The 83,393-nt window shown below is 47.8% G+C and carries 73 protein-coding genes and 2 tRNA genes (1 of these 75 only partly in view); 38 read left to right on the forward strand and 37 right to left on the reverse strand.

What is annotated here, in order from left to right; genetic code table 11:
- The 6 genes from AC1RJL_RS12835 to AC1RJL_RS12860 all read right to left on the reverse strand — a co-directional run.
- On the reverse strand, positions 1 to 727 hold the 5' portion of the coding sequence (locus AC1RJL_RS12835; protein WP_492914580.1) for a hypothetical protein. It extends 584 nt beyond the left edge of the window; only the first 727 of its 1,311 coding nucleotides appear in the window; it begins with the start codon at positions 725 to 727; its stop codon lies off the left edge, out of view.
- On the reverse strand, positions 717 to 1,283 hold the full coding sequence (locus AC1RJL_RS12840) for an outer membrane beta-barrel protein (protein WP_492914582.1): 567 nt from the start codon (positions 1,281 to 1,283) through the stop codon (positions 717 to 719). The genes AC1RJL_RS12835 and AC1RJL_RS12840 overlap by 11 nt, the downstream gene beginning before the upstream one ends.
- 398 nt (positions 1,284 to 1,681) lie before the next feature.
- Positions 1,682 to 2,371, reverse strand: a complete 690-nt coding sequence (locus AC1RJL_RS12845; protein ID WP_492914584.1) for a replication protein P — start codon at positions 2,369 to 2,371, stop codon at positions 1,682 to 1,684.
- Entirely contained in the window at positions 2,283 to 3,470 is a 1,188-nt protein-coding gene (locus AC1RJL_RS12850; protein ID WP_492914586.1) for a DnaT-like ssDNA-binding domain-containing protein, read from the reverse strand. Before AC1RJL_RS12850 ends, AC1RJL_RS12845 begins: the two co-directional genes overlap by 89 nt.
- A gap of 233 nt (positions 3,471 to 3,703) precedes the next feature.
- Complete coding sequence (locus AC1RJL_RS12855) at positions 3,704 to 5,068, reverse strand: sensor histidine kinase (protein ID WP_492914587.1); 1,365 nt, start codon at positions 5,066 to 5,068, stop codon at positions 3,704 to 3,706.
- 59 nt (positions 5,069 to 5,127) lie between these two features.
- A complete protein-coding gene (locus AC1RJL_RS12860) occupies positions 5,128 to 6,660 on the reverse strand; it encodes a DUF3369 domain-containing protein (protein ID WP_492914589.1) in 1,533 nt (510 codons plus the stop codon).
- Between the two features lie 243 nt (positions 6,661 to 6,903).
- Here AC1RJL_RS12860 and AC1RJL_RS12865 point away from each other — a divergent pair, with 243 nt between their 5' ends.
- From AC1RJL_RS12865 to AC1RJL_RS12890, 6 genes are all read left to right on the forward strand, one after another.
- Positions 6,904 to 8,958: a TonB-dependent receptor plug domain-containing protein gene (locus AC1RJL_RS12865; RefSeq protein WP_492914592.1), complete on the forward strand. Its 2,055-nt coding sequence runs from the start codon at positions 6,904 to 6,906 to the stop codon at positions 8,956 to 8,958.
- Between the two features lie 32 nt (positions 8,959 to 8,990).
- Positions 8,991 to 9,827: a MipA/OmpV family protein gene (locus AC1RJL_RS12870; RefSeq protein WP_492914594.1), complete on the forward strand. Its 837-nt coding sequence runs from the start codon at positions 8,991 to 8,993 to the stop codon at positions 9,825 to 9,827.
- A 65-nt stretch (positions 9,828 to 9,892) separates the two neighbouring features.
- Positions 9,893 to 10,282 carry a DUF3019 domain-containing protein gene (locus tag AC1RJL_RS12875; RefSeq protein WP_492914596.1) on the forward strand — a complete coding sequence of 130 codons (390 nt, stop codon included), beginning with the start codon at positions 9,893 to 9,895 and terminating at the stop codon, positions 10,280 to 10,282.
- A 10-nt stretch (positions 10,283 to 10,292) separates the two neighbouring features.
- Positions 10,293 to 11,018, forward strand: a complete 726-nt coding sequence (locus AC1RJL_RS12880; protein WP_492914598.1) for a response regulator — start codon at positions 10,293 to 10,295, stop codon at positions 11,016 to 11,018.
- Positions 11,018 to 12,298 carry an ATP-binding protein gene (locus AC1RJL_RS12885; RefSeq protein WP_492914600.1) on the forward strand — a complete coding sequence of 427 codons (1,281 nt, stop codon included), beginning with the start codon at positions 11,018 to 11,020 and terminating at the stop codon, positions 12,296 to 12,298. The genes AC1RJL_RS12880 and AC1RJL_RS12885 overlap by 1 nt, the downstream gene beginning before the upstream one ends.
- Positions 12,299 to 12,525: 227 nt before the next feature.
- Positions 12,526 to 13,389: a PEP-CTERM sorting domain-containing protein gene (locus AC1RJL_RS12890; RefSeq protein WP_492914602.1), complete on the forward strand. Its 864-nt coding sequence runs from the start codon at positions 12,526 to 12,528 to the stop codon at positions 13,387 to 13,389.
- 85 nt (positions 13,390 to 13,474) lie between these two features.
- Here the strand turns inward: AC1RJL_RS12890 and traF are convergent, their stop codons facing one another.
- From traF to rsgA, 3 genes are all read right to left on the reverse strand, one after another.
- Positions 13,475 to 14,626, reverse strand: a complete 1,152-nt coding sequence (gene traF, locus AC1RJL_RS12895; protein ID WP_492914604.1) for a conjugal transfer protein TraF — start codon at positions 14,624 to 14,626, stop codon at positions 13,475 to 13,477.
- 293 nt (positions 14,627 to 14,919) lie between these two features.
- Positions 14,920 to 15,726, reverse strand: a complete 807-nt coding sequence (locus AC1RJL_RS12900) for a sulfurtransferase (protein ID WP_492914606.1) — start codon at positions 15,724 to 15,726, stop codon at positions 14,920 to 14,922.
- 56 nt (positions 15,727 to 15,782) lie between these two features.
- Positions 15,783 to 16,802: a small ribosomal subunit biogenesis GTPase RsgA gene (gene rsgA / locus AC1RJL_RS12905; protein WP_492914608.1), complete on the reverse strand. Its 1,020-nt coding sequence runs from the start codon at positions 16,800 to 16,802 to the stop codon at positions 15,783 to 15,785.
- A gap of 101 nt (positions 16,803 to 16,903) precedes the next feature.
- Here rsgA and orn point away from each other — a divergent pair, with 101 nt between their 5' ends.
- Positions 16,904 to 17,449: an oligoribonuclease gene (orn, locus tag AC1RJL_RS12910; RefSeq protein ID WP_492914610.1), complete on the forward strand. Its 546-nt coding sequence runs from the start codon at positions 16,904 to 16,906 to the stop codon at positions 17,447 to 17,449.
- A 105-nt stretch (positions 17,450 to 17,554) separates the two neighbouring features.
- Here orn and AC1RJL_RS12915 read toward each other — a convergent pair whose 3' ends face one another.
- The 3 genes from AC1RJL_RS12915 to AC1RJL_RS12925 form a co-directional block, all read right to left on the reverse strand.
- Entirely contained in the window at positions 17,555 to 17,863 is a 309-nt protein-coding gene (locus tag AC1RJL_RS12915) for a peptidoglycan-binding domain-containing protein (protein WP_492914611.1), read from the reverse strand.
- A gap of 307 nt (positions 17,864 to 18,170) precedes the next feature.
- A complete protein-coding gene (locus AC1RJL_RS12920; RefSeq protein WP_492914614.1) occupies positions 18,171 to 18,578 on the reverse strand; it encodes a GFA family protein in 408 nt (135 codons plus the stop codon).
- Between the two features lie 55 nt (positions 18,579 to 18,633).
- Positions 18,634 to 19,032 (reverse strand): VOC family protein, encoded by a 399-nt coding sequence (locus AC1RJL_RS12925; RefSeq protein ID WP_492914616.1) that lies wholly within the window; start codon positions 19,030 to 19,032, stop codon positions 18,634 to 18,636.
- 611 nt (positions 19,033 to 19,643) lie between these two features.
- On the opposite strand from AC1RJL_RS12925, the gene AC1RJL_RS12930 reads away from it, so the two are divergent.
- Positions 19,644 to 20,015, forward strand: a complete 372-nt coding sequence (locus tag AC1RJL_RS12930; RefSeq protein ID WP_492914618.1) for a hypothetical protein — start codon at positions 19,644 to 19,646, stop codon at positions 20,013 to 20,015.
- Between the two features lie 23 nt (positions 20,016 to 20,038).
- Here the strand turns inward: AC1RJL_RS12930 and AC1RJL_RS12935 are convergent, their stop codons facing one another.
- Positions 20,039 to 20,599, reverse strand: a complete 561-nt coding sequence (locus AC1RJL_RS12935; protein ID WP_492914620.1) for a hypothetical protein — start codon at positions 20,597 to 20,599, stop codon at positions 20,039 to 20,041.
- 246 nt (positions 20,600 to 20,845) lie between these two features.
- On the opposite strand from AC1RJL_RS12935, the gene nhaD reads away from it, so the two are divergent.
- Positions 20,846 to 22,129 (forward strand): sodium:proton antiporter NhaD, encoded by a 1,284-nt coding sequence (gene nhaD, locus AC1RJL_RS12940; protein ID WP_492914622.1) that lies wholly within the window; start codon positions 20,846 to 20,848, stop codon positions 22,127 to 22,129.
- Positions 22,130 to 22,238: 109 nt separating this feature from the next.
- Positions 22,239 to 22,832 (forward strand): PIN domain-containing protein, encoded by a 594-nt coding sequence (locus AC1RJL_RS12945; RefSeq protein ID WP_492914624.1) that lies wholly within the window; start codon positions 22,239 to 22,241, stop codon positions 22,830 to 22,832.
- Between the two features lie 37 nt (positions 22,833 to 22,869).
- Here the strand turns inward: AC1RJL_RS12945 and AC1RJL_RS12950 are convergent, their stop codons facing one another.
- Positions 22,870 to 23,523 carry an FMN-dependent NADH-azoreductase gene (locus AC1RJL_RS12950; protein WP_492914627.1) on the reverse strand — a complete coding sequence of 218 codons (654 nt, stop codon included), beginning with the start codon at positions 23,521 to 23,523 and terminating at the stop codon, positions 22,870 to 22,872.
- 132 nt (positions 23,524 to 23,655) lie between these two features.
- Here AC1RJL_RS12950 and AC1RJL_RS12955 point away from each other — a divergent pair, with 132 nt between their 5' ends.
- Positions 23,656 to 24,018: a winged helix-turn-helix transcriptional regulator gene (locus tag AC1RJL_RS12955; RefSeq protein WP_492914630.1), complete on the forward strand. Its 363-nt coding sequence runs from the start codon at positions 23,656 to 23,658 to the stop codon at positions 24,016 to 24,018.
- Between the two features lie 38 nt (positions 24,019 to 24,056).
- Here the strand turns inward: AC1RJL_RS12955 and AC1RJL_RS12960 are convergent, their stop codons facing one another.
- From AC1RJL_RS12960 to AC1RJL_RS12970, 3 genes are all read right to left on the reverse strand, one after another.
- Entirely contained in the window at positions 24,057 to 24,257 is a 201-nt protein-coding gene (locus AC1RJL_RS12960; RefSeq protein WP_492914632.1) for a hypothetical protein, read from the reverse strand.
- Positions 24,258 to 25,369: 1,112 nt separating this feature from the next.
- On the reverse strand, positions 25,370 to 25,777 hold the full coding sequence (locus AC1RJL_RS12965; protein ID WP_492914634.1) for a BLUF domain-containing protein: 408 nt from the start codon (positions 25,775 to 25,777) through the stop codon (positions 25,370 to 25,372).
- Positions 25,778 to 25,923: 146 nt separating this feature from the next.
- Positions 25,924 to 30,897 carry a beta-propeller fold lactonase family protein gene (locus AC1RJL_RS12970; protein WP_492914636.1) on the reverse strand — a complete coding sequence of 1,658 codons (4,974 nt, stop codon included), beginning with the start codon at positions 30,895 to 30,897 and terminating at the stop codon, positions 25,924 to 25,926.
- Between the two features lie 1,147 nt (positions 30,898 to 32,044).
- Between AC1RJL_RS12970 and AC1RJL_RS12975 the strand changes: the two genes are divergently transcribed.
- The 4 genes from AC1RJL_RS12975 (at position 32,045) to AC1RJL_RS12990 (ending at position 35,416) form a co-directional block, all read left to right on the forward strand.
- A complete protein-coding gene (locus AC1RJL_RS12975) occupies positions 32,045 to 32,167 on the forward strand; it encodes a hypothetical protein (RefSeq protein WP_492914638.1) in 123 nt (40 codons plus the stop codon).
- Positions 32,168 to 32,169: 2 nt separating this feature from the next.
- Positions 32,170 to 32,433, forward strand: coding sequence for a tyrosine-type recombinase/integrase (locus AC1RJL_RS12980; protein WP_492914640.1), 264 nt, complete (start codon positions 32,170 to 32,172; stop codon positions 32,431 to 32,433).
- Between the two features lie 793 nt (positions 32,434 to 33,226).
- Positions 33,227 to 33,787, forward strand: a complete 561-nt coding sequence (locus AC1RJL_RS12985; protein ID WP_492914642.1) for a hypothetical protein — start codon at positions 33,227 to 33,229, stop codon at positions 33,785 to 33,787.
- Positions 33,788 to 34,186: 399 nt separating this feature from the next.
- Entirely contained in the window at positions 34,187 to 35,416 is a 1,230-nt protein-coding gene (locus AC1RJL_RS12990; protein ID WP_492914644.1) for a GTP-binding protein, read from the forward strand.
- A 59-nt stretch (positions 35,417 to 35,475) separates the two neighbouring features.
- Here the strand turns inward: AC1RJL_RS12990 and AC1RJL_RS12995 are convergent, their stop codons facing one another.
- Positions 35,476 to 36,054 carry a hypothetical protein gene (locus tag AC1RJL_RS12995; protein WP_492914647.1) on the reverse strand — a complete coding sequence of 193 codons (579 nt, stop codon included), beginning with the start codon at positions 36,052 to 36,054 and terminating at the stop codon, positions 35,476 to 35,478.
- A 205-nt stretch (positions 36,055 to 36,259) separates the two neighbouring features.
- Between AC1RJL_RS12995 and AC1RJL_RS13000 the strand changes: the two genes are divergently transcribed.
- Positions 36,260 to 37,093 carry a hypothetical protein gene (locus AC1RJL_RS13000; protein ID WP_492914648.1) on the forward strand — a complete coding sequence of 278 codons (834 nt, stop codon included), beginning with the start codon at positions 36,260 to 36,262 and terminating at the stop codon, positions 37,091 to 37,093.
- 552 nt (positions 37,094 to 37,645) lie between these two features.
- Here the strand turns inward: AC1RJL_RS13000 and AC1RJL_RS13005 are convergent.
- The 4 genes from AC1RJL_RS13005 to AC1RJL_RS13020 form a co-directional block, all read right to left on the reverse strand.
- On the reverse strand, positions 37,646 to 38,473 hold the full coding sequence (locus AC1RJL_RS13005; RefSeq protein WP_492914650.1) for a ParB family protein: 828 nt from the start codon (positions 38,471 to 38,473) through the stop codon (positions 37,646 to 37,648).
- Positions 38,463 to 38,693, reverse strand: a complete 231-nt coding sequence (locus tag AC1RJL_RS13010; RefSeq protein WP_492914651.1) for a hypothetical protein — start codon at positions 38,691 to 38,693, stop codon at positions 38,463 to 38,465. Before AC1RJL_RS13010 ends, AC1RJL_RS13005 begins: the two co-directional genes overlap by 11 nt.
- Before the next feature lie 11 nt (positions 38,694 to 38,704).
- A complete protein-coding gene (locus AC1RJL_RS13015; RefSeq protein ID WP_492914653.1) occupies positions 38,705 to 39,547 on the reverse strand; it encodes a ParA family protein in 843 nt (280 codons plus the stop codon).
- A 97-nt stretch (positions 39,548 to 39,644) separates the two neighbouring features.
- A tRNA-Met gene (locus AC1RJL_RS13020) sits at positions 39,645 to 39,721 on the reverse strand.
- Between the two features lie 162 nt (positions 39,722 to 39,883).
- Between AC1RJL_RS13020 and aroA the strand changes: the two genes are divergently transcribed.
- From aroA to AC1RJL_RS13040, 4 genes are all read left to right on the forward strand, one after another.
- Complete coding sequence (gene aroA, locus AC1RJL_RS13025) at positions 39,884 to 41,170, forward strand: 3-phosphoshikimate 1-carboxyvinyltransferase (protein ID WP_492914655.1); 1,287 nt, start codon at positions 39,884 to 39,886, stop codon at positions 41,168 to 41,170.
- Positions 41,171 to 41,337: 167 nt separating this feature from the next.
- Positions 41,338 to 42,828 carry a carboxypeptidase M32 gene (locus AC1RJL_RS13030; protein WP_492914657.1) on the forward strand — a complete coding sequence of 497 codons (1,491 nt, stop codon included), beginning with the start codon at positions 41,338 to 41,340 and terminating at the stop codon, positions 42,826 to 42,828.
- A 29-nt stretch (positions 42,829 to 42,857) separates the two neighbouring features.
- Positions 42,858 to 44,225: a molecular chaperone gene (yegD, locus tag AC1RJL_RS13035; protein ID WP_492914659.1), complete on the forward strand. Its 1,368-nt coding sequence runs from the start codon at positions 42,858 to 42,860 to the stop codon at positions 44,223 to 44,225.
- Between the two features lie 522 nt (positions 44,226 to 44,747).
- On the forward strand, positions 44,748 to 45,167 hold the full coding sequence (locus tag AC1RJL_RS13040; protein WP_492914661.1) for a hypothetical protein: 420 nt from the start codon (positions 44,748 to 44,750) through the stop codon (positions 45,165 to 45,167).
- Positions 45,168 to 45,433: 266 nt separating this feature from the next.
- Here AC1RJL_RS13040 and AC1RJL_RS13045 read toward each other — a convergent pair whose 3' ends face one another.
- The 12 genes from AC1RJL_RS13045 to AC1RJL_RS13100 all read right to left on the reverse strand — a co-directional run bounded on the left by AC1RJL_RS13045 (position 45,434) and on the right by AC1RJL_RS13100 (position 55,095).
- Positions 45,434 to 46,066 carry a DUF799 domain-containing protein gene (locus tag AC1RJL_RS13045; RefSeq protein ID WP_492914663.1) on the reverse strand — a complete coding sequence of 211 codons (633 nt, stop codon included), beginning with the start codon at positions 46,064 to 46,066 and terminating at the stop codon, positions 45,434 to 45,436.
- Positions 46,067 to 46,072: 6 nt separating this feature from the next.
- On the reverse strand, positions 46,073 to 46,420 hold the full coding sequence (locus tag AC1RJL_RS13050; protein ID WP_492914665.1) for a DUF4810 domain-containing protein: 348 nt from the start codon (positions 46,418 to 46,420) through the stop codon (positions 46,073 to 46,075).
- A gap of 14 nt (positions 46,421 to 46,434) precedes the next feature.
- Positions 46,435 to 47,121, reverse strand: coding sequence for a CsgG/HfaB family protein (locus AC1RJL_RS13055; RefSeq protein ID WP_492914667.1), 687 nt, complete (start codon positions 47,119 to 47,121; stop codon positions 46,435 to 46,437).
- Between the two features lie 129 nt (positions 47,122 to 47,250).
- Positions 47,251 to 48,342 carry a redox-regulated ATPase YchF gene (gene ychF, locus AC1RJL_RS13060; protein ID WP_492914668.1) on the reverse strand — a complete coding sequence of 364 codons (1,092 nt, stop codon included), beginning with the start codon at positions 48,340 to 48,342 and terminating at the stop codon, positions 47,251 to 47,253.
- A 127-nt stretch (positions 48,343 to 48,469) separates the two neighbouring features.
- Entirely contained in the window at positions 48,470 to 49,063 is a 594-nt protein-coding gene (gene pth / locus AC1RJL_RS13065) for an aminoacyl-tRNA hydrolase (protein WP_492914670.1), read from the reverse strand.
- Positions 49,064 to 49,205: 142 nt separating this feature from the next.
- The gene (locus AC1RJL_RS13070) at positions 49,206 to 49,820 is read right to left on the reverse strand and encodes a 50S ribosomal protein L25/general stress protein Ctc (protein WP_492914672.1); all 615 of its coding nucleotides are present in this window, start codon (positions 49,818 to 49,820) and stop codon (positions 49,206 to 49,208) included.
- Between the two features lie 129 nt (positions 49,821 to 49,949).
- A complete protein-coding gene (locus AC1RJL_RS13075) occupies positions 49,950 to 50,879 on the reverse strand; it encodes a ribose-phosphate pyrophosphokinase (protein ID WP_492914745.1) in 930 nt (309 codons plus the stop codon).
- A 252-nt stretch (positions 50,880 to 51,131) separates the two neighbouring features.
- A tRNA-Gln gene (locus tag AC1RJL_RS13080) sits at positions 51,132 to 51,206 on the reverse strand.
- A gap of 58 nt (positions 51,207 to 51,264) precedes the next feature.
- The gene (gene ispE, locus AC1RJL_RS13085; protein ID WP_492914675.1) at positions 51,265 to 52,110 is read right to left on the reverse strand and encodes a 4-(cytidine 5'-diphospho)-2-C-methyl-D-erythritol kinase; all 846 of its coding nucleotides are present in this window, start codon (positions 52,108 to 52,110) and stop codon (positions 51,265 to 51,267) included.
- The gene (gene lolB / locus AC1RJL_RS13090; RefSeq protein WP_492914677.1) at positions 52,107 to 52,727 is read right to left on the reverse strand and encodes a lipoprotein insertase outer membrane protein LolB; all 621 of its coding nucleotides are present in this window, start codon (positions 52,725 to 52,727) and stop codon (positions 52,107 to 52,109) included. The genes ispE and lolB overlap by 4 nt, the downstream gene beginning before the upstream one ends.
- Complete coding sequence (locus tag AC1RJL_RS13095) at positions 52,724 to 54,442, reverse strand: tetratricopeptide repeat protein (protein ID WP_492914679.1); 1,719 nt, start codon at positions 54,440 to 54,442, stop codon at positions 52,724 to 52,726. The genes lolB and AC1RJL_RS13095 overlap by 4 nt, the downstream gene beginning before the upstream one ends.
- Positions 54,443 to 54,561: 119 nt before the next feature.
- Entirely contained in the window at positions 54,562 to 55,095 is a 534-nt protein-coding gene (locus AC1RJL_RS13100; RefSeq protein WP_492914681.1) for a 3'-5' exonuclease, read from the reverse strand.
- Between the two features lie 164 nt (positions 55,096 to 55,259).
- Here AC1RJL_RS13100 and hemA point away from each other — a divergent pair, with 164 nt between their 5' ends.
- From hemA to AC1RJL_RS13135, 7 genes are all read left to right on the forward strand, one after another.
- Positions 55,260 to 56,567: a glutamyl-tRNA reductase gene (gene hemA / locus AC1RJL_RS13105; RefSeq protein WP_492914683.1), complete on the forward strand. Its 1,308-nt coding sequence runs from the start codon at positions 55,260 to 55,262 to the stop codon at positions 56,565 to 56,567.
- The gene (gene prfA / locus AC1RJL_RS13110) at positions 56,567 to 57,649 is read left to right on the forward strand and encodes a peptide chain release factor 1 (RefSeq protein ID WP_492914685.1); all 1,083 of its coding nucleotides are present in this window, start codon (positions 56,567 to 56,569) and stop codon (positions 57,647 to 57,649) included. Before hemA ends, prfA begins: the two co-directional genes overlap by 1 nt.
- A gap of 118 nt (positions 57,650 to 57,767) precedes the next feature.
- A complete protein-coding gene (gene prmC, locus AC1RJL_RS13115) occupies positions 57,768 to 58,649 on the forward strand; it encodes a peptide chain release factor N(5)-glutamine methyltransferase (protein WP_492914687.1) in 882 nt (293 codons plus the stop codon).
- Positions 58,646 to 59,395: a HesA/MoeB/ThiF family protein gene (locus AC1RJL_RS13120; protein ID WP_492914689.1), complete on the forward strand. Its 750-nt coding sequence runs from the start codon at positions 58,646 to 58,648 to the stop codon at positions 59,393 to 59,395. Before prmC ends, AC1RJL_RS13120 begins: the two co-directional genes overlap by 4 nt.
- Positions 59,396 to 59,463: 68 nt before the next feature.
- Entirely contained in the window at positions 59,464 to 60,024 is a 561-nt protein-coding gene (locus tag AC1RJL_RS13125) for a TIGR00645 family protein (RefSeq protein WP_492914691.1), read from the forward strand.
- 262 nt (positions 60,025 to 60,286) lie between these two features.
- Entirely contained in the window at positions 60,287 to 62,413 is a 2,127-nt protein-coding gene (locus AC1RJL_RS13130; RefSeq protein WP_492914693.1) for a TonB-dependent siderophore receptor, read from the forward strand.
- 226 nt (positions 62,414 to 62,639) lie between these two features.
- Positions 62,640 to 62,816 carry a PLDc N-terminal domain-containing protein gene (locus tag AC1RJL_RS13135; protein ID WP_492914695.1) on the forward strand — a complete coding sequence of 59 codons (177 nt, stop codon included), beginning with the start codon at positions 62,640 to 62,642 and terminating at the stop codon, positions 62,814 to 62,816.
- 68 nt (positions 62,817 to 62,884) lie between these two features.
- On the opposite strand, the gene AC1RJL_RS13140 is transcribed toward AC1RJL_RS13135, so the two are convergent.
- Positions 62,885 to 63,886 carry an adenosine kinase gene (locus AC1RJL_RS13140; protein ID WP_492914697.1) on the reverse strand — a complete coding sequence of 334 codons (1,002 nt, stop codon included), beginning with the start codon at positions 63,884 to 63,886 and terminating at the stop codon, positions 62,885 to 62,887.
- 257 nt (positions 63,887 to 64,143) lie between these two features.
- Here AC1RJL_RS13140 and mrcB point away from each other — a divergent pair, with 257 nt between their 5' ends.
- The 9 genes from mrcB (at position 64,144) to AC1RJL_RS13185 (ending at position 74,439) form a co-directional block, all read left to right on the forward strand.
- Entirely contained in the window at positions 64,144 to 66,492 is a 2,349-nt protein-coding gene (mrcB, locus tag AC1RJL_RS13145; protein WP_492914699.1) for a penicillin-binding protein 1B, read from the forward strand.
- A 128-nt stretch (positions 66,493 to 66,620) separates the two neighbouring features.
- Positions 66,621 to 67,415 (forward strand): DUF6249 domain-containing protein, encoded by a 795-nt coding sequence (locus tag AC1RJL_RS13150; RefSeq protein ID WP_492914700.1) that lies wholly within the window; start codon positions 66,621 to 66,623, stop codon positions 67,413 to 67,415.
- Positions 67,416 to 67,420: 5 nt separating this feature from the next.
- Positions 67,421 to 67,969, forward strand: a complete 549-nt coding sequence (locus tag AC1RJL_RS13155; RefSeq protein ID WP_492914702.1) for an RNA polymerase sigma factor — start codon at positions 67,421 to 67,423, stop codon at positions 67,967 to 67,969.
- Positions 67,970 to 67,993: 24 nt separating this feature from the next.
- Positions 67,994 to 68,329 carry a hypothetical protein gene (locus AC1RJL_RS13160; RefSeq protein ID WP_492914704.1) on the forward strand — a complete coding sequence of 112 codons (336 nt, stop codon included), beginning with the start codon at positions 67,994 to 67,996 and terminating at the stop codon, positions 68,327 to 68,329.
- A gap of 370 nt (positions 68,330 to 68,699) precedes the next feature.
- Positions 68,700 to 70,226 (forward strand): methyl-accepting chemotaxis protein, encoded by a 1,527-nt coding sequence (locus tag AC1RJL_RS13165; RefSeq protein WP_492914706.1) that lies wholly within the window; start codon positions 68,700 to 68,702, stop codon positions 70,224 to 70,226.
- 101 nt (positions 70,227 to 70,327) lie between these two features.
- Positions 70,328 to 71,527 (forward strand): DNA topoisomerase IV, encoded by a 1,200-nt coding sequence (locus tag AC1RJL_RS13170; RefSeq protein WP_492914708.1) that lies wholly within the window; start codon positions 70,328 to 70,330, stop codon positions 71,525 to 71,527.
- A gap of 14 nt (positions 71,528 to 71,541) precedes the next feature.
- Positions 71,542 to 71,967, forward strand: a complete 426-nt coding sequence (locus tag AC1RJL_RS13175; RefSeq protein ID WP_492914710.1) for a type 2 periplasmic-binding domain-containing protein — start codon at positions 71,542 to 71,544, stop codon at positions 71,965 to 71,967.
- 163 nt (positions 71,968 to 72,130) lie between these two features.
- Positions 72,131 to 73,720, forward strand: coding sequence for an ABC-F family ATPase (locus AC1RJL_RS13180; protein ID WP_492914712.1), 1,590 nt, complete (start codon positions 72,131 to 72,133; stop codon positions 73,718 to 73,720).
- 125 nt (positions 73,721 to 73,845) lie between these two features.
- Positions 73,846 to 74,439 (forward strand): porin family protein, encoded by a 594-nt coding sequence (locus AC1RJL_RS13185; RefSeq protein ID WP_492914714.1) that lies wholly within the window; start codon positions 73,846 to 73,848, stop codon positions 74,437 to 74,439.
- A 103-nt stretch (positions 74,440 to 74,542) separates the two neighbouring features.
- Here AC1RJL_RS13185 and AC1RJL_RS13190 read toward each other — a convergent pair whose 3' ends face one another.
- Both AC1RJL_RS13190 and AC1RJL_RS13195 read right to left on the reverse strand, forming a co-directional pair.
- The gene (locus AC1RJL_RS13190) at positions 74,543 to 76,558 is read right to left on the reverse strand and encodes a glycoside hydrolase family 11 protein (RefSeq protein ID WP_492914715.1); all 2,016 of its coding nucleotides are present in this window, start codon (positions 76,556 to 76,558) and stop codon (positions 74,543 to 74,545) included.
- A gap of 654 nt (positions 76,559 to 77,212) precedes the next feature.
- Entirely contained in the window at positions 77,213 to 78,043 is an 831-nt protein-coding gene (locus AC1RJL_RS13195; protein WP_492914717.1) for a siderophore-interacting protein, read from the reverse strand.
- Between the two features lie 223 nt (positions 78,044 to 78,266).
- On the opposite strand from AC1RJL_RS13195, the gene AC1RJL_RS13200 reads away from it, so the two are divergent.
- Complete coding sequence (locus tag AC1RJL_RS13200) at positions 78,267 to 79,028, forward strand: glutamine amidotransferase (protein WP_492914719.1); 762 nt, start codon at positions 78,267 to 78,269, stop codon at positions 79,026 to 79,028.
- Positions 79,029 to 79,345: 317 nt separating this feature from the next.
- On the forward strand, positions 79,346 to 83,393 hold a 4,048-nt coding region (locus tag AC1RJL_RS13205; protein WP_492914721.1), incomplete at its 3' end, for a hypothetical protein.

The raw sequence follows: 83,393 nt of genomic DNA on the forward strand, positions 1-83,393 counted from the left end.
TTTGTCCTTGGCGCATACTGAGATCTTTATTCGATGCCAGTGTAAGTTTGGTCAATGTTTTGGAAATGGAGAATGGCAATTCGTTTGATGGAACTGTCTTATCATCATTGTCTTTTCCTGTCGCAATAATTTTAATTTCGCCACTTTTCCTGGTGCTCAACTCAGGTTTGGTCGCATCGGCAAAACTTGCCAATCCCGCGCTTGTAGCATCTACAGTCCATGTCAGCGGATACTCATAATCCTTGCCATCGTTGAACGTTGCTTTTGCAATGAACCGGGTGTTTTTGCAGACATCAACAAAACCGGTTGCATGGCTAATGGTAATGCCAGTCAAATTGGCATCCGACAAGGTAATCAATTGTTCTTTTACTATGCCCGCATAGGCGGCGGTCAAGGTTAAGCTGCTGCCGGTTTTTCCTGCCGCAGTGAATAAACCATTTTTGACCGAGCCGAGGGTTTTATCACTGAGCGTCCAGGTGGCTTTGTTGTTCAGGTTGATTTCTTTGCCGTCCTTATCTTTACCAATCAAATTGAATTGATAAGAGCCTTTGATATGGACGTAGCCATCGTTAGCGGCGATAGCAGTTTCGATCACGCCATTTTTGCCCGCATCAACGGTTTGCGAGAGCCCTGCGCTATCGCCGTCACCACCGCCGCAACCAGTAAGGCCGAGTACACCAGCGCTCAACAGTAGTGCGAATGAATAATGAATTCCTTTAGAACGCATAAGTAACTCCCAGGCCGAGGCCATCGACACGTAAATTGTCGTCTTTGTAGTAGCGAATGTAATCGAGAGTCCAATAGAAAGGTTTGCCGGTGACTACCTGGTCTTTCAGTGTGATTCCGTAGCTAAAACCGGAGAATGTATCTTTATTTTGCGCGCTGAGATTGGGCACAACAGTTTCAATTTCGGTCGATGCATAGCCCAGCAAAATACTGACTTTTAAATCTTCCGGTCCGGTTTCGGGATTGCTGAGGGTTATATAGACGCCGGTTTGTTGGGAAACTTCCAATGTCACGTTGGCTGCTTTGTCATCATTGATCGGTCCGGCCACCATACCCTGGATGCCTATTCCATCGAGTAAGCCATCGGTAAATTCAGCACCGGCGGTAAGTTGGAATAATGACGGCGAAAAACTTTCGCCTCCGGTTTTGATTTTGGTATAGACCGCTTGCCCCGATACATTAAAGACCAGCGGAGCTTCTGCTTCTGTCTGTGCTTGCGCACCCAGGCTGGTGATGCCGCCTAACGCGCTGATAAGTAGTGCCAATCGTTTAAACATAAAAATTCCTTGCTACGTTGGTTTTTATCGTGATTGTTAACTGCTTTACCCATTATTCCAGATTGTTAGTGCATATAACGGTGCGTAATTCATGAATATAGATGCTGCCGCGGCCGGAATACTTACCCAATTCAGCCACCATGCCGTAAGTGACTCCTCAACATTGTTAAAGTTCTTAACTTCGTGTTATAGCGCAGCCCGCCTGATAGCACCAATGGCTGCGTCTCCCCGGCAAAGCGCGAGCTACCCCCAACGCGCTAAGGTTGCCAAAGGGAAAGCGGCCAGTAAAATCCCCGGGCAGCCACTGTAATATGTTTTTGTGCATAAAGCGGGTACAAAAAATAAACAGAAAAAATAAATGTGGTAGTGGAGCCGGAGTTTTAATACAAAGATTTAGTTTATAAATCGAGTCGCTTGCGTAAATCTTCCATGCGCTTGGCGTTTTCTTCCTTGCTGAGCGGTGTTTCGATTGTTTCGGGTAATGCCGGAACATTAGGTGCGGGCAGTACCGCGCCGTTCATCACTCGCTCGCACAATTTCAAATAGTGACGCTCGAAAATCGGGAATGCAGTCTTCTCAGGATTGGTGGTGAGAAAATACCAATCGCTCGCACAACCGGCGTGATACACCGCCGGATGGCTCCAGTTGTATGCTGCTTTGGGGCTGGGGGCGCGGCAGGCCTCCACATATGCCTGATGGGCATCGACCAAACCGAGTTTGCCGGGATCGCCCTGACAGGCGCGAATCATACGGTGCAGTGTGGGTAAATATTCTGACTCTTCAATAACAGTGCGCGCGCCACGCAGAATCGTTTCCGGCGCAAATTGCGCGAGCGAATTCAACCACAAGCGTTTGGCTTGATTGAGCAGCTCCGTATCTTTAAAACCCGCGTAATACTGGTTGTGATAATTGATACGGAAGAGCGCAAATACCTGGTTGATTGCATCGATATGGCCATCGCCCGGCGCAGGGTGCTCTTGCTCTGCGCGTTGCTGGTGATCAGCTTGCCCAACTGCGGTCGTTGAGCTGTTCTGCGAGGCTGCTATCTCTTGTGCGACTTGATGAATGAGGGAGTTGCTGTCCTGCATGCTGATTAACCTGCTGCGAATTGACGGTTGTTAATGCGTGTTGTTTGGCCCAGTGATATTTCACATGCTGCAAAAATTTGGTGTTCCAACTGGCGTAAACCTGGTTGCTGTCGCGCCAGAATAAAACGAATTCGGTTACTTGTTGTTGCGCAAATTTCAAATCGATATTTGCCAGTTTCAAAACGTCGTAGACATCTTTACTGGGGTTCCAGTTCTCCGGGATGCGTTTGGGCTCGGTGTCGTGTTCCAATGCCGAGCTGTAACGCATCCACTGGCGTTTTACATGTTGGATAAATTTGCTGTTCCAGGTGCGACCTACCTCGCCGCGCTCTTGCCAATACACTACAAATTCCGGAATTGAATCTTCCACAAACGCGAGGCTGATGCTGGCGTGCTTGACCAATACTTCAAGTGCATCTTTGCTTGGGCGCCACTGGCTGTGCATGGCGGTTTCCAAATCGCGCTTGAGGAATTCCGTATCCCGGTCGCGCACTTGTCGCTCCTGGTCTTCACGTTGTTGTCGCGCGATTTGGGTTTCGTAAGTGCGCCATTTATGCAGCACATCTTTTAAAAACTTTGCGCCCCATGAATGGTTGGTTTCACCGCGCTCGCGCCAGTAAGTCACAAACTCCGGCACTTGTTGGCGAACGAATTCGGCGGGGATGTTGTACTGGGCGATCTGCCGCAACAATTCCTGATCTGGCTGCCAATAGGGTGCAATCAAGGTGGCGCCGGTATTGATCGTCGGCAGCATTGGGGTTAACAGGGATAGCGGGTCGCTATCGGTTTTACCGGCTTCATCAAATGCAAGCGTCAGGCGATGGCTTTCCACATAGGGCGCGGAAGTCAGCAGGATAATGCCTTTGTCGCGGAGGTTGCGGCTAATGCGCTGCACATCATAATCAGTCCAGAACGGCATGGCGCGGGCAATTTGGCTCTCCTCCAAATCCAGCCACTCGCGGCCATTGGCGGGCGTGAGCGGCAAATAGGCCGCCATATCGCCCAAAATCGACAACATACACGCCTCTTCCAGCCCGATAGTGGCGGCGAGGGAAGGCGAAATCAGCAGCGGGCGTTCGGGAATCAGCGATGAACTCATGGCTCTCGGGTCACAATTGGCCATACATAGGCAAAGGTGGGAATTGTAGGCGGATAGGGTAGTAGATGCCAGCGTTGCCGTGTCCGTCAGTCATTCAGGGTATCGCCGAAATCCGGATAATATTCCGCGCGCAGGATTTCAATCTACTCAATCGGAATGATATTGAGACCTACCCAAATCCACCTGGATCCAATTTGCATATGCGGAGGCGCGTATTTCGTTAATAGAGTAGGTTAGGAGCATGTAGAAATGCAGATGTGGAAGCACGCCCCATTGCTCTGATCCATATCAAGCAGGATTTCCCCGCCGAGTTTTTGGGTCGCCAGGTTGTAGACGATTGAAAGTCCCAGGCCGGAGCCGCCGGTGCGGCGAGCAGTGGTGAAGAAGGGTTCGAAAATTTTGGGGCGTATATCGTCGGCGATGCCGCAGCCGTTGTCGCGGTAGTGGATGATAATTTTTTCTGGCGTTGCGATAAGTTGCAGGCGGATTTTTTTGTCAGTGGTTTGTTTAAAGGCGTGGTGAATGGAGTTGGTGATCAAGTTGGTAATGATTTGCGCTATGGCACCGGGATAGCTGTTGATGGTAATGGCAGCGCCGGGTTCGAGTGCGCAATCGATCTGGTTTTTTTTCAGCAGCGGCTGCAAACTTTTTAAGGTCAGGTCAATACAGGCGCGCAATTCAAATTGTTCCTCTTCATTGGCTGTGTGGATAGCACCGGATAATTTAAAATTTTGTACCAGTGTTGCGGCGCGGTTGAGGTTGCTATTTATCAAATCCAAACCGTCATCCAATTCAGTCAGGAATTGCGCAAATTCATTTTCATCGAGGCTGCCATCCTGATAGCGTTTTTTAATCCGACTCAATTCGCTGACGCAATGGCTTGAAGAGGTAACCGAGATGCCGAGCGGCGTGTTGATTTCATGTGCGAGTCCCGATACCAAACGACCGAGTGAGGCGAGTTTTTCGCTCTCGATTAATTTAGCCTGGGTGTGATTTAAATTGCGTAGTGCATCTTGCAGGATGTTGGTACGGTCATTAATTTTTTGTTCGAGTTGCTCGTTAACCTCTTTTAATTGCCGCTCGTAATCATTGCGTTGTGCTGCGCTGATGGCGCGGCCATAGGTATCGGCGAGTGCGCTGACAAAAGCAACCTCTTCGTTAGTCCATCGGCGCATATCCCCCTGGTGTTCACAGCAGATAATCCCCAGCATTTGGCCGCGATGGCGAATTGGTGCATCGAGCATGGAGGTTATGCCATAAGGGATTAAATAGCGGGTGCGGAATTCTGCGGTGCTTTCATCTTCATGGGCATTGTTGGCGACTACCGCCCGCTCGGTATCCAGGCTGGCAAAATAATTCGGGAAATCCGCGCGTGCTAACTGTAAGTCGCTATCGACAATACAATTGTCGCCATCAATCAACATTTTTCCTCGAATAGCCGTTTTATCCTCGGTGAGTAACCAAATACCTGCGCGATTAATATTTAAACCGTGGATGGCAGCGGTCAGGATTAGCAGCCCCGCTGTTTGTAAGTCGCCCTCGTCGATCATGGCGGATTTGGAAACGTCGAGCAAAATATCGTAAAGCGTTCTGGGCATAATAGATGGCTTTATTCATGGATCGTTTATTAAGTGAGAATTAAATACATTATTTAGTGCTACATATGATCGGGCAGGTTGCTGCGTATTTCCCTGAAACTTTCAAACAGTGCAAGTGCAGCATCCACCATCGCGGGATCAAATTGTTTGCCGCTGCGCTCGCGGATGTATTGGATAATATCGTTCTCCTGCCAGGGCTTTTTATAAGCGCGCTCGGAGCCCAATGCATCAATTACATCAATGATGGCGACTATGCGGCCCTCCAGTGGGATATCTTCACCTTTTAAGGCATTGGGGTAGCCATTGCCATCCCAATGTTCATGATGGCTCAGTGCAATGCGTGCGCCCATTTTGGCGATGGTGCGGGTGGAGTCTTTTAATAAATCGTAACCAATTTGTGCATGGGTTTTCATTATCTCCCATTCATCGGCATCCAATTTTCCCGGTTTGTGCAAAATGGTTTCAGGAATGCCAATTTTGCCAATGTCATGCAGTGGCGATGCGTGTCGGAGTATCTCGGCGTATTCGCTACTTTGCCCGAGCTTGAGCGCCATCAATTCACACATCAAGGCAACGCGACGCACGTGGGAGCCGGTCTCTTTGGAACGTTGCTCAATTGCATCGCCCAATACCAGCAGTAATTCAATTTGTGTTTCTTGTATATGTTCGCGGCTGTGCAGGTTTTGAAAAATCAACGTGATGTTTGCCGCAAATAATTTCAGGATTTCATCTTGTAGTGAATTGTGCTCTTCGTGAAAGCGGGTGTAGAGCACGCTCCGGGTATTTTCGCTGGTGTGGTAATAGCCGATAAATACATCATCAGTCACGGTGGATTGTTTATTTTTCAGCGTATCGATAATTGCACTTTTCACTTCAGCCGGCAGTATGTCGGTATCCCACTCGGTATTGAGTTTGACTTCATCGCCGGTAGCCGCAAGCAGGATTAATTCGGTATCGCCAAATAAATCTACATGTTGGCTGACCAGATACATCTCCGCCGTTTTGATATTGAGCAATTGCACCGTATGGTTGAGGATAGCGTTGCCAAATTGATGCAGGGTTTGGCTGCGCAGAACCGAGTCAGATGCAGCGATCACTTTTTGCATCCCACGCTTGCTGGTTTCAATGGTGATGATGTCGCGGTAGGAGCGGATGGAAGAGTAGACGCAGGTTTTTAATTTAGTGTCGGTTAATTCGGTTTTACTTTTGTAGTCATTGATATCGTAAGTGCGGATAATGGTTTCTTCCGGCGCGGTGCCTGGCTGTCCGGTGCGCAATACAATGCGGGTTGCGTGGTTTTCCAATTGGTTGCGGATGTGGTGGATTAAATTCAAACCGGCATCGTCGCTCTCCATAATCACATCAACAAACGCCAGGGCGATATCAGGATGATCCTGAAATAAACGCAGCCCTTCTTCTGCGCTGTAGGCATTGAGAAAGGTGATTGGCTGGTCATCCACCTGAGTGTTTTTCAAAACCAACTGTGTAACCGCATGCACCTGTTCTTCGTCATCGATAATCGCGACTTTCCAGGGCTTGATGCGCGCCGGTTTAATAGATGTTAATGGAGTGGCAGGTTTGAGGAATTTCATCGTGGTCCATACCTATTTTGTAAAGAGTATAGGCGCTTTAGGAAACCCGGCAGCGACTTCTTTAGACCTTTTTGCTAACTCGCTTGCAAGATCGGAATGGTTTGGCAATAAATCGAAAAATCATCCTGTTACAGATTGATACAGACGTATTCGCACTGTTACACCCATGCTGGCAAGCTATTGCTAGGCTGTGCACTTTATTTACCTGTCACTCACAGGCGCCCGGCCTAAAAGGAAACTGCCATGCGTATCCCACTGCTTACTTCCCCCGGTTTATTCGTCCCCGGATTATTCCTCGCACTGCTCTCGTTATCTGCTATCGCCAATGACGCCACGCCAGCCAAACCGGTCGTGGAAGAGGTCATGGTGTTGGGGCGTAAGAGCGACTACTCGGTGATTACCGAAAACGCGCAAAAAATTATTGATGTTCCCGGCTCATTGGGCGATCCGCTAATGGCGGTATTCAGCTTGCCGGGGGTGATTGGCGAAGGCGATAGCGGCGGTGCACCGGCGGTGCGCGGTTCATCGCCCAGCGATAATCGCTATCTTGTTGATGGTGCGCCTGCCGCTTACGTATTCCATGCGTTTTCCACGTCGATCTTTAATGAAAATATTATCCAGGATTTTGAATTATTTTCTGCCGGATTTGGGCCGCGCTACAGTAATGCTATCGGCGGTATTTTTGATATCAAATTGCGCGATCCCAAAGCGCAGGATTTAACAACCAGGGTGGATATTTCCATCCTGCGGGCGGGAGTATTTGTCGAGGGTGCGGTCAGTGAAAACTCCGCCTTTTATTTGTCGGGGCGCGGCAGTTTACTGCAATACTTTTTTGATACCGACGAAGCCGAACAAGAAGACGGTATTAAAGTGCAGGATGCCCCCGAAGATACTGACTACCAATTTAAATACCAGTATCGCATTGGCGACAACCACAAACTTACCCTGAGCGCCAATGGCGCGACTGACCTGGCGGCGGCGGAGTTTACCGAACTCTCAACCGAAGTGATGGAGGAACCTGATTTTGCCGGTGATGCCAAAATTAAAAATGTGTTTAATAGCCAAAGCCTGCGCTGGCAATTTGTGGCGGGCGCCGGCAGCGAGTTGGATCTGCAAATCGGCCATTATCAAAAAAATGATGATACCTTCTGGGGGAGCGATAAATATTTCTTTGATATGACCGCAGAAGATATTTACGCCGTAATGAATTACTCAACCCTATTGGGCGATTCCCATTTCATTTCAATGGGAGGGGAAGGCCATAGAACGCAATACAGTTACGACGCCCGCTTTATTAATTATGTGTGTACCGAGTTTGATCCGGACTGCGAATTGCGTCGCGGTGAATTGGTAGCGGCAAATGATCACGTCACCATTCGCGAGTATTCAACCTATTTAAATGATCACTGGGCAATTACCGATGCACTGGCGCTGGATATAGGAGCACAAGTCCATTACAACGATTTTACCGGCGAAACATTCACCCATCCGCGTATGGCAATTGCGTGGGAATTTATCGATAACTGGTTACTCAATACATCGGCCGGCTCTTACAATCGTTTACCGGACATCGATAAAACCTTTCCGCAAATTGGCAATACTGAATTGAAATCACCGACATCCAATCATTACACCCTGGGCATCAAACAAGAGCTGGCAAATGAATGGAGCTGGTCGGTTACTGCCTATTATAAAACCATGGGCGATTTACCGCTCGCTGGCAGCAGCAATGATGATAGCCAACCGCTGTATACCAACAATGTGGAAGGCGAGGCTTATGGTGTGGATTTATTGATTAACAAAGGTTTAACTGACCGTTGGTACAGCTGGTTGGCGATCAGTGCATCGCGCAGCACGCGCACCAATCAGTTCACTGAGATTAAACAGGATTATTACCTGGATACACCGTTGGTGGTGAATTGGGTAGTGAATTATCAATTGAGCGAGAAGTGGGATGTAGGCACTCGTTTAACCTTGCAATCAGGTCGCGCGATTACGCCTATTATTGGCGTCCAACCCAATCCTTATTTTGAAAACCGTATTTTGCCGGTGTACGGCGAACCCTATTCGGAAAACCTGCCCATGTATGCGCGCCTCGATTTGCGCTTCAAACGGGAAATGACACTTTGGGGTTACCCCGGCACTTACAATATTGATATTCTCAACGCCCTTAATCGACGCAACGTTACCGACCGCAAACTCGATTACAAACGCACCCGATCGCTTCAGGATTTTAAATTGGAAGATGAGGTTGGTTTGGGTGTTATTCCTGCGGTGGGTATGTCGCTTATTTTTTAAATAACAATTTTTACGTTACAGGTTTTTTGGTTATGCCCTATTTTTTGCGTTCATTAGTGGTTGCCTGCCTCTGCTTCCCTTTGGTGTGTGTCGCCGGCGATCTGTCTATTGATGTGCGCAAAGGTGCGTCTGGCCCCGACTCGGGCAATGGCGGTTATCTGGAGATTGGTGGTGGTCTTATGACCTATACCAGTCCGATCTATGGTGAACCGGAAGGCAATGAGAAAGGTGAAATTCACACAGAAGTATTTGTGGATGTCAGTGCGCGTTATCAATATAACGGCTGGTTTTTTGAAGCCTTCTCCCAAAGCCTGCAGGAATTTACGCTGGGATATAATTTCTATAACGGTGATAGCTGGGCTGTGGATGTGGTGGGATTATCCGATCACGATGAAATGGATGAAGATATCAGTAAGGATTATCGTGGCTTGAACCGCCGCCGGTTTGATTTTTTAGTAGGGCCGCGCGGCACTGCTTATCTGGATAATTACATCGTACAAGTGCATGCATTGAAAGATATTTTGAGCACCCACGAAGGCGAATTGTATTCGGTGAAATTGGCGCGCCACTGGCAACATCGCAATTGGAATTACCACGCGATTCTGGGCGCGACTTATCGCACGCAAGACGTAACGGATTATTACTATTCAATTGAAGCGGAGGAGGTATCGGATAAATTTTCAGAGTTTAATGCGCCGGGTGGCATGTCATATGTTTTCGAAATCGGTGCAACTTATCCGATCAGTGAAAGCTGGGTGTTTCGCGGCTTTATTCGGCGCATCCAATTGGAATCCGATGTCGCTCGCAGTCCATTAATATTGGATGATCACAGCGAGATGATCGCCACCGCCATCAGCTATGTGTTTTAGTGATGGAGATGCAAATGGATTATTGTGCAGTTCGCCCACAGCAACGACTAAGGCGATTATGGTTTATGGCCTTGTTGTTGGTAGCAAGTGGTGTAAGTGCGGAGGATGCAAGCTCAGGCGAAGCGAAAGCACCTGCTGCCAATTTATTGCAATCCAAACCTAATCGTTGTGTCGCGCTCCATCAAGGACAGGTGTGTTACCAGAATGTGCAGTTGTTATGGCGTGCAGAAAGATCGGATGATTATTGTATCTACCAACAATTGGCAGATGCTCCGCTGCACTGTTGGCAAGGCGCAGTGGAGGGCGAATATTTTTATGCATTTGCAAGCGAGATTCCCGTGCAATTGCAATTGATCAATAGCCGCACCAAAGTGCGTGTTGCGGAAACGACAATCGAAGTGGCCTGGGTATATAAATCCAGCAGCCGTCGTAAAACCCATTGGCGAATTTTTTAATGGTATGGTGATGAATCCGGAAACACAGCAATACAACAATCGCCCCGTCAGCATTTTATTGGTGGAAGATGACGTGTCCCTGGCTGAGTGGATACTGCAATATTTGCGCGGCCACAATTACCAATTGAACCATATTGATCGCGGTGACCAGGTACTCACAAGTGTTAAACAACAACCACCGGAATTAATAATCCTGGATGTCATGTTGCCCTACAAAAATGGTTTTGATTTGTGTCGCGAATTGCGCACCTTTTATTCCGGCCCTATTTTAATGCTCACTGCCTGTGGTGAAGAAGCGGATGAAATCCTCGGCTTGGAATTAGGTGCAAATGATTATCTAAATAAACCTGTGCGCCCGCGCGTGTTACTTGCACGTATTAAAGCATTGTTGCGGCGCGAACCTGTCGAGCCAAATCCGCAAGAGGGCCAATTGCGCTTTGGTCAATTAAAAATCCTGCGCGATGCCAAAACCGTTTTTTATCGCGATGAAGTCGTGCCCATTACTGCCAATGAATTTGATGTGCTCTGGTTGTTGGCAAGTAACGCCGGGCAAGTGATTCGCCGGGAAGAATTGGTCAACCAATTGCGCGGCATAGAATATGACGGCTTTGATCGTTCGATTGATATCCGCATTTCGCGCTTGCGCAAAAAATTACTCGACAATACCGAGCAGCCGTACCGTATCAAAACTGTGTGGTCCAAAGGCTATTTGTTTTCACCTGAAGCTTGGGAATAATGGTGCAGCGTCTAACCCTTTCGTTATTGCTTGTTGTTATTACTGCTGTAGTCGGGTTCGGCTGGGGAATTGATCGCTGGTATAGCGCGCAATTTGTTGATATGGAAGACCCGGCGGTCAGCGCATACAAAATGCTCGGGCGCGAAGTAGCGGAACTGATTGATATCGGTGCGCCATATCATTACTGGTTGACAGAATCGCAATTGCAACCGCAGCTCACAGCCTATGTCGATTTTCCATTACCTGATGATGTGAAAAATAATTTTGAAACCGGCGCGCCGTTGCTGCTTGAATCAGGTGATCAGCTTACGCTGCATTTTTATCTTGCACGGCAGCAACAGGTTTTGTCACTCACCTTACCGGACGAATTGCGGCAAGACACCGACAGTGCATTACGCTGGCTGTTAACTCTGCTGTTTTACGGCGGTGTGATTGTGATGGTGTTGATCTGGTTGTATCCATTATTGCGTCGCCTCGCACTGTTGCGCAAAACCGCGCAAGCATTTGGCGCGGGCGATTTGCAGGTGCGTATCGCGGCCGATAGACGCTCTTACATCCATACCATCGAACAAGATTTTAATCGCATGGCGCAGCGCATTGAGCAATTGATTGCCGACAATAAATTATTGTCGCGCGGCTTATCACATGATTTGCGTACGCCGTTGGCACGGTTGCGTTTTGGGTTGGATGTGTTGGAAGAGGCAAATTTAACCGCGGAGCAACAACAAAACCTGGCGCATTTGAATCGCGATTTGATTGCGATGGAATCGCTGGTAGAAGCGCTACTGAATTACGCGCGGCTGGAGCAGGCCGTCATTGTGTTCTCGCCACAGTCGATTCAGCTCGCGGCTTTTGTACACCGGCTGCGCGATGATTTTTATCGCGGCCAGGTGGAGTTGTTTGTTGCCACCTCAGGGCAAAATCAAATCGTACAGGCCGACCCGGAATACCTTTCAATGTTGCTGCACAATTTACTGCAGAACGCGTTGCGTTACGGTGGTGGTGCAGTGCAAATCGGTATGCAATTGGTGGATGGGCATTTGCATCTGCAAATAGAAGATGATGGCCCCGGTATTCCACCGGCTGAGCGCGCCCGTGTGTTGCAACCATTTTATCGCGGCGAGGGCGGCAACCAGGCAACCAGTTATTCCCGCGGTCATGGTTTGGGCTTGGCCATCGTTGAGCGTATTGCCCAGTGGCACCATCTTGGTCTGCGGTTGGATGAGTCGGAACGCTTGGGTGGTTTGCGAGTAAGCCTTATATGGCCAGCTGTCGACTGAGAAAATCGGCAATAAGTAAGAGTGTCGACCTCTTTTACATTTTTTTGATTTAGGTGCCACATAGTGTGATGTAAGTCGCTGTTTTCTATCGATCTTCCCAAAATGGTGCAAAAATTGCTGAATTAGACGTCGCCGTAATGGCCACTACTTATTAAAATTAATTCTCTTACACAAAAATACTATAAATACGGCATGAGACCTGACAATCAACTAAAAAAGGTATTCATGTGATTAAACAATTCCTCAAATCAGTGACATTGGCATGCGCTCTTGCATCCAGCGCTGTGTTTGCATTGCCCGTGGACTTGGGTAATGCAAGCAACTACACCTTGCTCGCGACTGGCACGTCGGTCTGGTACGGCCAGCCTATGTACGGCAATCTTGAATTGGGTTCTGCTGCAGAAATTTATGGCAATGTGGGTGTACGCAATAACCTCAACATGGCTCACGATGCAGTTATCCATGGTGATGCGGATTTCGGTTCGCTGACCCAAAATCCTGGTGCTGATATTGATGGCGCTGCCACAGTGCAAGCCTCTGCATTTTGGGATGCACTCTACGCTGATGTAAAAAGCGCATCGCAAGCGGCGAAAGCGTTGGGTGGAGTTAGTGCCGGCTATATCAACAGCACCCAAACCTTTAATCGCCAAGGCGATGTATCGGTGTTTAACATCACCGGTTTAAATTTAAGCGCGGGCAATAGCCTTACCTTGAAAGGTTCACTGGACGATGTATTTATCATCAACGTGGACTACTACGGTTTTGTATTGGGCGGTGGTGCAGCGATTATTCTCGATGGTATTTCTGCGGATAATGTACTGTTTAATATGCATGGTGTTTTGAATGCAGGTCATGTGAATGTTGCGGCCGGTACCATGCAAGGTACTTACATTGCTCCCGATGCTTACATGCAGCTGGGTGATGGTTTGAATCTGAATGGCGTTCGCTTTTTGAGTGCAGGTATTTCCGGTAATTTGCAAACCGTTTATGGAATAACCCCTCCGAAAGTCAATGTACCTGAGCCATCGGCATTATTTTTGATCGGCCTTGGTTTGATTGGTTTAGGATTTGCGCGTTGTCGAGTAAATTAATTTTTAGTCGATAAAAAAAGCTCCGGCTATTCACAGTAGCCGGAGCTTTTTTTATTGAGTATCCAATCTGTACTGATGTGAAATTTTAAAATCTAATGCCGCCACTCAATGCAAAACCCTCGGTGTCATTTGAGCCACTGATGTACGCGAGGTTGAAAGCACCAACGCCTATACCCAGGGAGTAGGTATCTTCCTGAGTATTTTTCTGGTCGCGTGCAAGACCGGCGCGCAGCCGCACCCAATCCCATGCGTTATATTCAATCCCAGCACGCAACATCTGCGTATCGCCCGGTAGACCGATTGCCGGCACCGCATTTAAATCCAGTGCGAACTCCGCTTTCAAGTTACCTTTTGCGTAACCAACAGAACTGGTGAACTGGCGCTCAATTGAAATAGTTTCATCAGGATCAATGGTTTTGTAATGTTTGTTTTGCAAATTATTCGCCACAAAACCGTAACGTAGATCACCTGTGATGTAAGTTAAACCAAGATCGTAATTACTGGCTTTTTCTTTAACGGTGTAATCGTCGGAATCGAAATCATCTTCATCAAAATCGGCAACGTTTTCGGTGTAGACAATACTTTCCACTTCAACTTTTTTGGGTTTGAAACCTACTAAAAGATGACTGCCATTTTCCAGCTTGAAGGCTTTGGAAAATGAAATTCCCATATCGGTTGCCACTGCACCCTTAGCAGTGATGGTTGATTCCAAATCGGCCTCCAAATCAGATGGATTAAGATTTTGCGCCAGATAGCGGTCGATCAGTGCCAGATCAGAATCGGCAACATCCGGATTCACTGCAATATTGCCGCGCGCACTTACAACAAATGCTATCGATACCAATTCGTTCGGGATGGACAGCACCAGGTTCGCGCCCACTGCAGCACGTGCACTATCGCCATCAATATCGTTCAAACGTTTTTTCAGTTCGGTTGCCTGGGCATTGGTTAAAAATTGCGAGTTTTCAATTTCATCAAACAGATCAACCAGATCATCCGCCTGATCAACCAAATCATTTTTATCAGCTATTAGCGCACCCGCGCCGATCAACAGAGCAAAATCATCTTTGTCCGGATTATAGGCTGCCCCAAGACTTGGATTCAGCAATACGCCTTCAGAGTAATTACCGGTTGAGTAAGCCGCGCCGGACACTCCAGACAAGCTACCGTGATATTCGCTTGCAAATGAAGGCAGGGAAGCACTGACCAGTGCAACACTCAATAGCGTTTTTTTCATTTAAAAATTCCTTAAAGAAAGTATAAATTCTAATCAATTCCGCGAATCCCAAGTATTCAAAGCGACATAGTCGCAGGTTCTGCACATCAGCTTGTAACATCAGCGCAGGTTTGCGCGGATATTGCGCCACCGTGACATGCATCACGATATGAAAAAAAGCATAGCAGAGAAGTGACGACCGACAAGTTCAGTCAAGATGATGTGGTTAGGTAGAATTACGCAGTGGTTATTTTGCGCCATAAAAAGCCCGCTGAGCGGGCTTTTTCGAGTGCGGTTTTTGCGCCAGCAGCCGGTTACTGTGAGACTGGCGTAGTAGGATGATTACCCCATTCCGCCCATGAGCCGTGGTAGCCGCGAATATTTAATCCAACTGCTTTACCCACTAAATAAGTAAAGCCGGAGCGGTGATGGCTTTGGCAATGGGTTACGATTCTTTTGTCGGCCGTTAATCCGAGCGATGCCAAATATTCGCGTGCATCAGTGCGGATGCGCAATGCATTATTGCGATCCATTAAATTCGTCCACTCGCAATTAATTGCCCCGGGAATGTGGCCATTTTTTTGTGCGGTCATGCGCTCACCGCTGAATTCCGCCGGGCTGCGCGCATCCCACACCACAAAATCCGCGCGATCCAATTCGCCGAGGATATCGGTAATTTCAATCGCAACAATTGGATCAATTTTTAAATCAACTTTTGTTGGTGTCAGCACCGGTACTTCTTTGGTAACTGATTGGCCGGATGCAAGCCACGCATGCAGACCGCCGTTCAAATAGGAGTAATGTTTGTGGCCGATGGCATCCAGGGTCCAGATCATCCGGCCGGCCCAGCCGCCACCTTCATCGTCATACACCACAACGTGGGTGTCAGGTGTTAAACCTAAAAAAGAAAATACGCGATTCAATTGTTCAATCGGTGCAATCTTGCCCGGAGCGGGCGGTTGTCCGCTGAGGATTTTATGCGGCGGTACATGAATCGCGCCGTCGATGTGGCCTTGCAAATAGGTTTGCTCGGCGCACATATCGATAATTAATAATTTACTGGTCGGTTGCGCTAAAAGTGCTGCAAGTTGCGTTGGCTCAATCACGAAAGGAAGTGCCATGGAGTTGCTCCTTTATAAGTATGAAAAACAAAACGGTTGCCGATTCCGGGTGTAAATCAATTTTCGTTGAGCGTTCGCAAAATATAACGGTAGGAATCCATACGTGTTGCACTGATTGTGCCATCGTCCAGCGCTTTTAAAATCGCGCAGCCCGGTTCGTGGCGATGGGAGCAATCACGGAATTTACAGTGGCCGATAAAAGGTTTGAATTCGATAAAGCCTTCCAGCACTTCATCTTCCTCCATATGCCACAAACCAAATTCGCGGATACCGGGCGAATCGATTAAATGGCCGCCGCCGGGAAAATGCAACAGCGTAGCGCTGGTGGTGGTATGCGTGCCCTGTTGTCGTTCCGACAAATCGCCTACGCGCAAGTTCGATTCCGGTAATAGTGCATTTACCAGCGATGATTTACCCACGCCCGATTGCCCCACAAACACGCTGGTGTAATGCGCAAGATATTCGCGCAATTCATCCAGGCCGGTGTCGGTTTTGGTGGACACCATTAATACCGTATAGCCTAACTTGCGATAAGTCGTTTCCAGATAGGTTACTTTTTCGCGGGTGCTGTCATCAATACGGTCGGTTTTGTTAATCACCAACACCGGCTCGATATCGATGGCATTGGCGGCGACCAGATAGCGGTCAATCAAATTTGCATGTGGTTCGGGGTAAGGCGCGACCACAATCATAATGCGATCGATATTGGCGGCAACGGTTTTCATATCGCCATGGGGATCGGGGCGCTGCAGGGCGGAATCGCGCGGCATTACTGCTACCACTACACCCATCGGGTTACCGGTGCGCCATACCACTCTATCGCCCGTTACCAACGAGCCGAGGTTGCTGCGGAAATGGCAGCGCTGGTGTTGCCCGGTTTGCTCGCCCTCGGTCACTTCCACCACCACTTGCGTACCGTAGTGGGTGATGATCAACCCCAGCTGCTCAGGCCCCAAATCGCTTTCATTAAGCTGTTCATCGGTGACTTTATCGCGTTTCGCCACGCGGGCAGTGCGTTCGTCTTGAATTTTGTCGATGCGCCATTGCTGGCGGCGAGTCAATTTGCGTTTGGTCATGCGCTGGTGATCTTGCCCTGTGAGATAGGTGATGTTTGGCTAGACTGGGTAATTACTTTAAGCTGCGCGGCAATTGTGCCCTATTTACCGAGGAATTACTTATGCTGAATGAAAACAACCTGATCTGGATCGATCTGGAAATGACCGGCCTCAACCCGGATACCGATGTGATTATCGAAATCGCCACCATCGTCACCGACGCCGACCTCAACATCCTCGCCGAAGGCCCCGTTTTCGCTATCCATCAGCCTGACAGCATCATGTTAAATATGGATGAATGGAACACCAACCAGCATGGTAAATCCGGCCTCACCCAGCGCGTGCGCGAGAGTAAAGTCAGCATCAAACAAGCGGAAGCAGAAACCATCCAATTCCTGGAGCAATGGGTACCTAAAGGAAAATCACCGATCAGCGGAAATTCCATCTGCCAGGATCGCCGCTTTTTAGTACGCGGCATGCCCAAGCTGGAAGATTATTTCCATTACCGTAATCTGGATGTGAGCACTGTAAAAGAATTAGCCCGCCGCTGGCGACCGGATGTTGTCGCCGGCGTTAAAAAATCCGGTGCACATTTAGCGTTGGATGATATTAAAGATTCAATTGCAGAGTTGCAGCATTATCGCGCTACGTTTTTTAAGATGGAGTGATTTAAAAATTTATAAAAACAAAGGCGACAATCCAGTCGCCTTCTTTTTGATGCGAAACTTAAGTTCAATTTGATATGCAATCCTTTCAGGTGTGGATTACAAAATTCAACGCGCACCTGCTTCTTTAATGTGTGTTTGATAACGGCGAGCGTTTGGGTATGGCTGGTGTTCCGTTAAATAATGCAGGGTTCTACCATTAGGATCGATCCTGGCGCTGGGAACTGCAATGCCGACATGATTTTTTTGAAAATTAAATATTGCTTGCGTAGTATCCTCACCACAAATGCCATCTACTTTAAGCAAAAAAGTATTACTAGCATGTTTTTTCGCATAGGCATTTAGTGCCGATTGCACAAATAAAACATCCTCTTTACTGTTTACTCCACTTCTTCCTACCGATGTAGTTATTCCCATTTTTATGTTGCCTCCTTCGTTGGTTATTCGATTGCTGGACTAATATCTCGTCAAGTTGAAAATGAATTTGGTGCCGTGTAGCGCAAAACGTTCATTTGTGAAGTCAGGGTACTATTACGGAGTTCGATCTTATTGCCGGTTATCGCACATTAATGCGGAGAATTTAGAAGGGTTATTGACGTTTCAGTAGGAAATCAGAACTATCGCGCCACGTTTTTTAAACTGAATGATTAGTAAAGAGAAAAAATAAAAGCGCCGATTGGCGCCTTCATTTTTAGTGATTGTTTTTATAAAGCGAATATTGAGATCACTTGCGATCTTCAGGATGATTCACTCCATCATAAGTGTGTACATCGGGTATTTTCAGTGGGTTTATTCCTTCAAGGCAGCCAACATTAAACCCGTATTGAGTAGGGTTCGATCTGCGCTGATGATGCGTGTATATGCCACAATTGCTGCAAAAATAATGCTTGGCAGTTTTTGTATTAAATTGATAAAGCTTTAACAGATCCTCTCCTTTTACCATTTTAATGCCGGACAGTGGAATTGACGCGGCAATTGCGCCTCGTCTCCTGCAAAGCGAACAGTCGCAACGGCGTACATCAATTAACCCATCTGGCAGGTCAAGTTCAAATTCTATGGCGCCGCAATGGCAAGAAGCCTTGTGTTTGGGGTTTATAGCTATGCCATCTACTTCCTTCAAATTTATCGTCATACTCACTCCTGGTGAATTCGTGTGCAGTTACAAGATATGGTTTTTAATTGTAGCTTTAAGCTAACCATTCGGATTTCTGCAATACAATTCTGTATCCATCTATATCTTCGAATGTGTTGCCAATCTTATCCCAGTATGGATTGTATGATTTTACGAGCTTAAAACCGACTTGCTTCGCTAGCAAACATGCATCTAGCCATTCGGTTTCATCGGGAATATAGAAAACCAAAAGGTTATCTTTTGTTGGGGCTTTTCCAACTTTGGTGCCTATGTGATGAGTGAATTCGAAATGAAACGGGTGATGCTCATGGCCTACGATTGAACCATTAAATTCATCATGATTTTCAAATTTACTAAGCAGTTTAAAGCCTAATCCATCGATATACATTTTGGTAATATCTTCAAGATTATCTGTTGGTCTCGCGATTCTAAGTTTTGTCTCACGTTGGATCATTTACATTCTCGATATTAGATAATATTGATTCTTGTGGAGGACTGGATTTCAATTTGGGAAAATGAAAGTATCAGCATGATGATAAGTAAAAGAGGTCTACGCATATGAATATCTTCTTCCTGAATATCCGTAATATCGACAAACGGTTCTTATATGTTTTCTGCAGCGCATTCATAAAACGCTGCTTGACGAATATTAAGACGATTGTGGAGTTTTGCGCCAGAGGTAAATGCGTGAATTTGTGCAGATAAGGGGAGTGGCAGTCATAGGAGTGACTGATATGACAAGTGTGAATATTTCACATTTACCCACCCCAAAACATCACATACATTTATTTTGTGGTGCTATACCTTATCCACTGTAGCACGGCGCCAGCAGGGATAAGCGAGCGGGACGATTAGTTCCGTAAGCCAGGGATAAGACTGCGCTCAGTGATACGGGCTTCAGGTTACACGGATGCGCAATAAGCATTATGCCTTCTCTATTGCCTTAAGTCCCGCAGCACTACGGTATGCCATTTATGGCTGGCGCCTGGCTACAAGTTAGCCCTCGTTACCTTTCCAAAAGGGACTGGGATCTGCGTTAAGCATGTGTAAAAAGGAGTTACGCGAATGATCAACCATTCACTCATTTTCCTCGCGCTATTTTCTTTTTCAATAGTAACCTATGCTGCTGCGATTCCTACGGATTCAAATCAATCAGCATTGGGTGCTACCCAGAACGCGGTCTCGCATAAGGAGATGAATCAGGCAGGAGTTGATGACAAGGATGTCGCTGATTCTGCTGCTATCAAGGCAGTAGGTGTTTGCCAGGGTAATATTGTTTGTGTGGGTAATGAGAGGGCTACCGTTGAGCATCAATCGCCCAGCGGATGGTTTGCCGATCAAAATAGTTCAAGTGCGTTGCAGCCATTATTTGCGTTGGTGCTGGTCATTGCCGTGCTGGTGGTTTTCATTTCACGTAAATCCACTTCAACAAAATGATTATTTAATAGCGCTAGAAAAGCTTAATTTTTAGCTGTGATCCATGTCGGTTCTTTTAATCCCTGCATACATTCCTTCACATCCTTATCGACGACATTGTTAGGTTTAATGCATTCTTTAATGCCGCGCTTTATATTGATCTCCGATGTTTGTTTCGGATTTTTAAGTTGCGACTCTTTATTGGTTGCTGTCCTGCAAGCAGTATCTTTGGTCGATTGGTGTTCAAAGGTTGGATTGTTGTTATAAATATCGATCCAGCGGTTGCAACTGGTAATCAATTGTTGAAGCTCACTATCATTAATAGTGCTGCTTATGCGGACTGCGGCCGCATAATTATTGCTGTTACTCGCCTGGCCTTTGGCGACGGATATCGGACCGGAAGTAGTTCCGTTGCATTTGGCCAATTGGTTTTGCAGATATTGCTGTTGTCGCTGCCAATCCTTTTGCTGTTTGGCATTCCCGCCATTTCTGCTCCAGCTGCTTACCTTGTTAATTTGCTTCTGCCAATAAACACAGTCATTTGCGATGGCGAGTTTTGGTATCACCAGTAGGGCAAGCGCCAGCACGATAATTATTGCTTTCAAATCCATTTCTCCATTGATTGACGATTTATTACTTGTCTTCCTGATTGCTTGTCCAGCCTTGCGCATGCAACTCACTGGGCGGCGGTATGAATTCTGTCGCCAGTGGATGATTGAGTCAATTCAATCGTGCAGATAGGTAAGGGTAGGGCGCATCACTAAGTAACTGGATTAGCCAGAAACTGCGTGATAGGCTTAAATGCCGTTGTAACATGGTGTTACGATAAAATAAATTTCAAAGTATTCAATATGTTAACTGCTCTTGTTGTGATCTTTGTGGTGGCCTATGTCGCTATCGCGCTTGAACATCCACTCAATATTAATAAAGCTGCTTCGGCACTGGTAGGTGCCGGTTTACTCTGGACGGTTTATGCCGTGTTTTCTACTGGCGGGCACAATATTCCGCACGAACTTTCGGAGACGATGGTCGGTATTGCCCAGATTGTTTTTTTCTTAATGGGCGCGATGACAATTGTCGAGCTTATTGATGCGCATAATGGTTTTCAGGTTGTCACCAGCAGAATTAAAACGACCAAATTATCATCGTTGATGTTGTTAGTTGGTGTCGTCACATTTTTTCTCAGCGCAATTCTCGACAACCTCACCACCGCTATCGTCATGGTGTCGTTGATGAAAAAATTATTGGCGAAGCGCGAAGACCGGTTGTGGTTCGCGGGCATGATCATCATCGCCGCCAATGCGGGTGGTGCCTGGTCACCCATCGGTGATGTCACCACTACTATGTTATGGATTGGTGGACAAATTACCCCCATCAATATTATTACCGGCGTGTTCCTTCCATCAATCGTGAATTTATTAGTCCCATTGCTTGCAATGGCTTTTGTAATGCGCGGCCGTTCAGTTGAGTCACCTGTCGCTGCGGTGCGCGATGATAATGACCTTACAACACCGCTGGAGCAGAGCGTTGTTTTTTGGTTAGGTTTAGGTGTATTGATCGCTGTTCCGGTATTCAAAGCCATTACCCACTTGCCCCCGTTTATGGGGATCCTATTTGGTTTGGGTATCCTCTGGCTGGTAGCAGATTTAATGCATCGTAATAAAGAAGAAGTACACAAAGATCAGTTAACCATTAGCCATGCGATCAAGCGCATTGATATGTCTTCGGTTATCTTTTTTATCGGGATTTTGCTTGCCGTCGCTACCTTGGAACACACGCATATTCTCTCCGCCATAGCGGCTTGGTTAGATGCGTCAGTTGGTCGCCTGGATATTATAGTGGTGCTTATCGGCTTGGTCAGCGCCATCGTGGATAACGTTCCCCTGGTTGCTGCATCCATGGGCATGTACAGTTTGGAGCAATATCCCACCGACAGTTTTTTGTGGGAGTTCCTCGCCTACTGCGCCGGTACCGGTGGATCAATTTTAATTATCGGTTCCGCCGCCGGTGTTGCCGCAATGGGCTTGGAGAAAATCGATTTTATCTGGTACCTGAAAAAAATCAGTGCGCTGGCATTGCTGGGTTATTTGGTGGGTGCGCTCGTATACGCGGTGCAATTTAATCTCTTCCATTAGTGCAGTGCTCTAACCGTTAAAAATAAATGACCCAATCCCGGTTTTTAGTTGTCACAGTATTCAAGATAGGTGCTATACATAAAATGATGGCGATCGAAGGAGAACTGGCGTGCGCAAGAGCTATATTTTTATCGATTATGAAAATGTACAGCCCGTCTCAATTGCGGGTTTGGAAAAGGGAAACTTCTATATCCTGTTATTTCTCAGCTCAACACAAACGAAAATCAACACGAGCCTGGCGCGAACTCTGCAACCCTTAGGCGCTCGAGTTGAATATGTGATTACCTCCGGCAGCGGCAAAAACGCACTGGATTTTCACATCGGCTACTACCTCGGTGAACGGGCCGCAATCGAACCTGATGCCTACTTCCATATCGTCTCCAAAGACACGGGTTTTGACCCACTTATCCAGCACCTGAAAGATCGGAATATCCTCGCCTCCCGCTCCAGCAGCATCAATGAAGTTTCCATCCTGCAAAAGTCCAGCTTAAAAACCCTCCCTGAAAGAACGAGCGTCGTAAAAGCCCGATTGGCCCAAATGGAAGGCAAACCCAACACCGTAAAAACCCTTTCAAGTACCATTAATTCATTGTTCCAAAAAACATTGAGCGAAGATGAAGTGGAAATGGTAGTAAAAGATTTGTGCGGTAAGGGTGTGATTGCGATTATCAATAAAACCAGAGTCACTTATTTGCAAAAATAAAACTTTGCGATAGGTAACCTCTGGTCATGGAAGAAATCTAATGTGTTTCCTCTGCAATAGTGCTATCTACCAGTTGTTGAATTTTTTGTTGTGCGGTATTAAGTGATTGTTGTAATTGCTCGCCACCAAATTCGTCATTACCTGTATAGATAAACTGTAAATTGTTGATGCCTATAAATGGGAAAACGGTGCGCAAGTAGGGTTCAATCTGGTTAAGAGAAAAATACGGCCCACCGGGTTCATAACCTGCATCTCCAGTGGCGATGATAATAAACGTAGGTTTATCCGCGAGTAACGGTTTGTACGGCTTTTGTTTATCTTCCGGTTCAAATAAAAAGCTGCGCCCAATACGCACCACTTGATCAATCCATGCCTTGAATGGCGCCGGTACACCAAAGTTGTACATAGGAATACCAATCACCGTAATGTCAGCCACTATCAGTTCATTGAGCAACGTATCACTTTCAATAAGCTGATTTTTCATAGGTTCGGTGCGCTCATCAGCTGGTGCAAATGCAGCAGCTATCCAGCCCTCGCTAACGGGCATAGGTGGTTGCTTGGCAAGGTCGCGATGCGTTAATTCTGTATCGGAATATTTAGCACACCATTGTGTAATAAATTGCTGTGTGAGTCGCCGTGTATGGGAGCGAGCACTTCTCGGGCTTGAGTCGATGCATAAAATTTTTTTCATGTGAAATCTCCATGCGTCTTTGAGTGTGTAAAATCATTCTGCATGAATGGCGATATCGATGTAAGAGCGCACTTTTTTCTTCCTTGGTATCCTTTTGGGTACTGTCACTGTTAATACCAAAGGCAAAATCGAATGACCAAGCGCAAAAAAAATCCCGAATACGGCTGCCCTATTGAAGTTACCCTGGATGTTATTAGTGGAAAATGGAAAGGCATGATTTTGTTTTGTTTATTGCGCGGCACAATCCGCTTTAACGAATTGCGCCGGTTAATCCCCAAGGCAACCCAGCGTGTGCTGACAACACAACTACGCGAACTCGAACGCGACGGTGTTATCTCCCGCAAGGTCTACGCAGAAGTCCCACCGCGAGTCGAATATAACCTGACGGCATTCGGCCTCAGCCTGAAACCGATTTTGGAATTAATGGGGCAATGGGGTGAGGAATATCGACAGGTGGTGGAGAATTTGGAGCGTAATAAAGTGATTGAGGATTGAATAGTAGTCGATTATGATTTTAAATCGCTCACGGTTTTTTAATCCACCTTCATCACCAACGTAAACGGCAAATTCTCTTTCTCAAATTTACTTCTCACTGTTTCAAAATATTCATCCGAATCCGTTGTGATTCTGATTATCTCATCAGTTGCTGCGAGTGTAGGTGGTGGGAGAATGCCCATTGGGTCAGGGATTTTTCTTCCATCGGTTTTTTTAACATCAAAAACATATAACGACATAGGTGCTGTCCCGATTGCAGTTTCAGGTGGGTGGATGAATTCTGTCTATTACGATGGATGACGTCAAACTAATTAATTCAACTTAGCAGTTTTGACCCGAGCGACAATAAATGTAATGGAGATGAGGAATTGCGGGCAATAAAATTCGGCGAGGGATTAACCAGGCCGGCTTTTCAAATATGGTAGCTAGAAGCGGACTTTAACCGCCGACCCCGGCATTATGAGAGCTGATAACCAGCCCTCACTGAACCACATAATCAATAAAATCAATATCTTTGAAACTCACTGAGCCTCATTGCGCCATTATGAATGGTCGAATTGTGGATTACAAATTGGTGATCGAAGGTAGCCATACTATCTTTATAGCTAAAATAGATCATCGGGTGCAAATTATTTATATATAAATCAATGTGTTACAGTGGCTTGCTCGTTTGATTGATTACTGCACTGCTAGGCCTTGTTATTAGCGCTGCCATCATTAAAGGATTTTCAACCGCCGATTAATTTTTTTATCACTGCATTCTCATGTTGTTTTGCTGCTGAATCTCTACCGGTTTGCCAAACAAATGGCAATTTTGGTTGTCCGGCTGCTGAAGGCAATCAGGCTACTGCCAATCAATGTGTATCTGGTCAATTTGGGCCTAAAGGTTATTGGGAGTCAAAACAGTGTGATTGGAATCCTTCGTTAATTGCTGGTCGCTGTAATGTAAATTGCTCATGCTCTGAGGGATCTACTTGGTATACTCATTACGATACCTAAGCTAATCCAACCTCTGGTTGTTCTCCCAATGATGATGATCCCGAGACTCCTGCGTGTCCATCAGGTGGTATTGCTGCTCCTGATGGTTCATGTCCTATTTGTCCAGGCAGGCAATGAGGTTTTTATCATGAGTCAACATCCAGAAGACAAAGATAAAGCAGGTAAAGGTAAATCAGGCGGGGGGAAAAGAAGAAGTAATTTTTCTTTCGACTGCAAAAAAAACGCCTAATGGCGGTTTTTTGTTTTTTTACGCATGTTGTATTTTTATTGCCGCCATGTGAATCATAGACCACTAAATGTTATGCAGATAATCATGCATTGGCTAATATGCTATTTCTAAACCCTATCGTTATTACGATTTAATTTTTTTAAACATTTCTAAAAATTGCAACGCACGATAAGGATTATTTTTATAAATGGAAAAATTCAAGTCGTCATCTAAAAACGTGCTTAATATCCCAGGTTCAATTTTAAATCCAGTCAGATCTTTATAGCCCATAGACCAATCGTCAAAATTTTTGTGGGTTATTGTTTCCTTAAGCAAGAGCGTTACGCCCGTGTGACGTTTATCCTGCGCAATTTTTTCGTAAAGGCCTTCGACCTTTGCATCTTCCCCCTCAATAAGCTGCATAAAATTTCCACTGTTATACAGCAGGATGCCGGTAATATCGAGTTGTTGATTATTAATTTGTGCCGCTTTAACAATGCCGGTGATCTCCCTATCGCTAAGGCCAAGGGTTGCAGAACTGATGTATACCATGCAAATCATAATGCGTACCTTTGCATAAACTGGACGTTAGACATGAAGAAAATAATTCCACTAATGCCTACGTCGCTTGATGGAAAGGCAATCAATTCCAGAATTGATTGCCTGTAGATGGACAAAGCGGGTTCTATTGCGGAGATTTAGAAGTTATATATGAATCCCAGATTGATACTGGTGGTACCATAATCTTCCGTATAGTAATGAGACGCTCCTAATTTTGCTGACCATTGGGTTGTCAAAAGCCATCGCACATCAGCACCAATAAATGGGACGTAATCGTTGGCATCCCTGTGACTTTTGCCTGCGGCATCGACATAGCGGTTGCTGGTACTCATCCTCCAGACCCCTGCCTGCAAACCGGGCTTGAATTGTGCAAAGCGATCAGTAACTTCCCAACGCCCGCTCAACTCAAGGCCATCGCCAGATTGCGGTGATATGGCAGCAAGTTGCTTTAGCGTCGCAGCTTCCGGAATATTATGGAAATCTGTGATGATATTGCCGAGGTCCAGCCAACCCAGCTCTATTGAGAAAGCATCATTAAGCGGAAATCCTGCATAAACTCGCCATCCCCTGTGTGAACCATCTTCCACTTGAGCGGTACCTGACAGGCCTGCTTCGTACAGCTTATTTGTTACATCCGAACTGTTTACCGACGTCTTGACCGCCAAGCCTTCCAGTCCGATATAACCATCCAAAGCCAGGGCGGGCAGCGGCAATAAGATAAACAATGCCCATACTTTGCGCAGGCGCACCAGACTCAATAGACACAGGAACAGTAGGCCAATACCATCCACACTGCCTCCTCCTGACTTGACCTCAGCATTTTTAACAATCGTTGCCGGCGGTGGCGTTACCGGCGGAGTCACTACGACCGGTATGGCTGTAGCCAGTACGCCTGGATCGCGAATAGTGCTATTGGCGGCCTGGTCTGCATCGTTAGGGCCGCCGTCTTCAATGGTCAAGCGAACGCAGTCGTTACCAGCAATCAAGCCTTCCATCCATGCATCGGATGACACACCAGGGCACTGCCCCAACGCATTACGTTTGGCACTGTGAAGTTGGTTGTCAGCATTGACTGCAAAATTCTGCCAGTTATTGTTGATATATTTTCGCCACACCGCATTTTGAGGGATCACTACGCCTGCCGGTAAAGGTACTGCGATGGGAACTGCTTCGCCGGCATGCTCAAGACCTGCCACATCAAAATTCAGGACAGTGCCCAAATGGCTATAGGTGGTATCAGCCAGCGTTGTGTCATTTACCGCGATACCAAACTGTCCTGACGCCCAGGATTGGTCGCCAGAGAATGAGCCCAGCGACAGGGAATATTGATTGGGCACTTCCGCATAGAGTGTCGCCGCGCCTGACACCTGACAGCTGGCGACGCGATTACCGGTTCCGCTGACGGCCGGGCATACAGGAATACGATTAGGCGTTGCCGCGTACGGATTCACCGCAGCAGGCACGCCGCTGGTACCAGTATCACTGCAACTTGTTAAGTTGCAGTCTGCAATTACGCGCACTGCCAATGAATATTGTCCGGTGAGACCATCAGCGGCGGTTGCTTGGACGTTCACGGTATAAAGGCCTGCCGGTACTGCCGTTGCGTCAAAGCTGGCGCTGGCGCCATTAGCCGTTAATGTAAGTCCGGTTGCGGTCCACTGATAGGTAGCAGCTACACCATTTAACTCGGTAGCCGTTAGTGAAACACTACCATCTGCCGTAGTGACGACTGAATTTTGCTGGCCGTTTTGCATCGCCACTACATCCAATGCCAGCGGTGGCAGTTGCTGCTGTACCGCTAGGGTATGAAGCGCCGGAGTACCCACCAGTGCAGCAACTGCACCATTGCTATCCAGACTGATATTTGCTGCACTTGCCGTGGCTGTCACAGTGTAGGTGCGACGCAAATTATCTTCTGCCGTGAAGGCAAATTGTTCAGCGGCTACCACAGCGCCCGTAGCGCTAAAGCTAGCTGTTACGGGATAGTCGATAGGCTCATCGCTCAGCCAAATTCGCAATGTAGTAGCGGTGTTTTGCTGCACTGGCTGTTTGCTGGCAGTAAAAGCGATATAGGGCAACACATCAAAGGTTACAGTTACGTTTTCAGCGGAGACGGAATCTACAAACACAAGGCTGTAGCGCCCGGTACGATTGGCACTGAAAAGGTAACTGCCGTCAGTCTGCGCCGTGATCAGCGCCCTGCCAGCGGCCTCCTCCATGACAACTTCTTCGCCGGAGCGCTTGAGCATCACACCGCTCAGGGATTTAGTGCCTTCGCCTCCGATAAAGCTGAAACGGCTACTAGTGTTAACAGCCAGTGACGTCGAGTTATCACGGGTGACATGGGTAGTTGCGTAAACGGAGATGGTAATCGTACAGTTTGCGCCCAGCGCAGCCGTTGTTACCTGGTTACCAGACAAGGATGCTCCGCAATTGCTGCCAAGGGATACAGAATCATCACTGTGAGCGAGACTCAATGTGAAAGTAGCGCTGGAGCCTGACTGAACTTCCTGAGTCGCGGGTGTCACTGTCGCATTCCCGACGACGATTGCCGTTACTGTATGCATGTTATTGGTGTATTGCGCTGTAACTGTGGTATTGGCAGTCACATTATTAAATACAGTACTCCAGCCACTGAAGCTTTTACCCACAGGTGCAGACACTACCGGCGCTACCGCTGCCTGGCCGTAATTGATAGTTTGAACCAGCGCACCGCCGCCGGTGCTGGTGCCGCCATTCAAGTCAAAAGTGACTATGTAAGAATTGATCGTATATTGGGCAGTTACAGTGGTATTGGATGTTACGTTAGTGAAACCGGTACTCCAGCCGCTGAAGGTTTTTCCTGCAGGAGCAGCAACAACCGGTGCGACCGCTGCCTGCCCATAATTCACGGTTTGCACCACTGCACCACCGCCAATACTGGTACCGCCATTTAAATCAAAAGTGACGGTGGACATAATCACAGCATATTGGGCTACAACAGTGGTATTGGCAGTAACGTTGTTGAAACTGGTGCTCCAGCCGGTAAAGGTTGTTCCTACCGGGGCAACAGGTATTGGTGGAGTTGCCGCCTGGCCATAATTTACAGCCTGCACCAATGCACCCCCACCAGCGCTGGCGCCGCCGTTCAAATCAAAAGTAACAGTGTAGCTATTCACGGTGTACTGGGCTGTTATCGTGGTGTTGGCCGTTACATTATTAAATGTGGAGCTCCAGCCGCTAAAGGTTTTACCGGCGGGTGGAGTGAAAGTTGGCTGGTTTGCACCCTGGCCGTAATTAACCGTTTGCACCAGCGCACCGCCGCCGGTAGCAGTGCCGCCATTCAGATCAAACGTTACTGTATAGGTGTTGATGCTGTACTGTGCCGTAACTGTAGTGGTTGCAGTAATGTTATTAAATGTCGTACTCCAACCGGTAAATGTATAACCGGTCCGGGTTGGCTGCGTCGGGGCGACCGCGGCACCCCCACTCGCTACTACCTGCGTACTCAATACCGAACCATTCCAGTCGGCGAAAGTGACGGTAAACCCATTCGGATTTTCCACTGACACATTGATAACAGCAGCGGCGCCAGTGTTGTTATCAGGATCGGTGATCTCGATACTCACCTTCCTGGAGGAAAATTGCCCAGGTGCCAGGCTACCATCGGCACCGGCCTGGTAAGTTAAAGTGCGTAACGTAGCTTGGTAATCCGCCAGGGAAGCGGATCCTGTCAACGTGAGTTCGCCGGTGCTTGCGTTGTAATTGGAGGTAATACCGGATGTGGGGGTGATAGAAAGTGTATCTGTGCTGATAAAGCCTTCGCTGATGGATATTTTCGCTGAAGCAAGGTTAGGGCTATCCGAATCATAAACTGCAAGTTGGTTGTCAAGCGTGACTGCCGCACCTGACACAATGGCTGCCGCCTGGTTAGTGGCTAACTGAACCGCAGGCGTGGGCAATGAAAACACCACCAGGCTCTGGGACGTCTGGCCCGCAACATACAGGTGGCGGTTAAGTGGATCAGTAGACATGCCCGACGGGCCCGCCAAACCAAGCACACCATTGACATTATTTGTGGCAGCGCTATCAAAGGTGAGCATACCGGTCGTCGGATTGCGTGAAAAAGCAGTCACACTATTCGATGTAATTGCGCTGGCTAATACATAGCGGCCGTCAGGGCTAATGGCCAAGCTTCGGGCGCTGGAAAGGGAGGTAATACCGTTAACGCCCTGGGTGACTTTGCCAATGTAATTCAGTACGCCGGTAGTGCTGTTAACACCGAGGATGGCAATGGAAGATTCGCTCTGACCGGTGACATACAGGTGTTGACCATCCGGTGACATTTTGACTGAGGATGCACCTTGCAAACCATCAAAACCGCTTTGGCCATCAATATAAACCGCCTGCAGGGTAAGCGCGCCGGTGGTTTGGTCCTGGCTAAACAGTGAAACCGCATTATCAGCGGTGGAGGTTACATACAGATACTGGCCATCCGCACTGGAAACAATATTTTTGATAGGGCTGATCGTGGGGCCAAAGCCCTGACCCAGGTAATTGCCGTTGACGTTATCGGCGTAATCTGCCACAGCGGTGATCACACCGGTATTTGTGTCGCGGGAAAATACCGCCAAACCGCTGGGTGAGCCTCCTACCCCGTAAACAAATTTGCCATTGGGGCTAACACTCACAGAAACGAAACCGCTGGTGGGCGAGCTATTGACCATGCTTATCTGCGTCAGCGCACCGGTCTGTTCATCCCGTGAGAAGCCGAAAATATAACCAGTGGGCGACGCTGCATAGACACTTTTATTGTCCGGGCTGGTGGCAACGCTGAAGGCGGTGGAAGTCCCGGTTTTTACACTGCTGAAGGTCAATTGTCCAGTTACCAGGTCGCGGGAGAAAACCGAAACGGCGGACGCCGAATAGGATGCTGTGTAAACGAATTTTCCGTCCGCGCTTACGGCCACATCACTGATTCCCGCGAGCCCCTGGACGCCATTGGTATTATTCAGCAAGCGTTGTGTATAAGTAATTGCATCGGCGAGGGCGGGGACTGCTGCACCGATAATAAATAAGGAAAACACAGCCCAGAGGAAGGACCGCAGTCCACGTCGATTACCAATGCCCATAAAAGCTCCCGATATAAAATATGTCAATTTTTCCAACGTCCCAAACTGTAAAAAAGTTAATGGCGCGTGAAACATTAAAGGCCAATAAAAATCTTGAATGAAATTCAACGTAGACCTGGATTGATGGCCATAAAAATAAAAATAAAAATTTAAATAGAGTTATTGCAGCAGGCCATGGTAATTCATTAGGCCTACTGGAGAAGAGTAATCTACATTGGTCGCTTTGCAAGTTTGGTAGCTACATTGATTGATGGGTCGCCAACGCCAAACCGTTTTCTACACTTTGGTAACTCTTTGGTATTGTGATCTCGGCTTTGCCAACACATTTTCAAGTAGCTTGCATTTCCGCCTTGTCGCAGTTTGTAATTGGCTTCATTTAGCTGCCGCTCTATTCGCCAGCACTCGTTTGCGCTAGCGTTTTTTATTATTAGTATGTTCGCGAGTAGTGCTCCTGTCACAATAAAAAATATTTTACTCATATTGTTTCCGTTTTATAAATACTCGACTTTATTATTGAGTGTTCTTTCACTCGCGTTTAGTGCCTTTATTTTTTCTTCCCAGGTGATTGAGTCAATGCTGATCCAGCTGCTGATTTTTGTGCTTTAGTCTACGTGTCGCTACGCAGCACTTTTGATGCTGCAGAACTAGTTGTTGAGGATGTGACTTTGGCTGGGCTTTTGGTTTGGGAAAGTGCTGAGCCAGCAGATGACTTGGCTGATTTGCTGGCAGTGCTGCTTCTTAACACTTGTGATGCAGCTGACGTGCATGTGGTCTCACGGTTCTTGGACATTTGAAGCCTCCGAGGTATTATCATTAATCGATTGCCCGATTTTAGGCAAAGGAATCATTCAACGCTAAATAAGAAATTACTATAAGTATCGCGGAAAAAAATCAGTGCTCCTACAACACCTCCAGCCACATTTATTCTGAATTGAGGCCCGCCTTGCCTTCACCGCTACCCGCACTATCTGGCCTTTATCCCCACCGGTTCCTTTTGCCTGTGCTCCCCACACGTCACTCACGATATCCAAGCAGGGCAGGTGATTTTCTCTGTCTACTTCGCAAACGCCTATATCAATTTCCCAGCGTCCGAACTTAAAAAATTCAAAGAATTTTTACAGCGTACAAAAGCTGCCAAGGCGGCCGCATGATGGCTATCAAGCATTGCATTGTTGGCCGCATCGTCGTTGATACGCCGACTTTCTTTATCGCTAAATTTGTTGCCGATATCACATCACAAAAAATCGGTGCGTGGCTCCGTAGTATTTAAGCGTGTCCGTTTTTCTGGTAGGGATAAGGTTATTTTCGAGCTGTAAAGGGGCATTTAGGAATGCTGTCGAGCGGTCAGGCATTGAGCTGTCTGATGGGCAACTAACTCACGTTCTATGGCACATCTTCGCAAGTCATCTTTTGATCAATGGTGGGGGCATTCTCGCACTCCAAAGCATCCTTGGTCACTCTGACCTTAAAGTCATGATGCGTTATGCGCACCTCGCACCTGATTACATGGCAATGCAGTGTTTCCGGTTCAGGTGAACTATCGCCTTTTGTCCACACGGATGGTTAGCACTTTGTGGCTAGGAGTTTATCGTTCCCCAGTGCCATGCTTCCATAACACCGTAAATCGGACAAGTACCCGTACCAACTGCCTTTACTTTTTTCCCTGAGGCCTGTGCTGCGAGCACAATTGATAAAATCGCTTTACCTCCCGCCTCATTAGTATCGAAAGCCAGTGTATTCATTCAGTCAAAGTTCGGCTGGCAGCAACCGTAAATCAAACGCATATTTTAAAGGAAAATTTAATTCCTGCTGTTCCAATTGAGGTGCGTGGCACGAGTTCCTGACAGAATTGGTTTGACGCTGACGCTAAGGAATTTTCGAAAGCACCGTAGCATGACGATGTTTTGTACTCATTGAATACACACCACGGAAGGAGGTTCGTATAAACATACAAGAACAATTGCTTTATCGAAGGCGTAAATGGACTTATCTTTGAAAATCACTTGTGTAGCAGACAACCTTACTCATGAAATAAGGTACTTCGAGTTCTATCGACCAGACGGAATTCTAATCACCTCATTTTTCCAGGTCATAAGAAAGCCGGATGTAGGGATAGGTTGCTTTGACTTCTGTGACGACGCTGTGGCGTTAATCAATAATCCACCCACATGTGAGGACGCTAAGAAAATCGTTCCTCTCTTCAAGATCACCGTTTCATAATTGTGATTACTCCATCAAACTCCTGTCTACTCGGTCGAATCTGCCCCTCGCTTTACGCTCAGTCCATAAATGCGTCTGCTTAGTATTTCTTCTTGGATCTTTCAAGTGCATGAGTCTGACTCCCGTCTATACGCTTGTAGATGTTAATGACTCAACAGAGCTAATTACCCAAATACAAGTGATTTGGCAAATTGATGATGTTCTGTCAGTAAGACCAGACTTATCCAATGAGCAAGCAAATGAAGTTCTTCAGGAAACGGATCGCTATCGTGATGCCGAAGTCGGCATTAACTGGGATGTGCTACAAATTCGAGCTGAGATGCTTTTCCCCGAACCAGAAGAGTCAGATGAAGCTACGTCTGACGTCATCGACCGCAGATATGCTGAATCGATTATTTCAAATGATCCTCGCCAGTACGATGCGATAGAGATTCACGGTGTAAGAAACATCAACGACGCTGATGATTCAGACGGAACTCACTATGAAGTCGATGATGAGGATTCAGAGCTTTATAGTGTGTACTTGCATTGTGTTGGAGGTGGTACTGAATGCGTTGGGGATTTTTCCACCTGCGACTCAGCATTGAGCTATGCAGGTGAATTATCAGCCCAATATGACTGGAAGGTGAGAGCATTTACTCAAGGCAGATCCATACAGCAACAATATTAATTTTTTGCCCCGATTGCTTTGGGCATTAGGGGCCTTATTTCACAATATTTTAATCAAAGAATATAACGACGGGCTACTTCTGATAAATGCACGCGGCGTTTTTTAAAGACTATAAAGCATCGGGTAAAACCTGGTGGGTCTATTAAAAAATTTTATTGAGTTAACTTTTTAATTGATACGCAATTTTGCGTGCCACATGTAAGGCATATCTCACAAAGAAAATAGTCTTAACCTTCTTGTAGTAAGCATCATTACTAAAATACACTACCGCGCCGCCAATGAAAGCTAGACTAGCCTATTAAATGGATAGCTAATTGAATTTCTCAAGCAATGATCCGTTGATTTTTACGCGGCAAAGCTTATTTTTAATTCGGAATATAATTATATTAAGGAGATTGTATGAAAAGATTACCTGTGACTTTACTTTCGGGTTTTCTAGGTGCGGGGAAAACTACCATTCTAAACAAGATACTGACCAGTAATCATGGTTTGAAAATTGCTGTAATTGTTAATGATATGAGTGAAGTTAACATTGATTCCGATTTCATTCACTCAAATTCGGTGGTTCGATCCAATCCAAATGTTGTTGAAATGCATAATGGATGCATCTGTTGCACTCTTAGAGAAGATCTTCTTTTAGAGGTCAGGAAATTAGCTGATAATTTCGATTTTGATTATTTGGTAATTGAGTCTACCGGCATTTCTGAACCCCTACCAGTAGCAGAGACTTTCACTTTCGATTTGCATGACGGTGGCAAGTTGGATGATGTGGCGTATTTGGATACCCTTGTAACTGTGGTCGATGGTGCAAATTTCCTTGATAGCTATAAGTACGCAGAACTGATGGGTCAGCAGGAGAGTGACAAAGGGTTAACCACTTCCGATTTGCTAATCGCGCAAATTGAATTCGCAAATGTTCTTTTAATAACCAAAATGGATTTGATTTCCTCCGATAGGTTAAATGAAATCAAATCCATTTTACGAGCACTAAACCCCAGAGCTCTAACAATATCGCTACGGGATGGCGAGATTGACCCTAGCCTCATTCTTAACACTAACAGATATTCACTAGCTGATGCCCAGACTGCTCCAGGCTGGTTGGCAGTTATGCGTGGAGAGGAGATTTCAGAATCCGATAGTCATGGCATAGAGAGCTTTGTCTGGCATTCTCGACGCCCGGTCCACCCTAAAAGATTTTCAGACCTCATTGCGCGCGAATGGGAGTATGGGATCATCCTCCGATCAAAGGGTTTTTTTTGGCTGTCTAGCCAGCTTGAGAGTATATGCCTGTGGAATCAAGCAGGAGGGATTATGAGGTATGAATATGCTGGGCAATGGTGGGTTTATACGAGTAGATCAAATTGGCCGACAAATAAAAATATGCAAAATTGGATTCTTAAAAAATGGGATTCAAATGTTGGAGACTGTAGGCAAGAAATAGTTTTTATTGGACAGAATTTAGATAGGGAGAAGCTTGAGAATGATCTAAACGCTTGCTTATTGACAGATGAGGAGTTTAGTCAGGGGCCCAAAGCGTGGCAACATTATGATGATCAATTCCTTTTACCTGTGAAGTCAAATCCCTTTATGCCTGCGCCAGCTCAAATTGCTGCACATGAATATGTATAATTAAATCAAAGAAGTAGTAAGCATCTTCAATCGACGATGATTACTACTTTCCATCTAGACTAAGCGGCCAGTTTTGTGCTGGCTTTGATCATACTAAAACCGTTTTGTCTTCTTAAAGGTTTTACCCCCGCTATCATGAAACCAGTGTTAAAAACATCCAAAGGACCTAGCATCGATATGCCGGCACACTCATCGCAACAATCATTTCCATTATTTTTTCTCGGATCACACTCCATATCCTTAAATGCGTTAGGATATGTATTTTGAAGGCCACGCTGCTGCATGATGGCTTGGCCAATACTTTGTTGTGAATGAAAATCTATCGGGAAAGGACCAGCAGCACCAGGGAATAAACCGTAAGCTTTAATTGCGACGGTGATGGTAACAAATTCTCCATCGGCCGAGACCATACCTCCGTAAGCCTCTTGAGCAGCTTCCGCAATTTCTTTCCATGCATGAGCAGACATGTTAGTTATGTCTGCGGCACTAACGTCGGCTTCAACTACCAAAGACCTAGAGCCACCAAACGCATCGCCATTTGAACAAGGGGGTTTATCGGCTGACGCCGACATCGGCGCAACAATTAGAGTTGAAGAAAGTGCTAGCTTCAATGCATTGAACTTAGAAAGTTTGAACATCTTGTAAATCTCCTTGATAAACTTTATTTAGTTTCAGTTATCAGAAACCGAATGAATAGTAGCACTAAATTTATAATTTTTTCTCAGCTCTGATTCTATAAAAAAAATAATGGCGCTGTAACCATCTAGCGCTTCACCTCTTGTCTAGCTCAGAGTTATGTTAGTAATATATGCTCTACTCTGAGCTAAATTCATATGGATTTATATGCGAACAATTGTAGGTGTTATTCTTATTGTCAGTGTCGGTGCTTTCGTTTTCTATTCTTCAACGAAGCCGATTCCCTCAGAAAAAATGCCTCGCGTCACCGATAATATTGCGTCGAGTTCGTCTGCCGAAAGTAGGATAATCTCCTCGAATGAAGTGAATCTCGAAGCCACTAAAGTTTCCACATCCAGTATCTCTCAAGCCAATGATGGAAGAGTACTTCTACCTCACGAAGCGACAGTTTTTAATACTTGGGCTGCGCAAGCAGGCTATGACTTAGATGGTAGCCTCACGCTTAGCTACGAAAGCATAAGTGACGAAGGATTGAACAAGCTAGCTAATCAGAATGATCCAAAAGCCCATTTAGTTTTAGCGAATCGAATTATAGGTGCTAAAAAATCTTCGGAATTGTCGAATGAAGCTTTAGATAAGGCTCACAACCACTTGTATGAAGCATCTGTTCTAGGGTACACGTCTACGCTGGATGCAATAAGCCGATTAAAATTTCGAACTGCAAATAGAAATCATAAATTACGCAAAGCAGCCATTGAGGAGGCATTTAAATTTTTGTATGTTGGAATAAAGAGAGGAGACCCCAACTCAGAGACGAGCCTGGAATTGTACAAAACCAGCTTTCCTATGTCCGACCACGAACTTCAGGCAATTATGGCTAAAGCTGATTTAACTTATAATGATCTAGCAGAAAGAAGAAGTAGCGCGGGCCTTCCAGCTTTTGATAACAATACCCCTCCGGAGGTGCGAGCGGTTGTTGCCAGGATAAAAGAAATGTCAAATGGATTACAACCAGCTCCTCCACCTGTTACTAGCAAGTAGCATGGACACTTGCTCTGAACAAAGTCGCATATATTGGACCTCCAGTCCTTACTCGATATTTATTAAGTCTCCAAAAAATGCTTCTTCGCATTTAACGGAGGCAGCCCAACGTCTTACTAAGACACAAGAGTGAATTACCGATTGTCTTGCCACAAAGAACTAATGACTGAGAAACACGTCGATAACAAGCTTTCCTCCCACCCTCTAATTTCTAGCCATCTATAATTTTAGGATGGTTGATGCAAGTTCATTTATGGATTTTCGCTGCTCGTAAATAATGACTTTAACCCGTCGAAAGTGGGTGTACCGCTACTGCGAAGCAAGCTTCTTCTCACGCTTAGGCAACCATCGACGAAGAGCGGACATTACCACAGTGTTTTTCCTTGAATGTAGTCAAAATCTGACAATCAAGGCACCCATTGTTGATTGCAGCAGTTCCCTTCGTTGATGCTGATGGCTTGCGATCAGGCTCCGTGGGGGGCGCCATGACTAAATGCGTTGGTCGGGTTAAATCTTCTCTGCGCCTGCCACCAATCGCCTGCACTTGCGCAGTCACTGATAGGACAGGGCCATCCAGTTTCTGCGCCATCTCTCCACACAGTTGGTATTCAGCAGCTTCCACATCGAATCCATCACCATCCAGGATTTCCAGATTCCATCAAATTCGCCATCCTCAGGCGTGGCTATGGCTTCCCAATAGGTGCGGCAACTGTCGAGCAGCTTCCGTAGTTTTTTAACGCGATCAATACCAATCCCTGACCAAAATGCCTTGGGGATTATTGAAAATAAAATTTCCTCGGCAAAAAGCATTTGATTTAGGATCACATGATCAAGTGACCAGCCTATATCTGTAATTCGCTTGGCCAGTTCACGAATCGAAAGTGCTTTACCTGCAGCAGCTTCCAACTGTTCTTTAATCCGTCTTGCCGCAATAGCACGTTCAATAAAAATCATATTGCCGCGCATTTCATTCTCGATCATGTGCCCAACCAGCACATCGAGATCATTTGTCCATGGATGAAACATCAGATCCAGTCGATAAAACTTTTCATCGCCGGTTTCTTCCCAAAGCTCCCGCAATATCTCTAATCGCGTATTCCCGCCGTCCTTAATCATGTAAGGATCAGCTGGATTTTTACGGGTCACATTGGGTGCATGGTCGAGCCCACGGTTACGAATGGATTCCTTGATTTCATCGTACAAAGGGTTCCTGGATTGGCGTGGGTTGTCCTTGTACGCGATGACATCATCGAGTGTGGCAAGGATACGCGTAGGAACTGCTGGATCGGGGGGCAGAGCGCCAGCAGTGTTTCCGCCAAAGTGAGGCTTTTGCATTAAAGCCCCAATTCCTTTAGCGGCGCCTTTATTTTTATCGTTCATCAGTGATGCTCCCTGCTATGAATTCTTCAGCGAGGCGCGATTTTCCGATGCGTGTAATGCCACAGATGAGTATTGAATCCCCCTGTTCTGGTTGATGATTTATGGGGGCTACACTGTCCGGTATTAGGTTAATATGGGTTGGCTCCAGTGAGCCGACCCAATCTATTTGTTCCTCTGTGCGAGTAAGGGGAAGTGGTGTGTTGTTGACATGCTTGTCCATGATCCGTCTCCTTACTCTGTTTTCCATTGGGGTTTTATACCCAGTAGTTTTGGCTCAAGTTCCTCAATCAGCTCCAGCATCGTGTAAAGCGCCGATTTCGTGGGTCCACTCCGTGCTACTTCATGGCGATGGACAGGAACACCTAAGCCATTGGCTTCGGAATAAGGCTTTAACAGTGGGATAATGGTATTAAGAACGGTGACTTGGCCGTCAACCGCTTGATCGAATTGGCTGCGCAGTTCATTAGCAATGCCAGAGGCAGTGCTGGTTCTGTCCCACATGTTGATCAATACTTTTATGGGTGGCAGTGGGCGGCCGGTCACGCTCATAAACCCAGGGCGAGGTTTGAATTTATTCACCAACTCAATGGTGCCATGCAGAAATTCGCGGGTATCGAGCACTTGGGGTTTGATAGGGGAGATCAATATATCAGCAGCAAAAATCACAGATTCCTGGATGATCCCTTTAGCACCCTGTGTATCAATCAGGATGTAGTCGTAATCCAATGCTTGCAGTGCCACATAGAGGTGTTGGAAGTGAGTGACTGACTCGTGTAAAAAAGTGGTGATGTGCTCACCTTGGGGGTCGTTGTTTATGACGATATCCAAATTGGGAATATTGGTTTTTGAAATGCACTGATTTGCATTGGCAGACCGGTAGACTTGGGTCAGGCCAAAGGGCGCTTGATAATCAAGGGGGTAAACACGGGAAAGGGATTGCTGCGGGTCGGCATCAACCAGCAAAACGCGCTGGGTCATGTCCGCTAATATTGCACCGAGATTAGCCGTAATTGTGGTTTTACCCACACCGCCTTTAGTGCATATTATTCCGTAGATCTTGGATTTTGCTGGCATCGTTGATGTCCTCATTAACGGTTAGTTAACGAAACGCATCTTCGGCCACAGGACTTTTAAGAATGCCCCCTCACTTATGTGAGGAGGTTATCAAAAATGGTAGCTAGAGGCGGACTTGAACCGCCGACCCCAGCATTATGAGTGCTGTGCTCTAACCGGCTGAGCTATCTAGCCATAAATGAGGCGCGCATTTTGGCGATAGAGGGGCGGGCTGTCAACCCCATATTCGTAGTTCGAGCGAAGTTCAGGGATGCGGGCAAGGGCTGATGCGGGTATGATGCGCACTTTCTTTTTTTGGCCTTGCTCGGCCTTCCACCCTTTTTAAACAGGTCCACGATGGAATTTCTCGATCTCGCTCCCGTTACCCGCGCCCGGGGCACTGTGCAGTTGCCCGGTTCCAAAAGTATCTCCAACCGCACCCTGTTGCTGGCGGCGCTGGCCAAGGGTGAGACGGTTATCCGCGATCTGCTGAAATCCGATGATACTGATCGCATGCTGGAAGCGCTGGCGGCGCTGGGTGTGAGCGTAACCAAAACCGGCGAGAACGATTATCGTGTGGTTGGCACCGGCGGCAGCTTCCCTAATAAGGAGTCGGATCTGTTCCTCGGCAATGCCGGTACAGCTTTTCGCCCATTGACGGCAGCGCTGGCGCTGAGTGGTGGGACCTACAAACTGCACGGTGTTGCGCGTATGCATGAGCGCCCGATTGGCGATTTGGTGGATGCATTGCGTCAGATCGGCGCGGATATTACTTATCTCGGGCAGGAAGGTTTTCCGCCGCTGTTGATCAAGCCCGCGCAAATCGCGACGAATGACAGTATCAAAATCCGCGGCGATGTCTCCAGTCAATTCCTTACCGCGTTGCTGATGGCATTGCCAATGACCGGCAAAGAAATCCAAATCGAATTGGTGAGTGAGCTGATTTCCAAACCGTATATTGAAATCACCCTCAAGTTGATGGCGCAGTTCAGTGTGGATGTTGTGCGCGATGGCTGGGAGCGTTTCACTGTTCCGGTGACGACGGGTTACATCAGCCCGGCGACGGTTTATGTGGAAGGTGATGCGTCTTCTGCTTCTTATTTCCTCGCGGCCGGTGCGCTCGGCGGCGGCCCGTTGCGAGTGCAGGGTGTGGGGGCCAAGAGTATCCAGGGCGATGTGGCCTTTGCCGATGCGCTGGAAGCAATCGGTGTAACCATTACCAAGGGCGAGAACTGGATTGAAGCATCAGCGCCATTGCTTCCGCTTAAAGCATTTGATCGCGATTTCAACCACATTCCCGATGCGGCCATGACGCTCGCCGTGGTTGCACTTTTTTGCGATGGCCCTTCGCGTTTGACCAATATCGCCAGTTGGCGGGTGAAAGAAACTGACCGTATTTCTGCGATGGCAACCGAGTTGCGCAAACTCGGTGCACTGGTGGAAGAAGGTGAGGATTGGTTGCGCATTACGCCGGTAAATAATTTAATCCCGAATGCGGCAATTGATACCTACGACGATCACCGCATGGCGATGTGTTTTTCGCTCGCGACTTTTGGCGGCGTGCCAGTGCGTATTAATGATCCAAAATGCACTGCTAAAACTTTCCCGACTTATTTTGATGTGTTTGGATCGGTTGTAAGTTAAGGCAGTTCCAGGGCGACGCTTGAAGTTTCAGATGGTTCTCGCCCATTGCTTTTTAACAATTTAAAACCGCAGCGCTTGGGTGCCGATAATTTTTTGTCGCAGAAAATTATTGCTAAAAGTTGCTGCGGTTTTTTATTTTTCCAATCCTTTTTTTGCGAGGAGCGTTTATGTCTTACTCACAATTGCAGCAGCACTTTTTAAAAATTTCGCACTTCAATCATCTGGATGCAATTTGCTCCTGGGATCAAGCGGCGATGATGCCGGATGGTGGCAATGATGCGCGCGGCGCTGCGATGGCAGAGTTGTCGGTATTGATCCATCAACTCACCACGGCGCCGCAATTGGCCGATTGGATTGCAGCAGCAGAAGCGGAAGACCTTTATCCGCAAGAGCAAGTGAGTCTCGCGGCAATCAAGCGTCGCTGGCAGCAGGCGAACCAATTGCCGGAATCGTTGGTGATGGCGCAATCGCTCGCCAATTCCACCTGCGAACACGCATGGCGTGAACAGCGCAAAAATAATGACTGGCAGGGTTTTAAAACAAACCTCTCCCAAGTCGTTGAGCTGGCTCGCGAAGAGGCAAGTATTCGTGCGGCGGGTACTTCGTTAAGCCGCTACGATGCGATGCTCGATATTTATGAACCGGGTATGAATTGCGCAAAATTGGATGTGCTGTTTGGTGATGTTAAGACTTGGCTGCCGGAATTTATCCAGTGTGCGGCTGATATTCAAGCACATAAAACCCTCATCATGCCGCAGGGGCCATTTGCTGTTGCGCAGCAAAAAGAACTGGGTTTGGCGGCAATGCAATTACTCGGTTTTGATTTTAGCTGCGGCCGTTTGGATGTGAGTGCACATCCATTTTGCGGCGGTGTGCCCACGGATGTACGCATTACCACACGCTACGATGAAAACGATTTTATGAAAGCGCTGTTTGGTGTAATCCACGAGACCGGCCATGCGCGCTACGAACAAAATTTACCAGCGCAATGGGCGGGCTTGCCTGTGGGGGAGGCCCGCTCGATGGGTGTACATGAATCGCAAAGTTTATTTTTTGAAATGCAACTGGCACGTTCAGCCGAATTCACCAAGCTGCTTGCACCTATAGCTGCAAAAATTTTACAGCGCGAGAGTGATACAGCATTCAGTGAGGCCAATATCTATGCAGTGAATACGCGGATGAAACGCGATTTTATCCGCGTCGATGCCGATGAGTTGACTTATCCTGCCCACGTTATTTTACGCTATGAAATTGAGCGGGCGTTGATTGATGGCAGCATCGAAGTGGATGATATTCCTGCGCTGTGGAATGACAAGATGCAAGCGTATCTGGGCTTGTCGACCGAGGGTAATTATCGCGATGGTTGCATGCAGGATATTCACTGGGCGGGTGGTTCGTTTGGATATTTCCCCTCGTACACGCTGGGTGCAATGTATGCTGCGCAAGAATTTACGGCGGCAGATCGCGCAATTCCGCAGCTGCGTGAAAAAATTGCCGCTGGCAATTTGACTGAATTATTCCAGTGGCTCAAGGATAATATTTGGTCTAAAGGAAGTCTGTTATCGACTGATGAGTTGATGATCGCCGCTACCGGTGAACCGCTCAATGCGCGCTATTTCAAAACTCATCTTGAGCGTCGCTATTTGGCTAGCGAGTAATGTTAAAAAAGCGGTAGTTGGAAAAAGTTATGTTTGTTGGTTTTGATTACGGTACATCTAATTGCGCTATGTCCTGGCTTGATCAGGGTCATGCGACTTTAATTCCGCTCTACGGTGATGATACGTTTGTGCCATCAACGTTATACGCACTGGAGCGCGCCTTTATCGCCGAGTTGATTGCGCAGCAATTGCCGGACGGTGAAACCAAACTGGATTATGCGCGCAGCCGTTCGGCGCTGCTCGGTCAGGCACGGATGGGAAAAATTGAACACGATATTGATCAAGTGCGCGACGGAATTTTTTTCGGTAGTGAGGCGATTGCACATTACATCAGTGCGCCGGGTGAAGGCTATTTTATTAAATCACCTAAATCCTTTTTAGGCGCGAGCGGCTTACGCCAGCAATCGGTCGATTTTTTTGAGGATGTTGTCGCGGCTATGATGCTCAATGTCAAAAGCCGTGCTGAACAACATGTGCAAAAAAATATCACCCAGGTAGTGATTGGTCGCCCGGTAAATTTTCAGGGTATCAATGCGCAGGAAAGCAACCAGCAAGCGCAAACTATTTTGGCTGCGGCAGGCAAGCGCGTCGGTTTTACCGATATTGAGTTTTTGTTCGAACCGCTCGCCGCCGGTTTTGATTTTGAAACGCGCCTGACCGAAAACAAGCGCGTATTGGTGGTTGATGTGGGCGGCGGTACTACCGACTGTTCCATGGTGTTGATGGGGCCTGCGCACATCAAACAACTTGAGCGTGCGCAGGATTTTCTCGGCCATACCGGCGAGCGCATCGGCGGTAACGATTTTGATATCCAGCTTGCACAAAAAATATTGATGCCGCATTTCGGTATGTTATCGCCACTAAAAACCGGCTTGCCTATGCCGTTGATGCCATTTGTGAATGCAATGGCGATTAATGATATAGGCGCGCAAACCGAATTTTATGATGCAAAAACCGGCTTCCTGCTTGAACGATTAACCCGTGAAACCCTTGAGCCGGAATTGCTGGATCGTTTTATTACCATGCGCGACGACAAGCATAACTTTGCCATAGTGCGCGAGGCGGAGCTGGGAAAAATTGCCTTGTCTGCGCAAGAGCAGCATAAGTTTCAGCTGGATTTTATCGCGCGCGGTTTAGCTCCTGAATGCAGCGCGCAAGACTATGCCTATGTCAGCGAAAAGCTTCTGCAAAAAATCGCCGTGTTGATTAGCGAAGCAACACAGCAAGCCGGTGCGCAACCACACATCGTTTACATCACCGGCGGCAGCGCCAAATCGCCGCTCATCCGCAGAGTAATTCGCGAATTATTCGGCGATGAAATTGCGATTGTTGATGGGGATCACTTCGGAAGCGTGGCGGCAGGTTTGGGAGTGTGGGCGGAGCGGGTGTTTCGCTAGAGAAATCGAAGTTGTCCCGGATGATTCAATTACATGCTTTAAAACTTATCCCGTTCGGCTGCTCTTGAGTCGACCGTTCAGATAAAAAATCTTTCGTAGTGGATTTTGACTCAGAAAAAAATTATCCCAGTTGATATTGACAGCAGATTGGGTGATTGCCATGGTCGCTGCAATCTCCTTCGTCTCAATCACACGCCAGCAGCTTCCGACAATATGTGGCGCCAGTAATCCAGCAAGATACCCGAATCAGCAGCAGTGCCATCTTAAATGGCTTCTGTTCCGGCACTGGCGATGAGCTATTGATGTTTTTGGTAGGCGATGACGGTAATGAACGCCTATACCTATATAGAGAGCAGAAATCTGCAGGAGGGGTATCGCATGCATTTGTTTAGTCGTTAGGAGACAATTGCTATAAATGTTTTATTTGTGAATGGTGGAATACATCTTCATAAACTACTGTTTAAGAACACGGCGATAATAAGTATTAGCTCTGTTCCTGATGTTAATCATTTCGAGGATTATATGAATATTTTTCCAAAAGTTGGTGTTGATAATATTAAGTTGGGCATGAACCAAAAGGATGTGCAAACCATCTTGGGAGTGCCTGCAAATAAGGAAAAAGTTGAGGAAGAGGAAATCTGGGAGTTTGAGAGTGGATTGGAATTGTCTTTTCAGGCGGAGGATAGTTATCGCCTGAGTTCGATAACTGTTATGGCTGATTCGGCTTTATTGGATTCAAAGCTAATAATCGGTATTACCGAGTCTGAGCTTGAAGGTATTTTCCCGGTATTCCGTTTGGATGAAGACTTTAAAAAAGACGGGAAAAGTTACTATGCGGATGAGTTGCAAATAATGGCATGGGTTTTTGATGGTGAGGTATTCAATGTCGTTATTTTTCCTGAATATGATGAAAGTACTGAGCTACCGATTTGGCCGGTGTGATTCTGAATTGATATCGTAGTTTGTTATGGACTTTTTAAAACTAACGCCGTCGCAAGTTAAGATTGATGCTGATGGCTGTGCTAAATATCTTGACGACATTATTGGGGTTTTTATGTGGTGGTTTTCTTGGGTTTTAATAAAGTTCTGAACGCGATTTACCCGTATTGTTATCGATACTTCAAAATCACAGCGTTAATAAATGCAACTCCCTTGCATAAAGAACACCGTCCGACAACATAGCGGTGTTCTGTAAAGGTCACTACGATTTATTTTGTTTTGTAATAAGGTCCAGGTAACATACCGCGCGCTTTGTTATTGACTGCAACCAGATTGGCTTGTGACGATAAACCGTAGGTTTTATCAACCAAGGCGCCAATGATTTGATCTGCAATCGCGCCAATAAGTGCTCCTGCAAGTCCACCACCGCCATCACCAGAACTCTGTTGGGCTTGCACTTTTGCTTCCCAAAGCAGCGTTCCTGTGCGTGTATCAACCAAGCGAACAGTGGAGTCAACAATGGCTACTGATGATAGCACTTGGAACTTTTGTCCCCATTGATTGATGTGAACATACAGAACAGCGTCAGCACCAGTGACACTGTGCACTTTGTCGAGTGGGATGCTGTTCATTTCGGCGGGTGTAGGCAGGCCGTTTTCTTTGAGCAAGGTATCAATCACGGCTACCGGAAATACATAGTAGCCTTTCTCGGCCAATGGCTTATAGATAGTCGATAAAAATGTATAAGTTGAATCGACATCGGTTGAGTCGCTCATTGGTGGAATCACCAAAATGGATCTTGGTTTCGCCGCATGAAATGCGGTGTAATCATAAGGCTGAACCGCGCAACCAGAGCTGAGCACTAGCATCAGTAGACTTAATATTAATCCGGATTTTTTCATTTGATTTTATTTTCCTTGTTCCAGGCGAGTTAACAATCCATCAACAAAAATGGCTGATTCAGGATAGCGAACCAGTTCTTCATTCAGGGATTGTTTTGCTTGTTCACTATCACCCATGCTGGCGTAGAGCATGCCCATGTGTGCAAAAACACCCGGTGGAACCGGTTTGCCTTTACTCGCTGCAATTTCAATATCCTTGCGCAGTTTTACGAGCTGTTGATCAGTAGTTGCCTCTCCAGGGTTTTTATACATGTCGTAAACGACTTGTTCGTAATTGCCCCAGTGATAGGTGGTGTCGTTATTGGCGCAGCCAGCCAGACACAGTGCCAGCGATAATGCTAATAATATTTTCATTGTAATTTCCTTATTTATTTTTCGATATTCCAAACGCCGTTTTGCAAATCACGAACCATGTTATTTACCGCTTCGGTAATTGCAAAGTTCAATACTTTCCCGTTGAGTGTCGCGTCGTAACCTGCGGTGCCGCCAAATCCGACAACTTCGCGATTGCTTAAAACATATTCACCGGCACCTTGGGTGGAATAAATAATTTCCGATGTTCTAACGTCAACGATATTCAGTGCAACCTTGGCATAGGCCGTTTGTTTTTTACCTGAACCTAAAATGCCAAATAATTGCTGATCACCAGTGACTTTGCGGCCAAACTCAGTCACATCCCCACTTACGGCGTAGTTTGCGCCCTTCAATGTTTGGTTAACGCCTGCAATTTTGGCTTCGGTCTCCAGCCCGCTCATATTGTCGCGATCAACAATACTAAAGCGATTGGTTTGTTGCAGGTGAGTTTTTAAAATAGTTTTTGCTTGGTTGCCCAAATTATCGATATTGGTAGAAAACATACCTTGTAGATAAGTGGAGCGATTTTGAAAGTTTCCAACGACCAATGTGTATTTGGTCCCTTGGTAACTAGTACCATGTGTTTCAACTGTTTGTGGAGTTATTTCGCGGTGGGACTCAGTTGCACAGGCTGAGCACAATGCGATCAAGCAGCCAAGCCCAATACTTTTTATTGTTTTCTGGTCAATTAATGTAACCATCAAGAACATCTCCATTCGTTAATTATCGTGAGGGTACGCTGCATTACATAGCGCTTATTTTTTTCACAAAAAAGCCACTGAAAAATATCAGTGGCTTTTTTGATCTACATAAATTCAGTGGCAGGATGACTAGACGTTAAACAAAAAGTGCAACACATCGCCATCTTTTACGACGTACTCTTTACCTTCTTTACGCGATTTCCCCGCCGTTTTAGCACCTTGCTCGCCTTTGTATTGCACAAAATCTTCATAGGAAATAGTTTCGGCGCGGATAAAACCTTTTTCAAAATCCGTGTGGATAACACCAGCCGCTTGCGGTGCCGTGGCGCCTACAGGAATGGTCCAGGCGCGTACTTCTTTTACACCGGCGGTGAAGTAAGTCTGTAAACCGAGCAGTTGGTAACCGGCGCGGATTACGCGGTTTAATCCGGGTTCTTCCATGCCCATTTCAGCGAGGAATTCTTTTTTGTCATCACCTTCCAATTCGGCGATATCGGCTTCGAGTTTGTTGCAAATCGGCACCACAATCGATTTTTCTTCTTCAGCAATTTTGCGCACTACATCCAGATGCGGATTATTTTCAAAACCATCTTCGGCCACATTGGCGATGTACATGGTGGGTTTGAGGGTGAGCAGGTTGATCTCTTTGAGCAGGGCTACTTCTTCTTTATCGAGCGGGAATGAGCGCAGTGGTTTAGCTTCATTCAAGTGCGGTTGCACTTTTTCCAGCAGGGCTTTGATCGCCACAGCGTGTTTGTCGCCGCCTTTGGCGGATTTGGCGTAGCGGTTGATGGCTTTGTCTACGGCTTCCAGGTCGGCAAGGGCGAGTTCGGTATTGATCACTTCGATATCAGCAGCCGGGTTTACACCGTTGGCAACGTGGATGACGTTGTCGTCCTCAAAGCAGCGCACTACGTGAGCGATGGCGTCGGTCTCGCGGATGTTGGCGAGGAATTTATTGCCCAGGCCTTCACCTTTTGAAGCACCGGCAACAATACCGGCGATATCGATAAATTCCATGGTAGTGGGAACAATACGCTCGGGTTTGACAATTTCGGCGAGTTTGTCTTGGCGTGGATCGGGTACAACCACGATTCCGGCGTTGGGCTCAATAGTGCAGAAGGGGAAGTTTTCGGCGCTGATGCCCGCATTGGTCAGGGCGTTGAACAGTGTTGATTTGCCGACGTTGGGCAGGCCGACGATGCCGCAATTGAAACCCATGATGCTATTCCGCTAATGAGAAGTATGAAAAATAAGGGGTGAAAATCGAGAGGGCGCGATTATACATGCTCGGCGCCCATTAGACGAAGTTTGCACAGTTCCTTGGGATGATTGTTTCTTGGAGTAGTTACTTTTTGGGATCAGTATGCAGGTTTTTCATCGCCGTATTCCAGTCGCCTTTTATGGCGTCCGGTGTGCATTTGATTGCGCGGGCGATGGCGCCATCAATCAGCTCTTGCTCGCTTGATGGGGCGCGTTTAAGCACAAAGTTGGCGACCATCGCTGCAACACCAGGATGGCCGATGCCCAAACGCAGGCGCGGGAAATTGGGATTGTTACCGAATGCGGCGATGATATCGCGCAGGCCATTGTGGCCGCCGTGGCCACCGCCTTGCTTAAAGCGGGCGATGCCGGGGGCGAGATCCAATTCGTCGTGGGCTACCAACACTGCGGCGGGCTCGATCTTGAAAAAGGTCGCCATAGCGCCGACGGATTGCCCGCTGCGGTTCATATAAGTAGTGGGGATCAACAGGCGCAAATCGCGCCCTTGGTGGCTAACGCGTGCGGTGAGGCCGAAATATTTGTTATCCGGCACCAGTGTTGCCCCCAGTGAGCGGGCAAATTCCTCGACAAAATCGGCACCGGCATTGTGGCGGGTGCGCTCATATTCACGGCCGGGATTGCCCAGCCCTACGATCAGTTGAATCTCGGTATTTGCCATGAATCTTTCTCTTCTCTGTGCTCATTTTCGCGGTGGCGCGCTTGTACCTGTGAATTGTACCTGTGAATTGCCCCTTGATCACCGCCATAAAAAAAGGGCTGGCTCCGAAGAGTCAGCCCTTTTTTCAAGGAGGAGGAAGAAATTACGCTTCTTCGCCTTCGCTTTCTGCAGCACCTTTCGGCTTCACAACAGTGGCTACTGCCAGGTTGTGGTCTGCGCCTTTTTGCAGGTCAGCAGAAACTACGCCGCTTGGCAGTTTCAGGTCACTGATGTGCAGGATGGTACCTACTTCAGCGCTTGCCAAGTCTACTTCAATGAACTCTGGCAATTGGTGCGGGAAGCAAATTACGTCCAATTGGGTCAGGTTGTGAACTACTTTACCGCCCTGGATTTTTACGCCTTTAGAGGTTGCTTCATTGATGAAGTGCAGAGGTACATGGGTGTGTACCTTGGTTGACTTGTCAATGCGCAAGAAGTCCAGGTGCAGTACAACAGGCTTGGATGGGTGACGTTGTACATCTTTCAGGATCACGTCCTGAGCGGTGCCGTCAACATTCAAGCTGATGATGTGCGAGTAGAAAGCTTCATGTTCCAAGTGTTTCAACAGTTCGTTGTGTGAAACAGAAACACTGGCAGGAGCGACGTTACCGCCGTAAATTACCGCAGGAACCTGGTGAGCCAAACGACGCAGGCGGCGGCTCGCACCTTTCCCCAAGTCATTACGGGCAGTTGCATCTAATTTAAAGTCTTCAGACATTTTATCGTCCTCAATTTTCCATTCAGATCCGCGACCAGAACCTGATGGGTTTCAGTAACCACAGCACGGAGTGTGCTGTGGTGGTTTACCAGAGGCTATGTTTCGCTTAGCGAAACCTTTAAAGGGTTCCTAGCGGAACATGGCACTCAGGGATTCTTCATTGCTCAGGCGGCGCATAGCCTCGGCGAGCATTTTGGATAAGGTCAGGCTGCGAATGCGCGGGCAGTTTTGCGCGGCCTCGCTGAGCGGGATTGAGTCGGCGACGACCAGTTGATCCAGCTCGGAATTGTTAATGTTATCAATCGCCTTGCCCGATAACACCGGGTGGGTACAGTAGGCAACAACACTCTTGGCACCTTGTGCCTTCAGTGCCTTGGCGGCGCTGCACAGGGTACCGGCGGTGTCAATAATGTCATCGACCAGCAGGCAAGTGCGGCCTTCAATCTCACCGATAATATGCATCACTTCCGCGACGTTGGCGCGCGGGCGGCGTTTATCGATAATCGCCAGGTCTATGCCCAATTGTTTGGCTACCGCACGGGCGCGCACTACGCCGCCGATGTCGGGTGATACCACAATCAGGTCTTCAAATTTTTGCTGTTCAATATCTTCCAGTAGCACTGGCGAACCGTAGACGTTGTCTACCGGTACATCAAAGAAGCCCTGGATTTGCTCGGCATGCAGGTCGACAGTAAGTACGCGGTCAACACCTACGCCTACCATCATATCGGCTACAACTTTGGCAGTGATGGGGACGCGTGCGGAACGTACACGGCGATCCTGGCGGGCATAACCGAAGTAGGGCACTACGGCGGTGATGCGGCCGGCGGAGGCGCGACGCAACGCATCGACCATCACAATTAATTCCATCAGGTTGTCATTGGTGGGTGCACAGGTGGGTTGCACCACAAATACATCGCGACCACGCACGTTATCGTGCAGCTCAACGGCGATTTCGCCGTCCGAAAATTGCGAGACAGAAACGTTGCCGAGCGGCATACCCAAGTGGCCCACAATTTTTTTAGCGAGATCCGGGTTTGCGTTGCCGGTAAAGACCATTAAGTCAGTCACGTCAGATACCTTTTGGTGATTGCTGGGGTGATTGCTGGTGGTTAAAAGCCAGAGCCGATACTTTCTGTCTGTATAAAGCCTGTCTGCGCACAGCAGAGTTTTTTACCCTAGGGAATTCCCGCTGGTAGCCTTGGCTCGGAAGTATCGAAAGGAAAGTATATAGAGTAGTCATTGTTGTGTGGTTCGTAGTAATGGTGCGGAATGATTTGTAAACACACCTGGAACAATGACTGAAATAGATGGCAGGGGCGGAAGGACTCGAACCTACGAATGGCGGGATCAAAACCCGCTGCCTTACCACTTGGCGACGCCCCTATTGTTTTTCGACACTAGTGTTTTTTTGAAACAATTGCGTCCAAAACACAGTACTTGATTAGCTGGCGGGAAGCAGTTTGTAGAGTGGTGATTGGTTTACACCTTGTGCTACAAAACCGGGCAGATGGTTGGGCAATTGTGCCTGCACGTTACGTGCTGTTTCTGCCGACACAAAGCTTGCAAATACGCAGGCTCCGGTTCCCGTCATTCGTGCATTGCGATCAAACTTTTGGAGCCAGATGAGGGCGTTATCGACTTGCGGATAGAGCTTTCTCACCAAGGCTTCGCAGTCGTTTTGACCACCCTGCTCAAGGAAGGCCGCCACTTTAATGGCCGACGTATCTCTTGTCAAATCTTTGTGAGAAAAAATTTCAGCAGTGGATACGTGGCAATCAGGTTGTATAACCAGAAACCATTTTGGCTGCATTTCGATAGTTTGTAGCTCTTCACCTACACCTTCCGCCCATGCGGTTTGGGCATTAATAAAGACGGGTACGTCGGCGCCCAGTTTTAATCCAATCACCTGCAACTGGGTTTTATCCAAACCGCAGCCCCATAAATGGTTGAGTGCAACCAATGTGGTAGCGGCATTGCTGCTGCCGCCGCCGATACCGCCACCCATCGGCAAACGCTTTTCAAGGTAGATATCAATGCCCGCAGCGGCAGGTTTGAACGGTTCCAGCGCGCGTGCGGCTTTGATAATCAGGTTTTGCTCGAAGTCCACACCGGGCAATTCCGGAGTGAGAGTGATCTTGCCGTCGGTGCGGGTGGTAAATGACAGGGTGTCACCGTAATCCAGTAATTGGAAGAAGGTTTGCAGATTGTGATAGCCATCAGGGCGGCGGCCGGTGATGTGCAAAAACAGGTTGAGCTTGGCGGGCGATAGCAGGGTCAGGCTGGTCATTGGGTTTTATCCTGCGCGCCCAAATTCCATTCGCGAATTACCAGCACCAAGCGCACATCTTTGTATTCGGCGGTGATTTTTCCTGGCAGCGGCAATACCGCGCCGTTAAAACTCTGGTCGCGATAATTACTGTAGCTGATGCTCCAATCGCCCTGGATCAATTGATCGATCAGGCCATTTTCGTTTTGTTGTAAATGAGTGATACGCAATTTGGGCGCAGGCACGCCGCGTACCCAATAGGCAAGTTGGTCGACCGGAAGCGTCCAGCCCACGGATTTTTTGATCAGCGCCTCGGCGGTCTTGGCTTCCTGCACCGGTTCGCCGGTTTGTTCGAGGCGGACCTTATCGGAGTTACCGGTAATGATCATGCGCTTTTGCCCGAGCGGACCGCTGAGGTTGATCTGGTAATCGGCTAATTGCTGTGCCCATTTAAGATTGGCGCTGCCGCTGTCATCGGCGGTGCGTATGCCCAATTTTCCGGTCAGTTGCCAGTCGCCAACGGCCTGTAATTGGCGCTGGTGCTCTTGTACGTTTTGCGGTGGTGTCAATGAGCTGCGATGAGCACAGCCGGTAGCCAGCAGGAGAGCGAGTAATAACAGCGTGTAACGCAACATCATAAATTGGCCTTGAAGCGGTTAAGGGTTTCCTGGATTGTCGAATCTTTCGGATCGATTTTTAATCCTTCCTGCCATACACGCCGGGCTTCTTCTTTATCGCCCAGCATCCAGAGGATCTCGCCCAGATGGGCGCTGATTTCCGCATTGGGTGCGGCGGCATAGGCGCTGCGTAAATAGCCCAGTGCTTCGGTGTAATTGCCAAGGCGATATTGCAGCCAACCCATGGAATCCATGATTGCCGCATCATTGGGGCTCAGGCGCAGGGCTTTGCCGAGCAGCTCGCGGGCCTCATCAAGGCGCTGGTTGCGGTCGGCGAGTATGTAGCCGAGTGAATTGAGTGCGGCGATATTCTCGGGCTGCAATTTGATAATCTGGCGCAAATCGCGCTCGGTCGGCGCCAGCCGTTTACGCTGGTTGTTGAGCATCGCGCGGGCAAATAACAGGCGAGTACTGTTAGCAAAGTTCGCCAGGCCTTCGCTGAGTACCGAGTCGGCTTCGGTCAGGTAATTGTGTTTGACCAGCGTTTGGCCGTGCAGTGCATACAGGGCTTCGCTCTGGTCGGGGAAGCGCAAGCGCAGGCGATTCATATGTTGCCGCGCGCTGATAAAGTCTTCCTGCCGGACGAAAATATCTATCAGGCTGACCGTGGCCGAAAGGAAATCGTTGCCGCTTTCGACTTGCAGGTAATGGATGATGGCCTCGGGGAAATCGCTACGCGCTTCGGCCATGCGCCCCAGATAGTAGTGCGCGGTGGATACATGCAGATCGCGATCCAGCAGTTCTTCAAAAGTGTCGCGCGCAGTGTCTATATCTTTGCGTTCGAGCGCAATAATTCCCAACGACAGCAACATATCGCCGTTGCCCGGTAACTGGCGGGTGAGGATGGTGAATTGCTCCTGTGCCTGCTCCATATCGTAATGGGTGAGGATGCGCGCGTACTGTTGGCGCAGACTGGTGTTGTCCGGGTAGAGTTCCAGCAAGCTGGCCATTTTAGTGGTGGCTTCCTGGTCGCGCTTCAACTGATGCAGCAGATTAGCTTCCAGGATCGCGGCGGGAATACTGCGCGGCTGGATCTTCAGGGCTTTGTGGGTGAGGTTCATCGCCTCGTCATATTTGCCTTGTTGCTGCAGCAAAATCCCGGTGCCGACTAATAATTGCTCGTCCTCCGGTCGCCGTTGCAACTGGCCGACAAAATCTTGCAGCAGGTTGGCGCGGTCGCTATCACCAAGGCTTGCTGCACTGGCGGCGATATTCTGGAACAGCGGTTCACCACCTTCCTCTTGCAGGCGATGGGAAAACTCAAAGGCTTTCCGCAGATGACCTAATTGCATCTGCGTCATGGACATATTAGCGAGCGCATCTTTATCGTGCGGTGCGGCGGTAACCCAGATTTGCGCCGTTTCCAACGCCGCCTGGTTGTTGCCCATATAGCGGGCGATCATGGTGGCGCGCTCGGCGATCTGCGGGTCGCGGGTTTCGCGTGCTTGCTGGAGGTAATTGCTCAGCGCCACATCATATTGCTGGCGGCTGCCGGCAATTTCGGCAGCAAGCAGGGAATAGAGGGTTTCGGTCGGGAAGGCACGAGTTGGAATCTGGATCAGTGGCTCGGGCTCAATCTCCGGCGCCGCCGCACTATTTGCTGATTGCAGGCTACAACCACTCAGTACCCAGTAAAGGGTTACGCTCGACAGAATAATTGGGCGATTTTTGATCATGCTCGACCGATAACGGATGCAGGAGGTGGACGCAGGCCAAGCTGCGTGGCCAGACATCATAAACGCGAAGGCGGGCGATAAAAAGAGTGTTCTGGCATTGCTGTGAACTGTTCCGTCGCTTAAAGGCCGGTACGCATCGCCAATGCTGGCTGGGTATCAATAAGATGGCGGGTTTCGAGGTAGGTTTGCTGGATGAGATAAGCATCGCCACTGGCGCGATGGCGTTTGATATCGAGCCGCTTCTCCAGCAGTTTTTTGGTCTGGTCCCACAATAGCAACTGCGCTTCGGTGGCGATCATTTCAATCGGGCTTAAATGAAAGCTGGGGTTAATGCGCGCGGCGAAAAACAGGCGGTTGAGCCAGGGACAATCGTGAGTCCACGCATCGCTGTAGGCAGTGATATCGCCCAGGAATTGGTTGAGTTCGAGACAGATATCGCGCGGCTTTTTGCCGCAGGCTTCGATCAGCTTGCGGGTGATACCATGCACGGCCTGGGCGCTATCGCTCCAGTGATCCCACTCGGGTTGCGGTTCGATCAATGCGCAATAGCGCTCGCCGCCGGGTTTCACCACACCGATTTCGATCGGATAGCTGCGCGAGCCAAAACCGGAGGCTTCGATATCGATAATGGTGGGGCAGGGCGGTCTGCGCATAGGGAAATCCTTGGGTCGTGTCTGATTATAGATACAACTTGCGAGCGAAACGGCTTAATACGCCTCCTTTATGACAGGATTGCGTGCTTGCCTCTTGTCACGCCACCTCTGTGACCGGACAATACCGCCCTCAAAACGATACCGGCGTAAAATAGCCCCGACCCATGACCCTGTTAGCCTTTGGCATCAACCATACAACTGCCCCTCTTGCCTTGCGCGAGCGAGTTGCGTTTGCGCCGGAGAATCTGCACAGCGTCATGCAAGAGGCCTGCGCCCATGCCGGGCTGACTGAAGTTGCGATTCTCTCGACCTGCAATCGCACCGAAATTTACGCCGCGAGCGAAGGTGATGCCGGGGCAATCCAGCAGTGGTTGGTTGACCATACCGCGATTGAAGCGGCAGATTTAGCCAACAGCTATTACTGCTATCAGGATCAGGAAGCGGTGCGCCATATGATGAAGGTGGCCGGCGGACTCGATTCACTCGTACTGGGTGAACCGCAAATTCTGGGCCAAATGAAGTCAGCGTTTGCAGTAGCGAAAGAAGCTGGCACCCTGGGAGCGGAATTGCACACCACTTTCCAGCAGGTTTTTAATATCGCCAAGCGCGTGCGCACTGAAACGGCGATCGGGGAGAACCCGGTGTCGGTGGCCTACGCGGCTGTGAGTCTGGCGCAGCAGATTTTCTCCAATCTCAAACAGGACACCGCGCTCCTGATTGGTGCGGGCGAAACTATTGAGCTGGTTGCGCGCCACATGGCGGAGCAGGGCATCAAACACATTATCGTCGCGAACCGCACACTTGATCGCGCCCGGCGGCTCGCGCGTGAATTTAACGGTGAAGCGATTTTGCTTGCCGATATTCCCGAGTACTTGCACCGCGCCGATATTGTAATTTCGTCCACTGCCAGCCAGTTGCCGTTACTGGGTAAAGGCGCGGTGGAATCGGCGCTGAAAAAGCGCAAGCACAAGCCCATGTTTATGCTCGACATCGCCGTACCGCGCGATATCGAAGAGCAAGTGGGCGAACTGGATGATGTGTATCTTTACACCGTGGATGATCTGCACGCGGTGATTGATGAAAACAAAAAATCCCGCGTCGCTGCTGCCGATCAAGCGGAAGAAATTATTAACGAAGGTGTCGAGTTATTTTTGCGCCAGCAGCGCGCACTTGATGCGGTTGCCACGGTAAAAGCCTATCGCGGCAAAGCGGAGCAATTGCGCGATCTGGAATTGCAAAAAGCGTTGCGCAGTTTGCAAACCGGCGCCAATCCCGAACAAGTATTGCAGCAATTTGCGCGCAATCTGACCAACAAATTAATCCACTCGCCGACGACTGTTTTGAAAGAGGCGAGTGCCAGTTCCCGTCACCATGTTATCCAGGTGGCGCAAGAACTGTTTGACCTGTCGTTTGTCCCTGAAGAGTCTGTTAACCCTGCTGCTGATCTCGGCAGTAATGCAAGTGAGTCATAATGAAAGCGTCTATTTTAGAAAAACTGGATCGCCTTAAAGAGCGCTACGAAGAAGTGAGCGCGATGCTGTCGGAAGCCGACATTATCAACAACCAAAACAGGTTTCGCGATCTATCCAAAGAGTACGCCGAATTAGAGCCGGTGGTGCAAGGCTATCAAAACTACTTGAATCTGCTCGCTAATATCGAAGAAGCCAAACACCTGCTGGTGGATGGTGATGATGATATGAAAGAAATGGCCGAGGAAGAACTAAAAGACTGTGAAGCGCAACTCGAACCCATGCAGCTGGAATTGCAAAAACTTTTGCTGCCGAAGGATCCTAACGACGAGAAAAACTGTTATCTCGAAATTCGTGCCGGCACCGGTGGCGATGAAGCGGCGATTTTCTCCGGCGATTTATTCCGCATGTATTCCCGTTATGCCGAGAGCCAGGGTTGGCGCGTTGAAATCTTGAGCCAGAGCGAAGGCGAGCACGGTGGCTTTAAAGAAATTATTACCTTGGTCAGTGGTCAAGGTGTTTATTCCAAGTTGAAATTTGAATCGGGTGCACATCGAGTCCAGCGCGTACCGGAAACTGAATCACAAGGTCGTATCCATACGTCTGCATGCACTGTCGCGGTAATGCCTGAAGCTGATGAAATGGAAGAGATCAATATCAACAAAGCCGACTTGCGTATCGATACCTTCCGCGCGTCCGGCGCCGGTGGTCAGCACGTTAACAAAACCGACTCGGCAATCCGTATTGTGCACTTGCCCACCGGTTTGGTAATTGAATGTCAGGACGAGCGCTCGCAACACAAAAACCGCGCCCGCGCGATGAGTTTGCTCGCCACGAAATTAAAACAGCAACAGGAAGATGCTGCGCACAAATCGCTGTCTGACGAGCGCCGCAATCTGGTTGGTTCCGGTGATCGTTCCGAGCGCATCCGCACTTACAATTATCCGCAAGGCCGCGTGACCGACCATCGCATCAATCTCACCCTTTATTCATTGGATGCGATTATGCAGGGCGATTTGAATCCGGTTGTGCAGCCGCTGGCAAATGAATATCAAGCTGACCAGTTGGCGGCGATTGCGGATTAATGCTTTAAATTTTTCACTTATGTAGCTCGTAGGTTGGTGGTGAGGAACGAACCCCAACTGACAATCTTGCAACAGAGTGTTGGGGTTCGTTCCTCACCCCAACCTACGTGACTCCCTTATGAGCAACATCACCGTTGCACAATGTTTGCAATTCGCACATGAGCTCGAATCGGTGAGTGATTCCGCACGGCTGGACATCGAGCTCATTCTCTGCCATGTGCTGCAAAAAAATCGCACCTGGTTATTCACCTGGTCGGACAAAACGCTTACCGCTGAACAGCAGCAATTGTTTAATGACTTTTTCCAGCGACGTAAAACCGGTGAACCGGTTGCGCACATTATTGGTCGGCGCGAATTCTGGTCACTGCCGCTCGCGGTCAACAACGCCACATTAATTCCCCGCCCGGATACCGAGCTTCTCGTTGAGTTGGTATTGGAATTATTTGCAAATGATTTGCCGCTACAAAAACGCCGCTGCCTGGATTTGGGCACCGGAACCGGAGCAATTGTGTTGGCCATCGCCAGCGAAAAACCGGATTGGCAATTGCTGGGGGTGGATAAATCATTTGAGGTAATTGCGCTCGCCGAAAAAAATCGCGCGGCATTGCAATTCACTCACGTACAAATGCAGCAAAGCGATTGGTTCAGTGCACTCGTTGCATATCACAGTGAAACGGATGCGCAACAATTTGATGTTATTGTCAGCAATCCGCCGTATATAGATCCGCAAGATCCCCATCTCGATCAAGGTGATGTGCGTTTTGAACCGCGCTCGGCGTTGATTGCAGATAATAAAGGACTCGCCGATCTCGAATTCATCATCCTGCACAGTTGGAATTATTTGCACCCACAAGGCTGGTTATTGTTAGAGCATGGTTATGATCAAGGTGTTGTGGTGCGCGATTTACTTAATGCGCGCGGTTTTGCGCAAGTAGAAACGCGGCGCGATCTTGGCGGTAATGAGCGCGTATCCATTGGTCGAAAAGGAGTGGCGTCATGAATGATGATCAACTATTACGTTACTCGCGTCATATTATGTTGCCGGACGTCGATCTCGACGGACAGGAAAAATTACTGGCCGCGCGCGTATTAATTATCGGCCTCGGTGGATTGGGGTCGCCGGTCGCCATGTATCTTGCCGCTGCAGGTGTCGGCCATTTAACCCTGGTTGATTTTGATGCAGTAGACCTGAGTAATCTGCAGCGGCAAATTGCGCATACCAATGCGCGGATCGGCGAAAACAAAGCAGTATCAGCAGCGAAAAATCTGCGCGAATTAAATCCGGATATTGCAATTGACTGCATCGAAAAATTACTGGATGCAAATGCGCTTGCCAAGCAAATAAGACTGGCAACTGTGGTGGTTGATTGCACTGATAATTTCCAAACCCGCTTCGCGATTAACGCGGCTTGCGTCGCAGCAAAAGTGCCCTTGGTGTCCGGCGCTGCCATTCGCCTGGAAGGGCAGATCGCAGTATTCGATTTGCGTGATAGTAATAACCCTTGTTATCGCTGCTTATATGAAGAAGATAGCGATGACCTGACCTGCGCCGCCAATGGCGTGTTGGCGCCGCTGGTAGGGATTGTCGGTTCGATGCAGGCGTTGGAAACAATCAAATTAATTTGCAGTTTTGGGACTACTCTTGCCGGGCGATTATTGCTGCTGGATGCGCGTCATAGCCAATGGCGCGAACTGAAATTACCTAAAGATAAAAACTGTCCGGTATGCGCGAGTAAGCCTGCGTAAAAAACTTGTTTTTTGCCATTCTGTCTTTATATTGGCGCTAACTAAATTCCATTCCAAAAGGTGTAGTAATGAGTGATGTACCCCCCGTCTACAAAACCGGCTTTTTCCCCAAGCTGATTTTCAGCTCGCGCTGGTTGCAATTGCCCCTTTATCTGGGCCTGATTGTTGCGCAGTGCGCTTATGTGTATCTCTTTTTGCACGAACTTTGGCTTTTGATCCAAGGCGTTTCGACTCTAGGCGAACAACAAATTATGCTGATTGTGTTGGGGTTGATCGATGTGGTGATGATCTCCAACCTACTGGTAATGGTTATTGTCGGTGGATACGAAACCTTCGTTTCCCGCTTGCGCTTGAACGGTCACCCTGACCAACCTGAATGGTTAAGCCACGTAAATGCGACTGTATTGAAAGTAAAACTGGCGATGGCAATTATCGGTATATCCTCAGTCCACTTGTTAAAAACATTTATTGAAGCAGGTAATCTTGGTTCGCCTAATGCGAAGTTTACTGAAGCTGGTGTAATGTGGCAGACCATTATCCATATGGCGTTTATCGCCTCTGCGATTGGTATTGCGTACACCGATTTGTTGATGCAGCGAGTGAGTTCTGCGAATAAAAACGGGCATTAATTCCAGCAAGACCTGAATGGGCAGCCTTTATGAGCTGCCTATTTTTTTGCCCAAAATTTGATATTCACTCAAGTGGAATAAACCCTGGCGCTATCTTGCGCCGGACATTGTGGCTAGCAATGTTGTTGGATAACTGGTCAGGTGTCGTACGCTAAGTTTTTTTGGTAGAAAAACGTAAAGTTCTTAAACATGATGAAAGTGATTTTGATAACAATTCTCATTATGATATTCTGGCGCTCAAATTGTCACCGAGAACCACATCATGTTACAAAAATACTTCCAACCCCTCCCGCTTGTAGTCGCTATTCAAATTGTATTGGCTGCGGGTGCAGTGCAAGCGGTTGAAGATCCCAAAGTCGAAACCGTTACCATTCTTGGTCAATATACCGTTAACGAAAAAATCGACACAGCTACTGGCCTAGGGCTTTCGCTGATGGAAACACCACAGTCTGTAAGTGTGGTGACTGAGCAGCGTATTATCGACCAGAACCTGAGTTCGATTGCCGATGTGATCACCCAGACTCCTGGCCTGTCTTCCAAGCAAATGGACAGCACCCGTAATACATTCAGTGCGCGTGGTTTTGACATTGATAAATACCAGATTGACGGTGTTCCTCTGGCATGGAGTTTGGCGGGCGACTCTGGTGAGACCATCACCGATGTGTCTATCTATGAACGTATTGAAGTAGTTCGCGGTGCAACCGGATTGCTAACCGGTGCTGGCGATCCTTCTGCGTCGATCAACCTGGTGCGCAAACATGCTGACTCTGATGTGTTGAAAGGTTACGTGAACGTCGGTGTTGGTAGCTGGAGTAATAAATTTATTGCCACCGATATCGCCGCTCCGCTTACCGAAAGCGGCGCCGTTCGCGCGCGTTTTGTTGCCAAGAAAGAAGTGGGCGATACTTTCATGGATTTGCCGGAAGACGATAAAACCGTTGTGTATGGCGTAATCGATGCTGATATTACTGATCAGGCATCCCTGAGTTTCGGCAGCAGCTATCAGGATAATGATCCTACCGCTTCTACGTGGGGTGGTTTGTCTGCTTGGTATAGCGATGGCACCCGCACCAATTGGGACAGAAAAAAATCGTCTGCTGCCGATTGGACGTTCTGGGCATCCACCAATGAAAACCATTTTGCTAATTTCAATTATGAGTTTTCCAATGGTTGGGCATTAAAAATTAATTACAACCACAACAAGAACACGCAGGATTCACAACTGCTGTATCTGTATGGCACAGCTGATAAAACCACCGGCGTAGGATTAAATCCGTGGCCATTTAAGAGTGATGGCTACAGCAAGCAAGACAGTATTGATCTGCAGTTGAAAGGCGATTACTCATTATTTGGTCGAACCCACGAATTTGTTGTGGGTGCGTTGGATAGTGATCAAAAAGCAAAAACCTACACTTATGCTTACACCTCATCAGGCAGTGTCGGTGATTTTAATCAATGGGATGGCAGTTTTCCTGAGCCACTATGGGGTGCAGGTTCTGTGTCGGTTGCGTTTGATACCGAGCAGACCGGTTATTATGCGGCTACCCGTATTTCATTGGCTGAGCCATTAAAACTGATTGCCGGCGGACGTGTATCAAGTTGGGATCGTGTTGGCGTGAGTTATGGTGCTCCACAAACCTACGGTGATGATGATGTGCTGGTTCCTTATGTTGGTTTGCTGTATGAATTCCTGGATATCCATAATGTATATGTCAGTCACACAGGCATCTTTAAGCCACAAGTCGAGCGTAATGAGCAGGGTAATATGCTTGATGCTATCGAAGGCAATAACTCCGAGTTAGGTTTAAAAAGTGCTTTTCTAGACGGTAAATTGCAAACGTCGATAGCAGTATTTTTGATTAAGCAGGATAACCTGGCACAAGTTGCGGGTAGTCGTATCGTTAATGGGCAGCCAGAAAATTTTTATCGTGAGGCTGATGGCACTGAGAGTAAGGGCTTTGAATTTGAAGTAATCGGCCAACCGCTGGATAATTGGAATGTATCGCTCGGCTATTCCCAGTTCAAGGCAGAAGATCGCGATGGCATAGCTGTTAATACAGATCACCCGCGCAAGAAACTGAATTTGTTTACTACTTATGATTTCAGCGGAACGCTGGACGGCTTTATCTTGGGCGGCGGTATAAGTTGGGAAGATAAGAACTACACAGATACTGACAACGGTGCGACCTGGTTGCCTGAACGCTTGCAGCAAGATGCATACAGCCTTGTGAATTTGATGGCGAGATACCACATTAATGATCAGGTGTCTGTGCAGTTAAACATTGATAACTTGCTCGATGAAACCTATTACAGTCAAATCGGTTTCTTCAGTCAGTATGGCTATGGTGCTCCACGTAATTACACGCTTGGTGTTAACTACGCATTTTAATGGGCCTTGAGCAGTAAAAAAGACAGCATGTTGTTTTTAATAAGCTGATTTACTTGCCGGCATTGGTTTCATCGAGCTGGTGCATTTGTTGCAATGTAATGATTCAGACACAAAAAAGTCTGTTGCTGCTTATTGTTCGGTTTGCTTGCAAGTGCTCGCGCATCAGCTATGGTAATAAGTGTGCATCTGTTTTTTTACAGTAAATTCATACAGATAGGAGCAAGATATGAATGTTGAAGTAGGCGGAATCCTGGGGTTTATTTTACTGATTTGCGTTATTTACGCGATTGTAAAAACAACGCAAAGCAGTGCAAGTACGGGAACGAAAGTTCTCTGGATAGTAATACTTTTGTTGCTGCCATTCCTTGGGTTTATTCTCTGGTTTTTGTTTGGCCCTAAATAAGCCAAGCAGTATCTTTAGCAGGATGGGGCGATTTACATCTCGCCTCATCCTGTCTATTCACATCGCTATTAATTAAAAAACACTTGCTTTAACTCGGCGTGTTGCTCCGCGTTTAAGCGCGGACCGAATTGGCTTACGACTTTGGCGGCAGCGAGATTGGCAAATTCGCCCGCTGTTTTAAAATCTTTGCCTTGGCTCACAGCATACAAAAATGCACCCGCAAACATATCACCCGCACCATTAGTATCGACAGGTGTAATGAGTGTTGCCGATACTTTAGTAAGTGTGTTGCCATCAAATACCAATGCGCCATCACCACCGCAAGTAATCGCAAATTGTTTGCAGTATTTTTTCAATGCTTCACACGCTTCTTCCAGGGAGTGCGTTTGGGTAAATCCAATTGCTTCGTCACGATTACAGAAAATTAAATCGACACTGCTACCAATCATTTCTATTAATCCATCGCGAAAGAATTGCACCATCGCCGGATCGGACAAGCTTAGTGCAGTGCGAGTGTTATTCGCTTCGGCTTGTTTGCGCAACTCAATTGCCGCGGCGCGGCCGGTGGGCGAGGTAACCAGATAACCTTCGATGTAAACATAGTGAGACTGCGCAACGGCATCCAGATCCAATTCATTGGTTGAGAGGGTTTCGCTGATGCCGAGAAAAGTATTCATGGTACGTTCAGCGTCAGGTGTAATCATGACCAGGCATTTTCCGGTAATGCCGGCAGGCGGTGTGATATGTGTCGGTGTTGCAACGCCTGCCGTATGAATGTCATTTAAATAAAATTCACCATTTTCATCGTTCGCGACTTTGCATGAGTAAAAGTTATCACAACCAAAATAGCTGGCGGCGATAATGGTGTTGGCCGCTGAGCCGCCGCTCGCGCGATGTGATGCAACCAGATGATGCTGTAAATAGTCGATAAGTGCGTTTTGGCGCTCTTCATCTACCAATGTCATTACACCTTTGGCAACCGCCATTGTGGTGAGATCGCTATCGTCCAAAGTGATTTCAGTATCGACCAGGGCCGCGCCTATGCCATAAATGTGATATTGCTTGCTCATAAGCCGGTAACCTTTGTTTTATAAATTGATGTGAGTGGTAAATTGATAGGGGCTCGCAATTGTAAGGGCTCGAAATTGGCAAGAGCTTGAGATTGCGCGGCATTATGCAAAATTCATCGCGCGCGATAAAGCAGAAATGGATGTGCTTACCTATCCACCGTTTTTAGTCTCGCATTCACACAGGGCGGCAGTTAAACTGCGCGCATTATTTTCCGGCCTTTTTGGGCCTTGGCATATTCACTATTTAAGATTTATCCATGACCAAACGTCGCTCAACTTCCCGTCGCACTACCAAGTCCGCCATTTCTGCCTCACGTTTTAACTGGCGCGCGATAAGGTTGTGGACTTTTTACGGCCTGTTGCTGGTTGTGGCGCTGGTGGGAATCTGGACGTTCTATCTGGATACCGTGGTGCGCGCGAAATTTGAGGGGAAAAAATGGTCGCTGCCTGCACGGGTCTATGCTCGCCCGCTGGAGTTATACCAGGGCCAATCATTGACACCGGCGCTGTTTGAACAGGAGTTGCGCGCACTGGGTTACCGGTTCGACGGCAATATCAATTCACCCGGACAAGTGATTAAAAAAGTGACTGCCAGCTCACCGGAAGTGGTTTATCACATTCACAGCCGCGGGTTTGATTTCTGGGACAAAAAAGAGCCATCGCACAAATTTATGCTCCGTGTTGCCAATGGTAGTGTGCAGGGCCTGATTGATTTGGGCGGCGCTGACTTGCCACTGGTACGTCTTGAACCGGAAGAGATCGGCGGTTTTTATCCAGCGGATAAAGAAGATCGGCTGTTAGTACGGTTATCCGATTTACCTCCGCTGCTCGGCGAAACACTGTTGGCGGTGGAAGACAAACACTTCCTTGATCACCATGGCGTATCGCCACTGGCGATTGTGCGCGCCGCCTGGGTGAATGCGACTAACGGCGGCGTGGTACAGGGCGGCAGTACGATAACACAACAATTGGTGAAGAATTTTTATCTTACCAATGAGCAAAGTGTTCTCCGTCGCAAAATTCCGGAAGCGATTATGGCGTTGTTGCTGGAGCTGCATTACAGCAAATCCGAAATTCTGGAAACCTACATCAACGAAGTCTTTTTAGGTCAGAGTGGGCAGCGTTCAATTAACGGTTTTGCGCTGGGTGCACAGCATTATTTTCGTCAGCCGTTGCGCGAATTAAATGCACAGCAGGTAGCGCTCCTGGTTGGATTGGTAAAAGGTGCATCGTTTTATAATCCTTGGCGGAACCCGGAGCGCGCTAAAGATCGGCGCAATTTGGTGCTCACTGTAATGCATCAGGAAGGATTGATTACCGATCAGCAATTAAAGACCGCACAAGCGGCGCCACTGGGAATCGTTACTGAAGGCGATGCGCGCACCACGACTTATCCCGCATTTATGGATTTGGTGAAGCGCCAATTAAACGAGGATTACGACGAAGATGATTTGCGCAGCGAAGGTTTGCGCATTTTCACCACGCTCTCGCCGATGGTGCAGCGTCAAGCGGAAAAATCCATGAAGTTGCGCGTAGAGCAGTTGGAGAAACAATTCAAAACCAAAAACGTGCAGGGCAGCATGGTGGTTACCTCCGTTGGCGGCGGTGAAATTCTCGCGCTGCTCGGCGATCGCGATCCGCGTTTTTCCGGTTTTAACCGCGCACTCGACGCGAAACGTCCGGTCGGCTCCTTGCTGAAACCCTTTGTGTATTTAACGGCGTTGGAAAATCCGCAGAAATACAATCTCGGCACCATCATCAGCGATGCGCCGGTCAGTTATAAATCCGGCGGCAAATGGTGGGCACCGCAAAATGCCGACAAAAAAGACCACGGCGATATCCCGCTTTACAAAGGCCTCGCTTATTCCTACAACCAATCGACCGCGCGTTTGGGAATGACGCTCGGTTTGGATGCGGTCGCCAAAACGGTGAAGCGTGCCGGTTATGAAGGCAAGGTGCCGGAGTTGCCGTCGATGCTGCTCGGTGCGGTGGATATGTCGCCGCTGGAAATTGCCGGTATGTATCACACTCTCGCCGCCGAAGGTGTTTATACACCGTTGCATGCCATTCGCGAAGTACTCACGGCTGATGGCAAACCACTCAAGCGCTATCCACTTGAGCTGGAGCAGCGCTTTGCAAATGAATCTACCTTCCTGGTGCAATACGCGATGCAACGGACCTTGCGCGAGGGCACCGGCCGCAGCGCCTACAACCAGATTCCATCGCAGATCGATCTCGCGGGCAAAACCGGTACGACCAATGATCAGCGCGATAGCTGGTTTGCCGGCTACAGCGGTGAGCACCTGGCGATTGTGTGGCTCGGTCGCGATGACAATAGTGCCACACCGCTCAGTGGTGCTGGCGGCGCACTGCAAGTCTGGAGCGATTTTATGAAGCAGTTGCCGACCCGCAGCCTGGAGCAGGAGCCACCCGTCGGGGTGAGTTTCGATTGGCTGGATGACAAAACCGGTAAGCTGAGTGCGGAAACCTGTGAGGGTTCGACATGGTTACCACTGCTGGAAAAATTCCGTCCGCTCGAATCGGTCGAGTGCAATATCGAGAGCAAAAATCCGGTGAAAAACTTTTGGCAGAAGCTGGTGAATTAAACCGGTCTGCATTTCACAAAAATAAACCGCTCAGGTGAATCTGAAGCTTACCAGACTGCGTCTTAGCTTGTGAGTTGGGGGCAATATTGATGTAATCCTGCCCGGATTTTTCCTGAGAGGCTTTTCCCATGACATTATCTATAAGCTTGCCCTGCCGCCTGTTGCGCGCAATCGGCCTGGCGTTGGTCTGTGTAGCGCCAGTGGCCTGTAGCTTGGCTGCCACCGCAGCTGAGCTGGAAGGCACCCAGGTGCCGCTCGATGCTCCCCATTCGGCGCCAGTGCACATTGAGGTTTCCAATCCTGATGCTCATTCCGAGCCCAATCCTGCATTCAGCCAGGAATTAAACCAACATGAACTGGCAGTGCCGGCGGCACCAGATCCGGTTGTGCCACCTCCTGCTGCTGAACCTCCACCGCCGCCTGCATGGGACGATCATAATTGGTCTAACGATAAGCACTGGGAGCGCAAGCTGGAAAAAAGCCTGAGCAATGCATTTGGCGGTGGTCATGACGGTGACAACAATTTTCATCCGGCATTGCTGATCCCGATTCTGGCCATTGTCTTTATTTTTGGCGGTCCTCTCCTCCTGCTGATATTGATCCTCGTGTTTTTCTTCGGGGCCCGTCGCCGTCGCCAGCGCGATATCAATATGAATATCGATAAATTGCTCGCCGCAGGGCGCGATATTCCGGTCGAATTACTGCGTGGTGATGACCCTAAAAGTGATGAGCCTGTGGGTAGCCGTGACAAAGGTATTCGCAATATATTCCTCGGCACCGGCTGGCTTGTTTTCCTTACGGTTATGGTAGGTTTCGACATAGGTTCAGCCGGTTTTATCTGGATTGCGTTGGGCGCATCTCAAGTACTTATTTGGTATCTGAACCGACCCAATGTGACTGGACAGGCTGGGCAGCAGGACTAACCAGCATGTCCCTTTCCGATCAGGAATTGATTGCGCGGGTGGTCAGCCGCAAGGATCAGCACGCCTTCGCGCAGTTGGTTTTGCGCTACCAATCGCCATTGCGTATCTGGGCCAGACGCCTGTGCAATGGCGATACGCACCTCGCTGACGATCTGGCGCAGGAGACCTTTATGAAGGCCTATGCTGCGCTGGGCGCGTTTCGCGCTGAAGCCCGGTTCTCAACCTGGTTGTACCGTATCGCTTTTAATATTGCTGCCAATCGCTGGCGCGCAAAAAAGATCGAATGGTGTGAACTGGATGAGAATGAGGAGATCGAAGCTGAACAGTGCAGCGTAAAACAGTATCATGCGCAGAAAGACGTGGAAGCGGCCATGCAAACCCTGAGCGCAGGCCAACAAATGGCAATTCGGCTATGCTATGAAGACGGGTTTTCCCATGAAGAGGCTGCAACTATTATGGGTATTCCGCTTGGGACGGTGAAAACGCATATAGCGCGTGGTAAACAAAAACTGCAATCTCTCTTGGCGTCCTGGCAGGACGCCCTACCTCAGTGAAAAGCGAGTGAGCGAGGTCGACATATGAACGCCAAACAGTTTGATGATTTCCTGCAACAACAGTTGCAAGGCTCCAGTCCCTATCTTGATGATGGCGATTTTAGCGCGCGTGTAATGGCGAGTTTGCCTGCGCAAAAACGCTTGAGTCCCTGGGTGGAACGGTTGATTGTAAGTGTGCCGGTCACGTTGATTGCACTGCTGGTGCTTAGCCAATTTTCGCTGCGCGATTTTATTCAGCCGGTGTATGCCTGGGTGCTGACATTCGATATGAATAGCCTTATCTCGCTCGCGATTGCTATGGTGTTGGTGATGTTTTTTATTCCTTTATTTCTGGCATTCAAGCGTTCATCACTGTTTTAATTTGTCATATTTCTACGCTAATTTTTGCCCCCGGAAAATCGCTTAATTGCTGTAAGTAATTAAGCGATTTTTTTTAATCGTCATAAATGCTTATGAGTAGTTTTCCTCAGGCGTTGATGGCGCTAAATCCCTTATGGCGTTTGCGCATTCTCTGGGCGACTGCTATACCCAAATGACGTTATACAGACGACTACAAAACTACACCTTTCTTAAAGCGTTTTTTAAATTCGATTCATTTGTAATTTTTGATTTTACAACACACCGCGTCCACCTGAGGCAAGGCTAAATGCTCCGCTTGACCATCGCAAAAAAATTGATGTTGCTTGTCACGATTGCCCTTCTGGGGTTTGTTATCAGCCAGGGGTATTCGATGTGGATTGAACGAGCCAATAGCAGCCGTTTGGCTGAAGTGGAAAAGCGTATTTATCCTGCCCTTGAATTAACAACTGTGAATTTAGGTGCGCTCCTATTAATGGAACAGCAAATTAATAGTTCAGTAACAACGGGTGATGAAGGTGCGCTCGAAGATGCTGATAAACACTATCAGGAAATTCGCCAGAATCTGGCTAAATTATCCAGCCTCAGTAGCGATCTCGCAGGGGCAGCAAAAGATATTGATACACAATTGCAATCCTGGTACACCACCGCCGTGCGCATCGCCAAAAGTTTTATTGGCGGCAATGTCGATTTTAATCAGGTGGGAGCAGAAGCTGCAGCCAATGCCGAAAAATTAAAATTGTTGCGCAAATCCCTGGCGACAATGAAATCCGAAAAAGCAAAACGTTTTAATGAAGCGATTAGTGAAACCGTAAGCTCATCAAAAAGCGCATCGCAAATTGCATTGGTTATCGCAGTCAGTGCAGTGGTTGCATTGTTGGTGGTGAGTTTAATTATCAGCCGTTCAATTACCTCAAGCATCAATGAAGTAACCGAATCATTAAAAGAAATGGCCTCGGGCGCGGGTGATTTAACTAAACGTATCAACTATCCCGGGTACGATGAAATTCGCGATTTGGTGAAATATTTCAATGCCTTTGTAGAAAAACTGCATGGTTCTTTTGCCAATGTCAGCAATGATGTTGGCGGTCTTACCAAGGTGGCCACACGCCTGACAAATTCCAGCAGCCAAAATATGGGGCGTATCAATGAACAGGCGACGGCGATTTCCAGCATGCGCACGTCCATTGAAGATCTGATGAAAATGGTAAGCGAAATAGCAGAGTTTGCCGATAATGCATCGCATCAGGCACAAGATGCGAGCAGCGCTGCCGCGCGCGGCAAAGAAACACTCGCAACCAATGTATCGACTATCAGCACACTCGCAGAAGAGGTGCGCAGCGCGGCGGGCGTGGTTAATCGTTTTGAGGAATTTTCGTCGGATGTAGGACAGTTGCTTAACACCATCCAAAACGTTGCCGAGCAAACCAATTTGCTTGCGCTTAACGCAGCAATTGAAGCAGCACGCGCCGGCGAACATGGGCGCGGTTTCGCTGTAGTTGCAGATGAGGTGCGCGGACTCGCTGTTCGCACCCGTCAGGCGACAGAAGAAATTCACAAAGTGATTAGTGAGTTGCGGCAAGTATCAGCAAACGCAGTAACGGCAATGCAGGGTAGTGTAGAGCGCGCCAACCGCGGCGTGGAAGCAACCGTGGCCTCAGGCGAAGTACTCAATTCTATTTTGAATAATGTAGAAACAATTAGCAGTATTAATGAGCGAATTGCCGCCGCAACCCACGAACAAACGGTGACCTTTTCCCATGTGTCTGAGCATGTGAATGGTATTTATAACAGTACTCAATTGGTTACCAGCTCCACTAACGAACTCAATGAAATCAGCCACGATATTGGCCATATCAGTCAAGAGCTGCGCAAAATTGCTGGCCAATTCCGCGTTTAATATTTCTGTAAGACCCGGTTTTATAGCATCACCTGGTAGCGATGCTGAATTTTCAGGGAGTTCAAGCACAGGCAGTGCGCAACATTAGGAGTGACACACACATGAACAAAATTAGCTCGAGTCGTAAAAAACACAGCCTTGCGTTAGCCATTGCATTTTGTATGGCGGTGCCATTGGCGCAGGCAGGCGATCTCAACTTCTCCGGTTTTTTATCCGTCGGCGGCGGTATGGTCGATGATGAAAATGGCCCTGCTTACGGCGGCTATGATGAGGAAGATTTAACGTTCGACAACAATCTTTTGGGTATCCAGATTTCGGGCAACGTTTCCGACAAATTGACAGCAACAGTGCAATTAACTGCACGCAGTGAAAAAGATTATGAAGTCGAGGCCGAGTGGGCTTATTTAAGTTGGCAAGCAACCGAAAATAGTAAAATTCGCGCAGGCCGTTTGCGTACGCCTTTTTATATGTTTTCTGATTTCCTTGATGTAGGTTATGCCTACGCATGGATTAGTCCTCCACGTGAAGTTTATTACCTGCCATTTAATAATGTTAATGGTGTGGATTTTTATACGACCCATACCCTGGGAGTTTTCGATACTACTTTCCAGGCATACTTCGGTGGCTTTGATGACAAATTGGATCTTAATAATGACGGCATTTTGGAGGCGGCAAAAACCCGCAACCAAATGGGTATTGCCGGGACTTTAGGTAAAGATTGGTGGACCTTGCGCGCGGCTTACCACAAAGCGGATTTGTGGATCGATGTAACGGGTGTTCCCGTTGGCACTACCACCGTCGGTGGTTTTGCCGGACTCCTGACGGCGCTTGGTTTTGCTGATAATGCGAATAAATTGTTGGTTGAAGAGGATAGCGTCACCTTTGCCGAAGTCGGCCTTAACATCGATACCGGAAGATTTGTTGCGGCGCTTGAGTATGTAGAGTTTGAACCGGACGATGCTCTGCTATCCAAGAACAAACGTGGTTACGCAATGGGCGGTGTGCGATTTGGTGATTGGTTAGTGCACCTCACCGCATCCCAATCCAAAGATGATGCTTCCAGTCTGGACGGCGGTATTCCGGCCAATCAGGCGATCCCTGTCGTCGGTAGCACCAATGTCTTGATTGGGACACTGCAAGCGGTAGCTGCTTCGCAAGCGGTTGATCGGGAGGTAATCTCGATTGGAACCCGCTGGGATGTCACCACTGGTACTGCGCTCAAGTTCCAGATAGATGACATTGATGATAAAACTCGAGGCGATCAGAAAGTATTTTCCGTCGCCCTGCAAACTGTGTTTTAGGAGGGGGTGCCATCATGAAAAAATTCATTTGTGCTGTGGCTACAACCTTAACACTTGGTTTGGCTGGCCCTACCTGGGCAGAGGTTGCGGTGATTGTGCATCCGTCAGCCGGGTTCGACTCATTGACTGAAGACGATGTATCGCGCTTATTTCTCGGCAAAAGCAAAAGCTTTCCGGCAGGTGCACAGGCTGTCCCGGTAAACCAAAATGAAGGCTCGGCGGCGCGCGACAAATTCAATGAAGCCGTTTGTAAGAAAAATGCCAGCCAGTACAAGGCCTACTGGTCGCAACTGGTGTTTACCGGCAAAGGTACACCGCCAAAAGATGCCGGTGACGATGCAGCTGTTAAGGCCTTGATTGCCGCCAATCCCAATATGATCGGCTATATCGATGCCGGTGCGGTAGATGCCAGCGTGAAAGTGGTTTACAGGGTTCCCTAAGCGGCCTCGTCAGCCAGCTAATACCGGCGCCCGCCTTGTGCGGGCTTTTTTTATACACAATTAAATTCCTGCCGCGCCGCCAACTAGGCTAAAATGCGCGCCTTTTTTACCCATTTATCTTTATTTACTTCCTTTTAGTCGCACAGTCGCAGAGAAATTACCCGTGATCTCCACCGCCAATATCACCATGCAATTTGGTGCAAAACCGCTTTTTGAAAACGTTTCGGTCAAATTCAACAACAGTAACCGCTATGGTTTGATCGGCGCCAACGGCTGCGGTAAATCCACGTTTATGAAAATTCTGGGGGGCGATCTGGAGCCTTCTGGCGGCCAGGTTATGCTCGAGCCCAATGTGCGTTTGGGTAAATTGAAGCAGGATCAATTCGCTTATGAGGAGTTCTCGGTCGTTGATACAGTGATCATGGGGCACGCCGAGCTGTGGGCGGTTAAAGCCGAGCGTGATCGTATTTATGCCTTGCCGGATATGAGTGAAGACGACGGTATGCGCGTCGCCGAATTGGAGGTTGCATTTGCGGAGATGGATGGGTACACCGCCGAATCGCGCGCGGGGGAATTATTGCTTGGCCTGGATATTCCTATCGAACAACATTTTGGCCCGATGAGCGCCGTTGCACCGGGTTGGAAATTGCGGGTGTTGCTGGCACAGGCATTGTTTGCTGATCCGGATGTGTTGCTGCTCGACGAACCGACTAACAACCTCGACATCAACACCATTCGCTGGTTGGAAGGCATGCTCACCCAGCGCAACAGCACCATCATTATTATTTCGCATGACCGTCACTTTTTGAACGCGGTGTGCACACACATGGCCGATCTGGATTACGGCGAGTTGCGTGTTTATCCCGGCAATTACGACGATTACATGATGGCGTCTGAGCAGGCGCGTGAGAAATTATTAAATGAAAATGCGAAAAAGAAAGCGCAAATTGCCGAGCTGCAAACCTTCGTGAGTCGTTTCTCTGCTAACGCTTCCAAAGCCAAGCAAGCAACATCGCGCGCAAAACAAATTGATAAAATCCAACTGGACGACATCAAACCATCAAGCCGCGTTAGCCCTTATATTCGCTTCACGCAAAACAAAAAATTACATCGTCAGGCAGTGACGCTTGAAAGTGTAAGCAAGGGTTATGATCGCCCGTTGTTTACCGATTTAAGTTTGCAAGTTGAAGCGGGTGAACGCATTGCGATTATCGGTCCCAACGGCGCGGGTAAAACAACTTTGCTGCGTTGTTTATACGGTGACTTGCAACCGGATGCCGGAACAATCAAATGGGCTGAGCAAGCAGAGATAGGATATTTCGCGCAAGATCACGCCGCTGATTTTTCTTATGACACCAATTTGTTTGACTGGATGAAACAGTGGACCAAAGGTGACGAACAATTAGTTCGCGGTGCATTGGGACGCATGCTTTTTTCTAATGACGAAGTTAAGAAAAATGTAAAAGTGTTATCCGGTGGTGAAAAAGGCCGTATGTTATTCGGTAAGTTAAGCCTGATTAATCCCAACGTAATGTTAATGGATGAACCAACAAACCATTTGGATATGGAGTCGATTGAGGCATTAAACCTTGCATTGGAAAATTATCCGGGCACGTTGATTTTTGTCAGCCATGACCGCGAATTTGTGTCGTCATTGGCAACACGGATTATCGATATGCAACCAAGTGGGTTAATTGATTTCCACGGTAACTATGAAGACTATTTGCGCAGCCAAGGCATTTACACAATGTAAAATTTGCAAATCGTTTTGTACAAAGCCCGCTTATGCGGGCTTTTTTTATGCGCGCGTTAACGCACAGAGCATATGGTTTTTTATTTTTATCCTGTACCTGTCTTTTAAATAAGTGGGAGTTGATTATGAAAAAATTATTAGCTGTTCTGTGTATGGGTGTTTGTTCGTCAGCTGTGGTGGCGCAAAGCGACACTTCAAATCGCGGCAATGGTTGGCAATTCCAACCAGAGTTTTCTATTGGTGGCGGTTACGGCTTAACTAAGTTAAAAGATGGCGACTTCGATGAAGACGAAGCTGCCAAAAAAGTATTTGCAGTTGTAAAATTCAATGAATATATTGGTGTTGAAGCAGCTTACATTGACTTCGATGAATCCGGCAACGGCGCTCTTGATATTGACCTTAAAGGAAAGGCACTGAATTTAATTCTTGAGTTGCCTGTATCACAACGTTTTTCGGTCTACGCGAAAGGTGGACAACTGTGGTGGGATGCTGACGCTAATATTGACACATCAGAATTCATTACCAGCAATGACTATGATGGCAACGAAACTTTTTGGGGTTTGGGAGCCAAATTCCGTTTGGCAGAGCATTTGGATTTGCGTGTAGAGTATGAACGTTTCAATTTCGAAATTTCACGTAATGAAATTAATGTTCTGCAGCCAAACGATATTAATATGGATGTTGATTTCGCCAGCGTGAATTTGCAATTTACTTTCTAATGTGTAACGTCATTTAAAAAGGAAATTTTAAATGAAAAAAGGGGCGAATGATTCGCCCCTTTTTATTTGCTTTGCCACTTAAAAGCTTATCGGATTTTGATTTTTAATTGCAAACCACTCCGCCACCGCCTGTACCCTGGCTGTTACAGGTGCTGGTAGTGATACAGCTGCGCGAATTCTCCCAACCCCATCCGCTCGCCGTGTTTTGGCAGGTTGGATACAGGGTTCCCCACCAATTACACTGGCAATTGCCGCCAGTACCGGCACTGCTACGACTGCTGCTGGTGACGACTGCCGTACTACTACGACTGCTGCTGGAAACAGCCGGGGTACTGCTTGTAGTACCGCCAGTGGGTGCAACCGCACGACCGGTATTTGGATCGATTCTACCCGGGCAAAGACCTTTGTTGCGCAGTGTTGAAGCGATCTGTGCAATAGCGCTGTTGGTGTTGGTATAGCTGCCGTCGTGCATCAGGATTACCTGGCCATTTTGCAATTGGTTCACCGCGTTGACGATGGCCGAGGCGCTGGCATTATTCCAATCCTGTGAATCTACATCCCACGTCACAATGCGCAGGCCGGCAGCTTGTGCCGCTTGCTGGATGGTCGAGTTCACTTCGCCGTAAGGTGGACGGAATAAAGTAGGTTTGGGTGCGCCAGCATTCTGGATTGCTTGATTAGTACGGTTCAATTCGTCTGATACCTGCGCCAGCGTCCAGCTGGTCATATGCGAGTGAGTGAAACTGTGGTTGTGCACTTCGCCTACACTGCGTTCCAATGCAATCAGTGAAGCGTTGCTGGCGATATTATTGCCCTGGTTGAACCAGGTCACCGGGGTCAGGTTGTGTTGTTTCAGCAAGTTGATAAGCGCAGTGGTATTGGAGTTGGGGCCGTCATCAAAGGTGATCCCGACATAACCGCTGCAGTTATTGTTGTTGCCGGAGCTACTGCTGGTCCCTGTATTGCCGCCGGTGCTGCTGGTGCCGCCGCTGCCATTACAATTGCCGCTGAAACAATCATAGGTGTAGCCAAAGCCGATCACGCCGTTGCAGTGCATGGTTTCCGAGCGGGAACCGCCGCCGCATGAGCCATTGCCATAAGTGGCGGTGTTGTAATCCATATCTTCAGCCTGGCGGGTTTCACCATTCACCTGGATGTAATCAATAATCGCATCACGGCCGCTGGCATCATTGTCGTACTGCACCTGGATATCGCCGGATGCGTTACCGGTATAGGTGTAATTTTGGAAGCTGGTAGTCAGCGTCCAGTTGGCTACCGTTGCGCCACCCACACGCAGGTTGATGTGTTCACTGCCCGCAGTACCGCGTGCACGGACGACAATACCGCCTCCGCCACCATTGGGTGTTGAGCTGCGTACAGAGCTGCTGGTAACTGTGCCGGTGGAGCTTTGCGGCGTGCTGCTTGTGGTTGCTGTACCTTCACTTACGGTGATATCGGAACTACCGCGGCTTTGATAGCCCTCGGTCGCCAGCACCTGATAATCGTGCGCGCCCAGAGTCAGGCCCTTGCTCGCCCAAAAGTTAGCATGGTTGGCAAAGGTGATGGTGCCGGAAATAGCGCCAAAGCCTTTTTTGGGATTCCGCACGCTGAAGTATTGGTAGAAGGTTTGGGTGCCGTCGATTGACGGTTGTTGGACACGTTGGCAGCGGCGTACGTTATAGGTTGCGCCATCACTTTGAAAACTGCCGTAGTCAGTACCGCCGGAACAACTGGCCGGATTATATGAGCCGTAGCTTTCGATAACGTAATATTCGATCAGCGGGCTTCTGGTCCAGCCATACAAAGCCAGATAGGAGTTTTGGCTGTTATCGACACCGTAAGTGCCCGAGTAGCTCACAACCCTTGTGCTATTGCCTGGTTTCCAGCCTTTGCCGCCCACCCAGTTATTCGTGCTGTTAGTCCATTGGGAGGTATAGCGTCCAGCCGCTTGCAGACCCATTGATGCATCGCCGGAATCCTTCCAAAAGGTATAGTAAAAACCATTATTGGTTCCCGTTGCGTTTGATGTGAGGGTTTGGGCGCTAGCTGTAGTTGCCCCGATACCCAGTGCGCAGATGAGCGTGGTTACGACATTTCTGCCGATGTTGTGTAATTTCATTATTAGATCTCCGGAGTGTGCCTCTCAACCAATACAGCCAATAGAGGAGGAGGCTGTTGGAAGGCGTATCCTGTTTATTGCAAACAGGGGTTTTTCATCGAGTGCCATACTGCTTTGCTGTTATTGTTAAAACTACCTGGCGGTGTCGACATGCACTTGTATACATCTCACATCATGATGTTGTCAATTGAACCATATGTATATTGTCATCAAAACCATATGTGTGTCTGATATTTAGAATCTGACAAGAAAAAGCGGTATTTTTTAATTGTTTTTTTATTTAACGTTGAGGTCGGTTTGCGAGAAAAAATTTTGATTTTTAATCGATATTAATGATAACCAGGCAGCGGGTAATTCGAAAAATGTTGCGTGTTAATTGCCTGTAAAAATAAAGCTAAATATAAAAATAATAATAAATGTTGGATTTTGCTAACCTAATTAAAAAAATGTCGGAGAGTTTTACTTACTCCCGTAGTGCTCGTCATAGCTGTTCGAAATAGCTGGCAGTTTTTATATTTAATCAGCCATGTGAAAAATTATCCCGATTACCTTGATAAAAAGGTAACCAGTGATGGTAAGCAAATTCTGATGTCCGAAAAATCCTAATTCACTACGCATGAAGCAAGACGCAAATCTTGCTTCATTAAATTGTGTTTAGTCTTCCATTTTTTCATGAGCATCTGCTACGCCGAGTTGCCAGTAGCCAGCAGCTTTAACCCATTTCGGATTCATGTTCCGCTCTTTTACAAGATAGGAACGAATCACGCGCGCAGCTTTGGTTTCGCAGGCGATCCATGCATAACCATTGCCATCGGGCAAGGTTACATTTTCCAGTGCATCTTTAATTACTGTAGTGGTGCCAGCCGCGGCGCCTTTTCTGTAACACCAAATGATTTCAACTTGCGCTGGTGAAGACAAAGGAATTTCGTCGCCGATGTTATCGATTTCAATTAGCACAATTGCTTTTGCTGTTGGTGGTAGTTCTGCGAGTCGTCGCGCAATGGCAGGCACTGCGGTTTCATCGCCGGCCAGTAAGTGAAAATCGTATTCGGTGGGAACAATAAATGAGCCTTTTGGCCCGCCGACTCCTAACCAATCGCCGGGTTTTGCGTGTATCGCCCACGCGGTCGCAGGTCCTGCTTCATGCAAGGCAAAGTCAATAACCAGTGCGCGTGCATTGCCATCAAAGAATCTGGGGGTGTAATCGCGCATAACCGGCTTGGCACCTTCCGGCCACACTGGGCCGTTTGGCCCCACTTCCGGCAGGCGAAGTTCACCGCTGTCGGCATCCGGAAAAAACAATTTTATGTGATCATCAAAACCGGGGCTGTCGAATCCTTCAAGATCATCACCGCCCAGGGTGATGCGGATAAAACTGGTCGCAAACCGTTCAGTAGCGGTAACCTGTACTTTGCGAAAGCGTAGCGGCAAGCGTATGCGCTGTGGTGCCAGCGTGGATGCATCCACCGCGTTAGTTGAGTCCATGGGTATCTCCTGCTAATGCTTAACTGATTTCCCCGCAGGTTTTCCATGCGGGAAGTTGATAGCAGAATGGTATCTCGCTTTGGCTGAAAAATGTTAATCCGCTGAAGAGTATGTATACTTTTTTGTCAAAGGTTAATGTTCCTGTGATTATTATCATCTATTTAAAACCATTCCTTGTTGAGCAACTTGTTCAAAAATCCAGACGAAGAATCGAACGATGTCCATGAGTGAACAAATCAATACCGGCACCCAAAAACCGATCCTTATTGTATTGGCGGGACGAACTTTTCCAGAGATAAGTAAAACCCAGGGCGATTTTGATGAGTGGATTGCGCGCGGATTGGGAAATTCTGTTGCGCATATCCCTATAGATGCGCGGACAGCATCGCTACCAAACCCTGCAGAAATTTCCGGAGTGGTGGTCAGTGGTTCTCATTCGATGGTCACTGATCATCAACCATGGAGTGAGGAATTGGCAAAGTGGTTGAGAGAATGTGTTGAAGTCAATTTGCCGACACTAGGGATATGTTATGGCCATCAGCTGCTTGCCTATGCTTGCGGCGGCGTAGTTGCCAACCATCCTGCCGGTATAGAAATCGGATCAAAAATTATCGCTGTGTCTGCCAGTGCAAAGGAGGATTATTTATTCAGTGAAATGCCAGCCACATTTCCTGTGCAATTAGTGCATTCGCAATCGGTGTTGCAACTTCCAAAAGCGGCAATAGTTTTGGCTAGGGGCGATCACGAATTACATCAAGCTTATCGTGTAGGTAGATGTGCATGGGGCGTGCAATTTCATCCGGAGTTTTCGGCGCAAGTCATGCACGGCTATATTGAACACATGCAAGAGCCGCTTGCCAAACAGCAGCTTGATCCTCAAGTATTAAACGCCGCTGTCAAAAACACTCCCGAGGCTGCGTTGCTCTTGCGCAGGTTTGCTGCTTATGTAGAACAGTCTCAACTTCAGGTTCATCCAGCAGGATAAGTTACAAATAAATCGCAATCACTGCTTCTTGTTGCATCATTGCTTCCGATGATGAGTAATCTCTACTGCGAGTTTTACCTACCAAGAGCATGTTTCCATATTAGTCATCCCGCTCTAAGCAAATCCTGTCAATACAGAGGAATAATAATGGTTCATCAATATGGATGATAGCCCCCCATTGTTCTGGCATACTAGTCGTCCGTCATCGGGCGAACGTGGTTTTATTGGATTGATGAGATTTCATAGATGAAACCTGGGTATACGTGGATGATGCTTGGAAGTAGATAAATCTAAAAACGAAAAATGGAGTAATTCTAATGTTAGAGATCAAAAAAGTATTACGTTGCGCAATCGTTTTTGTAATTGCTTTAAGTGTCCAGCTATTAGGGGTTATCGTTAATGCCCAATCCGGACCACCCCCGCAGAATATTTATAACGTTGACTGGAATGAGAAGCTTGCTCCCAATCTTGGTATGAAGGCTCACACCAATGAGTTACTTGGCGACCAGATAGATTTGAATACTGGCAGATTGAGTTTCGAACATGTTGATGTATCCATTCCTGGTAATTCTCATCTGCCGGTGGAAATTCGTCGCCGGGTAAATCCCAGCCAACCATTCAATAACGAATTCGCTGATTGGTATCTGGATATCCCCAGGATCAGCACCAATATTAACGGTTACGATTTTACGCGTGGAAACCGGTGGGGGAAAAACAGGTGTACCCAACCACTGGTTAACTCAATTCCCCATTCTTATTTGCCAAGGCACCTGGATGATACTGCTTTGCCACTGCGCCCGTTTGAATACAGCAATGGTGTGATACTCGATGTTCCGGGAGCCATCTCTACCCCCGTCCTTGATAAAGGAAGTACATTAAATTGGCCCGCGGTAGCTAAAAAAGTCACTGCTAAAAATTGGTACCTCACCTGTATAGATAATATTGATGGCACTGGCACAGAAGGATTTTACGCACATGCGCCAAATGGTGATCGATATAAATTTGACGTAGTGAATCAGAAAATAGTCGCTCAATCAGACGCATGGCGAGTCCATTCTGTAAACGTTGTTTATCAATCTATTGACCAGAAATATTTGGATATTTTGTATGTTTCGGAAGTCACGGACAAAGACGGAAACTGGGTGAAATACAATTATGACACGTTGAAGAGACTGACCAGTATCACATCCAATGATAGCCGTACAATCAGCATTGAATATGTAAACACAACCAGTAAAAACATAAAAACGGTTACTGCGAATTATGGGACTGCTGACGTCCAGAGCTGGAATTACACGTATGGTTCAAAGAGTACTCCTGAGTGGGAAGTGCCAGCAGTTGCGTACGATGCACCAACAATAATAAACCGGTCTTATAGCACCCTGATTTCGGTAACCAGGCCCGATGGAAAATTATGGCTATTTAATTTGGCTGGCTTATACGCTAAACCCATACCGGGAACCCAGTATGAGCACCGCGTAATTCAAGGAGGAGTAAGAAAACTTTCGGGAATCATGTCGCAATGTAAACAGCAGGCCCAAGTAGTTTCCATCACTCACCCTGATGGCATAAAGGGTGAGTTCACTCTTGAAGAAAGAAATTATTTTATACCAGTATCTGTCAATGCCCCTCATGGAGCTCATTGTCCAAAAACCGTTGCCGGGGTAACTTCTCTTCCCTTTCAGGATGTGATGTCAATTACAAAGAAAAAATTAACATCCAGTAGCACACCTGACGCGATATGGACCTACAGTTATCAATCACCATTCTCATCCAATCCATTTAATATCACAACAATCATTTCTCCTGATAACACCAAACGTATTAATTATTATCATCCACCCGAAACTCATACATCGCTTGCAAAATCGGAGCTCTATGAAAATCAATCAGCAACACAGTTTTTAGAAAAAACAGACTTTACTTATTTAATTGAACCATCGGCCGGAGGATTTTATGCATCCTATTATTCCACGGTAGAACCGTTTCAACCTATCAGAGCAACGGAAACCAAAATTACCAGAGGTAGTGATTGGTACAACACGAAGAACACCTACAACACAGATTTAAATTCGGCGACATACAGCTATGGTTATCCGATAAAAGTTGAGCAGTGGTCAAGTCTTGGTGGTGGAACAAGAACAACCGATGTCACTTATCTCAAAGATGCTGACGACTGGATTCTTGGTTTAATTGATACGATTACCAAGAATGGAAAATTGTTTGATGATTATGACTATGACACCAAGGGTCGGCTTATCACCCACAAAAAATTTGGTGTTACGGTTGCCTCGCTGGGGTATCACACTAACGGCATCCAATCCGGTCAACTCAATTGGTATCGCGATGCATTAAATCGCCAGGTTACCTTCAATGATTATTTCCGCGGTGTTCCTCGCGCTATCACTCGTCCTGATGGCACACAAGTCGGTTATCAGATTGATAACAATGGTTGGGTTAAGGGGATAACCAATGCACGGGGATTCACCACCAATTATCAATATGACAACATCGGTCGCCTTACTTACATAGACCGTCCGCAATCCTGGACTGACACCAGTATCAGTTACAGTTATTCCGGCGGCAATGTGATACAGGCAGCGACCAATGGCACAGAGCGAACCACAACGATTCATGACGCAATGCTGCGCCCCCGTCAAACTTATCGCGAAGATTTAAATGGAATTGTTGGTGCAATCCACTCCAGCAAAACCTATGACGCGCTGGGACGCGAAACTTTCACCTCCTTACCAGGAATTAATAGCCCTTCAGTCTATGGTAAATCTGCAGGTTACGATGCGCTTGGACGCATAACCCAGGTCACAGAAACAGCGCCAGGCGGAGGAACTACTTACTACACTTATCTCGCAGGAAACAAAACACGCATAACTGATCCGATGGGAAATATTACTACAACAACTGCCAGTGGCTTTGGCAACCCCGATGATGGCAAAGCGTTGAAAATTGAAAAGCCCGCAGGTATTACCACCGATTTCAGCTACGACATCTATGGCAACCTACAAACCATCACACAAGCAAAAGGGAATGGAACCAATCATATCAGTAAATATTTTTATGACAGTCGCTTGAGGGTTTGCCGTGTCAGTATTCCTGAGAAAGGGGATACATTATCAGCCTACAACGACGCCAATGAAAAAACGGAATACGCGGAAGGCCAAACCGCAGGCACCGGTTGTGCGACTATACCCGCCGGTGCGCGTGTAAGCCTTGGTTATGATTTATTGGGTCGCCTGACCACAACAGGTTTTGCTGACAGCACACCCGACATCGGCCGCACTTATGACGCAAACAATAACTTGCTAACCGTAAATCGCGGTGGGGTGAATTGGACCTATACGTATAACGCCATTGATCTTCCCGATGCAGAATTGCTCACGCTGGATGGTCGCAGTTATGGTATTACCAACGGCTACAACACCGACGGTACGCTCACCAGCAAAATCTATCCCAGTGGCAGACAATACACTTACGGCAATGACAGCTTTGATCGCGTCACCCGTATTAGTTACGGCGCACTGGATTACCTCAACAATATTCGCTATCACCCGAATGGAAAAATCAACCAGCTTAATCGTGGTAATGGCGGGCTTTACGAATTGGCATTGAATGATCGGCAATTGCCTTATTACATTTGGGGCAACTGGGGTGATCACAAATTTTATAGCTACGATGCCAATGGCCGAGTCACCGGAATTGATTCTACCGGTTACAACGTCTACGACCGCACCTACACTTACGACGGTGCAGGTCGCCTTGCCACGGCTGCTGGCCCATGGGGTTCGGGCACTTACAGTTATGACTCTCTAAGTAATATCACTCAAAAACTTGAAGGCTCACGCATTGTTGATGTTCAGTACAATAGCCTGAACCAGGTGGCTTATGCGCGCGATAGTGCGAACGGAAACAATTGGCGCACTTACAGTCATGATGCACGCGGTAATGTCATTAGCGATGGTCGCAACGGTTTCACCTACGACCTTGCTAACCAGCCAATAACGCAAAGCGGAATGGTTAGTGGCAGTTATGTATATGACGGTCATTTGCGTCGCGTTAAGCAAGTCGTCAACGGCGAAACCATTTACTCCGTCTACGACAAAGCCGGTGTGTTACTCACTCGCGACAATGCAACCACTAATGAAAAAACCGATTACCTTTCCGTTGCAGGTGAAACATTTGTACGCATCAAAAACGGTGTTGCTTTTTATCCGTTGAATGATCATCTCGGTACGGCCTTTATGGAAGCCGACCAGAACGGTAGCGTAGCGGTATCAAAAACCTACAATTACAATCCGTTCGGCGAAAACATCAACTATTTGCCTTTCGGTACAGCGGGGAATGATCCGG

This window comes from Cellvibrio sp. GW822-FHT04B05 (assembly GCF_058800985.1).

What these genes read in the sequence shown, in the direction of transcription:
- AC1RJL_RS12840 (WP_492914582.1), bottom strand. Translation starts at nt 1,283, where the DNA reads ATGTTTAAACGATTGGCACTACTTATCAGCGCGTTAGGCGGCATCACC.
- AC1RJL_RS12845 (WP_492914584.1), bottom strand. Translation starts at nt 2,371, where the DNA reads ATGCAGGACAGCAACTCCCTCATTCATCAAGTCGCACAAGAGATAGCA.
- AC1RJL_RS12850 (WP_492914586.1), bottom strand. Translation starts at nt 3,470, where the DNA reads ATGAGTTCATCGCTGATTCCCGAACGCCCGCTGCTGATTTCGCCTTCC.
- AC1RJL_RS12855 (WP_492914587.1), bottom strand. Translation starts at nt 5,068, where the DNA reads ATGCCCAGAACGCTTTACGATATTTTGCTCGACGTTTCCAAATCCGCC.
- AC1RJL_RS12860 (WP_492914589.1), bottom strand. Translation starts at nt 6,660, where the DNA reads ATGAAATTCCTCAAACCTGCCACTCCATTAACATCTATTAAACCGGCG.
- AC1RJL_RS12865 (WP_492914592.1), top strand. Translation starts at nt 6,904, where the DNA reads ATGCGTATCCCACTGCTTACTTCCCCCGGTTTATTCGTCCCCGGATTA.
- AC1RJL_RS12870 (WP_492914594.1), top strand. Translation starts at nt 8,991, where the DNA reads ATGCCCTATTTTTTGCGTTCATTAGTGGTTGCCTGCCTCTGCTTCCCT.
- AC1RJL_RS12875 (WP_492914596.1), top strand. Translation starts at nt 9,893, where the DNA reads ATGGCCTTGTTGTTGGTAGCAAGTGGTGTAAGTGCGGAGGATGCAAGC.
- AC1RJL_RS12880 (WP_492914598.1), top strand. Translation starts at nt 10,293, where the DNA reads ATGAATCCGGAAACACAGCAATACAACAATCGCCCCGTCAGCATTTTA.
- AC1RJL_RS12885 (WP_492914600.1), top strand. Translation starts at nt 11,018, where the DNA reads ATGGTGCAGCGTCTAACCCTTTCGTTATTGCTTGTTGTTATTACTGCT.
- traF (WP_492914604.1), bottom strand. Translation starts at nt 14,626, where the DNA reads ATGAAAAAAACGCTATTGAGTGTTGCACTGGTCAGTGCTTCCCTGCCT.
- AC1RJL_RS12900 (WP_492914606.1), bottom strand. Translation starts at nt 15,726, where the DNA reads ATGGCACTTCCTTTCGTGATTGAGCCAACGCAACTTGCAGCACTTTTA.
- rsgA (WP_492914608.1), bottom strand. Translation starts at nt 16,802, where the DNA reads ATGACCAAACGCAAATTGACTCGCCGCCAGCAATGGCGCATCGACAAA.
- orn (WP_492914610.1), top strand. Translation starts at nt 16,904, where the DNA reads ATGCTGAATGAAAACAACCTGATCTGGATCGATCTGGAAATGACCGGC.
- AC1RJL_RS12915 (WP_492914611.1), bottom strand. Translation starts at nt 17,863, where the DNA reads ATGGGAATAACTACATCGGTAGGAAGAAGTGGAGTAAACAGTAAAGAG.
- AC1RJL_RS12920 (WP_492914614.1), bottom strand. Translation starts at nt 18,578, where the DNA reads ATGACGATAAATTTGAAGGAAGTAGATGGCATAGCTATAAACCCCAAA.
- AC1RJL_RS12925 (WP_492914616.1), bottom strand. Translation starts at nt 19,032, where the DNA reads ATGATCCAACGTGAGACAAAACTTAGAATCGCGAGACCAACAGATAAT.
- AC1RJL_RS12930 (WP_492914618.1), top strand. Translation starts at nt 19,644, where the DNA reads ATGATCAACCATTCACTCATTTTCCTCGCGCTATTTTCTTTTTCAATA.
- nhaD (WP_492914622.1), top strand. Translation starts at nt 20,846, where the DNA reads ATGTTAACTGCTCTTGTTGTGATCTTTGTGGTGGCCTATGTCGCTATC.
- AC1RJL_RS12950 (WP_492914627.1), bottom strand. Translation starts at nt 23,523, where the DNA reads ATGAAAAAAATTTTATGCATCGACTCAAGCCCGAGAAGTGCTCGCTCC.
- AC1RJL_RS12955 (WP_492914630.1), top strand. Translation starts at nt 23,656, where the DNA reads ATGACCAAGCGCAAAAAAAATCCCGAATACGGCTGCCCTATTGAAGTT.
- AC1RJL_RS12960 (WP_492914632.1), bottom strand. Translation starts at nt 24,257, where the DNA reads ATGTCGTTATATGTTTTTGATGTTAAAAAAACCGATGGAAGAAAAATC.
- AC1RJL_RS12965 (WP_492914634.1), bottom strand. Translation starts at nt 25,777, where the DNA reads ATGGTATACATCAGTTCTGCAACCCTTGGCCTTAGCGATAGGGAGATC.
- AC1RJL_RS12970 (WP_492914636.1), bottom strand. Translation starts at nt 30,897, where the DNA reads ATGGGCATTGGTAATCGACGTGGACTGCGGTCCTTCCTCTGGGCTGTG.
- AC1RJL_RS12975 (WP_492914638.1), top strand. Translation starts at nt 32,045, where the DNA reads ATGATGGCTATCAAGCATTGCATTGTTGGCCGCATCGTCGTTGATACG.
- AC1RJL_RS12985 (WP_492914642.1), top strand. Translation starts at nt 33,227, where the DNA reads ATGAGTCTGACTCCCGTCTATACGCTTGTAGATGTTAATGACTCAACA.
- AC1RJL_RS12990 (WP_492914644.1), top strand. Translation starts at nt 34,187, where the DNA reads ATGAAAAGATTACCTGTGACTTTACTTTCGGGTTTTCTAGGTGCGGGG.
- AC1RJL_RS12995 (WP_492914647.1), bottom strand. Translation starts at nt 36,054, where the DNA reads ATGTTCAAACTTTCTAAGTTCAATGCATTGAAGCTAGCACTTTCTTCA.
- AC1RJL_RS13000 (WP_492914648.1), top strand. Translation starts at nt 36,260, where the DNA reads ATGCGAACAATTGTAGGTGTTATTCTTATTGTCAGTGTCGGTGCTTTC.
- AC1RJL_RS13005 (WP_492914650.1), bottom strand. Translation starts at nt 38,473, where the DNA reads ATGAACGATAAAAATAAAGGCGCCGCTAAAGGAATTGGGGCTTTAATG.
- AC1RJL_RS13010 (WP_492914651.1), bottom strand. Translation starts at nt 38,693, where the DNA reads ATGGACAAGCATGTCAACAACACACCACTTCCCCTTACTCGCACAGAG.
- AC1RJL_RS13015 (WP_492914653.1), bottom strand. Translation starts at nt 39,547, where the DNA reads ATGCCAGCAAAATCCAAGATCTACGGAATAATATGCACTAAAGGCGGT.
- aroA (WP_492914655.1), top strand. Translation starts at nt 39,884, where the DNA reads ATGGAATTTCTCGATCTCGCTCCCGTTACCCGCGCCCGGGGCACTGTG.
- AC1RJL_RS13030 (WP_492914657.1), top strand. Translation starts at nt 41,338, where the DNA reads ATGTCTTACTCACAATTGCAGCAGCACTTTTTAAAAATTTCGCACTTC.
- yegD (WP_492914659.1), top strand. Translation starts at nt 42,858, where the DNA reads ATGTTTGTTGGTTTTGATTACGGTACATCTAATTGCGCTATGTCCTGG.
- AC1RJL_RS13040 (WP_492914661.1), top strand. Translation starts at nt 44,748, where the DNA reads ATGAATATTTTTCCAAAAGTTGGTGTTGATAATATTAAGTTGGGCATG.
- AC1RJL_RS13045 (WP_492914663.1), bottom strand. Translation starts at nt 46,066, where the DNA reads ATGAAAAAATCCGGATTAATATTAAGTCTACTGATGCTAGTGCTCAGC.
- AC1RJL_RS13050 (WP_492914665.1), bottom strand. Translation starts at nt 46,420, where the DNA reads ATGAAAATATTATTAGCATTATCGCTGGCACTGTGTCTGGCTGGCTGC.
- AC1RJL_RS13055 (WP_492914667.1), bottom strand. Translation starts at nt 47,121, where the DNA reads ATGGTTACATTAATTGACCAGAAAACAATAAAAAGTATTGGGCTTGGC.
- ychF (WP_492914668.1), bottom strand. Translation starts at nt 48,342, where the DNA reads ATGGGTTTCAATTGCGGCATCGTCGGCCTGCCCAACGTCGGCAAATCA.
- pth (WP_492914670.1), bottom strand. Translation starts at nt 49,063, where the DNA reads ATGGCAAATACCGAGATTCAACTGATCGTAGGGCTGGGCAATCCCGGC.
- AC1RJL_RS13070 (WP_492914672.1), bottom strand. Translation starts at nt 49,820, where the DNA reads ATGTCTGAAGACTTTAAATTAGATGCAACTGCCCGTAATGACTTGGGG.
- AC1RJL_RS13075 (WP_492914745.1), bottom strand. Translation starts at nt 50,879, where the DNA reads ATGGTCTTTACCGGCAACGCAAACCCGGATCTCGCTAAAAAAATTGTG.
- ispE (WP_492914675.1), bottom strand. Translation starts at nt 52,110, where the DNA reads ATGACCAGCCTGACCCTGCTATCGCCCGCCAAGCTCAACCTGTTTTTG.
- lolB (WP_492914677.1), bottom strand. Translation starts at nt 52,727, where the DNA reads ATGATGTTGCGTTACACGCTGTTATTACTCGCTCTCCTGCTGGCTACC.
- AC1RJL_RS13095 (WP_492914679.1), bottom strand. Translation starts at nt 54,442, where the DNA reads ATGATCAAAAATCGCCCAATTATTCTGTCGAGCGTAACCCTTTACTGG.
- AC1RJL_RS13100 (WP_492914681.1), bottom strand. Translation starts at nt 55,095, where the DNA reads ATGCGCAGACCGCCCTGCCCCACCATTATCGATATCGAAGCCTCCGGT.
- hemA (WP_492914683.1), top strand. Translation starts at nt 55,260, where the DNA reads ATGACCCTGTTAGCCTTTGGCATCAACCATACAACTGCCCCTCTTGCC.
- prfA (WP_492914685.1), top strand. Translation starts at nt 56,567, where the DNA reads ATGAAAGCGTCTATTTTAGAAAAACTGGATCGCCTTAAAGAGCGCTAC.
- prmC (WP_492914687.1), top strand. Translation starts at nt 57,768, where the DNA reads ATGAGCAACATCACCGTTGCACAATGTTTGCAATTCGCACATGAGCTC.
- AC1RJL_RS13120 (WP_492914689.1), top strand. Translation starts at nt 58,646, where the DNA reads ATGAATGATGATCAACTATTACGTTACTCGCGTCATATTATGTTGCCG.
- AC1RJL_RS13125 (WP_492914691.1), top strand. Translation starts at nt 59,464, where the DNA reads ATGAGTGATGTACCCCCCGTCTACAAAACCGGCTTTTTCCCCAAGCTG.
- AC1RJL_RS13130 (WP_492914693.1), top strand. Translation starts at nt 60,287, where the DNA reads ATGTTACAAAAATACTTCCAACCCCTCCCGCTTGTAGTCGCTATTCAA.
- AC1RJL_RS13135 (WP_492914695.1), top strand. Translation starts at nt 62,640, where the DNA reads ATGAATGTTGAAGTAGGCGGAATCCTGGGGTTTATTTTACTGATTTGC.
- AC1RJL_RS13140 (WP_492914697.1), bottom strand. Translation starts at nt 63,886, where the DNA reads ATGAGCAAGCAATATCACATTTATGGCATAGGCGCGGCCCTGGTCGAT.
- mrcB (WP_492914699.1), top strand. Translation starts at nt 64,144, where the DNA reads ATGACCAAACGTCGCTCAACTTCCCGTCGCACTACCAAGTCCGCCATT.
- AC1RJL_RS13150 (WP_492914700.1), top strand. Translation starts at nt 66,621, where the DNA reads ATGACATTATCTATAAGCTTGCCCTGCCGCCTGTTGCGCGCAATCGGC.
- AC1RJL_RS13155 (WP_492914702.1), top strand. Translation starts at nt 67,421, where the DNA reads ATGTCCCTTTCCGATCAGGAATTGATTGCGCGGGTGGTCAGCCGCAAG.
- AC1RJL_RS13160 (WP_492914704.1), top strand. Translation starts at nt 67,994, where the DNA reads ATGAACGCCAAACAGTTTGATGATTTCCTGCAACAACAGTTGCAAGGC.
- AC1RJL_RS13165 (WP_492914706.1), top strand. Translation starts at nt 68,700, where the DNA reads ATGTGGATTGAACGAGCCAATAGCAGCCGTTTGGCTGAAGTGGAAAAG.
- AC1RJL_RS13170 (WP_492914708.1), top strand. Translation starts at nt 70,328, where the DNA reads ATGAACAAAATTAGCTCGAGTCGTAAAAAACACAGCCTTGCGTTAGCC.
- AC1RJL_RS13175 (WP_492914710.1), top strand. Translation starts at nt 71,542, where the DNA reads ATGAAAAAATTCATTTGTGCTGTGGCTACAACCTTAACACTTGGTTTG.
- AC1RJL_RS13185 (WP_492914714.1), top strand. Translation starts at nt 73,846, where the DNA reads ATGAAAAAATTATTAGCTGTTCTGTGTATGGGTGTTTGTTCGTCAGCT.
- AC1RJL_RS13190 (WP_492914715.1), bottom strand. Translation starts at nt 76,558, where the DNA reads ATGAAATTACACAACATCGGCAGAAATGTCGTAACCACGCTCATCTGC.
- AC1RJL_RS13195 (WP_492914717.1), bottom strand. Translation starts at nt 78,043, where the DNA reads ATGGACTCAACTAACGCGGTGGATGCATCCACGCTGGCACCACAGCGC.
- AC1RJL_RS13200 (WP_492914719.1), top strand. Translation starts at nt 78,267, where the DNA reads ATGAGTGAACAAATCAATACCGGCACCCAAAAACCGATCCTTATTGTA.